Genomic DNA, 115,343 nt, shown 5'->3' with positions numbered 1-115,343 from the left:
AAAAGCCAATCCAAGGATGAAATCGTGACCGAAATTGCCGCGACGATGGCATTTTCAGCGACGCAGAACAACGACAAGATCGGATTGGTCTTGTTTTCAGACCAGATCGAACTGTACATTCCGCCCAAGAAAGGGAAATCGCACGTGTTGCGCATCATTCGCGAGCTTATCGAATTCAAGCCGAAAAGCCGTAAAACAGATGTCGCACAAGCGTTGAAATTCCTGTCGTCGGTGCAAAAAAAGAAAGCGATCGTGTTCTTGATTTCCGATTTCATGTCGCCCGATTACGAACACGTCCTGAAAATCGCATCCAAAAAGCACGACATCACGGGCATCCGCGTCTATGATCCGAGAGAGGAAAAACTCCCGAACCTCGGAATCGTCCCGATGCTCGATGCCGAAACAGGCGAACAACGATTGGTGAATACGAGCGCGAAATCAGTGCGGCTCGATTACGAAAAATACTATCACGAAAAAATCAAATATTTCAAGGAAACTTTCAGCAAATGTGGCGCGGGCACTGTAAATACGCGCGTCGATGAAAGTTACGTGACCAAATTACTGGGCTATTTCAAATCCAGGACGTAAATGAAAAAAATTCTGTATCTCGCATTGTTGTTGGTTTCGGCGTTCGGGTTTGCCCAGAAACGCGTCGAGACGAGCATCGATACGACCAAAAACAAAATAGGCGCGCAATTCAATTTGACGTTGCGTACGAACGTCGATACATTGTCGAACGTAACGTTCCCGAGCGGAACGAATTTCGGGAATCTTGAGGTTATTCGAAATTACGTCATCGACACCGTCAAGAAAGGCGATCGCTACGAACTCGTCAAGAAATACGGATTGACACAATTCGATTCGGGGCGTTACACGGTTCCGCAACTCAAAGTCATCATCAACGACAAACCATATTTCTCCGACAGTTTGACCGTTGAGGTTTCAAATGTCGTTGTCGATACGCTCAAGCAAAAGTTGTACGACATCAAACCGATCATGGAAGCGCCGAGCGTCGGTTGGGGAATTTGGGGCTACTTGCTCGGATTGGTTTTGCTCGCGGCCATCGGATATGGCGTTTATCTTCTGGTCAAAAAACTTCAGAAGAAGAAAACCGACGAAATCATCTACAAATCGCCCATAGAGAAAGCGAACGCATTGCTGTCGAACCTCGAGAAGAAGCAGCTCGTTCAGCGAGGCGAAGTCAAGGATTATTATTCGGAATTGACCGACATCGCACGAACATACATCGAAGAAGTCGTACATATTCCGGCCATGGAAAGCACGACGTCGGAACTCATCGTCGCCTTGAGAAACGCGGCTTCGAACAAGAAAATGCCCGTGAACCAGGAAACGTTCGAAAATCTCGAGCGCGTCTTGAAAACCGCCGATTTGGTGAAGTTTGCGAAATCGCGTCCGATGGATTTCGAAATCGTCGGCGACCGCGAAAAAATCGAAAAGGTAATCGTCGTGATCGACAAATCGGTTCCGAAAGAGGAAGAAGACGAAGAAACCGAATTGTTCCACGAACTGCAACGACAAAAGATGCTCAAACGCCAAAAGCGCAACCGGATTTTTGCGGGCGTCGGGGTTTTCGCATTGCTTTTGTTGGGGACTTTTGTGTTTTTCGTGGCGACAAAAGGCTTCGATTACGTGAAAGACAATCTCATCGGGCATCCGACGAAGGATTTGCTCGACGGCGAATGGGTGTATAGCGAATACGGAAATCCGGCCATCGCGATCGAAACGCCCAAAGTCCTGAAGCGAGACGACAAGCAGCGCCTGCCCAAAGATGCCGCGGCGCTCATCAAGGACATGCAAATGTTCACGTACGGCTCGCTCACCGACAATTTCTACATCATCGCCGGAACGATCAACTACAAAGGTGAAACCCAGATCGATCTCGAGAAAGGCGTCGAAGGCTATCTGCATGCGATGGAGTCACAAGGCGCGAGCAACATGCTCATCAAGCAGGAAGAATTCAACACCGATAAGGGAATTTCGGGCCGAAAAGCCTACGGAACCATGACCTTGAAAAGCCCGACGACAGGCCACAGCGAAAAAATGTATTACGAATTGCTGGCTTTCGGGCAACAGAACGGCTTGCAGGTCTTGTTGATCGCGCACCGCGAAGACGACGAATATGCCAAACAGATCCGCGAACGCGTGATCAATTCGGCCGAACTTAAAATCGCAGCGCAATGATGGACGGAATAACATTCATGAACCCGGGTTTCTTCTGGCTGTTCCTCGCATTGCCGGTGCTGATCACATATCATATCTGGAAACGCAAGGAGCAAACGCCTACATTGAAAATGAGTTCACTCGCGGGTTTCAAAGGCAAGAGTTCGATTTTAGCCAAACTCAAACCGATACTTTTCGTGTTCCGATTGCTCGCCTTGAGTGCGATGATCGTGGCGTTGGCGCGTCCGAGAACGGTCGACATCAGCAGCAAGACCAAGACGACTAAAGGAATCGACATCGTGATTTCGGTCGACGTTTCGGCCAGTATGCTTGCGCGAGATCTACGCCCGAACCGAATGGAAGCGTTGAAGGAAGTCGCGAAGAAATTCGTCGAAGCGCGCCCGAACGACCGCATCGGTTTGGTGGTTTATGCCGCCGAGGCGTACACGAAAACGCCCGTCACGAGCGACAAAGCCATCGTCGAAGCAGCGATCGAATCGGTCAAATACGACAACGTTCTAAAAGACGGAACGGGAATCGGAATGGGATTGGCGACGGCCGTGAACCGACTCAAGGAAAGCAAGGCCAAGAGTAAAGTCATCATTTTGCTCACCGACGGCGTGAACAATACCGGTTTTATCGAACCTGAAACGGCGTCGGACATTGCGAAAGAATTCGGCATCAAAGTGTATACGATTGGAATCGGTACGAAAGGCCGCGCCGAATTTCCCGTCGGATATGCTCCGAACGGCGGTTTCGTGTTTAAGATGATGCCCGTCGAAATAGACGAACAGCTCCTGAAAAGCATCGCCGACAAGACCGGAGGAAAATATTTCCGCGCCACGAGCAACAACAGTCTCGAGAAGATTTACGACGAGATAAACAAACTCGAAACGACCGAGATCGAGGAACTTAAATTTTACGATTACGACGAACAATTCCGTCCGTTCGCTATTTTGGCCGCGCTTTTCTTGCTCGCCGAAATCGGGTTGCGAACAACGGTTTACAGAAGTTTCATATAGACAATGTACGAGTTAGACGATAAAAAATATTTGTATTTGCTGATCGCGATTCCCGTGCTCGCTGCGATTTTCCTGTTCAATTTGTACTGGAAACGCAAAAAGCAGAAGGAATTCGGCGATCTTGAAATGGTGCGCAAACTTTCGCCCGAGAAATCGACGTTCAAGGCGACGCTCAAATTCTCGATTTTCATGCTCGCGCTAGCGTGCCTGATCATTGGATTGGTGAATCCGAAAATCGGTACGAAGACTGAAACCGTCAAGCGCGAAGGCATCGACATCGTGTTCGCGGTCGACGTTTCCAAGAGTATGCTTGCCGAAGATGTCGCACCGAACAGGCTCGAGAAATCGAAGCAAGTCATTTCGCAGCTGATCAACCAGATGGCCGGCGACCGCATTGGAATCGTAGCGTATGCGGGAAGCGCTTTTCCTGTTTTGCCGATCACGACCGATTACGCGTCGGCGAAAATGTTTTTGCAAGGCGCCGACACCGACATCGTCTCGAGCCAGGGAACCGCGCTCGGAGAAGCGATCACGTTGGCCTCGACGTATTTCGACGACGACAAGCAGACGAGTAAACTCATTATTTTGGTTTCAGACGGCGAAGATCACGGAGACGGAGCGCAAGATGCGGCCGAGGAAGCGAAGAAACTCGGAATCAAGATTATCACGATCGGCATCGGAACCGAGAAAGGCGGCCCGATTCCGCTAAAGGAAGGGAATCGCGTCCTGGGTTTCAAGCGCGACAAGAACGATGAGGTTGTCGTGACCAAACGCAACGCCGAAAGCCTGAAAATGCTTTCCAAGAACAGCAAGGGTTACGTCGACGGAAATATCACGAAAGACGTGGTCGATTATGTTAAGAAATCACTCGACACGATAGAACGCAGCGAACTCGAGACGCAACAATTCACCGATTTCAATTCGCAGTTCCAATGGTTTATCGGGATTGCGTTCGTATTGCTCGCGATCGATGTGTTTTTGCTCGAGAAGAAAACGAAATGGATCCGAAAAATGAACCTTTTTAACGAGAAAGAATCATGAAAAACGCTATAACATTCGCTTTGATCTTGTGCTGCGCGATCGTCTCGGCCCAAGAAGAAGTGAAAGAGGAAAAGGATAAATTCCTGCCCGAGGGAAATAACGCGTTCGAGAAAAAAGATTATCTCGAAGCCGAAGCCGATTACCGCGTTTCCCAATCGAAATTCCGGAAGAAAGCAATTTCTTCTTATAATTTGGGGAATAGTATTTACGCGATGAAGCATCCGTCAGAGGCGAAATATGCTTACGGGAACGCGATAAAAAACGCCACGACGCGACCTGAGAAACACAAGGCGTATCACAATTTGGGCAACGCGCTGATGCAGGAAAAGGATTATCAGAATGCAGTCCAGGCGTTTAAGAATGCGCTCATCAACAATCCGAGTGATGAGGAAACGCGCTACAATTACGCGCTTGCAAAGCAAAAGCTCAAGGAAAATCCGCCGCCGCCGCCAAAGAAAAACGACAAGGACAAGAACAAGGACAAGCAGGATAAAAAAGACGACAAGGGCGGCGACAAGGACAAAAAACAGAACGACAAACAGGACGAGAAAGAAAAGGACAACAAAGATAAAGGCCAGAACAAACAAGACGGAGGCGACCAAAAACAGCCAGAGCAGAAACCGCAGCCAAAACCCGGAAGCGGAATTTCAGGCCAGCGCATGGACAACTTGCTCGACGCCGTAAACAACGAGGAAAAGAAAGTTCAGGATAAGGTGAAAGCGCGTCAGGTGAAAGGTAAACCCGTGCAAACTGAGAAGGATTGGTAATGAAAAGGATCGCGCTCGTCATATTATCGCTGTTTTGTATGCACGGTTTGCGTTCGCAGGACGTCGTGTTCACGGCGAAAACGAGTAAGGCCCAAATGTCGGTGAGCGATACGATATCAGTAGAATTTACGACGAATGTGGACGGTGAGAATTTCACGCAACCTGAATTCGTCAATTTTGATGTCGTCGCCGGACCGAGCCAACGGGTTTCTCAGAGTTGGTTGAAAGGCGAGAAAAGTTATTCGAAGCATTTCAGATATGTGTTGAAGGCGCGAAATGTAGGGAAAGCTGAAATCGGGAAGGCGTCAATGGATTATGACAGGAAAACGTATTCGACATCGCCGATATTCATCGATGTCAAGGAAAAGATCGAAGGTTTCGAGGTGAAGAAACGCTCCGACAGCGTGTATTTCAAGATCGAAATTTCTAAAACCGCCATCCGCTTGGACGAAACCGCCGAAGTGATTTACAAACTGTATTTGCCAGGACATGTCGGATTGTACGAATGGAACGAAACGAGTGCACGTAATCCGGATTTACAAATTGTGCCTGCCGATACGTCGGCAATTGTCCCGATCGAAGAGGAAATAAATGGAGAGAAATATCGGTGGATCGTGTTCCAAAAAGTATTGATCAAACCCAAAAAAGTAGGCATATTGAAAATCGAGCCGCGAACTTTTACCTTTGAGGCCGAAATCGGAAATCGGAAAAGGGATTTTTTCGGACGCCAACTCACCGATAAAAAAACGATACAAGTCACAACCGAAGCGCGACAAATCACCGTCACGCCATGAAAAAGATAGTTGAATCACGAATGTTTGACATGAATAAATTTGCAGTCATTTTGTTGCTCTGTTGCCAAGGATTGCTGGCACAGGTGAAATTCGAGGCTCGGGTAAGCAAAACCACGCTCGCCCAGAACGAAACCCTGCGCATCGACTTCACGATGAACGCCGATGGCGACAACTTCATCCCGCCGAGTTTCCAAGGATTCAAGGTCGTGGGCGGCCCGATCCAACAAATCAGCCAGAATTGGGTGAACGGACAAAGCTCATTCAACAAAAGTTACTCCTACTACTTGATGCCGACGCAAAGAGGCGCGATCGTGATCAAACCGGCTACGATAGAAATCAACGGACAGATTTACAAAACAAATGGGTTGACCGTAACGGCGACGGCTCCCGTCGAAAGGCCGTTGCAACCCGGTGAAGCGCCGCGTCCGCAGGTTACCGAAGACAATTTGCGCCTGGTTGCCGAAGTCTCCAAATCGAATCCATACATCAACGAACCGATCACGGTCGTGTACAAACTTTACATCGGTTACAATGTCGGCGTCGGGAATTACCGCGAACTCGACAAGCCGAAATACAACGACTTCTGGAGCCAGAACATCGACATCAAACAACTAAAGCCAGAACAAGGTACGTTGAACGGCGAACCTGTGCGTTTCTTCGTCTTGAAGAAAGTCGTGCTGTATCCGCAGAAATCAGGAAAGCTTACGATCGAACCACTTTCGCTCGAACTCGATGTGCAGATGCTTGCAGGCCGACGCGATTTCTGGGGCCGACAACAAGTCATCGAAGACACCAAACGCGTGTCAGCGGGAGGCCGCACGATCAGCGTCCGCGCGTTGCCTGAAGCCGGTCGTCCTGACGATTTCACGGGCGCTGTCGGGAATTTCGATTTCAAGGTCAAGCCTTCCAAAACATTGTTGAGAAACGGGGAAAGCCTGGATTTGTCGGTTTCGGTTACGGGAACGGGGAATTTGAAATTGTTCGATTTGCCCAAGCCGGTCGTGCCGACGGCGCTTGAAATGTACGATCCGGTACACAAGGAAAATGTATCGACGCCGCTTTCAGGCATGAACGGCAAAGTTTCGGACACATACACGATTGTTCCCACCTACAAAGGAAATTACCCGATCAAACCGATGTCGTTCTCGTATTTCGACTTGAGATCGGGCAAATACAAGACGATCACATCGCCTGAAATCATGATCAAAGTGCTTGACGGACCGGGAACGCCGACGAGCGATTCCGCGGTCGCGCAAAACGGTGTGGCGAAACAACAGGTTTCACATTCGGATCAGTTCGCGTTCATAAAACTAAAAACGAAATTGACGCCGACAAAACGCGAGGATTTCTTCGGTTCGGGCATGTTCTACGGATTGATGCTCGCACCATTCTTGGCGATTCCATTCCTGATTCTGGGCCGACGCAAGAAAGAAGCGCTCGATCGTGACGTTGCAGGAAATCGTACGCGTCAGTCGAATCGTTTGGTCAAGAAATTCCTGTCGGAAGCGCGCAAGCAAATCGGAAACAAGGAATTGTTTTACATCGCGCTTGAAAAGGCGTTGCATAACTTCCTGAAGGCGAAATTGGGAATCGAAACCAGCGAGATGAGCAAAGACCGCATCCGTGAATTGTTGTTGTCAAGAAACGCCCAGCCGCAAACGATCGACGCGTTCATAAAACTCACCGAAGATTGCGAATTCGCCCGATATGCGCCGGCATCGAATACTGCGATCCAACACGATTATGAAAAAGCAGCCACGATAATTTCAGACCTCGAAAAACAAATCAATTGACCATGAAGCAGCTAGTTTATATTTTGGCGCTCTTTACGCAGGTTATTTGGGCGCAGAAGGATTTCGAGAACGGGAACGCTTTGTATCGGAAAGGCGATTTCCAGGGCGCGGCTTCGGCTTATGAGAACGTGTTGAAATCCAAGAAAGAATCGGCGGAATTGTATTTCAATCTCGGAAATGCGTATTACAAGCTCAATCGCGTCGCGCCGTCGATCTACAACTACGAAAAGGCGTTGCTGTTGAGCCCGAACGACAAGGAAATTTCTACGAATTTGAAATTCGCGCAAAAATTGCAGATTGACGACGTCAAAGAAGTTCCAAAGGTCGGATTCCGGAAAATGATAGAGGATTTCACATCAGGATTCCACTATAATTCCTGGGCGAAATTGGCCGTTGGAGGCGCGTTTTTGTTCCTGTTGCTGTTCGTCGGATATTATTTTTCAGGAACGACTTTGGTCAAACGCATATTCTTCGTGTCGATGTTCGCGGCCTTACTGTTTATAGCGGCGAGCGTTTTTGCGGCGATATTCGAAAAAAGCACTTACGAAATGGAACGTCCCGCGATCGTATTCTCAGGAATAGCAGGCGTGAAAAGCGAACCGCAGAAAGACGCGCCCGACGCATTCACATTGCACGAAGGCAGCAAGGTTTACGTTTTGGAAGCGCTCGACGAGTGGAAGAAAGTCGAGTTGCCTGACGGTTCATCAGGATGGATCCAGCAATCGGCGATCAAGGAATTGAAGTGATCAGTTCGCGGGAATCCTGATGTTGTGCAGTTCTTCTTTTAGGAACGGATAGATTACTTCCCCGAACGCTTTCGTCGGTCCGTATAACTTCGAATTCGCGATGGTTTCAGGACTCGCGAAAGAATCCATGAAATTTACTTTTTCGAAAATGTTGAGCAGGACGCTTAAGATCAACAGTGCGCGCACGAATCCGAACATGCCGCCGCCAATCTTGTTGAAGATTCCCAAACCTGAGAAATCAGCGACTTTGGTAAGTAATTTCGCCAAGACGCTGATTCCGGCCACGACGGCGATAAACGTGATTATGAATGCGAAAATGTAAGCGGTTTTTGGGTTCGATCCAAGATGTTCGCCCAAGAAATCACGCGTGAACTCTGAGAATCGCAACGCGGCCCAAAGCCCGATAAGCAAGCCCACGAACGATGAAAATTCTACGAAAAGCCCGTTTCTCATGCCGTTGAATACTCCGATAAAAAGAAAAAGAACAAGGAAGATGTCTATTGTAGCCACGATGGAATGCTTTTTATTTGCGTAATTTTGCGTAAAAATAGCGAAATGCTATGCAACATCACTAATGTCACGCGATACACAACTTAAAGAACGATGGGAAAAGATTGTCCAACTCTTGTCGGATAGATTTTCACAAGGCGAGGATTTGGATCTCGATGCGATCATTTATTTGATCGGCGTCCAGGAACTCGGGCAGGTGCACAAGAAATTCAAGAAAGACGAGAAGCTCAATCTGATGCACATCGGGATTTGCCGATTGCTCGAACCCTATGGATTTTACGAGTTCGATTACGTCGATCGCGACGGTTGGCCACATTACAAGGTCAAGGAACAATTGCCGCCTTTGAAAGCCGGAGAGCAATCGGTTCTCATGAAAGAGGCGATCGTGAGTTACTTCCTCGAAAAAGGATTCATAGAATAGCGGCTATTTTTTCACGAATTTTTGTTTGATCGATCGGCCCGAAATCGTTCCGACAATCCAATACATTCCCGTCTTGAGGCCCGAAATTTCCAACTGATCGGAATTCGTGATCGTTCCCACGACTCTGCCCGAAATATCGATGATCGATGCGTTTTCAATAGTTTCCGAAAAAGAAATGAGATCTAAGGCCGGATTCGGTGAGAGCCTGAAATCAGTTGTATGATTCGACGCTACTGCCAATGGTTCAGGCGCGAATTTCACAAGCCAAAAATCGTAGATGCCGTGATTTCCGACGACGTCAATATCGTTCGACGGCGTGCTTCCCGTGACGATAAATCCGCCGTCAGCCGTTTGTCTTACCGATGTTCCCGAATCGGAACTCGATCCGCCAAGCGATTTTTGCCATTGGATATTTCCCGTCGCGTCAATTGAAACGACCCAAAAATCCGTATTCCCGTTGTTTTGCGTCGCGTCGTTGTTCGACGAACTCGAATCGCCCGCGATGATATAGCCCGTGCCGACTGTAGATTGGACGCATCGCGCGACGTCAGATCCTGTTCCGCCGAAGCATTTCTGCCATTCGACCGTGCCCGAAGCGTCGAGTTGTACCATCCAGACATCAATGCCGCCGTGATTTCCCGTAACGTTTCCATTGTTGGATGCCGTGCTTCCCGCGCAGATATATTTTCCGTTCGGTGACTGAACGATCCATTGACCGACGTCGCTTGCCGTTCCGCCGAGGGCTTTCGTCCATTCCACGGTTCCCGTCGGCGAGAGTTTCGATACGAAAAAGTCGTTCCCGCCGTGATTTCCCGTCACGTCTCCGTTATTGGAATTCGTGAGTCCAAGCAAAATATAGCCGCCGTCCTGGGTTTGGGTTACGGATCTTGCCGTGTCGGTTCCGGTTCCGCCCAGACAGCGTTGCCATTGTAAATTGCCAGATGCGTCAAGTTTTACGACCCAGGCGTCTTCGCCTCCGTGATTTCCGCTTACATCGCCCGTCGTGGATTGGGTCGATCCGGCTATGATATAACCGCCGTCAGCCGTTTGCTGTATGTCTTCGGCCCATTCGAAAATGGTTCCGCCCAGACATTTTTGCCAGGAAACCACGCCCGTGCTCGTGAGTTTGAGCACCCAGAAATCATTGCTGCCGTGGCCGCCGCTTATGTCGCCGTTGTTCGATGCCGCTGCGCCCGCGATGATGTAGCCGCCGTCAGATGTGGTTCGGATCGCGTTGCCTTCCTCAGAACTCGAACCTCCGTAACATTTTTGCCATTCGATGTTTCCTAACGCGTCGGTCTTCACGACCCAAACATCTTCCGCTCCATGGTTTCCGGTTACTTGTTGGTTGTTCGAGGCGGTCGTGCCGACTGCGATGAAGCCGCCGTCAGGAGTTTGCGCGATGTCTTCAGAATATTCGGACGCCGATCCGCCGAGCGCTTTCGTCCACTGGATCTGCGGAACTTGGGCTTGGACAAATAAACAAGTCGAGAAAGATGCGAGAAGTAGAGTTTTTTTCATGGTTTTATTTTCGGTTTGGCTTCGAAAATAGCGGTGGTTTTGGAATCCGACGTTCCGAAAATTGCCATCGCACAAAAAACAGAACGAATTTTGGCTGTCGGCCGACAATATCGACCGTCTACTTTACAGCCGCAGTTTTAAATTTAACGACAGAGTTGTACCTTTGCCGTTCAATACGACGAAGATGACCGACAAGATCAAAGAATACATTGCCGAAGCACGCGATTTCCATACCGATACAAAAGAAAACCTCGAAGCGTTCCGAATTAAATTCCTTGGAAGCAAAGGGCTTTTGAAAGACTTTTTTGCCGAGTTCAAGAATGTTCCGAACGACATGAAAAAAGAGTTCGGTCAAGTGATCAACGAACTCAAGAATACGGCCGAGGAAAAAGTGAAATCACTTCAGGAAGCGCTCGAGAGCAAAGTCGAGGTGAAAGGCGGTTACGGCGATCTGACGCGTCCTGCCGAACCTTTGGTTATCGGTTCGCGCCATCCGATTTCGATCGTGAAGAACCAGATCATCGATATTTTCGCGTCGGTCGGGTTCAATGTGTCCGAAGGTCCCGAAATCGAGGACGACTGGCACAACTTCACCGCGTTGAACTTGCCTGAATATCATCCGGCTCGCGACATGCAGGACACGTTTTTCATACAGACAAACCCTGATGTCTTGTTGCGCACGCATACGTCGTCGGTCCAGGTTCGGTACATGGAGAACAACAAACCGCCGATCCGCACGATTTCTCCGGGACGCGTGTTCAGGAATGAAGCGGTTTCAAGCCGTTCGCATTGTATTTTCCACCAAGTCGAAGGTTTGTATATCGACAAGGATGTCTCGTTTGCCGACTTGAAGCAGACGTTGTTATATTTCACCAAGGAAATGTTCGGAAAGTCGAAGATCCGTCTGCGTCCGTCGTATTTCCCGTTTACCGAACCGAGCGCCGAGGTCGATATTTATTGGGGTCTCAAAACCGAAACCGATTATCGCATCACCAAAGGAACCGGTTGGCTCGAGATCATGGGCTGCGGAATGGTCGACCCGAATGTCTTGAAAAACTGCGGCATCAACCCTGACGAATACAATGGTTTCGCATTCGGGATGGGAATCGAACGCATCGCGATGTTGTTGTATCAAATCGGCGACATCAGGATGTTTTATGAGAATGATATTCGGTTTTTGGAGCAGTTTAAGGCGAGTATTTAAGACGAAAGTCGGAATGACGAACGACAAAGGACGTCGAGTCTTCTCGAAATACTTTGTGTCGTAAATGTCACGAGCGGCTTCGTATTGTCGCACGTAAATTCTGGGTTGGGAAAACGATTTACGGTTCCTGAACGTCAATTAAAATCGAGACAAAGTCCTTCGTCATTTGTCTTTAGTCATTTGTCAGAATAATGAAAAAAGATATCATCATCCCCAAAGTAGAAAACGTTTTCCTCGCCGCGATCCAGGAATGGAACGACGATTTTATGGAAAAAGTCTGGTATGTTCATTTGGTCAACGATTCTGATTTTGATCTCGACAGCGTCATGGTCGTGTCAAAGGCGTTCGGAACGATTGATGGCGAAATGAAAAAAACGTCGTTGTTGCGTCATGCGTTCGTGAAAGTTCCGACGCAATCGCTCGTAAAAGTGGAAATGGTCGAGAAAAGCGTGCTCGCGCTCAACAACGAATTCGTGGTTACGTATTTTATCGGAAACACTCTGTATGACAAGAAATTCATCTTCCGAACCAACACGATAAACGAACGCGCGACTGAGGAAGTGCCGCATATCTGGCAGCCTGGCGTGATCGTGCGTTAAGTCGTTTTTTTATTTTCTTTTTCTTTCTCGCGCCAGTTGAAATATCCGACGAAAAAAATGCCAAGAATCGTCATGATTCCGGCGCGCACGTAGAATTGCGGTGACGAAAGTTCTTCAGCGACGGATTTGTCTCCGGTGAGAATATTCATCAACGCGAACGACAACGTCATTACCGATGCGAACAACATTCCGTTTCGGATTTGGTATTTCCATCTCGGACTCATATCAGTCTAATTTTTCAGTTAGTTTCTTGAAAACCGACCTCGCGTCTTTTCCTTCGTATAAAACGTCGAAAACCGCATTGATGATCGGAGTCTTCGCTTCGAGCTTTTCATTTAACTTGTGCGCACTCTTGGCGGCATAATAACCTTCGGCGACCATATTCATCTCCATTTGGGCGCTTTTCACGGTATAACCTTTCCCGATCATGTTCCCGAACATGCGATTCCTCGAAAAAACCGAATAACCCGTGACGAGCAAATCGCCCAGATACGCCGAGTTGTTGATATTGCGCTTCATCTTGTGCACTTTTCGGATGAACTTCTTCATCTCGCGGATGCTGTTGCTCATGAGTACTGACTGGAAGTTGTCGCCGTAACCCAAGCCGTGCGCGATTCCGGCTGCGATCGCGTAGATGTTCTTGAGCATCGCCGCGTATTCGGTGCCGATGATATCGTCGGAAATCTTCGTTTTTATATAATCGCTTGCGAGCGCTTTCGCAACGACTTTCGCCTTGTCGGGATCGCCGCATGCGATGGTCAGGTAGGAAAGGCGTTCGAGTGCGACTTCCTCGGCGTGACACGGTCCGGTGATGACGCCGATGTTTTCGAATGGAATGTCGTATGTCTCGTTGAAATGTTCCCCGACGATCAGACTGGTTTCGGGGACGATGCCTTTGATGGCCGAGAAAATGATTTTCCCTTCAAGGCTTTCGGTAAGTTTTTTCAATTCGTCGTTCAAGAAAGCCGATGGAATCGCGAAAATAATGTAATCGGCAAATGCGACGGCTTCGTTGATGTCGCTCGTGAGTCGCAATTTATTCGGGTTGAACTCGACCGAGCTCAAGTAATTCGGGTTGTGGAAATGTGCTTTCAGGTGCGCAATCGCATCGGCGTTACGCATATACCAGGCAATCTCATCGGCATTTACACAAAGCATTTTCGCGATGGCGGTCGCCCAGCTTCCGCCTCCGATAACTGCGAATTTGTGTTTTTGTGTCATAATCGTGTAGTTGAATTCAGCCAAAATTAGTCAAAATAAATATTCCGATTCGGCTATTATCACGAATATTCCCGTTAAAACAAGGCGTCGATAAAATCTTTTAGGAATTTTAACTTATTATTATGATTGTCAGCACAATGCTGTTTTTAATTTTGCGTTATTACGCTTTAAGCTTGGTATTCCTACCTGCTTATCATTACAGAAAAGTTAGTTAAATTTTGTTTTTGGTGTTTTGAGAAAGGCGCTTTTGGATTCGTTCAGAAGCGCCTTTTGATTTTCGCACATCAAGGTTTGCATACCGATTTTTTGAGCAGTTCCATTTCCTCGCCGTATGATTTCGTAAATCCTAACTCCAACGCTTTCGTCGCGTCCTGGCAAGCCGACGCCATTTCGTTTTGGGCGCTATGGATCAACGCACGGTTCCTGAACGCATAACTGTTGTCGGGCGAAAGGGAAATCGATTTGTTCACGTCGGTCATCGCGCCCGTGAGATCGCCAAGTTTGAATTTGGCGTAACCGCGGTTGTTGTACAGCAACGCCGATGAAACGTCATCCTGGGCCGATGTTTTATTCGAAATTACCGTCGTGCCGTCGTCGCCTTTTTTGACCGACAAAGAAATCGCCTTGTCATAAATCTCCAAAGCCTTCGCATAATCGTTCTTTGCCAGATAGCGGAATCCAAGATTGTTGTACACTGAGGCGACTTTCGGGTGCGATTTCACGGCCTGTTCCAAATATAGGATCGCTTCGTCGTTGCGGTTCATGCGGCCCAAAACCGCTCCCAAGTTCGTCAGGCATGCCAATTTCAAACCTTCTTCAGGATCGCGCTCCAAAACCGATTTGTAATCCTGGATCGCGCCTTCGAAATCGCCTTTGTTGCGTTTTATGTCGGCGTTGAGTGCCAATAATCGCGTTTGCAGGACTTTATCGCCATTGGCTTTTTGGAGCGCGATGTCGTGGTCGAGCGACGCTTCGGCGAGATAATTCAGCGAAAAGTAAAACAGCGCACGGTCATATAAAAAATACGCCGATTCGGGTGAAAGCTTGATCGCCGTGCCGTAATCTTCGTTCGCCTTGTCGAATTCCTTGTCCATGAAATACGCGAGCGCACGGCTGTTGAAGTATTTCGCGTTTTTGGGTTCGGCGGCAATCGCATCCGAATAAAATTTCTCAGCCGACTTGTAATCGCCTTTTTTCATGCTGAGTTCCGCCTGTTCCGCCTGTTTCTTGCCCTGGGCCGATGCCGCGATGCAAACCAGCAGCATAAAAAGAAGTTGTTTCATTTTTTGTAGCTATTGTTGTGGTCGATGTATTGCCAGACTTTCTCGGGAAGCAACGGCCGCACGTTCTTATTCGTTTTCAAACCTTCGCGAATGAATGTCGCCGAAATTTCGAGGATCGGCGCATTGATCATCTTGATGCGACCTTCGCGGTTTCGTTTTTGTGGATTCGGTTCGCCGGAAACTCTCGGATAGACGAAAATGTCGTATCGCTCGAGCAAAACCTCGTAGTTCTTCCATTTATGCAGCGAATCGAGGTTGTCTTCGCCCATGATAAGCGCGAACTCATACGTCGGGAATTTTTCCTCGAGATGAACCAGCGTATTTACGGTGTAATTGGGTTGTGGAAGCTTGAATTCGATGTCCGATGGTTTGAGTTTCGGGTAATCCTCGGTCGCCAAACGCACCAATTCCAAACGCGCGTAATCGTTGAGCAACGTCGCTTTCTGCTTGAGCGGATTGTGAGGCGTGACCACGAGCCAAACCTGATCCAGATCGCCATATTCGGCCATGTGGTTGGCAATGATGAGATGTCCGACGTGGATCGGATTGAACGTCCCGAAATACAGCCCGACTTTCAAAATCTAATCTTTTGTTGGAATTTGCCCCGACGCGATAAAATCGCTGACCAGATCGTAGGCTTTTTGCTTCGCCAACGAAAGGTCGGCGTTTTCAACGATCACGTCGAACAAGGGAGCGGTCGCGAGTTCAGCCGACGATTTTGCGATGCGCATCGCGATTTTCTCGTCGCTCTCGGTCGAGCGTTCCTTCAAGCGGCGTTTGAGTTCGTCGATGCTTGGCGGTTTCACGAAGATCGCGATCGTGTCTTCAGGGAATTTGCGTTTGATGCGCAATCCGCCGGAAACGTCGATATCGAAGATCACGTTTTTGCCTTCTTCGCGGATTTTATCGACCTCGGATCTCAAGGTTCCGTAGAACATGTCGGGATAAACTTCTTCCCATTCCACGAAATCCTCTGATTTTATATGTTGTTTGAAATCGTGCAGCGACATGAAATGGTAATCGTTTCCATGCGCTTCCTGACCGCGTGGTTCGCGAGATGTGGCCGAAATCGAGAATTCGAGTTTAAGCTCGGGATGTTGCAACAAATGTCTTACGATCGTAGTCTTTCCCGATCCCGACGGTGCCGAAAAAACGATGAGTTTTCCTTTCTCCATTACAACACGTTCAATACTTGTTCCTTGATTTTTTCGAGTTCGTCTTTCATCTGGACGACGAGTTTCTGCATGGCCGCGTGGTTCGATTTCGAGCCCATAGTGTTGATCTCGCGTCCCATTTCCTGGGTGATGAAACCAAGTTTCCGACCGTTGGCTTCTTTGTCGGCCAAGGTTTCAATGAAATAGTTCAAGTGGTTTTCGAGGCGCACTTTTTCCTCGGTGATGTCGTATTTTTCAAGATAAAAAATGAGTTCCTGTTCGAAGCGGTTTTCATCTAACGTGACTTTAAGTTCTTCGATCGCGGCTTGCAAACGTGATTTTACGGTCTCGATGCGTTCAGCGTCCATTGCGACGGTCGCGTTCATCATCGTCATGATATTGGCGATTCGGTGCAGAAACTCCCTTTCGAGGGACGAACCTTCGCTGATGCGGAAACTCTGTATGTTTTTCACGCCTTCGTCCACGACGGTCAGGATGTTTTTCCATTCGTCCTCGTCGATTTCCTCGCGTTCGGTCTTGAGCGCGTCGGGCATGCGGACTGCCATTTTGATGAGCTCGGTCTCGTCGGCATCGGCGTAGACTTCGCGGAGTTGCGCGATGTAAGCTTTCACGATAGGGACGTTGACTTTCGTTGAGGTTTGCTCGGTCGTATTTTCGATATAGATCGCAAAGTCGATCTTGCCGCGTTCGAGCGCGTTGGACAACTGCGTCCGGAGCCCGAGTTCCATTTCGCGATATACTGACGGCATTCGCACGTTCAGGTCAAGGCCTTTGCTGTTCAACGATTTGATTTCGACGGTGATTTTCTTGGTAGGCAACTGGAGCGTGGCCTTTCCAAAACCGGTCATGGATTGTATCATGTGATGCTAAAAAAGATGCACAAAGATAACAAATGTTTACGCTTGGCTACGTCGCAGGCGTATTCTTCTTTTTGGTCACGAGATAAACGCCCGCGAAAATCAGGAATGCCGACGCGATCTTAATCCACGAAAGGTTGTCTTTGCCCAATCCGATCGCGAAAATAGTCGCAAAAAGTGGTTGCAGGTAAATGAAAACGGCAACGGTCGTCGGTTTCAGTTCCTTCATAGAAAGCAGGTTGAGCAAATACGTGAGAAATGTTGAAATGACGACGACGAATGCCATTTTGATCGCGATGTCGGTTGGGATGATTTCCCAGGAAACAGCGGTAAAATCGTTCCATCCGAAAGGTAACACCATCACGAATCCAAACAGATAAATCCATTTTACGAACGTGAACGCATTGTATTTGTCCATTAGTTTCCTCACGATGATCAGATACAATCCGTACGAAATCGCGTTCACGAACACGAGCAAATTTCCAAGCGGCGCGTTTGTGGCGTTCCCGACCGATTTTCCATATCCGATCAAAACAGCGGTGCCAATCAAACCCAGAATAATGCCGATCGCTTTCTCAAGTTTCATGCGCTCTTTCATGATGATTGCCGAAAGCACGAGCACGATAATCGGCGTCGTGCACATCAAAACGGCGGCCGAAATCGGCGAAGTCAGGCTCAAACCCTTAAAGAAAGTCAGCATATTGAAAGCCACGCCAAAGAAAGCGGCGGCGGCGATTCGAGGAAAGTCGTTCCGCGCGATCTTTTCCTTGATAGAAAACAGCCAGGCAAGCCAAAACAGAATTACCGATCCGCCGACGCGCAATACGATAAATCCGAATGCTCCGATGTAAGTCGGCATCACGTCTTTCGCGATCGTAAACGTCACACCGTAAATGATCGAAACCAACGTGGCCGCGACGAGAGCGAGATTGCGTTTTGACATTATTTCAATGCTTCGACGACGTTCCCGACATTTTTCGCCGAATTTCCGACGTAGATTTTTTCATCGATGATAAACACCGGTCGGCTTAAAAACGTATAATGTTCGAGGATGAGGTTTTTGTAATCGTCTTCCGATAATTTTTGGTCTTTCAAACCGCGAGCCTTGTAGAGTTGGGCTTTCCGGCTGAACAACGCTTCGTAACTTCCGGCGAGATTGCGCATCTTTTCAAGTTCTCCTTGAGAAATCGGCTGTTGCTTGATGTCGCGAAGCAACAGATCGTTTTGGGGAAGCGACGCGAGGATTTTGCGGCAGGTGTCGCAGCTCGGCAAATAATAAACGGTATTCATAAAGTTAAGTTTGCGCTGCAAAGAAAACGGATTCGAACCGAAATTAATTATTTCACCGCGAGAAATTTGTCGACTTCCGTATACGGCAGCAACAATTCCAGCGAACCTTCAGCATAAGACGCGATTTCATACGGGTTGTAATGCAATAACAATCCGGAATTCGTAAAGAAAATGTTCATCGGCAACGCGAATTTTTCGTCCTCGAACATGAAGCCTTTCGAGTTGATCGGAGCCGGAGCGGGGATTTTATATTTTGCGCGGAATTTGCTTTCGGCGAAGGTTTGGAACGCGTTCATGTCTTTGAATAGCTTGTCGTTCGGAACGTGTTTTCCTGTTTCGATATCGAACAACATCGAGCGCTTGCTGCCGTAGCCATGCGCGCCTCCTGTAAACGTGTAGGATTCGAGTTCGACGTTGAGCAATTTATCGGAGCGGTAAATTTCCTTGCCCGTGACAGTCGCTTCCCAGCCGAATTCGCGTTCCGATTCTTCCTTCTGCATTTCTTCATACGACGCGACGAACGCGTTGGCAAGCGCTTGGTAGTCGTTGACTTTATATTGATCTTCACCGAATTGGACGATTTCGCGTAATGCTTTGAAAATGTTGGCGTTGATGCTGTCCGACGCTTCGCCGTTGCTGTATTCGGGAATCTTGAATTCGACTTTCGGACAATTGTCGGTACACGGCAAAGTCGTTTTTTTCGTGTAGGTTTTCGTGTCCGATTTGAGTTCGTTCGTACAGCTTGTGAGCGCGATAGCGATTAGGGCCAAAAAAGTGAAATTTTTCATAAGTGACATATTTCAATTAAAGAAACCACCATTTTTGTGACGGGAATAATCTTAAATTTGCGAATTATTGAATCGCTACAAAAAACAATTATATGAAGTTTAACACCAAAGCCATACACGGCGGGCAACATCACGACCCAACCACGGGCGCGGTCATGCCGCCGGTTTACCAAACCTCGACGTACGTTCAGGAAAGTCCGGGAAAGCCGATCGGGGAATACGAATACAGCCGCGCCGCGAATCCGACGCGCACCGCTTTAGAAAATGCGCTGGCCAGTATCGAAAACGGCACGCGTGGTCTCGCCTTTTCGTCGGGATTGGCTGCGACCGATTGCCTTTTGCGTTCGTTCAAGGCCGGAGATGAAATCATCGCGATGGATGATTTATACGGCGGAACGTATCGAATGTTCACGAGAATCTACAAGGATTCGGGCATCAAATTCCATTTCATCGATTTGACCGATCTCGATAAATTCCGTTCGACGATAAACGACAACACGAAAATGGTTTGGGTCGAAACACCGACGAATCCGTTGATGAAACTCGCCGATATCGCCGAACTCGCCAAAATCACGAAAAACAAAAAAATCCTGTTAGCCGTCGACAATACGTTCGCGACGCCGTATTTGCAGAAACCGCTCGATCTGGGCGCCGACATCGTCATGCATTCGGCTACGAAATATTTGGGTGGACATTCTGATGTGATCGCCGGAGCATTGATCGTGAAAGACGAACAGCTCGGTGAGCAATTGCATTTCCAACAGTTCGCAACCGGGGCGACCCTGGGTCCGATGGATTCATTCCTTGTTCTGCGCGGCATCAAAACATTGCATTTGCGCGTACAACGCCATTGTGAAAACGGCGAAAAAGTCACGGCATTTTTGGCGAATCATCCAAAGGTGAAAACCGTGTTTTATCCGGGATTGGAGTCACATCCGTTCCATGAGATCGCGAAAAAGCAAATGTCGGGATTCGGCGGAATGGTTTCGTTCACGTTCGCTTCGGGCAAAAAAGAAGATGCGATTTCATTCCTTGAGAAACTTGAGGTCTTTACGTTGGCCGAATCACTTGGCGGAGTAGAATCGCTTGCGAACCATCCGGCGCTCATGACGCACGCTTCGATTCCTGAGGACAAGCGCAAGGAGAATGGAATCACCGACGATTTGGTCCGGCTCAGCGTCGGGATTGAAGACATCGATGATCTGATCGCCGATTTGGAACAAGCCTTCAGATAATCATAAAAACAAAAAAGCCCCGAAGTTGATTCGGGGCTTTTTTTATGTTTTGTAGTTTTTAATCGAGATAATAAATGTAACCTACGTTCAGCCAAACCAGCCATTCGTTGGCTTTGTTTTCCTTGTAGACGTCAGGATTCGGGTTCAAACCGTCGACCCAGTTCGAGAAGTAATATTGCCAACGCAAATCAATCATCAAATCTGAAAGAACCGTGAGTTTGTAACGTGTTCCGATACTTCCTACGACAGACCAAGTCGTGCCGCCGCTGTTGTCAAAGGCGTCAAAATATTTCACGGGCGTAATCGTCGGATCTTCTCCAAGAACACCGTTGCCCAGCGTAGAGTACGCTTTCGGTTTAAAGAATGAAAATTGCCCTCCAAGACTTACGAATGGCGCCAAAGCTCCGGGCGTAGCCGAGAAGTCACGGATACTGAAAGGGAAAAATTCCAACTGCATACCAATGTTGGTTACAGTCGTCTCAGCACGCATCGCACGTAATTGGTCGGCGAAAAGTCCTGTTTCGCTCGGTTCGACCCATTCTCCAAAATGTTCAAGTTTGGTATGGTTTATTGAAAGCTCGCTGCGAAGTTTGAAGTGATCGTTGAAATACGTTTCAGGTGCGTAACAGTTACATTCGGCTCTGTACGCGAAGTTTAGGTAGTGAATGATTCCAAAACCAATTCCCGTATTTCCAGCGTTGGTCGATAAATCGTGTCTCTCACCGTAATCAGATTGCATCGCAACCGGACCTACGATGGCGCCGATTTCATGCGAAAAGCCGAATTGGGCCGCGGTTCTAGTAGAAAAACCGAGTACCAGCAAAAAGCTCATGATTAAATACTTGGGCATTGTTTTCTGGGTATTACAATTCGTGGCAAATATATAAAAATCGCGTTCAGTTTGTAAATTAAAATAAAAAATACTTGATTTCCCTTAAAAAAAGCATGGAATCGATTAAATGTCTGCAGTAATGCTATGCAACTATGTAAATTCTTAGAAAACTAATAAATCTGTTGCGGAATCAAAAAAATTCCGATTCACATTTTAAGTATCCTGTATCTTTGTCGCGTCAACGAAAACGTTTTCATAATGAAACGTTAATAATCGAAATTAAGTATGTCACAGTCAATTAATGCTTTTGTTGAGGCAGTTGCGAAGAAAAACCCAAATGAACCTGAATTTATCCAGGCCGTTCACGAAGTTGCCGAAACAGTTATCCCATTTATCGAAAAAAATAAAAAATACCAAGGGCAAATGTTGCTCGAAAGAATGGTAGAAGCCGAGCGAATCATCACTTTCCGCATTTGCTGGATCGACGACGCCGGAAAAACCCAAGTAAACCGCGGTTACCGAATCCAGATGAACTCGGCGATCGGGCCTTACAAAGGCGGTTTGCGTTTCCACCCGTCGGTGAATCTTTCCATCCTGAAATTCCTTGCGTTCGAGCAGACGTTCAAAAACAGCTTGACGACTTTGCCGATGGGCGGAGGAAAAGGCGGTTCGGATTTTGACCCGAAAGGAAAATCAGACATCGAAGTAATGCGTTTTTGCCAGGCTTTCATGACCGAATTGGCGAAACACATCGGCGCTGATACTGACGTTCCTGCGGGAGATATAGGTGTCGGAGGTCGTGAAGTCGGCTATATGTTCGGACAATACAAAAGACTTCGCAACGAATTCACGGGCGTTTTGACCGGAAAAGGAATTCCGTTCGGAGGTTCTTTGATCCGACCTGAAGCGACAGGTTACGGCTGTGTGTACTTCGCCGAATCTATGCTCGGCACGAAAGGCGATTCCTTCAAAGGCAAATTGGTTGCGGTTTCAGGTTCCGGAAACGTGGCGCAATACGCTGCCGAGAAAGCGACCGAACTCGGAGGAAAAGTTGTCACGCTCTCCGATTCATCAGGTTATATCTATGATGCTGATGGAATCGACGCCGAAAAATTGGCGCACGTCATGGAAATCAAAAATGAGCGTCGCGAGCGCATCAGCGAATACACCAAGAAATATCCCAACGCGAAATTCGTCGAAGGAAAACGTCCTTGGGAAGTGAAATGCGACGTTGCGCTTCCATGTGCGACCCAAAACGAATTGAACGGAGAAGAAGCCAAAATGCTCGTTTCAAACGGATGTATCGCCGTTGCCGAAGGCGCGAACATGCCATCGACTCCTGAAGCGGTCACCGAATTCCAAAACGCAAAAATCCTTTTTGCTCCCGGAAAAGCGTCAAACGCCGGTGGTGTCGCGACTTCAGGACTTGAAATGTCACAGAACTCGCTTCGGTTGAGCTGGACTCGCGAAGAAGTCGACGAGCGTTTGAAAAACATCATGTTGAACATCCACTCGTCTTGCGTGCAATACGGAAAAGACGGAGAATACATCGACTACGTTAAAGGTGCGAACATCGCCGGTTTCGTAAAAGTAGCCGACGCTATGTTGGCGCAAGGCGTGGTGTAATCCGCGATAATTTGAAAAAATGGCCTCCGAAATTCGGGGGCTTTTTTTTGTTTAGACAGATAGATGATAGACGGATAGATAATAGACTGTGTCGGAGTCAGAGATCTTAAAATGTCTTTCGTCTATCTGTCTATCATCTATTATCTTTTTTAATTCCCAAATATGAAAATCCGCTTTCCCGCGTTTGTACTATATTTGTTTCCCAATCGGTTTGGCTATAATGAAGAATTACTTTTTGGTTTTTGTGGTTGCGTTGTGTCCGTTTTTTGCCTTCTCTCAGGCGAACCCCGGATGGAAAGGTTATTTTTCATATACTGAGATCAAAGATATTACCCAGTCGACGACCAAATTTGTCGCTGCGGCCGAGAACGCACTTTTCTCCAAAGACATCGCATCGGGCGTGATCAAGACCACCAATACGATCGACGGGCTTTCAAGCGAGACGATTTCAGCCGTATATTTTAGCCAGGCTTCGGGCAAGACGATCATCGGTTATGAAAACGGGCTTATAAACGTAATCAACGCCGACGGTTCGATCGTGAAGGTCGTCGACATCATCAACAAACAACTTCCACCCAACATAAAACGCGTCAATCATTTCATGGAATATGAAGGCGTGGTTTATATCTCGTGCGATTTCGGGATTTGCCAGTATACGCTTTCGAACCTGCAATTCGGTGATACTTATTATATTGGAACCGGTCCGGCTGAAATCGTCGTGAGGCAAACGGCAGTCGCCAGCGGATTTATCTATGCGGCAACCCAGGACAACGGCATCAAGCGCGCCGACGTGAACAACCCGAACCTCATCGACGCGAATCAATGGACGACGGTCACGACCGGAAACTGGGCCGGAATCGAGATGTTCGGCGATCAGCTGGTAGCGGTTACCTCGACTGGACAATTGAATCGGTATAACGGTTCGGCGTTCGTAGGGTTTGGAGCATTGCCCGCAGCGCCCAAAGATTTGAGGTCGGCAGACGGTTATTTGCTCGCGGTTTCTGAGGGCACGATCATTCTCTATAATCCGTCCTTATCGGTCGCACTCCAGATTTACAACTACAATATTCCCGATGTCGTTGCCCAATTTACCTGCGCGACTGTCATCGGACAAAATATCTATATCGGAACGTTGCAGCAGGGCGTGTTCGTAACTTCGATCACCAACGCGGCGACTTTTGAAAACATTACACCGAACGGACCCGCGAAAAACAACATTTTCTCGCTCAATACCCAAACCGAGAATCTTTGGGTAACCTACGGCGACTACGATTTCAATTACAATCCTGATCCGCTCTTATATCTGGGAATCAGCAAATATTCGACTGAAGGCTGGAAAAACCTGCTTTATGAGGAAGTTCATTTCACTGGAAAAGACGCTCCGGATCTAGTACGAATGACGTTCAATCCGAACAACGCCAACGAATTCTACGTCGCCTCGTTCCACGCGGGATTGCTGAAGTTCGAAAACGAAGAGTTGACGCAACATTACGATCAGACGAACAGCGGGCTTGAATCGTTGGTCGTTCCGTCGGCGCCGAGTTATATCAGCGTCAGGGTCGAGCAACCCGCATTTGACCGAAACGGTAATCTGTGGATGACAAACGCCAAGATCGAGGACGCGCTAAAAGTGTTGCGAACCGACGGGAACTGGCAATCGGTCGATATCACGCCGATAATCGACAACTTTTTCGCCGACAACTACGGACGAATGGTCATCGATAAGAACAACACCAAATGGATCGCGACATACGGTAGCGGTGTCGTGGGTTACAACGAAAATTCGGCCGAACCGTTCAAGAAAATAACCTTCGGGGCAGAAGCTGGCGATCTTCCGCACCCGGATGTCCGCGCACTTGCCATCGACAAACGCAACCAACTTTGGATCGGGACAAGAGCCGGTCTTCGCGTGCTGTCAAGCGTGGACCGATTCAATAGCGAAGGACAGATGACATCCACGGCGATCATCATTCCCGACGGAGACGATTTCGCCGAATTGCTGTACGAACAGATCGTAACCGATATCTGCGTCGACGGCGCGAACAACAAATGGATCGGAACCGCCGATTCAGGTGTTTTCATGGTCTCGCCCAACGGACAGGAAACGTTTTACCATTTTACGACGACGAATTCCCCGTTGCCGAGCAACATCATAAATGACATCGAGATCAACGGAACAACGGGCGAAGTCTATATCGCGACAGATACGGGATTGGTTTCGTTCAAAGGCGTCAATACCGATGCGAGCGGCAACCTGTCGAACGTGATCGTGTATCCGAATCCGGTGCGTCCTGAATTCGTGGGCACGGTCAAGATCACGAACCTCATGGACAAGTGCAACGTGAAGATCGCCGACATCGCGGGAAATCTCGTGCACGAAGCGATATCTGAAGGCGGAACGATCGAATGGGATACGACCGCGTTCGGGAAATATAGAGTCGCTTCAGGTGTTTATATGATTTTCATCGCGTCCGAAGACGGAGCCGAAACCAAAGTCAAAAAGGTCATGATCGTCCGCTAGGCAATTGTCAATTATCAATTGTCCATTGTCCATTATCAATTGTCCATTAAATGCGCGTCACCACAAAAGCCATCGTCATTTCTTCGCTGAAATACCAGGACAAAAGCCTGATCGTGAAATGTTTTACGCAATCGGACGGACTCAAATCGTATTTCGTCCACAACGCGTTTTCCTCGAGGAGCGCCGCGCGAAAAACCGCTTACTTCCAGCCACTTTCGATTCTCGAGATCGAAGCCATCCATAAGAACAAAGGCACGCTCGAGACGTTCAAGGAAATTAGAATGTCTTCGCCTTACGCGACCGTCGCGACCGATATCATTAAGAGCACGATCGCTATTTTCCTGAGCGAAGTTCTGCACCACACGATTCGCGAAGAGGAAAAAAACGAAGCGTTGTTCGACTTTCTCGAAACGGCGTTATTGTGGTTCGATACGCACGATGAGGTCGCGAATTTCCACTTGATCACGCTGTTGCAGACCACGAAATTCCTTGGATTTTATCCCGCCAAACCCGGAGATGACTCGAAATACTTCGAAATGGTCGAAGGTACGTTCTCTGATTATCACTCGCTTTCATGTTTGAACGAAGCCGAAACGGTTTTACTCAAACGTTTGCTAGTACTCAAATTCGATTCGGACCAAAAGGTATTTTCAGGCAACGAACGCCAGCAATTGCTCAAGATCCTGCTCGATTATTTCGCGTTCCATCTCGACGGTTTCAAGCGCCCGAAGTCGTTAGACGTTTTAAAAGAGGTTTTTTCATGATCACATTCCGACGCAATTATTTTGTATTGGCGATCGGCATTTTCATCGTCGAGGTTTTGATTGCGCTTTATGTTGACGATGCCATAATTCGACCGTATGTCGGGGATATTCTCGTGGTGATTTTGATTTATGCGTTCGTTCGCGCGTTTTTCGATGTTTCGGTGAAAGTTGCGGCAATAGGAACTTTAGCGTTCGCATTTTTTATAGAGTTTCTGCAGTTTCTCCAAATCGTAGACAAGCTTGGCTTGCACGGGAATCGAATGGCGCGAACCGTGATCGGAACGTCGTTTTCTTGGGGAGATTTGGTGATGTACGTGATTGGGATCGCAATTGTATTCTTAGCCGAAAACGTGATGCGAAAAAAGAGTTTGCGTTTGCCCTGAAAAGGGCCAGTTCGCTACGGCGCGTTTCGCTTTTCTTCGAACCCGAAACGCCCTCGCGCCAGAACGCCCAAAAACAAAACCTTCGAAATCGATAAAAACCTTGATTGTTAGCCGAATGTAAAAAAATCGGCAATTCTACGCACGACTTTTTGTAAATCCCTGTAATTCATCGGCTAAAAATTGCAATACCGCTAAAACACAGGCTTTAACACCAACTTAAACATTTTTTTGTTTACATTCGCGCGTCTTTATAAATGCACTCAATGACTACCAAATTTACCGAATACAAAGGGCTCGATTTGCCGACTGTGGCCAGCGAAGTCCTCGAATTCTGGAAGAAAGAAAATATTTTCGAAAAGAGCGTCACGACGCGTGAAGGCGAGAAGCCGTTCGTGTTTTTTGAAGGGCCGCCGTCAGCGAACGGTTTGCCCGGAATTCATCACGTGATGGCGCGCGCGATCAAGGATATTTTCTGTCGTTATAAAACCCAGAAAGGTTTTCAGGTAAAACGCAAAGCCGGCTGGGACACGCACGGTTTGCCGGTTGAGCTCGGAACCGAGAAAGAACTCGGCATCACCAAGGAAGACATCGGCAAGAAAATCACCGTCGAAGAATACAACGAAGCCTGCAAGCGCACGGTTATGCGTTACACCGACGTCTGGAACGACCTCACCGAAAAAATGGGTTATTGGGTCGACATGAATGATCCGTACGTAACCTACGAACCGAAATACATGGAAACGGTTTGGTGGCTTTTGAAACAGATTTACGACAAGAATTTACTTTATAAAGGTTACACGATCCAACCGTATTCTCCTAAAGCGGGAACGGGACTTTCTTCGCATGAAGTCAACCAACCGGGCGCGTATCGCGATGTTACCGATACGACGATCGTGGCGCAATTCAAGACATTGCCTGAAACACTTCCTGACTTTTTGCAAGGTTTCGGAACCGTTCATTTCATGGCTTGGACGACGACGCCTTGGACATTGCCTTCGAATACGGCTTTGACCGTCGGGCCCAAAATCGATTATGTTTTGGTCAAGACGTTCAACCAATATACGTTCGAACCGATCAATGTCGTTTTGGCGAAAAATCTCATCGGGAAACAATTCGGTAAAGGGTATTTCGCTTCGGAAAGTGCCGATGATTTCGGAAATTTCAAGTCAGGCGATAAACAAATCCCGTATCAAGTTTTAACCGAATTTAAAGGGAAAGACGCCGTCGGAATCAAATACGAGCAATTGTTGCCGTACGCGCTTCCTTACCAAAATCCTGAAAATGCGTTTCGCGTGATTTCCGGGGATTTCGTCACGACTGAAGATGGAACCGGAATCGTCCACACCGCGCCAACATTCGGAGCCGACGATGCCAAGGTCGCCAAAGAAGCCAAACCTGAAGTGCCGCCGATGCTGGTTTTGGACGAAGTCGGAAATGCGGTTCCGCTCGTCGATCTGCAAGGAAAATTCACGTCTCACATGGGCGATTTGGCTGGCAAATACGTGAAAAACGAATATTACGACGCCGGAACTGCGCCTGAACGATCGGTCGATGTTGAAATCGCGATCCGATTGAAGGAGGAAAACAAAGCGTTCAAAGTAGAAAAATACGTCCACAGTTATCCGCATTCGTGGAGGACCGACGAACCGCTTTTGTATTATCCGCTCGATTCCTGGTTCATCAAAATGAGCGAGGTCAAGGAACGCATGTTCGATTTGAACGACGAGATCAACTGGAAACCCAAATCAACCGGAGAAGGCCGTTTCGGAAATTGGCTCAAAAGTGCCAACGACTGGAACTTGTCGCGCTCGCGTTATTGGGGAATTCCGTTGCCGATCTGGAGAACCGAGGATAAGTCGGAGGAAATGCTCATCGGATCGGTTGAAGAACTGTACAATGAAATAGAAAAGTCAGTCGCGGCAGGTTTCCAATCTGAAAATCCGTTTAAAGGATTCGAGGCTGGAAATATGAGTGACGAAAATTATAAACTTGTCGACTTACACAAAAATGTCGTCGATGCCATTACGCTCGTTTCGCCTTCGGGCAAGCCGATGAAACGCGAAAGTGACTTGATCGACGTTTGGTTCGATTCGGGCGCGATGCCTTACGCACAATGGCATTATCCGTTCGAAAACAAAGACAAGATCGACGGTCACAAAGATTTCCCGGCGGATTTCATTGCCGAAGGTGTCGACCAGACTCGCGGTTGGTTTTACACGTTGCACGCCATCGGAACTTTGGTCTTCGATTCGGTCGCTTACAAAAACGTCGTGTCGAACGGTTTGGTCCTCGATAAGAATGGGCAGAAAATGTCGAAACGCCTCGGAAACGCGGTCGATCCATTCTCAACTTTGACCGAATACGGCGCCGATGCCACGCGTTGGTACATGATCGCGAACGCGAACCCGTGGGACAACTTGAAATTCGATATCGAAGGCGTGGCCGAAGTGAGACGAAAGTTCTTTGGGACACTTTATAATACGTATAGTTTCTTTGCGTTATATGCTAATATTGACGGATTTACGTATCGCGAAGAGGAAGTTCCGATGCATGAAAGACCTGAAATCGACCAATGGATCATCTCGGAATTGAATACGCTCGTGAAAGACGTCGACTCGTTCTACGCCGATTACGAACCGACGAAAGCCGCGCGTGCGATTTCAGATTTCGTACAGGAAAATCTATCGAATTGGTACGTCCGTTTGTGCCGACGCCGATTCTGGAAAGGCGAATACGCAACCGACAAGATCGCGGCCTATCAAACGCTTTACACGTGTTTGGTCACGGTGGCGAAACTCGGTGCGCCGATCGCTCCGTTCTACATGGACCAGCTTTATCGCGACCTCAATAATTTAACGAAGAAGGAAAATTTTGACTCGGTTCACCTTGCAAAATTCCCTGAATTTGTCGAAAACTTTGTTAATAAAACGCTGGAGAGCAAAATGGGTAAAGCCCAGACGATTTCGTCCTTGGTTTTGTCGCTCAGGAAGAAGGAAATGATCAAGGTGCGACAACCGTTGCAAAAGGTTATGATTCCTGTGCTCGACGCGAATCAGAGGGCTGAAATTGAGGCGATTTCAGACTTGGTTAAAGCCGAAGTAAACGTCAAGGAAGTCGAACTTTTAGACGACGCATCGGGTGTTTTGGTGAAGCAGATCAAGCCGAATTTTAAGGCTTTGGGACCGCGCTTCGGAAAGGATATGGGATTGATTTCCAAAGAAATACAGAATTTCTCCCAAGAACAGATCGCTGAATTGGAGCGCACGGGCGAACTATCGCTTGCCGTTTCAGGAAAAGATATTACTTTAACAACCGCTGATGTCGAGATCTCATCCCAGGATATCGAAGGCTGGCTCGTAGCGAATTCAGGCTCGATTACTGTAGCGCTCGACATCACGATAACCGAACAACTCAAGAACGAAGGCATCGCGAGAGAATTGGTGAACCGTATCCAGAACATCCGAAAGGACTCAGGATTCGAAGTCACTGACAAGATCGTGGTGAACATCCAAAGCGAGAAGTCGGTTAACCAGGCAATTGAAAGCTTCGGACAATACATTCAGGATGAAACATTGACCAGGGAACTCATCATAAGCGAAAGCGTAAACGGGACCGAGGTCGAATTTGACGACATAAAAACATCAGTATTAATCTCAAAATAACTAACGGAATGGTAGATGAAAAGATCCGATACTCCGACGCTGATTTGGCGGAGTTCAAAGAAATCATTTTGAAAAAAATCGACAAGGCGAAAGCTGACCTCGACCTTATAAAAAGCGCTTACATGAACGATTTGAACAACGGAACCGACGACACGTCGCCAACGTTCAAGGCATTCGAGGAAGGAAGCGAAACGATGTCTAAAGAAGCGAACTCTCAGTTGGCGATCCGTCAGGAGAAATTTATCCGCGACTTGAAGAACGCACTTTTCCGCGTCGAGAACAAGACATACGGAATCTGCAAAGTAACCGGGAAACTCATCGGGAAAGATCGCTTGAAGATCGTTCCTCACGCTACGATGAGCATCGAGGCCAAAAACTTGCAACGATAAACAATTTTACATGTACTGAACGCTCCTTCATTGGGGCGTTTTTTATTAAATAGGCAAGCGTTGTCAGGAAAAGCCGATGGTTTTCAACAAATTGACAATTATTTGGGATTGCATATTTGAGATTTGCAATTTTTAAATCTATTTTTGCCGCACTAAAAAAAACCGCATGTCATTACGGAAAGCGTACCTGCTCATTTTCATCATATTAATCGTTGACCAGTTCAGCAAATTATATATCAAGACAAACTTCATTCATGGCGAAGAAGTCCGCGTATTTAGCTGGTTCAGGATTTTATTCATCGAGAACGAAGGAATGGCTTGGGGAACGCAGATTCCGGGAACGTACGGAAAGTTGATATTGACCGTTTTCCGTCTTTTCGCGGTTTGCGGCATCGGATATTGGTTGTGGACGGCGGTTAAGGCCAACAGTTCGCGTTATTTGGTCGTCGCGATCGCATTGATCTTGGCGGGCGCATTCGGAAATATCATCGATTCGGTTTTTTACGGTGTGATGTTCAGCGACAGCCACGGGCATTTGGCCGAATTGTTTTCAGACAGGCCATACGGAACCTGGTTTCACGGTAAAGTGGTCGACATGTTGTATTTCCCATTTATAGAAAATTACACACTTCCAACTTGGGTGCCGATTTGGGGCGGAAAACAAATCACATTCTTCAACGCAATCTTCAACATCGCCGACATGGCCATTTCAGTTGGAGTTGGAATATTGATCGTCTTCAACAAGAAAGCGTTCCACAAAAACGAAGAGAAACCTGAAAACGATCCAATGCCGATTGAGGATCAAGTGTAAGACTTTATCAGAACCGGTATATTTTCTCAGGCGTGACGCAAAAGTCAAGCTTCACGTCGCTTTCAAAAACATCTTCCCAAGCATCGACGGCTTCGAAGAATGACAACCCGATCTTTATTGCATCAGGTTTGCATTGCGCGAGGAATTTATCGTAGAAACCTTTTCCATATCCAACCCGGTTTCCCGTTTCGTCAAATGCCAAAAGCGGTACGAAGATCACGTCGATTTTTGACGCTTGCACTTCAAAACCATCTTCGGGTTCGGGGATTCCGAATTCGTTTACCTTGATTTTCGTGCTGTCGGTCAACAGGAAATGCGTCATTTCGCGCGTTTCGAAATCGCTTCTGGAAATGATCACGTCTTTGTCTTTTCCGGCGAGCAGATGCAGGATGAATTCGGTGTCGATCTCGTTCATTTTCCTGATCGGCAAAAACAAGTGGAAGCAACGCTTTTCCCAAATCGGCAATGGCAACAGATTGTTCGCGATATCGAGGCTTTTTTGCTCGAGCTGGTCATCGGTGAGTTGCATCCGAAGCGTTTTGTAGGCAATCCGCAAATCTTTTTTCGTAAACATGAACGCTGATTTTCGCTGTTAAAAGTACGCAAATTTCGCAGGGCGCGAGTTGAACGCACATCGGCTTTTCGCTACATTTGTAAACTATGGAATCTCCAACTTTGGCCTTGCAGATACAAACGCTTCCCGACTCTCCGGGCGTATATCAGTATTACGACAAAGACGACAAATTATTGTACGTCGGGAAAGCCAAAAATCTCAAGAAACGCGTCTCGTCATACTTCAACAAGCAGCACGACAACGCTCGCACGAACGTCATGGTGCGTAAGATCAAGACGATAAAACACGTCGTAGTTTTCTCAGAAGGCGACGCGCTCTTGCTCGAGAACAACATGATCAAGAAATTGCAGCCGCGGTTCAACGTCATGCTCAAGGACGACAAAACGTATCCGTGGATCTGCATAAAAAGAGAACCGTTTTCGCGTATTTTTTCGACGCGCAGGATGATCAAGGACGGGTCGGAGTATTTCGGGCCGTATACGAGTTTCAAGACGATTTACACGATTCTCGACATGATCAAGGAATTGTATCCGTTGCGAACGTGCAATTACGATCTGACGAAAGCCAATATCGACTCGGGCAAGTTCAAGGTTTGTCTCGAATATCACATCGGGAATTGCAAAGGTCCGTGCGAGGGTCATGAAACGCTCGAGAATTATCAGAATCACGTCGATCAGATCCGAGAGATTTTAAAAGGAAATTTCAAGGAAAGTTTGCGCGAATTCAAGAAACAGATGCAGTTGTATGCGTCTGAAATGGAGTTCGAAAAGGCGCAACGGATGAAGAACAAGATCGAAGTGCTCGAAAATTACCAATCGCGTTCGATGGTCGCCAACCCAAAAATCACGAACGTCGACGTGTTTTCGATCGTATCCGACGAATCGGCGGCGTATATCAACTATTTGCAGATCATGCACGGTTCGGTGATCCGATCGCACACACTCGAACTCAAGAAAAAACTCGATGAATCCGACGAAGAACTTTTGGAACTCGGCATCGTCGAAATCATGGAACGGTTCGAACTCAAATTAAAAGAAGTGATCGTTCCGTTTCCGGTCGACCTCGGCGAAAAAGTGAACATTACGGTGCCGCAACTCGGCGACAAGAAGCAGATTTTGGAACTGTCGATCCGAAACGCGAAATACCATCGCATGGAACAGATGAAGCAAATCCAGATCGTCGACCCTGACCGTCACACGAACCGCATCATGGCGCAGATGAAAAAAGATCTGCGTTTACCTGAAGAACCGCGCCACATCGAATGTTTCGATAACTCGAACATACAGGGAACGAATCCCGTCGCGGCCTGCGTCGTATTCAAGGACGGCAAGGCGAGCAAGAAAGATTACCGACATTTCAACATAAAGACCGTCGACGGACCGAACGATTTCGCCTCGATGGAAGAAGTCGTGCACCGCCGCTACAGCCGATTGTTGCGCGAGAACGAACCGTTGCCGCAATTGATCATCATCGACGGCGGGAAAGGGCAATTGTCGTCGGCGCTCAAGAGTTTGGAACTGCTCGGGCTGCGCGGGAAAATTTCGGTCGTGGGCATCGCCAAACGGCTCGAAGAATTGTTTTATCCTGACGATCCGGTTCCGCTGTATCTCGACAAGAAGTCGGAAACACTAAAAATCATCCAGCAATTGCGCAACGAAGCGCACCGTTTCGGGATCACGCACCATCGCGACAAACGCAGCAAGAGCGCGCTCACGACGTCGATGGAGACGATTCCGGGCATCGGCGAGAAAACAATGCAGTCGCTCATAAAACATTTCAAGAGTGTCAAGCGTTTAAAGGAAGCGAGCGAAAGTGCTATAGCTGAGGTTATCGGTGCGTCGAAAGCCAAAAAAATTGTCGACTTTTACAGTATTCAAAACAAGCAGGATTAATGACGGAAAATATCGGGAAATCAAACGTACTAAGCTGTGTAAAACGGCTGATTTTCCCGCGTCGCTCGACTGCCACTGCATTCTGCCTTCTGCTAACTATCCTCAGCCTTTTTCCGGCCACAACTTTTTCCCAAACCGATTCCGTCGTGAAATCGCGTCCGAAAATCGGGCTGGTGCTCAGCGGAGGCGGTGCGAAAGGTTTTGCGCACATCGGCGTTTTGAAAGTGCTTGAAGACAACGGCGTGAAGATCGATTTCATCGGCGGAACGAGTATGGGCGCGATCATCGGCGGTTTGTATGCGTCGGGTTATAACGCGAGGCAGATCGATTCGATTTTCAGATCGACCGATTTCGACCAATTGCTCGGAGATTACATCCCGCGATCTTCCAAAAACTTTTACGGCAAGCGTAACGATGAGATTTACGCGTTGTCGCTTCCGTTCCAGAAATTCAGGATCGGGATTCCGCGTTCGTATTCGAAAGGACTTTACAATTACAATCTTATTTCACGATTGACGCACAACGTCCGTCACATCCGAGATTTCAACAATTTGCCGATCCCGTTCTTGTGCATCGCGACCGACATCGAAACCGGCCAGGAAGTGTTGCTCAACAAAGGATATCTGCCCCAGGCGATTCGTGCGAGTGCCGCGTTGCCGACGGTTTTCAGTCCCGTTGAACTCGATGGCCGACTGCTCATCGACGGAGGCGTGACCAACAATTACCCGATCGATGAGGTTCGGAAACTCGGTGCCGACATCATCATCGGTGTCGATGTACAGGACGATTTGAAAGACCGCGAATATCTCAACGACGCGACGCGCATCCTTTCGCAGATCTCGAATTTGCAGATGATCGAGAAAATGGAGCAGAAAAAGCAGCAGACCGATATCTACATAAAGCCGAACATGGCCGATTACAACGTGATTTCGTTCAGCAACGGCGCCGCTATCATCGCTGAGGGAGAACGCGCCGCGAAGGAACAAATCGATAAGATCCAGATAATCGGGCGAAATCGCGGTCTATACAAACGCGAGGACATTCCCGTGCGCAGCGACAGTTTGAACATCACGAATATTTCGGTGGACAAACTCGACAATTTTACGCGCGCCTATATTTTGGGAAAATTGGGTTTCAAGGGCGGAAGCCGCATCTGCTACGACGAACTGAAAGCGGGAATCGATAATTTGAGCGGCACGCAGAACTTTAGCTCGATCAGTTATTCGCTCGAGAAGAATAAAGATGGAGACGAATTGAAGCTCAATTTGATCGAAAACCCGATCAGGACGTATTTGAAATTCGGATTGCATTACGACGGTTTGTATAAGAGCGGGATTTTGATGAACGTGACGCAAAAGCGTGTTTTCTTCAAGAACGATGTGATTTCGGCCGATGTCGTGCTCGGCGATAACTTCAGGTACAACCTCGATTATTACGTGGACAACGGTTTTTATTTCAGCTTCGGGTTCCGTTCGCGCTACAATAGTTTCAACCGAAATGTCGGAACCGATTTCAACAACGGTGAATTGCTCGACCAATTGGGTCTTAATACGATCAATATCAATTTTTCCGATCTTTCGCAACAGGCTTACGTGCAGACATTGTTCATGCAGAAGTTCATGATTGGTGCCGGGTTTGAGTGGAAACACTTGAAGATCAAGTCAGAGACCATACAGAATCAGACGATTTCGCCTACGTTCGAGAAAAGTGATTATTTGAGCGCGATTGCATATTTCAGGTTCGATTCGTACGACAACCGCTATTTTCCGAAGAAAGGTTCTTACTTTTCAGGAGATTTCCAGAGCTTTTTATATTCGACCGACTACACGGGTAATTTTTCGAGGTTTTCAGTCATCAAGGCCGAAACCGGTTTCGCAAGAACGTTCTTCAAGCGTTTCACGACGCGTTTCGATGCCGAGGCGGGTTCTTCGATCGGTGACCACAGCATTCCGTTTTTCGACTTTATTCTGGGCGGTTACGGCTTTACGAGCGTGAACAACATCAAACAGTTTTACGGGTATGACTTCCTCGGGATCTCGGGCAATAGTTATATGAAGACGGGCGCGACGCTCGACTATGAGATTTTCAGGAAAAATCATGTGTTGTTCTCAGCGAACTTTGCGCAGATCGGCAATAATATTTTTTCGTCTACTGATTGGATTTCGTCGCCTCAATATACGGGTTACGCGATCGGTTACGGCATGGAAACCGTCATCGGTCCCGTTGAAATCAAATATTCGTGGTCGCCTGAACTTCCAAAAGGATTCACTTGGTTCAGCGTAGGTTTCTGGTTTTAGCGTTTAGTGTTTAGTGTTTAGCGTTTCGAGTTGTCGATCGCGCGCACCAACTTTTCCACGTTAGGCAAAACAATCAGTCGGATTTTTATAAAAAGCGATATATTTGGCTTTCGAACAAACGAATTATTAAATAATACTCTTTATATGTCTATCTGGAAAAGAAAACCATTGTTTCAGTTGCTCGCCGAAGCGTCTGAATCTGAAAAAGGATTAAAGCGAACGCTCACGGCCTGGTCGCTCGTCGCACTCGGAATCGGGGCGATTATCGGGGCGGGTTTGTTCGTGAGAACGGCGACGGCTGCTGCGCAAAATGCGGGACCTTCGGTTACGATAGGTTTTGTCGTGGCTGCGATCGGATGTGCTTTGGCAGGTTTGTGTTATGCAGAACTTTCGTCTTCAATTCCAATTTCAGGAAGCGCATATACTTATACATATGCAACAATGGGGGAATTTCTTGCCTGGATTATCGGATGGGATTTGATCCTCGAATACGCTGTGGGGGCAGCCACTGTCGGGATTGCCTGGAGTGAATATCTCAATAATTTGCTGGTCAATGTATTCCATACGTCGCCGGTTCCTTATTCGCTCTCGCATTCGCCTTTCCAAAAACTCGTCGATCCGGTCACGCACCAGGTCGTTGAACATGGAATCATCAATTTACCCGCGCTTTTCATTGTCGCACTGATCAGCTTGCTTCTGATAAAAGGCACACAGGAATCGGCTTTCGTAAACGGATTGATCGTTGTGGTCAAAGTTACGATCGTCGTGTTGATCATCGGATTCGGATGGTCGTTCATCAACCCGGCCTATCACACGCCATACATTCCTGAACCGTCGACGTATACTGACGAACACGGCGTGAATTTCAGCTTCGGCGGATTCTGGGGAATCATCGGTGCGGCTGGAACTGTTTTCTTCGCCTTTATCGGATTTGATGCGGTAAGTACGGCCGCACAGGAAACGAAGAACCCGAAACGCGATATGCCGATCGGAATCTTGGGATCGCTTGCCATTTGTACGGTCTTGTACATTTTGTTCGCCCACGTATTGACAGGACTCGAGTCGGTTGAATTTTTCAGGACGAGCGGGAAAGAAGCTTCGGTTGCAAACGCGATCACTTCGGCCATGGGAACTGAATACCAATGGTTGGCGCAATTCGTGACGGTTGCGATTCTTTTCGGATTTACGTCGGTAATCCTGGTAATGTTGCTTGGGCAATCGCGCGTATTTTATTCGATGGGGAAAGATGGTTTGCTACCCGAATTTTTCAGCCATCTGCACACGAAATACCAAACACCTTATAAAGCGAATCTCGTGATTCTCGTAATCGTCGGGCTTTTTGCGGCATTTATTCCGGGAGATATTGTCGGGGACATGACAAGCATCGGAACATTGTTCGCGTTTATTTTGGTCTGTATCTCGGTCATCGTACTTAGAAAAAGAGAACCGGACATGAAACGCGAATTCAAAACGCCATGGGTTCCTTTTGTTCCGATAGTCGGCGCATTGGTTTGTTTCCTCATGATCCTCGGATTGGGCTGGCCGAACTGGCTGCGACTCATCGCCTGGATGGCACTCGGAATTATTTTCTATTTCGCGTACAGCAGGAAACACAGTAAACTCAACAATCCGAGACCATAATCGGAACTTAGGATATTTCAAAGGGGGCGATTCGTCCCCTTTTGTTTTTATAAATTATCCGTAAGAAAAGCGGCGTAAAATTTAATTTTTCCGATATTTGTTAGGATGAAACCTTGGAAAGATTTACTGCAACACTTGAAGTTCCTGATCAAGCGAAATCCGGAGTGACGGTTATTTTTAGCCACGATATCCGATTTCTGAGATATGATTTCGCAGGATTCGTTGGTTTCTTCCTTTTTACCAGCACATTTTCATCGCCCGAATCAGCGAAACTCGTGTAATTCGTGGCTAAAAAAATCCAAATATGCCAATTTATCATAAACTCGGCGATTTCCCACAAAAGCGACATACTCAGTTCGAGAAGCCAAACGGTGGTTTGTACTACGAGCAGCTTTTCGGGACCGAGGGTTTCCACGGACATTCGTCTTTGCTGTATCACGTGCATCGCCCCACGCAGGTCAAGGAAATCCTGAAGTCGTATTCGGTCGAGCCGAAGATCGCCATCGACAAAAACATAAAATCATTGCTTCTTAAAGGTTTCGAATTGAAGCCTGCCGACGATTTCCTCGACAGCCGCAAAGCGATGCTCGTCAATCGCGATTGCGTGATCGGGCTGGCGGCGCCGCGAAAATCGTTACGCACCTATTTTTATAAGAATGCCGACAGCGACGAAATGCTGTTCATCCACAAAGGAAGCGGGAAACTGCGCACGATGATGGGCAACATCGACTTCGTGTACGGCGATTACCTGATCATTCCGCGCGGCATGATTTACCAGATCGATTTCGATACCGAGGACAACCGATTGTTCTACGTCGAATCGCACGCGCCGTTTTACACGCCGAAACGCTACAAGAACGCGTCGGGACAATTGCTCGAACATTCACCGTTTTGCGAACGCGATTTCAAATTGCCGTCGGAAATAGAAACCCATGACGAAAAGGGCGATTTCATCATCAAGATCAAAAAGGAAGGCATGATGCACGAAATGGTGTACGCGACGCATCCTTTTGACGTGATCGGCTGGGACGGTTATAATTTCCCGTACGGTTTTTCGATCCACAATTTCGAGCCGATTACGGGACGCGTGCACCAACCGCCGCCGGTTCACCAAACGTTTGAGACATCGACATTCGTGGTGTGTTCGTTCTGTCCGCGTTTGTATGATTATCATCCGAAGTCGATTCCGGCGCCATACAACCATTCGAACATCGACAGCGATGAGGTTTTGTACTATGTCGACGGGGATTTCATGAGCCGAAACAACATCGAACAAGGCCATATTACATTACATCCGAAGGGAATTCCTCACGGTCCTGCACCTGGCGCTATGGAACGTTCGATCGGGAAAACCGTTACCGAGGAATTGGCCGTAATGGTCGATACGTTCGCGCCGCTTATGGTTACTGAGGAAGCGATGGGACTCGACGATGGTCAGTACTATAAGTCGTGGGTGGAATAATTAGCAAATTAGAAAATTAGCGGATTAGCGAATGCGTCCGAGATATAAGCCAAACCTAAAATTATAAGCCATGACAGAATTTTCTATGAGTGCGAAGTATGCTCAAAATCCGATTTTAAAACTCACTTTCGAATTCTCAATATTAATTGTCGAATTTACGGAAAGTTTGGAGTTACAAAGGAAATATACGATTGCCAAGCAGGTCATCCGATCAGGAACTTCGATTGGAGCAAATGTAAAGGAAGCCCAAAATGCCGAAAGCAAGCGTGATTTTGTCCATAAGATGAAAATCGCTTTGAAAGAAGCTGATGAAACTGAATACTGGCTGTTTATCTGCCAATCAATACCAAATTATCCAAAACCGAATTTACTTTTGGAGAGATTGAATTCAATAATTCGAATACTTAATAAAATAATCGGTACTTCTAAACGTATCGAAAACATTCGCTAATCCGCTAATTTTCTAATTCGCTAATTATATGAGCAAAGAAGTAAAATCCGTCGAATACGGACTCGAAAAAATATTTGAAGGCGCGCAAGACTTTTTGCCGCTATTGGGAACCGATTACGTGGAAATGTATGTCGGGAATGCTAAGCAATCGGCGCACTTTTACAAAACGGCGTTCGGATTCCAATCTGTTGCGTATGCAGGTTTGGAAACGGGCGTGAAAGATCGTACATCGTATGTATTGCAACAGGGCAAGATCCGATTGGTCTTGACCACGCCGCTTACGGCCGATTCGCCGATCAACGATCACCTCAAAAAACACGGTGACGGCGTGAAAGTCGCGGCACTTTGGGTGGAGGACGCGAAAAGCGCGTTCGAGGAAACCACGAAAAGAGGCGCGAAACCATTTATGGAACCGACCGTCGAAACCGATGAATTCGGCGAAGTCGTGCGTTCAGGAATCTACACATACGGCGAAACCGTCCACATTTTCGTGGAACGCAAAAACTACAACGGGATTTTCCTTCCGGGCTACAAGGCTTGGGAATCCGACTATAAGCCGGAACCGACGGGATTGAAATACATCGATCACATGGTCGGAAACGTCGGTTGGGGCGAAATGAACCAATGGGTAAAATGGTACGAAGACGTGATGGGATTCGTGAATTTCCTTTCGTTCGACGACAAGCAGATCAACACAGAATATTCGGCCCTGATGAGTAAAGTGATGTCGAACGGAAACGGACGCATCAAATTCCCGATCAACGAACCTGCCGAAGGAAAGAAAAAATCACAGATCGAAGAATACCTCGATTTCTACGGCGGTCCCGGGATCCAGCACGTTGCGATCGCGACCGACGACATCATCACTACGGTTACGCAGTTGCGCGCTCGTGGCGTTGAATTCCTGTCGGCTCCGCCTGACGAATATTACAAAGGAGTTCCCGATCGTTTGGGCGAGCACATGAGTATGATGAAGGAAGATCTGGGCGTGGTTCAGAAACTCGCGATCTTGGTCGACGCCGACGAGGAAGGTTATCTGCTCCAAATCTTCACTAAACCATTGCAGGACAGGCCGACTTTGTTTTTTGAGATCATCCAACGCATGGGAGCGAAAGGTTTCGGCGCCGGAAATTTCAAGGCTTTGTTCGAATCGATCGAACGCGAACAGGAAAAACGCGGAACGCTTTAATTAAAAATCTGATAGATTTCATAAAAATTCAGCCAGCGAAAACGTTTTCATTGTAAAATTTGTGTTAAATGCGGGATTTTGCTTGTAATTCTTTAAAAACCAAGCGTATCTTTGCAGAGCAATTCGGGGGTGGTTTCCCGCTTTGTAATAAGTTTTTCATAATTTATAGTTTTTTGGTTGGTTAATAACATTGACCCGGTCAGTTTTCTGATCGGGTTTTTTGTTTTTAAGTTTTTTTTGGAACGGATATTGCCAATAGCGGCAAAAAAAATCTGTAAATTTAGGCTATGAAAAAGGTAATAGTATTCTTATTATTCATTGCAACAGTAGGATTTGTCCCCAAAGAAGATGCTTTCGGAGTGGGCGAGTATTTTAAATTTCGAATCCACTACGGCGTCGTGAACGCAGGATACGCCACGCTTGAAGTCCAGGAAGCGACCCGAGGCGGCAAAAAAGTTTTCCACTCGGTAGGCAAAGGCTGGACCGTCGGGATGTCGCGTTTTTTCTTTAAAGTCGACGATACATACGAAAGCTACTTCGATAAAACCACATGCATTCCGTCGCAACACGTGAGGAAGATCGACGAAGGCGGATACGTCAGGAGCCAGGAAGCTTTCTTTAATCAAGCCGCAAACCGAGTGCTCGTGAAAGACTACAAGCGAAACAAGGAAAAAACTTATGTCATCCCCGACAATACGCAAGACGTCGTTTCCATGTTCTACTATCTTCGCAATCACCCGAATATCGACAAAATGAAAGTCGGCGAATCCGTTTCATGCGATATGTTTTTCGATGATGAGGTGTTGAAGTTTAAGTTAAAATACATTGGCAACGAAGATATATCGACTAAATTTGGGACCGTCCCAACCATGATGTTTCGACCGTTGGTCCAATCGGGCCGCGTCTTTAAAGAGGAAGAGAGCCTCACAGTCTGGATTTCAGACGACGACAACAAAATACCGGTCCGCATCAAGGCGAGTCTCGCGGTAGGTTCGATCAAAGCCGACCTCGAAAGTTTCAAAGGACTCAAACATTCATTTAAAGTAAAAGCCAAACCGTAATGTCAAACGACAACATTTCGGAAGAAATTCTGCAACAACTCGAAAACAAATTCAAGGCAATCGACCAAAAAACCGAAACGCATCTTGAGGGATTGCTATGGTCAAAGCCGATAACGTATTGGGATTACATCCAAACCGACGCGCTTCTCAACCTCCAAACGCAACGCACGACTTTGCCCGATGAAATGGTGTTCATCATGTATCATCAGGTAAACGAATTGCTGTTCAAGATGATCTTGTGGGAAATCGACCAGATCTGTCATACTGAAAAGCCGACTACGAAGTTTTTCTCTGAAAGATTGATGCGCATCAGCCGTTACTTCGATTTGCTTACCAATTCGTTTACGATCATGGGCGATGGCATGGAAGTCGAACAATACATGAAATTCCGAAATACATTGACGCCGGCGAGCGGATTCCAAAGCGCACAATATCGCTTGATCGAATTCGCGTCGACCGATCTCATAAACCTTATCGATTACCGTTTCCGTGCGACCATCGACCGTGAAACACCTTACTCGCACGCATTCGAGCATTTGTATTGGCAGGCCGCGGGCAAGGATTATCACACGGGTAAGAAAACCTATCTGATCCAACAGTTCGAGAAGAAATATAAGGATATGTTTTTGCGACATATGGAAGAATACAACACCATCAACCTTTGGCGTAAATTCTCCCAATTGCCGCAGCAGGACCAAAAAGATCCAGAACTTCGCGAGGCCATGCGCCATTACGACCACACGGTCAACGTGACTTGGGTCATGGGCCATTTGAACGCCGCGCGAAAATACATCGAAAGCGGACATGGCGACGGCGAAGCGACCGGCGGCAGCGACTGGAAGAAATACATGCACCCAAAATACCAACGCCGCATCTTTTTCCCCGAACTGTGGAGCGAGGAAGAACTCAAGAACTGGGGCGAGGAAAAAAGTGTAACCGTATAAGACGAACGAATTGAAAAGACTATCCGTACTGCTCTTACCGGTTTTCATGTTGCTGTTCTCGTGCAACAAATCTGAAAAAGAACAACCAGATCCAATCATTCCGAAACCGAAACCCGCCATCGTGGAATTCGGGTTCAAGCTCAATGATTTTGACGTCGTGAACGACACCGTTGTCAGCGGCGATACGTTCGGAAGCATTCTCGAAAAGCAGAACTTCAACCCGAGCCAAATCCACAACGTGAATGAAGCGATACGCGATACGTTCGATGTGCGCAAGATCCGCGTCGGGAAACCATATACGATGCTTCGCACGAAAGACGCGTCGAAAAAACTCCAGGCCTTTATATATCAGCCCGACCGATTGAGTTATTACGTGATCGATCTGCGGGATTCGGTCGCGAAAGCCTATAAAAAAGTGCGTCCAATCCAAATCAAACGACGCACGATAGCAGGCGCGCTCGACGGTTCCCTGACCGAAGAACTCGAACGCCAAAAAGTCGATCCGGCGCTCGCAAGTAAAATCTCTACGATCTACGCCTGGTCGATCGACTTCTTCAAATTGCAAAAAGGCGACAAATTCGCGATGACGTTCACCGAGCGTTACATAAACGACACGGTTTACGATGGCGTCGAAGATCTCGAAGCCGCATTTTTCGAATACAAAGGCAAGTTGATTTACGCGTTTCCGTTCGCCCAGGACACGACGTCGGGCAAGATCCAATATTATGACGAAGACGGGAAAGTGCTCAAAAACCTGTTCCTCAAAGCGCCTCTCAAATTCAGCCGCATCTCTTCGCGATTTTCAAGGAACCGATTCCATCCCGTGCAGCAAATCTGGAAGGCACACAAGGGAACCGATTACGCGGCCCCGACCGGAACTCCGATCATGACCACGGCTTCAGGCGTCGTCGAACAAACGGGTTACACGGCCGGAAACGGGAATTTCGTGAAAGTAAAACACAACAGCACGTATTCGACCCAATATCTGCACATGTCAAGAATCATCGCACGCCGCGGCCAACGCGTTTCCCAAGGCGACGTAATCGGACGCGTCGGAAGTACAGGACTGGCGACCGGTCCGCACGTTTGCTACCGCTTTTGGAAAAATGGCGTACAGGTCGATCCGCTGCGTTTGCGACTTCCGAATTCGGAACCGATGAACGCCAAATACAAACCGCGTTTCATGGCCGAAATGGAACCTTTGAAACGCGAACTCGACAGCGTCGCAGCCATCCGATTCAAGGATCTCAAGTAGGATTTAACCAAAACTTATAGGTTGTTTCAGTGTAATCGGTCGGATTGTACTATTTTTGCGCATCAAAAAATCAGATAATGGCATTACCTAAGATAAACCCCGAAACGACTGCGGCCTGGCAGGAATTACTTACGCATCACGGCCATTTGTGCCACATCCCGATGACCAAACTTTTCGCTGAAGATGCGAAGCGTGCCGAGAAATTCCACTTGGCCTGGAACGGTTTTCTCATCGACTATTCCAAAAACATAATCACCGACGAAACGATGGAGTTGCTTCTCAAGTTGGCCGACGAGGTCCAATTGAAAGACGCGATTTCCAAGTATTTCGACGGAGCGGCAATCAACGCAACCGAGAATCGCGCGGTACTTCATACGGCTTTGCGCGCGCCTGAATCGGCTGTGATTAACGTCGACGGGGAAAACGTAATTCCCGAAGTCTACGCGGTCAAAAATAGAATCAAGGCATTCACTGCCGAAGTCATCAACGGCGAGCGCAAGGGTTTCACCGGAAAGACATTTACCGATGTCGTGAATATCGGGATCGGCGGATCGGATCTCGGGCCTGCGATGGTCGTCGAAGCGCTTCAATTCTACAAGAATCACCTTAATGTGCATTTCGTTTCGAACGTCGACGGCGATCACGTGAACGAAGTAATCAAAAATCTCGATCCTGAAACGACGTTGTTCGTCGTCGCATCCAAGACGTTTACGACACAGGAAACACTGAGTAACGCCGAAACGATCCGCAAATGGTTTCTGCAATCGGCGAAACAGGAAGATGTCGCGAAACATTTCGTTGCGGTTTCGACGAATATTAAACGCGTGACCGAATTCGGCATCGATCCGAACAATGTTTTCCCGATGTGGGATTGGGTCGGCGGACGTTTTTCGTTGTGGAGCGCCGTCGGGTTGTCGATCGCACTAGCCGTCGGATTCGAGAATTACGACAAGCTTTTGAAAGGCGCCAACGAAATGGACGAACATTTCAAATCGACCGATTTCGATACGAATATTCCTGTCGTACTCGCGCTTTTGAGCGTTTGGTACAACAATTTCTTCGGTGCCGAAACCGAGGCCTTGATTCCGTATTCGCAATATTTGAAGCGACTCGCGCCGTATCTGCAACAGGGAATCATGGAAAGCAACGGGAAATCGGTCGACAGGAACGGCAATACCGTCGGTTACCAAACGGGGACGATCATTTGGGGCGAGCCGGGTACGAACTCTCAGCACGCGTTTTTCCAATTGATCCACCAGGGTACGAAATTGATCCCGACGGATTTCATCGGATACGCCCAACCGCTTTACGGAGATTGGGACCATCACGACAAATTGATGTCGAATTTCTTCGCTCAGACTGAGGCGCTGCTCAATGGAAAGACGGCGTCACAAGTCCAGGCCGAATTCGACAAAATGGGCGTTTCAGATGCCGATGCGAAATTTTTGAAACCGTTCAAAGTCTTCGAAGGCAACAAACCTACGAATACGTTCCTTATCGATAAATTGACGCCGGAATCGCTAGGTGCTCTCGTCGCGCTTTACGAACATAAGATTTTCGTGCAGGGCGTTATCTGGAATATTTTCAGTTACGACCAATGGGGCGTTGAGCTGGGCAAGCAGTTGGCGAACTCGATCCTCGATGAAATCCACTCGGGAAATGTGGGCGACCACGACAGTTCCACTAGCTTTTTACTCAAGGCTTTCCTGTCGAAAAAGTAATTTCAAACCATTCCATATTACAAGCCTCGCCCGACAGCGGGGCTTTTTTACGCGTATTTTTCCTATATTTGATTTTCCAAACAACAAACATTCGATGGAAAAATTCATTCAACAAGCACATTCCGGCTGGGCATACGTTGCACTTGCGGTTCTCTTGATCGCTGTCATAAACGGCCTTTCGGGCTTTTTTGGTAATCGTGAATTCAAGGCTTCGGACCGACGTTTAGGTCTTTTCGCGCTTATTTCGGCCCATGTCCAACTCGTTTTCGGGTTGCTTACGTATTTTACTTCTCCTTTGGGATTCGCCGCTTTGGGTCAGATGAAAAACGCCGCGTTGCGATTGACTTCGTTGGAACATCCGCTCGTGAACATCATCGCGATCGTGTTGATCACAATCGGTTGGTCAAAGCACAAAAAGCAGGAATTGAGCAAGGAAAAATTCAGATGCTTTGCCATTTTCTATACGTTGGGATTGGTCTTTCTGTTGAGCAGAATTCCATGGAACTTGTGGTTCCAATAATCATTTAGGCGCTTTAGGGCGCTTTTTTCGTCTAAAGGAACGGTATTTGTAAAATGCGTCCGGGCGATAAAAAAACCAAACATGAAGAACAAAACATTACTTTTCATTTCACTCAGCATCATCGCGATCGTCGTCAGCGGATTCGGTTTGCAATCCATACAGACGCAAAATCAAGGCAAAACCTCTCAGGATACGATCAAGAAAAACGCCGAGATTGCCGATAGTTTGAAGCTCGTCTCGAACCTCAAACTCAAATTACACAAGAAAAACGCACACGCTTCGTATTATCACGATAAGTTCAATGGCCGACGCACGGCGAGCGGACGAAAATTCAGCAACAGCGGTTACACGGCGGCTCATAGAAAATTCCCGTTCGGGACAAAATTGAAAATCACGAATGAGGCCAACGGAAAGTCGGTCATCGTCGAGGTTACCGATCGCGGGCCGTTTACGCGTGGCCGCGACATCGACCTTACAAAAAAAGCGTTCATGGAAATCGCCGGCACGAAATACGGCGGTTCGTTGAAGGTTACCATAGAATCCATCCAATAAAACCCAAATATGAAGCGGATCTTAGCCCTGATCGTCTTCTTCGTTGCCAGTATTGCCGTTGTTTCCTGTTCATCGTCTAAAAACGTTTCGGGAAAAACGTACAAACGCAACGTCGAGGCTTCCTACTATCACGACAAATTCAACGGAAGGCGCACGGCCAGCGGTGAAAAATTCCACAATTCCGATTTGACTGCGGCGCATCGAAAACTCGCTTTCGGTACGAAAATCAAAGTCACGAACATGGCAAATGGGGAATCCGTCATCGTGAAAATCAACGATCGCGGGCCGCAAAAGAAAAGTCGCGAGATCGATTTGTCAAAGCGTGCTTTCATGCAGATTACCGACAACAAAAACCACGGAACGCTCAACGTTTCCATCGAAATCCTCAACTGATTCCAATCAATTTCCAACCTGAAATCGATTTCGTAAGATTAACACAAATTTAAGTTCGTCTGGTTCGGCTACAACCGAACCGACCGTACCTTTGTGTCCAAATCTTCAAAAATGGATATCCAGAAAGAAAAAGAAGCGCTTATCGAAATGTTCGGAGTCCACTTTGAGACGCTGTATCATTTGCCGCCTTTGGCTTCGCGTATCCTCGGAGTACTTATCGTAGAAAATCCCAAAACCGGAATTACGTTCGAAAGCCTAGTAGAACGCTCGCAAGCGAGTAAGAGCTCGGTTTCGACGGCGGTCAATTTGCTGTTGAACCTCGGGAAAGTCAATTACGTGACCGTTCCCGGCGATCGAAAAAAATACTACAAACCCGCGCCATTCAGCGAACGGCTCGACAACTATAAAAGGTTGCTCGAGTTCGAGAAGAAACTCATCGACCGCATATTAAATTATCGTGAACATACGCGATCCGAAGATGATGGAAACGACATCGAAAATATCAAGGCCTATAAAACCCACGTGCTAAAAGTCGAGGAACTGTTGCATAAGACAGTCGATCGATTCCGCCAAATTGAAGAGAATAACAAAAAGAAATAACAAACAATAATCAAACCTCATGAGAACTTCACCTATCATCGCCATAATCACCTCGGCAATCCTATTCACTTCTTGCGGGAAGAAAGAGGAACAAGCCCAACAACCGGCGGGCCCAATGCCATTTCCGGTTGAAAAAGTCACGAAGCAGGACGCGACCGTGTTTCAGGAATATACCGCCAATCTCGAGGGCCGACAAAACGTCGAAATCCGTCCGAAAGTAAACGGTTTCATACAAAAAATATACGTCGATGAAGGCCAGCAGGTCCGAAAAGGGCAACTGTTGTTCAAAATCGAGACCAACACGTTGAACCAAGATGCGTCGGCGGCAAAGGCCAACGTGAACGCGGCACAAGTCGAGGTCGACCGATTGAAGCCGCTCGTGGATCGCAAGATCATAAGTGAAGTGCAACTCGAAACGGCCAAAGCGAAATTGGCTCAGGCGAAAAGCGCTTACGGTAGCATCGCGGCCAACATCGGATATGGAACGATCGTATCGCCCGTTGACGGTTTCGTGGGAAGCCTACCGTTTAAGGAAGGAACTTTGGCGAGCATGACAAGCGTCGATCCGCTAACGACTGTTTCAGACACTCGCGTGATGCGCGCTTATTTCTCGTTGAATGAAAAGCAGATGATCGAATTCGCCAAGACGTTCAAAGGCGAATCGCTTGCCGCGAAATTGAAAAACGTGCCTCAGGTTTCGTTGTTGCTCGCCGACAATTCGGAATACGATGTGAAAGGAAATATTGAAACCATCAATGGCCAGGCCGATCCTGAAACGGGAACGACTCAATTCCGCGCCGAGTTCAACAACCCCGAAGCTGTTTTGCGCAGCGGCGGAACAGGAATCGTACGCATTCCCGTCGTAACCAAAAACGTAATCCTCGTGCCTCAAAACGCGGTGCTGGACATGCAGGGAAAACAGACAATCTACGTCGTCGGAGAAGGCAATAAAGTGAAATCGAGAATCATCACGACTTCAGGCGTTTCAGGCTTGAACTTCATCGTCACCGACGGTTTGAAGGAAGGAGAAACAGTCGTCGTGGAAGGCGCGTCGAAAATGAAGGACGACATGCAGATCGTCCCGCAGCCAAAAGGCGCACAGCCGCAAACTGCACAGAACGCGACTGCGAAAGATTCAACAAAAGCAACAGTAAAATAATTCGATCCCATGTTAAAGACATTCATACAACGGCCGGTTCTATCGACCGTAATCTCCATATTAATCACGATTCTCGGGATCTTGGGGTTGCTTTCGCTTCCTATCGAACAGTATCCTGAAATCGCACCTCCGACCGTCCAGGTAAACGCAACATACACGGGAGCGAACGCTGAAACGGTGTTGAACTCGGTCGTAATTCCGCTCGAGGAAGAAATCAACGGCGTGGAAGGCATGACGTACATGACCTCGTCTGCCGCGAATGACGGATCGGCCAAGATCACCGTATTCTTTGAACTCGGAATCAACCCCGATATCGCAGCGGTAAACGTCCAGAACCGTGTTTCTCGTGCTACGAGCAAATTGCCTCAGGCCGTCGTGCAAACCGGTGTGACGACGGTAAAAAGCCAAACCAGCGCGCTCTTGTTCCTTTCGTTGTATTCGACGAATCCCGAGTTCGACGGAACCTACGTGCAGAACTACGCCAAAATCAATCTCGTTCCCCAATTGCAACGTGTAAAAGGCGTCGGGCAGGTAAACGTTTTCGGATCCAAGGATTACTCGATGCGTATCTGGATCGACCCTGAGAAAATGGCGGCCTACAAAATTTCTCCGTCTGAAATCCAGGCGGCGCTAAACGAACAGAACGTCGAAGCGGCTCCAGGTAAATTCGGGGAAAACGCAGTCGGCGTCTATGAATATGTAATCAAATACAAGGGCCGACTTTCGACGACGACCGAATACGAGAACATCGTCGTAAAAGCGACCGGAAACGGGAATTTCGTCCACCTGAAAGATGTCGCGACCATAGAACTCGGCGCGTTCAACTACGGCGCGAAGAACTACGGTATGGGTAAAAACGGTGTGGCGATGGGCGTTTTCCAGACATCGGGATCGAACGCCAACGACATCATCGAAGAAGTCGAAACCATCATGACGAGCGCCAAGAAGGATTTCCCCGACGGTATCGATTACGTGATTCCGTTCAACACGAAAACCTTCCTCGACGCATCGATCGAAAAAGTAATCTCGACATTGATCGAAGCTTTTATCCTTGTGTTTATCGTGGTTTTCTTGTTTTTACAGGATTTCCGATCGACGCTAATTCCGGCCATTGCGGTTCCCGTGGCAATCGTGGGAACATTCTTCTTCCTGAACCTTTTCGGGTTCTCGATCAACCTTTTGACGTTGTTCGCACTCGTACTTGCGATCGGTATCGTCGTCGATGATGCGATCGTCGTCGTCGAGGCTGTGCACGCCAAGATGGACGAAGGCGAGAAAGACGCCAAAAAAGCCACGATTTCAGCGATGAGCGAAATCACGGGAGCGATCATTTCGATCACGCTCGTCATGGCGGCGGTGTTTATTCCGGTGACGTTTTTGAAAGGTCCGTCGGGCGTTTTCTACACGCAGTTTGCCATTACGCTGGCGGTTGCGATCTTGATTTCGGCCGTGAACGCGTTGACGCTAAGTCCCGCGCTTTGTGCGTTGTTCCTGAAATCTCACGACGAACACGAAGGCGAGGAACACAAAAAGAAAAATTTCAAGGAGCGTTTCTTTATGGCATTCAACACCGGATTCGACAGGATGAACGACCGTTACGTGAAATCGCTTGGGTTCCTTTTCCGCAAGAAATGGATCACGCTTTTGGGCTTGGCGGTATTCATCGGGATCACGATTTTACTTTTCAAGATCACACCATCAGGATTTATCCCGAACGAAGACCGTGGAATCATCATGGCCGACGTGACTTTGCCTCCCGGAACGACACTCGAACAAACTGAGAAAACCGTCAAGAAACTCGATTCGGTGTTGCAGTCGATGCCGCTCGTGGAAGCAAGGATGAGCGTCGTCGGATTCAGTTTGCTAAACGGCGTAAACGGCGGATCGTATGCGTTTTGCGTCATCAAACTCAAGGATTGGAAAGAGCGTAAAGAAGACAACCAGAGCGTCGATGCGATCGTGGGCGAACTCTTTGGACGAACCGCCGGTTTCAACGATGCGAAATTGTTGTTTTTCACACCGCCGAGCGTTCAAGGTTTTGGTACTGCCGACGGTTTCGAACTCAAAGTCCAAGACAAAGGTGACGATTCATGGCAGAAAGTAAGTCAGGTTACCGGGGAATTCCTCGGCGCTTTGAACCAGCGTCCTGAAATCCAGTATGCGATGACGAACTTCAACCCGAATTTCCCGCAATACAAAATGGACATCAACGTCGAAAAAGCCAAGGATGCCGGCGTTTCGATGACGAATATCTTCAACACGATGGGCGGTTATTACGGTGGTTTGTATACGACCGATTTCAACCGATTCGGGAAACAATTCCGCGTCATGATCCAGTCGAAACCTGAAGAACGCGCCGATGAGAACTCGATCAACCACATTTACGTCAAGAACGAAAACGGGGAGCAAGTAGCGATCAGCCAATTTATCACGCTTTCCCGTATTTACGGGCCTGAAGCCGTGGCGCGTTTCAACATGCTAAAAGCCGTGAACATCAACGGCAAGGCGAAACCCGGATTCAGTTCAGGTGATGCGATCAAAGCCGTCGAGGAAGTCGCGGCCGAACATTTGCCGAAAACCTACGGATACGAATTCTCAGGTATGACGCGTGAGGAAATCATCGCCGGAAACCAAGCTGCGGGCGTATTCCTGCTCAGTTTGATTTTCGTATACTTCCTTTTGAGCGCGCAATATGAAAGCTATTTGATCCCGCTCGCGGTGCTTTTATCGCTTCCCGTGGGAATTGCGGGCGCGATCGGATTCGTGAAACTCGCCGGATTGGAAAACAACATTTACTTCCAGGTCGCACTCATCATGCTCATCGGATTGCTCGCCAAGAACGCGATCCTGATCGTGGAGTTTGCGATGCAAAGGCGAAAGCACGGAATGGAAATCTGGAAGGCCGCGATCGAGGGTGCGAAGGCGCGTCTGCGTCCGATCTTGATGACGTCGTTCGCGTTCATCTTCGGTTTGATGCCGCTCGCGTTCGCCTCAGGTGTCGGAGCCGTCGGTAACCGTTCGATTGGAATGGGCGCGGTGGGCGGAATGCTCGTCGGAACACTTTTCGGAGTATTCGCGATTCCGGTATTGTACGTTATTTTCGAGACTCTACAGGAGAAGATTTCGGGCAATCCGCACGATAAAAATGAAACACAGGACGAACCAAAAACTGCAACACAATGAAATCAATAACCAAAATAACAGTAGTACTCGCGTCGGCATTGGTCATGCAGTCGTGCTTCGTCGCAAAGAAATACGATCGACCTCAGGTTACGGCAAGCGATCTATATAGAACTGAAACGCCATCGACCGACACGACGTCGCTTGCAAATCTGTCTTGGGACAAATTGTTCACCGACCCGATTTTGCAAGGCCATATCAAAACGGGAATCCAGAACAACTTCGACATGCGTATCGCCGTGCAAACCATCGCCGCGGCGGAAGCGACGTTGAAACAGGGAAAGGCCGGTTACTTGCCCACGTTCGCACTCGGAGCCGATTGGACGCACCAGGAATTGTCCAAGAACAGCCAGTTCGGATCGTTTTTGCCGAACCGAAGCATCGACCAATATCAGTTCACGGGAAATCTTTCGTGGGAAGCCGACATTTGGGGAAAAATCCGAAGCACGAAACGTTCTGCCCAGGCGCAATATTTCCAATCGGTAGCGGCACGACAGGCAATCCAGACGCAATTGGTGTCGGACATCGCATCGACGTATTTCCAATTGATGGCTTTGGACGCGCAACTTCGTGTGGTCGATTCGACGCTCGGAAACCGCGTGAAAAGCGTCGACGTGATCAATTCATTGAAAGAAGCCGGAGAAACGAACGCCGTCGGAGTCAAACAAACCGAAGCCCAATTGTATGCGACGCAAATTATCGCCGAAGACTTGAAAAACAGCATCGTGCTTTTGGAAAATACGATGAGCATTTTACTTGGAGAATCGCCTCGCAAGATTGAACGCGCGAAATTTGAAGATCAGCAAGTTGCGCCCGAAATCAAACTCGGAGTTTCAACATTGTTGCTCAGCAAACGCCCCGATGTCATGGCCGCCGAATTTAATCTGGTCAGCAATTTTGAACTTACGAACGTCGCCCGAAGCAATTTTTACCCGAGTTTCACCGTTACTGGTACAGGAGGTTTCCAAAGTTTGGAGATCAAGAATTGGTTCAGTGCGAGTTCGCTTTTTGCCAATATCGTGACGGGCTTGACGCAACCGATTTTCAACCAGCGCAGGATCCGTACGGCTTACGAAATTGCAAAAGCGAATCAGGAAACGGCGTTTTTGCAATTCCAACAAGCGATTTTGACCGCGGGACGAGAAGTTTCGGACGCGTTGCAACAATACAACAACGAGGACAACAAACTCGAAATCCGCATAAAGCAACTGGAATCATTGCGCGACGCCGCGAATTATTCCGATGAGTTGTTGCAATACGGCATGGTGAATTATCTCGAAGTGTTGACCGCCAAAGATCAGGCGTTGAACACTGAACTGAATTACATCGACAACCAATACCAAAAATACAACTCCGTGATCGTGCTTTACAAAGCGCTCGGCGGAGGTTGGTAAACGATAAATTTTAATTTGTTTGGCCATCGCGCGATTTTTTCGTGCGGTGGCTTTTTTTTTATTTGCAGAAGTCGTAAGCAGCCGACAATTCGTTGCTTTTCCCTGTTTTCACGATCGTGTGCGATTGGATTTTCTTTCCCGCCAAAGTCGCATCGAGGAAATCGACGATGCTTTGTTGCTCCTTTTCGAACAACCAACCGCTGTATTCGTGTCCGCCGCCGCAATACGTGAACAGTTCCGCCGACGAATTTTTCGACACCGCGTAATTGTAAATCGAATATGATCCGAAAAGCATGAGCCAGCCCGTCGCGTCAGGTTTGCAATAGTGATGCGCGGCCGTGGCGTACGGAACGGTTTTGTCGCCGTTGCCGTGAAACAGGAACATCGGAATTATATTCTTGTCGGTGATTAAGTTCAAATCCATGATCGCGCCTGCGCCCGAAACCAGACCTGCGTATTTGAAGTCAGGCGGAAGGTTGTGATTGTACATTTTCATTTCGTCGCGGTTCCAATAGGCCGCGTGTAAAACGGTTTCGCCTCCCGCGCTCGAACCTGAAATGAATATTTTTGAGGCGTCGATTTGATATTTGTCGGCATTCGTCAGGAAAAATGAAGTCGCGAGCCATAAGTCATTCGCGCCGAATCGGAACGCTTTCACTTTCTCAGGCAGAATCCCATCACAGCTGAACTTTTTTCCTTTCATGTACAACGTGTACGAAATCGTGGCTGCGGCATATCCACGACTCGCGAGAAACTTGCAGAATTCGGCGTTGTTTTGGCGCTGTCCGCCTGAGAATCCGCCGCCGTGCACGAACAGCATGAGCGGTAATTTCCCCGATGGTTTCTTGTCGGGCATGTACAGGTCGAGATCGAGTTGGAGCGTATCGTTCTTGAAATACGTAAGCGTTTGCATTTTTTGCGCGTGAAGCGACGAGGCGAACAACAGGAAAATCAGTAGTTTTTTCATGGTATTATTTTTTAAGGTGGACGACCAAGCCGTTCTCGTTTTCTTGGACGTCGGGATTTTTATCGTAAAGGCCGAATTCCAAAGTCGCGTAACCTTCTTTTTTGACGACGACAGTTTCCTCGTCCGACGGAAATCCGCCCGAGATCACCGAAATCCTGAAATTACCGTATTCATCGGTCGTCACAGTGTCTTTCGGAACTTCATTTACGGACAATATTACGGTCACGTCTTCAATCGGCTTTTGAGGATTATCGTGTTCGACAACTTTTCCTTGCGCGATGACTTTTTTGTCGCACGAAATCATTGCAAGCAACATGAAAATATATAGCAATTTCATGTCAATCGTTCAATTGGGATACCCGGATGCCGAGATTCAATACATTCGCTACGAACGGTTCATTCGAGTTGTGCATCAACCGCAGTTTGTATTTGCCGGGAACCAGCGTTTCCTGAGTTGGAATTTTTTGCGCGATGTCACAAAAATCGCCTGAACAGTCGCCTAAATCTTCGCCTGCATTTTTGAATTCGAGGCTGAACTCGGAACTGCGCATTTGTCCGTCGGGATAAGTGATCTCTGCAATCAGCGGCAACGGACGAACCTGTGATCCGTATACATAGCTCATTAAAACCTCGATTTCGTATTGGGTCGCGGCCTGGTCGATCTCGAACTCATAGGTCTTGATATCGGCTTTTTGCCAGCGATTTTCAGGCACGTCCCCGGATTCTGAATAGACGGTCTTCCCATTGCAGGAAATCAGCAACAACATCGCGAAAACAAACAGGATTTTTTTCATGTCATGATTTATTTAAAATGTCTTTTACAATCATTTCGGCGTGGACGCGTGAATTCTCGATGAACCATTTGTGTGTTTCCAATCCGCCGCAAACGACACCCGCGAGATATAGTCCGGGAACGTTCGATTCCATCGTTTCGGGATTGTGCATCGGAATCAGGCATTCGTCTTTTGACAATTCAATTCCGGCTTTCTCGAGGAAATCGAAATCGGGACGATAACCGGTAAGCGCGAGCACGAAGTCATTTTCAAGCGTGAATTTTCCATCAGCGTTTTCGATGTCGACTTCACCTTCGCGGATTTCGGTCAGGCACGTATCGAAATACGCTTTGATGCTGCCTTCAGCGATGCGGTTTTCGACGTCGGGCTTCACCCAATATTTCACGCGCGGGTTGATTTCGTTTTTGCGGACGATCATCGTCACATCGGCGCCTTTTCGCCAACATTCGAGAGCGGCGTCGACCGAGGAATTGTTCGCGCCTACGACGATTATTTTCCGGAACGCGAATTCATGCGCTTCCTTGTAATAATGGCTGACCTTTGGCAATTGTTCGCCCGGAATGCCCATGTTTATTGGAATGTCATAGAATCCGGTCGCGATGACGACGTTTTTGGAACTGTAATTTCGCTTGTCGGAAACAACGTTGAAATCGTTTCCGGATTTTGAAATCGATTCGACTCTTTCAAAGCAGTGCAGATTCAGGTCGAAATAGCGCTGGATGTTCCGGTAATACTCAAGCGCTTCCTGGCGACCGGGTTTCGGAGCGAGGCAATTGAACGGAATTCCGCCGATTTCGAGCCGTTCTGCCGTCGAAAAAAACGTCATGTACAACGGATAATTGAAAATGCTGTTCACGATCGCGCCCTTTTCCAGAATCAGGAAATCCAGTCCGGCTTTTTTGGCTTCTATGCCGCAGGCCAAACCGATCGGTCCGCCACCGATTATGATCAGATCGTGTTTTACTTCGGCCATTGGCTGTATGGATTTTTGCTCAAATAGGCGTTGTAGTAGCGTTCGTCGTTCGTGACTTCGAGCCCAAGCCAATCGGGTTTTTCGAAGCTTTCGTTTTCATCCGACAGTTCGAGTTCGGCCAAAACCAAACCTTCGTTATCGCCAAAGAATTCATCAACTTCAAAAAGATGTTTGCCGATTTGGACTTCGTATCGGATCTTATCGATGATGCCTTTTTCACACAATTGCAGCAACGGCTTGGCTTCCATGAGTGAAATCTCAGTTTCCCACTCGAAACGCGTCGTACCCGTTTCATTGCCTTTTCCCTTAACGGTGATGAAGCCGCTTTCGCCTTTTATACGAATGCGTACCGTGCGCTCAGGATTCGAATTGAGATACCCTTGCGCGATGTGGTTTTTGTGTTGGGCGAGTTGTTTGAAGATATCGGATTTGACGAGGAATTTGCGCTCGATTTCAAGCATTGCAGGGCGTTTTTATTTAAGAGCAAGTTAAGGAATTTATGTGGTTCAATTCGTATTTTTACCCAAAGAGACAAAATGAGATTGGGCAAAAAGAGGGAAAAAATCACGGCTTCGGGCTTTGTCGCCTCAAGATGTAAAAGCGATTCGCCTTGGCAGAAAGACGCCGACGACATCGATGTTTTGGTCGAGCTAGTGCAATTTTTCCGACCCGCGAAACCCAAAAAAGAAGTCGTTGTCGATTTGTCGGATTTCCTCAATTTTTTAAGATCCAATCCCGAATGTCGCGTCCAGTTCGCCGAGTACGTAAAATCAATCCTTACCCATAAGAAGTTCAACCAGTTCTTGTCGGATGCCGCGATGGTTCAAAACACCGAGTTCTTCTATGAACTTCGGAAACGGATCGCCGCCAAATTCCTGCCGCGTCAGCCTCGAAAAGACCGGCTTGAATACGTATTGACACAGGTTTTTTACCTGGCGTCGGACCGAATCTGGATCCAGAAAATCCCGATAGAACAACTCGAGGAATTGTTCGACTTGATGGGTTTCGATACGATCTACGATTCGATAGAACCCGATTCGCCTTTGTCGGAAATGTTGCTGTCGATGCACTTGATCACGCAACGCATCAGCGGTCGCGCGATGGAATCGGACGTGATCAAAATGGTGCCCGAATTCGACGATCTCGAAAGCCCGTTCATGGCGTTTGAAAAGGAGTTGATGCAGATTGACGACCGCATCCGTAAAACCGATATCCATTATATCCGCACGAACGATCTGGCGTATCGGCAACTCCAGATTTTGCATCATCAATGCGTCGATTTCGTAGTGAAAGCATTTGCGAACAGTTCCAAATATGGGATTTCGATTCGTGTGAACCAGCATCTGCTCAAGATTCGTCAGCAATTGGAACGCCTTGAGAAGTTGATGCCGTTGCTTGCCGTCGATGACCAAATATTCCGCAAACGACAAAGTATCGCACTTGCTTTACAGCTCATCACTTATAATTGCCACAAGAATAACGTGCGTAAATTCATTGCCGAAAGCACGCAGCTCATCTCGTACGAGGTCACGCAACACACGGCTAAAACGGGCGAACATTACATCACTGAAGGAAGTCGCGGCTATTTCAAAATGCTCAGGTCGGCGTTGGGCGGCGGATTGATCGTCGGGTTTTTGTGTGTATTTAAAGTGTTGCTGTCGAAGGTCGAAACCAGTTTCTTCGGTCATGCGTTTTTGTACAGCATGAACTACGCGTTCGGTTTTATCCTGATCTATATAACGGGTGCGACGCTCGCGACGAAACAGCCCGCCATGACGGCATCGGCACTTGCGAAAGCGCTTGAGGAAGGTTCGAAAAAACAGGGAAAACCATCGGAAAAATATGCGGCGTTCGCAGTGTTGTTCGCCCGAGTCTTTCGATCACAGTTCATCGCCTTCGTGGGGAATGTCTTGATGGCGTTTCCGGTTGCGCTTTTCGGGATCTGGCTGATCGATTATACGTTGGGCGTGAACATCGCCGAGACGAAATGGCCGTTTTTGCTTTGGGATTTGAGCCCGATGCATTCGGCGGCGATTTTGCACGCGGCGATTGCGGGCGTTTTCCTTTTTTTGTCGGGGATTATCTCGGGAAGCATCGCCAACCGGGATAAACACAACCAGATTTATTACCGAATCCAGGAACATCCCGTACTCAAAAAACGCTTGGGCCGCACGCGTACATTGAAGATCGCGGCTTGGTACGAAAAACGTTGGGCCGGAATCGTTTCAAACTTTTGGTTCGGGGTTTTTATGGGAAGCACCGCGCCGATCGGGATGTTTTTGGGCTTGAATCTCGACATCAGGCACATTACCTTTGCCAGTGGGAATTTGGCGCTGGCATTGTTCGGGGCTGATTTCGACGTGACGCGATCGATGCTCGTTTGGGGATTGATCGGAATCGTGGTCATCGGGCTCGTGAACTTCCTCGTGAGTTTCACGTTGTCGGTAACTTTGGCGTTGCGTTCGCGAAATATTTCGTTCTTCGATTTGCGTTTCGTGGCATTGTCGATTTGGAGGCATTTCCTCAAGAAACCGATCAGCTTTTTTTTGCCGACCGAGAAGAAACAGAAAACCGATATAACCGAGAATTATCTCAAATTTTCAAATGGAACAGCCGGCGAGCAACCGCAAGATCATTCACGTTGACATGGACGCGTTCTACGCTTCGGTGGAACAGCTCGACAATCCCGAATTGCGCGGAAAGCCGATAGCCGTTGGCGGAAGCGAAAGACGAGGCGTGGTTTCAGCGGCGAGTTATGAGGCGAGGAAGTTCGGGGTTCGGAGCGCGCTCAGCGGCGTTTTGGCCAAGCGATACTGTCCCGAGATCATCTTCGTGCGACCCAGATTCGATCGGTACAAGGAAATTTCCCAACGCATCCGAAAGATATTTTTCGAGTTCACCGATTTGGTCGAACCGCTTTCACTCGACGAGGCGTATCTCGACGTGACCAACAACAAGAAAGGAAATCCGAGTGCGACGTTGATCGCCCAGGAAATCCGTCAGCGTATTTTCGAGGAAACGGGTTTGACGGCTTCGGCGGGAATCTCGATCAATAAATTCGTGGCGAAAGTCGCGTCGGACTACAATAAACCCAACGGGCAGAAGACCGTGAATCCAAATGAAGTCCTGGATTTCCTTGAGAATTTGCCGATCAAGAAATTCCACGGGATCGGGAAGGTCACCGCAGAGAAAATGTACCAACTCGGCATTTTTACGGGAGCCGATCTGAAAACGAAGGAACTCGAGTTTCTCGAAAAGCACTTCGGAAAATCGGGAACCTACTATTATTACATCGTGCGCGGCATCCACAACAGCGAGGTGAAGAGTGAACGCGTCGCGAAATCAGTGGCGACCGAACACACGTTCAGCGAGAACCTGACGTCGGAGATTTTCATGCTTGAAAAACTCGAGATGATCGCGGGCGAACTCGAACGTCGGCTCAAGCGATATTCGGTCGCGGGGAAAACCGTGACGCTTAAAATCAAATACAGTGATTTTACGCTGCAGACGCGCAGTAAGACGCTGCAGTATTTCATTTCAGACAAATCGTTGCTCTACGATGCCGCAAAAGACCTTTTGTATCAGGAGAAAATGAAGGAATCGGTTCGTTTGCTGGGAATTTCGTTGAGCAATTTGAATACCGAGGAAAAGAAAACGGTCGCAGTTCAGCTCAAATTCGACTTTTAATTCCTTGTTAACTTGCGTGTTGGGAATTTGTATTTCGTTACTTTTGGGACAAACGATAGCAGTATGAAAAATGTGTTGACTTTAGTTGCGGTACTTTTCGGTTTCGTCGGTTTCTCGCAATCTTGTCCTGTAAGGAATGTCGGGGATGGAAATTTTTACAGCGATAACGGGATGACCTGGGATTCGGACGCTAAAAAAATGGTCATGGAAAAAGTTGACTTTGCCGACAGTATCGTTGAGATTTGCGACGCCGACAAAGTGACATTCGATGTGAACAGCAAGCAGATGGTGATCGAAAACCCAAAATCCTTCGTCATCCACGGAGCGATCGAAATCGCGGAAACGCCTTTAGACAAAAGCCGAAAACGCACGATACGATATACGATAGGTGATGAAGTTGCCTACGTCGAATAAAAAAAGCCGCTGACTGGAGCGGCTTTTCTATTTGAATTTTATGGTTAATCGCGGCTCGCGAGCTTCGACAACAATCTGAGGAATTCGACATACAGCCAAACCAACGTGATGATCAAGCCCATCGCTCCGAACCATTCCATGAATTTCGGGTGGCGTTGCTGCGCTCCTTTTTCGATCTGGTCGAAGTCGAGGAACAGGTTCAACGCGGCAATCACGATTACGAATACGCTGATTCCGATGCTCATGAGCGAGTTTCCGTGATGGATCGGTTGGTAATTGATGAAAAACGTACTGATCCAACTCAGCAGGTAGTACAACGCGATGGCCATCGTGGCACCGATCACGACCGATTTGAATCGTTCGGTCACTTTCACGATTCCCGCGCGATACAATCCGAGGCAAACCAAGAACGTAACGAAAGTCGCGGCGACTGCCTGAATCACGATTCCGGGATACATGGCCTCGAAAATCGCCGACAAGGCTCCGATGAACAAACCTTCGAAAATCGCATAACCGGGAGCGACCCAAGCCGAATGTTGCGGCTTGAACGAAACGACCAATACGAATACGATTCCCAAAATCGCGCCTGCAACAAGTGGAATAAATGGATTCAAAGCGCCTGTCGCGATGAGAAACCAGGTGACTCCGGCACTCGCCATCAAGCCCAAAAGCATGAAGATCGTCTTGTTGATCGTACCTGAAACGGTCATCGTTTCGTTGTAGTCGATTACGACCGCTTCGTGCACTTTTTCAGCGGCACGGCTCGTGTTCGTGAACGATTTGTTCTTGAAGAATGGATTATTTGATTTGAACATAACTATTGTTTTTTCAAAAATAGGAATTTCTTTTTCGATTACTCGATTTCCGATACACGCAATGTGTTCACCATTCCTTTGTCGGTCACCGGCATTGCCGCGAGGTTGATCAGGAAATCACCTTTTTCTACATAACCTTTGTCTTTCGCGATTTGGTTTACGTCGGTAACGGTTTCGTCGGTGCTGACCGATTTGTCGTAGAAATATGATTTCACGCCCCAAAGCAAGTTCAATTGCGTCAGGATGCGCTTGTTCGACGTGAATACCAAAATGTGCGACTGCGGACGCCAAGCCGAGATCTGGAATGCCGTGTAACCGCTGTTCGTAAGCGTACAGATCGCTTTCGCACGGATCACGTTTGCCATTGAAGCCGCGTGGTAACAAATCGTTTTCGTGATGAAACGCTTGGTGCGGATCTGTGGCGTATTTTGCGGAACCTGGATCAGTGGAGAATCTTCGACCGCTTCAATGATCTGCGTCATTTTTTCGATGACCTGGACCGGATAGTTTCCGACAGATGTCTCGCCTGAAAGCATTACCGCGTCGGCTCCGTCCATTACCGAGTTTGCGACGTCGTTCACTTCGGCACGCGTCGGAGTCAAACTCGTGATCATCGTTTCCATCATCTGCGTAGCGATAATTACCGGAATTCTGGCCGTTTTTGCGCGGTTGACGAGTTTCTTTTGGATAAGCGGAACTTCGTGTGCCGGAACTTCGACACCCAAATCGCCTCGGGCAACCATAAGTCCGTCGCAAAACGCAACGATCTTGTCGATGTTCTCGACGGCTTCAGGTTTTTCGATTTTGGCGATGATCGGAATTTTATGATCCGAATGTTCGGCGATCAAATCCTGAAGTTCTTCAAGATCCTTTGGCGTACGCACGAATGAAAGCGCGATCCAGTCAACGTCAGCCTTGATGGCGAAAATCGCATCTTTTATGTCTTTTTGTGTCAACGCCGGAAGCGAGACTTTCGTGTTCGGAAGGTTTACGCCTTTTTTAGATTTCAACGGTCCGCCTTGGATTACTCGGGCTACGACCTCGCTGGTTCCGTTTGTTGAAATCGCTTCGAACATCAATTTCCCGTCGTCGAGCAAGATTTTCTCGCCCGGATTTACATCGGCAGGAAACGATTTGTAGTTCATATAGACGCGTTCGGCAGTGCCGGGAATATCTTCGCTCGTCTGGAACGTGATGATATCTCCGGGATTCACGACAACGTCATCTTTCATGACGCCAACGCGCAACTTCGGGCCTTGAAGGTCAGCGAGGATTGCGGTCGTGTATCCGAATTCGGCGTTGAGAGAACGTATGGTGTCGATCTTGAATTGGACATCGTCATAATCGGCATGTGAAAAGTTGACACGGAATACGTTTACTCCTGCGTCGATCATGTCTTTCAGGACTTCGCGCGTACTGCACGCCGGTCCAAGTGTGGCGACAATTTTCGTTTTCTTGTTCGTTGGCATTTTATTAAAAAATTAGATTATTTATCGATTTAATGCGGCTCGTATCGACTGGATACGAAAGGGTTATGTGTTCGATTTCCTGAAGCGATTCGGTTACGCTTTCGGCCGAAACTTCGCTGTTTTGCAGCTTTAGGAAATAGTCGACTTTCTTGAATTCGGGCAATAACCAGGCTTTGGTCGAAACTTTTAGGTTCGTTCCTGAAAAAAGGTCGCCCGTTGTGGAAGTCGATTGTGAATGGATTTCGCTTTTGTTCTGCAGCAGATCCCAACTCGAGCAACTCTCGGAATCGTCGAAACTGTAACGCGAAAGCATCGTGCTTCCTGTCTTGGCCGTAATCTGGATCTCGTCGTTGTTTTTGCTGAGCAGCACCGGGAATTTTTGATTAATGAAGAAGGCCAGGCGATAATCTTCTAGCGAAGTATGGATAGCGATGAGTTGATAGTCGATTTCGTCAAACTCGTCGATATACAGTTTATGAGTGGCCATTCCGCTTCAAAGTAAGCCGTAAAGATAACATTTATAAAGCAGTATCAAAAAAGCATCGATTCAAGTTAACGTTAAATTGTCAACGAAATCGATATAGTTTTAGAGAATGTGATTTATTTTTTGTTAATTTTTTCCTGAAATGCAAAATAGGCGCGTTGGGACGCTTTTTCTTCGGCTTTCTTCTTGGACGTGGCGCGCGCTTTTGCGATTACCTTTCCGCCGATGCTCAGTTTTACGCCGTAGAGCCGTTGGCCATCGATGCCGTTGTCTTCAAAAACATCGTAATGGAAGCTGAGTTTTTCCTTTTGGCACCATTCGATGAGCAAACTCTTGTAGCTGATCACTTTTCCTTCGAGACGTGGAATGTCGACGTATGGTTCGATTACGCGTTTTTGGATGAAAATCTCGCAATAGGCGTAACCTCGGTCAAGATAGATCGCTCCGACCAAAGCTTCGAAGATATTGCCGTGGACATTTTCGCCGAAATGAACCGGCGCGATCTTACTGTCGATGAAATCGAGTAGGTGCAAGTCTCGTCCGAGTTCGTTCAAATGCTCGCGGCTTACGATTTTCGAGCGCATTTTGGTCAGGTAACCTTCATCGCCTGACGGTACTTCGTTGAACAAATGCGCCGCGATTACCGAACTCAGCATCGCATCGCCCAAAAATTCCAAACGTTCGTAATTAATCGGATTTCCGTTCTGGTCGTGCTTGTTCGAGGAACGGTGCGTGAACGCATATTGGTAAAAGGCAATGGTTATGGGCTCGAAACCGAGTATCGAGGTGATAGCATCAAAAAAAATCCCGTCTTCTGGAGAACGGGAATCTTTCTTAAAAATATTTTTGATAAAACGTTTCAAGGATTACTGTTCGAATTTTTTCACGAGCACGCAGGCATTGTGGCCTCCGAACCCGAATGTGTTGCTCATCACCACTTTCATCTCGCGTTTTTGCGCTTTGTTGAACGTGAAGTTGAGACGTGGGTTAATGTTTTCGTCGTCAGTGAAATGATTGATCGTTGGTGGAACGATTCCGTATTTGATCGACAGGATCGATGCGATGGTTTCGATCGCTCCCGCAGCTCCGAGCAAGTGGCCTGTCATCGATTTTGTCGAGTTCAGGTTCATTGTGTACGCATGCTCGCCAAAAACGGCTTCTATGGCTTTCGATTCGGCGATGTCGCCAAGCGGTGTCGATGTTCCGTGCATGTTCACTCCGTCCACGTCTTCGGGCTTTAGACCTGCGTCGCGCAAACAGCTGAACATTACGTTCCTCGCTCCGAAACCTTCAGGATGAGGCGCCGTGATGTGGTGCGCGTCGGCACTCATTCCGCCTCCTCCGACTTCACAGTATATTTTCGCGCCACGTGCGATCGCGTGGTCGAGTTCTTCTAAAATCAATGCGCCGGCACCTTCGCCAAGAACGAAACCGTCGCGGTCTTTGTCCATTGGGCGTGAAGCCGTCGCGGGATCGTCATTGCGTGTCGAGAGCGCGTGCATGGCATTGAATCCGCCCATGCCGGCAATCGTGACCGCTGCTTCAGAACCTCCGGTTACCATGACGTCGGCGTGACCCAATCGGATGTAATTGAAAGCGTCGATGAGAGCGTTCGTCGATGATGCACAGGCTGAAACGGTCGTAAAGTTCGGCCCGCGGAAACCGTATTTGATGGAAATATGTCCACCGGCGATGTCGGCGATCATTTTCGGGATAAAAAATGGGTTGAATTTTGGCGTTCCGTTGCCGGCGGCGAATTCCATGACTTCCTGCTGGAACGTTTCAAGGCCTCCGATTCCCGAACCCCAAATTACACCAACGCGGTCTTTGTCGAGGGTTTCGAAATCAAAATTGGCATCTTTGACGGCTTCTTCAGATGAAACGACGGCGTATTGTGCGTATCGGTCCATTTTGCGTGCCTCTTTGCGTTCGATAAAATCTTCGACGTTGAAATTCTTCACCTCGCAGGCAAACTTCGTCTTGAAATGTGTCGTGTCGAAATAAGTGATTGGGGCCGCTCCAGGCTTGCCATTGATAAGCCCGTCCCAGTATTCCTGAATATTGTTTCCAATCGGGGTCAATGCACCTAAACCTGTAACCACTACGCGCCGTAACTCCATAAATTCTGTATTGTTTTATTGTTTAAACAAATAATACCTATGCTTTATGTTCTAGGATCATAAAAAGTCACAGGTATTATGTAGTATTTTGATGATTGAAAAATCAATCGGTAATTTAGGTTTTTGAAAAAATAATAACACCCGCAAACACTAATGGATACGGGTGCTGGAATATATTATTTTTTAGCTTCTTCGATGTAAGAAATCGCCTGGCCAACAGTAGCAATGTTTTCAGCCTGGTCGTCCGGAATCTGGATGTCAAATTCTTTTTCGAATTCCATGATAAGCTCAACAGTGTCTAAGGAGTCTGCTCCCAAATCGTTGGTGAAGCTTGCCTCTGCTACGACTTCATTTTCGTCAACGCCTAATTTGTCTACGATAATCGCTTTAACTCTTGATGCAATGTCTGACATAATCTTTCTTTTTAAATTTTAATTTGTTGGCAAAAATAAAAAACTTTATTGTATTACCACGTTTTGGTTCGTAAATGTGAAGACTAATTTAAAAAATTAATTTCATAAAGGGTCTGTAATTTTATTTAATATCGGCAATTATGCGTTTTTTTGCGTTTCAAATCGATACACATGAAAAAGCTCGTGCTGTTCGCCTCAGGCTCGGGATCGAACGCTGAAAACATCATTCGCTATTTCAGCAAAAATCCTGTTGCACAAGTCGTTGCGATCTTTACCAATAAAGCGGAAGCCGGCGTAGTCCAGAAGGCGCAAAATTTAAACGTTCCCGTAGTCGTGGTTTCGAAAGGAGATTTGTCGGACGGAACTGCCTTGGAAAAGGTCAACGAATTCAGTCCCGATTTGATCGTGCTTGCGGGATTCTTGCTCAAGTTTCCGTCGGATATCATCGCCGCTTACCCGAATAAGGTGATAAACATACATCCTGCGCTCTTGCCCAAATATGGCGGCAAAGGCATGTACGGGATGAACGTCCACAACGCTATCCTTACCAATAAAGACTCCGAGACCGGAATTTCAATCCATTTTGTGAACGATCATTACGACGAAGGCGCGATCATCTTCCAGGAAAAAGTTGCGGTTGATGATTGTACGTCGGCCGAGGAAATCGCGGCGAAAGTACAACGCCTCGAACACGAACATTTCCCAATTGTCATTGAAAAACTCCTGCAATCCTGATGGCCGACGTTCACTTATATACGGACGGCGCCGCCAAAGGAAATCCCGGTCCGGGCGGATACGGTGTGATTTTGGAACTCGTCGGACAACCTTATCGAAAGGAATTCTTCGAAGGTTTCAGACTCACGACCAACAATCGCATGGAATTACTGGCGGTAATCGTCGGATTGGAAAAATTGAAAAAGCCGATGACGAGTGTTTTGGTCATTTCCGATTCGAAATACGTGATCGATTCGGTCGTGAAAGGCTGGGTCTTCGGCTGGGAGAAAAAAGGATTCACAGGTAAGAAAAATCCCGATTTATGGATGCGCTTCCTGAAGATCTACAGGCAACACTCCGTTGCGTTCCAATGGGTGAAAGGGCATAATTCGCATCCGCAGAACGAACGCTGTGACGAATTGGCCGTGATGGCGTCGCAGTTGCCCAGGCTCAATGTCGATGCTTTTTATGAGCGTGAGGAAAAGAAACTTCTTTAACAATAAAGACATAAAAAATGTAGTCGCGGCATTGAAGGGAAAATTACCTTCGCTAGACCTAACAGGTTTCCAAAACCTGTTAGGTCTGCGAAACTCCCTAAAATCGAGCGCAAGGCACTTAACGTCAATACCTTATTTTCACAAAACTTTACCACGGACATCCGTTGCAACTTTATCCATTATAAAGTATCTTTGCGCCTTCAATTGAAACACTGAATGAACAAACTACTTATTGTCGGCACCGTAGCGTTCGACGCAATCGAGACCCCGTTCGGGAAAACCGATAAGATTCTTGGCGGAGCAGCAACTTACATTGGCCTTTCAGCCTCATTTTTCAATGTCAAATCAGCGATCGTATCAGTTGTGGGCGAGGATTTTCCGCAGGAACATCTTGACTTGCTTACGGCTCGCGATATCGACATTTCGGCAATCGAGATCGTAAAAGGCGGAAAGACATTCTTTTGGGCCGGAAAATACCACAACGACTTGAATTCCCGCGACACTTTGGTGACCGAGCTCAACGTTCTGGCCGACTTCCAACCAAAAGTTCCTGAAGATTTTAAAGACGCTGAAGTCGTGATGCTCGGAAATTTGCATCCGCTCGTCCAAACAAGCGTCCTCGACCAAATGACGACCAACCCGAAACTCGTCGTGCTCGACACCATGAATTTCTGGATGGATTGCGCGTTACCTGAATTGCTCGAAGTGATCAAACGCGTCGATGTGATTACGATCAACGACGAGGAAGCGCGTCAACTCTCGGGCGAATATTCGCTTGTGAAGGCCGCCGCAAAGATCCATACGATGGGCCCGAAATATGTAGTTATCAAAAAAGGCGAACACGGCGCGTTGATTTTCCAAGGCAAAGACGTTTTCTTCGCTCCGGCATTGCCGCTTGAGGAAGTGTTCGATCCGACGGGAGCAGGCGACACGTTCGCCGGAGGTTTCTCAGGTTACCTCGCGCAAAGCGAAAATATCTCGTTCGACAACATGAAGAACGCGATCATATATGGTTCGAACCTCGCATCGTTCTGCGTTGAAAAATTCGGAACCGAGCGAATGGAATCGCTTGAAAAAGACGAGGTCATCGCACGCCTTAAACAGTTTAGGGCGCTTACGCAGTTTGACATCGCATTACAATAAGAATAACTACGCCTCGAAAATTCGGGGCGTTTTTGATTGGGAATATTTAGACGAAAGACAAATGACGAAAGACTAAGGACATACGACAATGGTTTCAGATACAGGTTTTTCAAGACCTTGAATTAGTCCTTCGTCATTAGTCTTTGGTCATTAGTCAAAAAACACAACAACTAAAATGAGCGACAAACTCACCCACGAATGCGGCATCGCGTTCCTTAGATTGAAAAAACCGCTTGACTTCTACAAGGAGAAATACGGTTCGGCTTTTTACGGCATACAAAAAATGTATCTGCTCATGGAAAAGCAGCACAACCGCGGTCAGGACGGCGCCGGTTTCGCGAGCATCAAACTCGATTTGCAGCCTGGGGAACGTTATATCAGCCGCGTGCGTTCGAACGATCAGCAGCCGATCCAGGACGTTTTTGCCCAGATCAATGGCCGCATCAACGACGAGATGACGAATCATCCCGAATATAACGACGACATCGACCTACTCAAACGAAACGTTCCTTATGTGGGCGAAGTTTTCCTGGGTCACGTGCGATACGGAACCTTCGGAAAAAACAGCATAGAAAGTGTTCATCCGTTCTTGCGCCAGAACAACTGGATGCATAGAAATCTTATCGTCGCCGGAAATTTCAACCTCACGAACGTCACGCAATTGTTCAACAGTTTGATCGAGCTCGGGCAACACCCTAAGGAAATGGCCGACACCGTGACCGTAATGGAAAAAATCGGACACTTTTTGGACGATGAGGTCGATGATCTATATCAGGAATGTAAGGAAGCAGGTTTGTCGAAGCGCGAGGCTTCACCCGTTATCGCCGATAAACTCAATGTACAACGCATCCTGAAACGCGCTTCAAAAGGCTGGGATGGCGGTTATGCGATGGCTGGTCTGTTCGGTCATGGCGATGCATTCGTGTTCCGCGATCCGGCGGGAATTCGCCCGGCGTATTTTTATGAGGACGATGAGGTCGTGGTCGTGGCATCGGAACGTCCGGTAATCCAAACGGTTTTCAACGTCGATTTCGAGAACGTAAGGGAACTTACTCCGGGACACGCGCTTATCATCAAGAAAAACGGAACCGTGTCGGAACAGGAAATCATTCCGAGAACCGTCGACAAAGCGTGTTCATTCGAACGCATTTATTTTTCGCGCGGGAGCGATGCCGAAATCTACAACGAACGCAAGGAATTGGGCCGACTGGTTTTGCCGCAGGTTCTCGAAGCGATCGACAAAGATACCGATAACACCGTTTTTTCCTATATCCCGAATACGGCCGAAACGTCGTTCTTCGGGCTCACCGAAGCCGCTCGCGATTTCCTGAACCAACGTAAGAACCAACATATTCTCGATCACCGCAACACGCTGACCGAGGAGACATTGGCCGAATTGCTGTCGGTAAAAATCCGAATGGAAAAAATAGCGATCAAAGATGCAAAGCTTCGCACGTTCATTACTGAAGACAGCAGCCGCGATGATCTGGTCGCGCACGTATATGATGTCACGTACGGCGTCGTGAAACCTACCGACAACCTTGTCATCATCGACGACAGTATCGTTCGTGGGACAACGCTTAAGATGAGCATCATTAAAATGCTCGACCGATTGAAGCCGAAGAAGATCGTGATCGTGTCGTCGGCGCCTCAAATCCGTTACCCTGATTGTTACGGTATAGACATGGCAAAACTCGAAGGATTGGTAGCTTTTCGCGCCGCGATCGAGCTATTGAAAGAACGCAATTTGTACGGCATCGTCGATGAAGTCTACAAAAAATGCAAGGCGCAGGAGAATTTGCCCGACCATGAAGTCGTGAATTACGTCGTGGATATGTATGCGCCGTTCACCGATCAGGAGATTTCAGACAAAATCGCCGAAATGTTGCACACCGACAACATCAACGCCGAGGTAAAAATCATCTTCCAAACCGTAGAAAATCTCCATAAGGCTTGCCCTAAAAACCTTGGGGACTGGTACTTTACAGGAGATTACCCGACGCCCGGAGGTAACCGTGTCGTGAACAAAGCCTTCATGAATTTCTATGAAGGAAAGGACGCAAGAGCGTACTAAAACGATGTAAATGTTGCACTTTATCGATTATTGGTGTAGTTCAACTAATTTTTTTGTTAAAAGAATATCGACCCTATACATTCGTATCACCATAGCATTAGTAGGTTAAGTTTATGGTAGATTTGGGGCAAAAAGGGTGAAAGAAATTTCACCTTTTTTATTTTATAACGGTCACCATTTTTGTTTCAGAAAGAGTCCGACCCAAAACCAAGAAAGTTACAATAAGTATATAAAAAAAGCGGCTGAGGATTTTCCCAGCCGCTTTTGCGTTTTACCGTTTTGGATTACGGCTTATCGTTCGTCTTTTCAGTTGCGTAACGTCTTGAAACCTCGGTCCAGTTGATCACATTGAAAAATGCTTCTATATAATCCGGACGACGGTTTTGGTAATTCAAGTAGTACGCGTGTTCCCAAACGTCCATTCCCAGGATCGGAGTTCCGCCGCAGCCTGTGTCGGGCATCAATGGATTATCCTGGTTAGGCGTTCCGCACACTTCGAGCTTTCCGCCCGGTTGCACGCAAAGCCAAGCCCATCCTGAACCGAATTGGCTCGCGCCCGCTTTAGAGAATTTCGCTTTGAATTCCTCGAACGAGCCAAAATCGCGCTCGATAGCGTCGGCCAGTTCACCCGTAGGTTTTCCGCCGCCGCTCGGGCTCATGATCGTCCAGAATAAATTGTGGTTGTAAAAACCGCCGCCGTTGTTGCGAACTGCCGCGTTTTTCTTGTCGAGGTTGATTAGGATATTTTCAATCGTCTTGCCTTCCATATCGGTGCCTTGAATCGCAGCGTTGAGGTTGGTCGTATAAGCATTGTGGTGTTTGGTATGATGAATTTCCATGGTGCGCGCGTCAATGTGCGGCTCAAGCGCATCATAGGCATAAGGTAACTTCGGTAATTCGAATGCCATAATTTCTAGTTGTTTATATAGTTCATAAATATTTCATTTCAAATTTAAAGATTTAACTTTGGAAATGGAAGTTAGCTGCCGTTATAATTTATTTAAAAATACTCGATTTACGCTGCGCTGGCTAACACAAAGGCGAGAAGACATGAAGTCACAAAGTTTTCTTGCTATTGCGATCAATGTTTAATTTCTTAGTGACTTCGAGGCTTCATGTCTTCGTGTCAAAAAATCAGGAACAATAAAAAATGAGCGATACGATTTCATTTTCCATCTACGACGCATCGGCCGGATCCGGGAAAACCTACACGCTCGTCAAGGAATATCTCAAAATCATCCTGAGTTCGCCGAAACCCGACGCGTACCGAAACATCCTCGCGATCACGTTCACGAACAAAGCGGTGCACGAGATGAAAAGCCGCATCGTGTCGAGCTTGTCTGATTTCGCGAGCGATTCGACGTCGGAGAAAGGGGAAAGCCTAATGCGCGATCTGTCGGGCGAAATCAAACTTTCAGTGCCCGACATCAAACTCAAGGCGAAAGCGATCATTCGGCACATCATCCACAATTACGCGGCCTTCGACATTTCGACTATCGATAAGTTCACGCACAAAGTCATCCGGGCTTTCGCGCGCGATCTGAATCTGCCGATGACGTTCGAAGTCTCGCTCGATACCGAGAATCTTTTGACCGAAGCCGTCGACGCCATCATCGCACAAGCCGGCGAAGACGAGACGCTCACCAAACTGCTCGTCGATTTCACGATGGAAAAAACCGACGACGACAAATCCTGGGACATTTCACGCGAAATCCTCGAAACCGGGCGTTTGGCGTTGAACGAAAACCATCGCAGCGAAATCGCACATCTAAGCGAGAAGTCTATTCCCGAATTTATGATGCTCAAGGATAAACTCGGCGAAGTCAGCAATGCGATCGAATCGGAAAACCAAGTTCTGGCGCAGACTGCGTTGGGAATGTTGGAGTCGAACGGAATTGACTTAACGTCTTTCTCGGCGGGACATTTTCCGAAACACCTGCAGGGAATCACCGAAGGAAAATTCAGCCCGAAGAATAAAAAGTACCACGAATTTGACGACGTCCGCATCAATAAAGCGGCCCGCGATCGCGACCTGATCGAATCGCTGCTGCCCGAACTCTTGCAAACGCTCAAGAACATCTATGCGAATTATGGCAAACGCGACATGTATCTGGCGTTCTTGAAAAACATCACGCCTTTGTCGTTGCTCAATACCGTAAACAACGAACTCGCACGCATCCAAACCGAACAGAACATCTTGTCGATTTCCGAATTTAATGCGATCATTCACCGCGAAATCCAAAACCAGCCCGCGCCGTTCATCTACGAACGTTTGGGTGAGCGTTATCGGCATTATTTCATAGACGAGTTTCAGGACACGAGCGAAATGCAGTGGAAAAACCTGATTCCGCTTATCGGGAACGCGTTGTCGGGACAAGACGAATTCGGGATAAAGGGAACGCTCATGATCGTAGGCGACCCGAAACAATCGATCTACCGTTGGCGAGGCGGAAAAGCGGAACAATTCATCGCGCTTGGAAAAGGCGGAACTCCGTTCGTAAATGTCGATTGGCAAATGTCGAAACTCGATACGAACTGGCGCAGTTATTCAGAAGTCATCCATTTCAACAACGATTTTTTCGAGTTTATCGCCAACGAATTCGCTCACGTCGATTACAAGGAATTGTACGAGAAACAAAGCAGGCAGAACACGACATCGAAAGCCGGCGGTTACGTAAACATCTCGTTTTTACCGCCGACCGGGGAAGACGATGAAGACGCGCCCAAAAAGGCGGAACAACATTTACACGCGACATTTTCGACCATCCAAAAAGCGCTCGCGCAAGGTTTCAAGTACAGCGACATTGCGATCTTGACGCGAAAACGCGATCAGGGAATCATGGTGGCGAATCATTTGACCGAGAACGAGATTCCACTGTTGTCATCGGAAACCTTGCAGATTGCGGCGGCGACTGAAGTTCGGTTCATCATCAACCTGCTGCGTTATCTAAAAAACAGCAACGACGCCCAATCGAAAGCGCTTTTCTTACATTATCTCGCCGATAATTCACAAGATGTGTTTCCGCTTCACGATTTTATCGCCGCGGGAATGGAAAGACGCGATGAAAATGAGTTTTGTACATGGCTTGAAGGTTTCGGGCTTGGGGTTTCGTTTTCGGGCATCCGCAAAAAGTCGTTGTATGAAGCCGTTGAGACGATCATTTCAAAGTTCATCGTCGAGAATAACGCGTACGTTCAATATTTTCTCGACATCGTTCTGGAGCGCGACATCCGAACACAGGCTGGGATTTCGGACTTTTTGAATTATTGGGAGACGAATTCGCACAAGTTCAGCATTCCGTCGCCCGAGGGGAAAAACGCCGTCCGGATCATGACGATCCACAAGTCGAAAGGGCTTGAGTTTCCCGTCGTGATCATGCCGTTCGCCGAGGAAGAATACAGTCGGAAACCAAAAGACAAACTCTGGCTCGACATTGACGATGCGGTTTTGGAATTGCCGAAAGTGCTCATCGACAACAACAGTTCGGTAGAAGGTTTCGGGGAAAAGGCCGCCCAGGTTTATCAGCAGAAGAAACAAGAAGAATTGCTCGACAACATCAACGTGCTTTATGTCGCGTTGACGCGTGCCGAGGAACAATTGTATGTGATTTCGGCCATGAATTTCACGAAGAACGGAGAACCACAACAGAACAACATGTCGACGTTTTTCGTGAATTTCCTTGAGACGAAAGGTGTTTTTGACCGAAACGTTTTCTCGTACGACTTCGGGAATCCGACGAAATTATCGAAAGACAAACCTGATTTGGGCGAACCCGAATTCATAACGTCGGTCGCCGAACCGCTGCAGATGTCAAGCATAAAGATCGCCCAGCGCGAATCGCTCATGTGGGGCTCGAAACAGCAGGAAGCGATCGAGTACGGCAATACGATCCATGAGATATTGTCGATGGTGAGAACCGAATCGGATATCGAGCTCGCGATCGAGAAAGCAATCGAGAATGGTTTGATCACCGATTTGCAAAAGGAAACCGTTACGCGAACGCTTCTTGATATCGTGTCGCATTCGGATCTGGTCGGATTTTTCAGTGAAGACAATCGGATTTTGAACGAGCAGACGATCATCCGACAACAATCGGGCATCATCAAACCCGACCGCATGGTTTTGGCGCGAAATAATGAAGTTTATTTGCTTGATTACAAGACGGGAAGCCATAATTCGAAATACGTGAAACAGCTCGAAACCTACGCTGAGGCGATTGAAAATATGGGTTACAAAGTGTCCAAAAAAGTGCTTGTCTACACAGGCCAAGATTTAAATGTGATACATTTGTAAGACGAAATTCAACTACACTACAATAGAAATACAACACATTATGTACGGAAAAATCAAGGAACATCTTCAAAACGAACTGCAGGCGATCGAGGACAACGGATTGTTTAAAAAAGAACGCGTGATCACGTCGGCTCAAGGTGCTGAAATCACTGTGAACGGCGAAACGGTGCTCAATTTTTGCGCGAACAATTACTTGGGTTTGTCGTCTCATCCTGAAGTGATCCAGGCGGCGAAAGACACGTTGGATACGCACGGTTTCGGGATGTCGTCGGTGCGATTCATTTGCGGAACGCAGGACATTCACAAGACGCTTGAAAAAACGATCGCCGAATTTTACGGGACCGAAGATACGATCTTATATGCCGCGGCTTTCGATGCGAACGGAGGCGTTTTCGAGCCGCTTTTGAACGAGCAGGACGCGATCATTTCCGACAGCTTGAACCACGCTTCGATCATCGACGGCGTGCGTTTGTGCAAGGCGATGCGCTACCGTTACGAGAACAGCGACATGGCCGATCTTGAACAACAGTTAATAAAAGCCAGCGAGGCCGGAGCGCGTTTCAAATTGATCGTGACCGACGGTGTTTTTTCGATGGACGGACTCGTCGCGCCACTCGACAAAATTTGCGACCTCGCCGACAAATACGATGCGATGGTCATGATAGACGAATGCCACGCGGCGGGATTCATCGGCAAAACAGGAAAAGGAACGCCCGAGGCCAAAGGCGTCATGGGAAGAGTCGACATCATCACGGGAACGCTTGGAAAGGCGCTTGGCGGCGCGATGGGCGGTTATACGACGGGTAAAAAAGAGATCATCGAATTACTGCGTCAGCGTTCGCGCCCGTATTTGTTTTCGAATTCGTTGGCGCCCGCAATCGTCGGTGCTTCGATCAAGGTTTTTGAATTGTTGAAGAAAGACACGACGTTGCGCGACAAGCTAGAATGGAATACGAATTATTTTAAAGCGGGCATGAAAAAGGCGGGATTTGACTTCATCGATGGTGATTCGGCCATCGTTCCGGTCATGCTATACGATGCGAAACTGTCCCAAAATATGGCCAACGAGTTGCTCAAAAAAGGAATTTACGTAATAGGATTTTTCTTCCCTGTCGTACCCAAGGAAAAAGCGCGAATCCGTGTCCAGCTCTCGGCTGCGCACACTCAGGAACATCTCGATAAAGCGATATCCGCGTTCACCGAGGTAGGAAAAACATTGCAAATCATCTGAAGAAATCAATCTTAACGTTATGTTATTTTTTTAACATTTGTCTTTGCTGTTAAAAAAAGACGGATTACATTTGTTCTAATAACTTTTGTAACTAAAAATGAAATCTAGTATGAAACATCTTAACAAAGTTTTTGCCGCGGCAGTGATGTTGTTTGGCTTGAGCACGCAGGCTCAGGACAGCGACAACCCGTGGGCAGTATCGTTTGGTGCGAACGCCGTTGACACGCGTTTTAGCGCCGCATCTAAATTAGAAGACCAGTTCTCAGAGTATTTTAATGCTAAAGACAACTGGAACATCATCCCATCTGTGTCTTACCTTAACGTATCAAGACATATCGGAAGCGGATTCACTTTCGGTGTGACAGGATCACTCAACAAAATCGACAAGTTCGTTAGTAGAAGAGGTGAAGGCGCAACTGGAATCGATGATTACGAAGTATCGAATCCTGGTGATTTGAAGTATTACGCTGTTGATGGAGTTATCAAGTATAGCTTCATGAACTTGTTGAAATCTAAGTGGTTCGATCCATACCTACACGTTGGTGGAGGTTACACTTGGTTGGGCGACGAGAACAACGGAACAGTAAACGGAGGTGTTGGAGTTACGTTTTGGGTTGTTGAACAAGTTGGTTTGACGTTCCAATCTACTTACAAGCACTCTTTCGAAGACGACAGAAATGTTTTCCCTTCACACATGCAGCACTTTGCAGGTCTTACTTTCAAATTCGGAGGTAAAGATACTGACGGAGACGGAATCTACGACAAAGATGATGCTTGTCCGGAAGTTGCAGGTTTGCCACAATTCCAAGGATGTCCTGACACTGATGGAGACGGAATCCAAGATAAAGAAGACGATTGTATTGACCAACCTGGTACTGCTGAGTTCCGTGGATGTCCTGATACTGACGGAGACGGTATCCGCGATAAAGATGACGCTTGTCCAGATGTTGCTGGTTTGAAAGCTCTTAACGGATGTCCAGATGCTGACGGAGACGGAATCACTGACAAACAAGACAAATGTCCAGACGTTAAAGGTCCTAAAGAAAACGGTGGTTGTCCATGGCCAGATACTGACGGAGACGGAGTACTAGACAAAGACGATCGTTGCCCATCAGTTAAAGGAACAGTTGCTAACAACGGATGTCCTGAAATCACTGAAGAGCAAATCAAGAAATTGAACGAGTACGCTAGAACTATCTTGTTCAACAGTGGTAAATCGACTTTCAAAGAACAAACATACCCAGTTCTTCAGAACATGGCTGCTATCTTGAAAGAATACCCAGCGTCTAAATTCCTTTTGGAAGGACACACTGATAGCGATGGTAGCAACGCATTGAACCAGACATTGTCTGAAAACCGTGCAGCTGCTGTTAAAACCTACCTAATCGAGCAAGGAATCGGAACTGACAGATTGCAATCTGCAGGTTTCGGTGAAACTAAGCCGATCGCGTCTAACAAGACTGCAAAAGGTAAAGCGCAAAACAGACGAGTTGAAGTGAAATTGATCAAAGAATAATTTCACCCATCTTAATACAAAGAACGCCTCGAGAAATCGGGGCGTTTTTTTTATTTTTACAAAATGAGCAAAACCAGTTTTCTTGACCGACTGGCGCAGGAATTGGTCGCGCGACATCAAGCCGATTTTTCAAACGTCACCGTAATCTTACCCAACCGGCGGGCACGCGTTTTCCTACTCGAAGCCTTGCGGCAGCAAATAACGGGAAACGTCTTCGCGCCCAACATCATCAGTATCGAGGATTTCATCCAGGATGTTGCGGGAATTCGAACCATCGATAACATCGAATTGTTGTTCCTCTTCTACGATGTGTATCTCGAGGCGAATCCCGGCGAGCCTCAGGACTTCGAACTTTTTGCGAATTGGGGCAAAGTATTGCTACAGGATTTCAATGAAATCGACAGGTATCTGCTTGAGCCTTTGCGCGTCCTGGCGTATCTCAAAGACATCGAAGACATCAAACATTGGTCGGTCGATCTCGAGCAACGCACCGAAATGATTTCCAACTATCTAAAATTCTGGGAAAAACTGCCCGAATATTATACGCGCCTTTACGAAGCTTTACTGCAGAAAGGCGTCGGTTACCAAGGATTGATCTACCGCGAAGCCGTCGCGAACATCGAACATTTCGTTTCGTCGGTGCAAGACCAAAAATTCATATTCGCTGGTTTCAATGCGCTCAATGCCGCCGAGGAAAAAATCATCCAACAATTACTCGCCCACGACATTGCCGAAATTTTTTGGGATATCGATTCGGTGTTTCTAAAAGACGAGCAGCACGATGCCGGGCTTTTTATCCGACGTTTCAAACAGGATTGGAAATATTACCGAAGCCGGCCGTTCAATTGGATCGCCGACGATTTCGCGTCTGAAAAGCAAATTCATGTAATCGGAACGCCAAAGACTATCGGACAAGCCAAAATCGCAGGAACGCTTATCGAAAAGCACATCCAATCAAATCCGAATCTCGAAAAAACCGCCATCGTGCTCGGAGAAGAAAGTCTGCTCACGCCGCTGCTGTATGCGTTGCCGTCGAGCGTCGATGCGCTAAATATCACGATGGGTTATTCGGCCAAGAACAATCCCGCCCAAATTCTCGTTGCGAAGCTTTTCCGAACCCATATTAACGCTTTGGCAAGGAACGCGTCCAGTTACGTTTTTTATTACAAGGACGTACTCGACATCCTTTCGCATCCATTGATCGAACCCTATGCGAACGCCCAGGAAATCGTTTCGCTGATCAATCGCAACAATTATTCGTTCATTACGCAACAGCGTCTGTTGGAGCGCGCAGCCAATCCGTCGAAGTTGTTTGCCTCGTTGTTTGAAAAGTGGGACAAGGGTCCGTTGGAGGCGCTTAAGACCGTGTCCGATGTCTTGCTGTACATCAAATCCAGACTCGGCAACGACAATCAGGAAGAGAAAGTCGCCAAGGCGTTCCTGTACGCTGTTTTCAAAGTCATCAACAAACTGATCTCGCATTATTCGCGACATTCCCAAACCGAATCGATGGAAACGCTTCAGGCGATCTACAAACAAGTCGTGGATCTGGCCGAAGTCTCGTTTGAAGGCGAACCTCTCGAAGGACTGCAGATTATGGGCGTGCTCGAAAGCCGCGTGCTCGATTTCGATACGGTGATCGTAACGTCGATGAACGAGGGGAATTTTCCCGCGGGCAAGTCGTCCAATTCATTTATTCCGTACGATGTAAAACGCGAACTCGGATTGCCGACGTTCAAGGAAAAAGACGCGATCTACACGTATCACTTTTATCATTTGCTGCAGCGCGCCAAGACGATTTATTTGCTGTACAACACTGAAAGCGAAGGCTTGGATGCGGGTGAAAAAAGCCGTTTCATCACACAGCTCGAAGTCGAAAAACAACCAAAGCACCAACTTTCGCACGAAATCAAAAACGCCGAAGTTCCGCTGACGGCCTACAAACCGATAGAAATCCCCAAGTCGCCACTCGTCATGCAACGTCTTTCAGATATAGCGAAAGCCGGATTTTCACCGTCGGCGCTCACGAGTTATATCCGAAATCCCGCCGATTTCTACTTCAAGAAAATATTGCGCATCAGCGATGTCGATGAGGTCGAGGAAACCATTGCGCTCAATACGCTGGGTACGATCATCCACGGCGCGCTCGAGAATCTGTATCGTCCGCTCATCGGGAAAATACTGATCGAACAGGACATCGCGGACTGTCTCAAAAAGCTCGACGCCGAAGTGCTGCGCCAATTCCAGATCGTCTACAAAGAAGGCGAGATCAAGAAAGGCCGAAATCTTCTCGCGTTCGAAGTCGCCAAACGAAACGTGTCGAATTTCCTAAAACGCGAGCGCGAAGACATCGCGAACGGGGACGAGATCACGATCATCGCGCTTGAAGAAACGTATGAACGCGAACTTTCACACCCGGATCTGCCGTATCCGGTTTTGATCCGCGGAAATGTCGACCGCATCGAACGACGCAACGACAAAATCCGCATCACCGATTACAAAACCGGGAAAGTCGAAGCCAGGGATGTCACGCTCAAAGACTGGAACGGATTGATCCTCGAAAGCAAAACCGACAAGATCATCCAGGTTTTGGCTTATGCTTACATGTTCGAGGAAAAAGCGAACGGAACTGAAATCGAGGTCGGGATCATCTCGTTCAAAAACCTCAAATCGGGATTTTTGCCATTCATCTATAATGACGGAGAAGCAAAGACGAGCGTGATCGGAGCATCGGTTTTTGAAAATTACAAGAGCCAATTGGTCGCGTTGTTGCGCGAAATTCTCGATGCCGAAAAACCGTTTGTCGAGAAAATAATCTGATGCGGAAACTCAAGAATGTCTGGTTTTTCTTCGCGAGTACTGTCTTGTTGAATCTTGGAATATCACTTGCGGCGGCGATTTTTGGCGGCATCGCGGGATTTGCTGGGAGTTTTTTATTCTTCGGGTTTGCATTTAGTTTGGCCGTAAAGGAAGTCCGCGCGAAAAATGAATACGTTTTTTACCGCAACAATGGCTTGAGCCGCGCCCAACTTTGGGTTTCGTCATTCGTCATCAACTTTACGGTCTATCTTCTCCTAATCACAATCCTTGTCGTATGTCAGGACATATTCTCGAAATAGACAGCGTCAAGAAACGGTTCGGAGAGAAAATTATCTTGTCTGACGTTTGGCTGACTTGCAAAACGGGTGAAATCGTTGGGTTACTCGGGCGAAACGGTTCGGGAAAATCGACGTTGCTGCGCATTATTTTCGGGATGATTTCGGCCGACCAGAAATTCCTGAAGATTGACAATGAACCTGTCGTCGGTTATCATCGACACATAAGTTATCTCGAACAGGACAATTTCATTCCGGCACATTTGCCGGTAAAAACGGCGATCGCTTTGTCTTTGGAGAAATCGCAGGTCGACCGTTTTTGCGACGATCCGATGGTTGGAAAAATATACGACTCGAAAATCGGAAACTTATCATCGGGCGAAAGACGTTACCTCGAAATCAGGTTATTGCTGTTCAATCCGGCCAAATTCGTATTGCTCGACGAACCATACAACGGATTGTCGCCCCAGCTTGTTGAAACAGTCAACGCGCTGATTATCGAAAAATCGCAAGAAAAAGGAATTGTCATCACCGATCATAATTACCGCAACATCATTGACGTGAGTTCGCGTTTAATTTTGATGAAAGACGGAAAACTCCACCATTTGCAAAACAAATCGGAGCTCGTCGAAAAAGGATATTTACGCGAAGGAATGTTTTAGATTTCTTTGAGGAATTCCAGCAATGCGGCGATTAACTCGTCCTTGTTTTCTATAGGCGACATGTGACCGTCTTCAAACGTCACGAGTTTCACATCGGTGTTTTCGATTTGTCCGACGTTTTCATCGTACACGAGAACCGGATCGTTTTTGCCGAGTACGAGCAGGATCGGATACGGCGCAAAGTGCAGCAATACTTCGCGGTCTTTGCGGATTTTCATGCCTTCGAGCGACGCCACGATTCCCTGCAACGGCGTTTTCAATGCTTCCTGTTTTACGGTTTCGATCTCCGGTGACAAGCGTTCACGATTGTTTTCACTGAACAGGTTCCCGATCGAAAGCCGCACGAATGACGCGTAATCGTTCTTTACGGCCTTAATCGCGCGATCGCGGTTGGTTTTGCGCTCATCGCTGTCGGCGAGTGATGTCGAGTTTATCAATCCGATTCCCTTTGTCATTTCAGGATACAGTTCGGCGAAAGCGAGCGCGACGTAACCGCCCATGGAATGTCCCGCGATCACGGCCTTTCGGATTTGCAATGCAGACAGGACCGAATGTACGGCGTCGGCGTTGTCTTCCATCGTTTGTACGTAACCGACGGCTTCGGTTTGGCCATGTCCGAGCAGATCGATCGTGATGACGCGGTATTTTTTGGTCAGTTCGGGTGCGATTTCGTTCCACATCGTGCTGTTTTCGAGGAAACCGTGCAGCAAGACGACTGCGGTTCCTTTTCCCGCGTCGGTGTAATGGATTTTCGTGTTTTTATAGAGGGCGATTTTACTCATGTTTTCAGGAAGCGGTTTATTTCTTCAAAATACGAAATTTCGGCGTCAAGCCAACCGTAATGGCTGCAATTTTCGAGCAGGACGACTTTTGAATTCTCGAGGACTTTATGCGCTTTTTCGGCTAATTTTTCAGGAACGATGTCTTGTTTTCCCTGTATGATCAACACGGGTTTCTTGAACGATTCGAGTTTTGGCGCACAATCGAAATGCATGCGATTCAAATCCTGCCAGACCAACGTGTTGAGTTCGCGATCGCCTTGGGTCAGGCGTTCGGCGAGAATCGGGTAGAATTTGGGGTTTACGACGTAGGCCGGAGCCAATGCGCGCCCACGCCCGAGTCGGGTTTTGTAATTCGTGTCGCCTTTGTCGATCTTGGCTTCCCAATAGGCGAGGGAATCGCGATGGATTTTGTCGAGCCTGCGTCGGATCAGATCGGTTTCATTGAGCAATTCCAAGTCGATTCCGCCCGATGACGACAGGATAAGTTTCTCGACTTTTTCAGGATGCAAACTCGTATAATACGAACCCAGCATGCCGCCGAACGAATGGCCGAGCACGATCCAGGTTTCGATTTTGAGATGTTTGCGCAACGCCTCGATGTCCGACGCCATCAGATCCATCGTCACGCTGGTTTTCGTCGAATTTTTCAATACCGATTTTCCCGTGCCGCGTTGGTCGTAAATGATCGTGAGGTTGTTTTCGCCGAGTTTTTTGGCGAGCGATTCGAAGCCGTTGCTGTTCATTCCGGGCCCGCCGTTTATGATGAGCATCGGTTTTCCGTGCCCGAACGTCCTGAAATAAATAGGCGTACCGTCGTTGCTTCGGGCGAACCCATCCGATTGCGCGTGAGCGAATCCGACGAAAAACAACAACAGTACGACCAATTTTTTCAACGCGAAAAGTTTAGGAATTCATCAACGATTCAATTTCCTCGATCTCGATAGGAATATTTTTCATGAGGTTGAACGGTTCGCCCGACGGTTGGATCACGACGTCATCTTCAATCCTGATTCCGAAACCTTCGGCGGGAATGTAAATGCCAGGTTCGACCGTAAATACCATATTAGCCTGCATCGGTTCGTGCAAAAGCCCGTAATCGTGCGTGTCCAAGCCCATGTGGTGCGATGTTCCGTGCATGAAATATTTTTTATAGGCAGGCCAGGCCGGATCTTCGTTTTGGACGTCGGCTTTGTCGATCAATCCGAGCCCAAGAAGTTCCGAAGTCATGATCTTGCCGACTTCGACGTGGTATTGTTTCCACAGCGTTCTCGGCGTGAGCATTTTCGTGGCTTCGTTTTTTACGCGCAAAACCGCATTGTAAACATCGGCCTGGCGTTTGGTATATCGGCCCGAAACGGGAATCGTGCGCGTCAGATCCGACGAATAGTTCGCGTATTCGGCCGCGACATCGAGCAAAAGCAGATCGCCCGCCTTACATTCTTTGTTGTTTTCGACGTAATGCAGGACGTTCGCGTTGTTTCCACTCGCGACGATCGGCCCATAGGCGAAACCTCTTGAACGGTTGCGGATGAATTCGTGGACGAGTTCGGCTTCAACTTCGTATTCGAAAACGCCCGGTTTCACGAATCCGAGTAAGCGTCGGAAACCTTTTTCGGTGATGTTGCAAGCGGTTTGGATGAGTGCGATTTCCTCTTTTTCCTTTACTGAACGCAATCTTTGCAAAATCGGGTTGGATTTGGCTACCGAGTGCGCCGGATATTTCTCTTTCCACCATTTGATGAAACGGTCTTCACGCGTTTCCGTAGCGACCTTCGCGCGGTAATGTTCGTTCGTGTTAATGTACATCGTGTCGGCGTAGGTCATGAGTTCGTAGAAAACCTTCTCGAAATCCTGAAGCCAATACACCGATTTGATTCCCGAGACTTCGAACGCTTGATCCTTCGTAAGCTTCGCGCCTTCCCAAATCGCGATGTGTTCGCTTGTTTCAGTCAGGAATAAAATTTCACGTTGGTGTTCGTATGGCGCGTCAGGGAAAAGTACCAGAATCGATTCTTCCTGGTCGACGCCGCTCAGGTAAAAGATGTCGCGATGTTGTTGAAACGGCATCGAGCTGTCGGCCGAAATCGGATAAATATCGTTGGAGTTGAAGACCGCGATAGCATTCGGCTTCATTTGGGCCGTGAATTTCTTGCGGTTCTTGACAAATAAGTTGCTGTCGATTTGTTCGTACTTCATTACAAATTGTTTTAATATTCCAAAAGTACGAATCGTTTGTGGTAACGAATCGGCCATTTGGCAGTATTTTTTGAAGGTGAAAATTTATGATTTAGGGTAGAAAAAATGTTGCCGTATGTGTCAGGTTTTTCATATTTAACCCTGTCAGGGTCTTTTTTAGGATGTTTTTTTCCGTATCCGACTCATATGCCGCCCCGAAATTCCCAAAAAAGAAGCCAGATAATGCAACGGAACCTCATGTAACAATTCAGTTTCCGTGCGCAAGAGTTTCGCGTAACGTTCCTCGGGCGAAAGCGTGAGCAAGTCGATGCGATATTCGTCGATCAGGCAAATCTGGCGCTCGATCAATGAATAATACAATCGGTTGAACTCCCGATTCGTTTCCAATAGATGCGAAAAGTCCTTTTTCCCGATCACGAGCAAATCACAATCGCTGATCGCCTTGATACTTTTGCGCGACGGCTTTCGGTTCAAGAAGCTCGCGAGTGAAGTCGTAATGGAATTTTTGAGTCCGAGATACGTCGTCTTTTCATCGCCGTCTACTAAAATCGAATGTTGGAGAATTCCGTTTTTAATTAAACAGAAATTCTCGCAGACTTCGCCCTCCGAAACCAAAAAATGATTCTTTTTAAGAGACAAAGACTTGAAAAATTCCGTCTGTCGCTCCATGAAAAGTTGAAGTTCGGCGCTTTCACCCGGATTGAATTCTGATAAGGCGTCAAAAAACTCCATGTGCATTTCTGTTTGAAACCGTTTGACGTTGAAAAACAATCGACGTTACGCTACTCGATCCATTTATAATAGCGAGCGCCAAGAAGATTCGGTTTTTCCTGCTCGATGCGATCCAGAACCCATTCATTTTTTGGCGATCGGACGCTGAAATGTTGTTCTCTCTTATGTAGTTTTTCGTAGGTGCCGAAGTCGATTTCCGTGCTTTGCTCCAAGTTTTCGAACAATTTTACATTTGAGATCGGAAGCACCCAATTCGGTTGGATTTCGGCTTCGAAGACTTTGGATTTCGATCCGCTTCCGTAGGCCAGAAAACCGAACTTCGTACCTGAAATATTACGTTCATTGCGATATGCGTCGCACAAAGCCGACAACAATCCCATAAGAATCGAACCCGTATAAAGATTTCCGATCAAGGACGAAGCGAGTTCCGCGGGTTGCAATTTCTGTTTTATGAAATCGCGGTATGCGTCTGATTTGGCGAGTTCTTTTAACTGCGTCGCGCAATTCGGATCGTTCCTGTCGATCGCAATTTCGTCCGAATCCAAAGCGAAAATTTCGGTCAACATGCGTCGGCCCTGAAAAGCGTAAGGCAAGTGCATGATTATGTTTTCCCAAGAGGCGTAGAGCGTGCCTTCAAATTTCGAGGTTTTTTTGAACGAAAAATAGGCTTCGCGCGTCCTGTCGGTATAACATTGGTTCGAATATTGGCCATCGAAAACGGGCTGGTCCTTGTGGATTTCGATCTCGCTTTCAAGATTTCCGAACCACGGCTCGTTGTGGTCGTTGCCCGAAATCAAGAATTTTGAGACTTTTCGGTACGGTTTGAAGAAGTCGAAAACGCCTTTATTGCTAACTGCGAAATTGGTCCCGAAAGCCAGAATTCTCGGGTCGGACGAAACCAGCATCGCCACTGCGCCCGCGCCTTGGGTATATTCGCCTGTCGATTCGAGGTCGTACTTTGCAATGTCGGTCGCGACGATAATCGCTTTCTTATCGGGATGCAATCGGATGAAATCGAGGCAATTCTGTAAAGCGTCGACCGCGCCGATACATGCGAACGTAAAATCGACGACATCGCATTCCAACAATGAATTTTCGCCGAATTTCTGCTCGATCAAAGCTGTCACGAACGATGCGACGGGTTTAGAATTGTCGATTCCGCTCTCAGTCCCGACGTAAATCCTCGCGATTTTAGAAAGATCGATGTCGTTGTCGAGAATCAGTCGCGTCAGTGCATTCGCGCCAAAGACAACCGTATCCTGATGTGCGTCGGGCAATGTCATTTTTAGAAGTCCGAGGCCTTTTTCGAGTTTTTCAGGTTCGATGTGGCGCGCCTCGGCCAGCGTTTTTATTGGAAGATGAATGTTGGCGACGTCAAAAGCGATCGCATCGATCCCGGTTTTCATGAGCATTTTTTAGAAGTCGTAAAGTTACGATTACGTGCGAACCGAACCGCAAAATTATCGGCAACATTTTATTTTTACGAAAACGTCAGCGGTAAGCGCGAATGTGCCGAAACGTTAAAAAAAACCATCTTTTCAATTTCGAAATCGGCAATAAATCAAAAAGGCGCGCGTTATAGCAGTGAACCAATAACCAACCACGATGCGCACAAACTATCTGTATTTGTTGTTCGCGCTATTGCTATTGCCTACTTTTTCGTTGCTCACATCTTGTGAAAGCGACGAAAACGAAAGCGAGGAACCGATGCTCATCGTCAAGTTCCAGTTCGATCCGAATCAGCAGCGATTGAATAATGTCGGGCAACCTACTGAAGTTCCGTCGGGTCACGCGGCCCAAACTCCGAATTTCAACACGATTTCAGCCCACTATTTCGAATTGGCACCCGACGCTTACACGCAACTCGGCGCCGGAGCGGTTTTGTACCATGCGCCTGAAACCGATATGGGCGGCACGAATGCGATCGATTTCAGCAAGGCGAAAATCGTTCAGGAAGGCGAGACGTTCCTCAAAATTCCGCTCAAAGATGTCGCTGCGGGAAATTACAATTGGGTTCGCGTTTCACTCGCATATCAGAATTACGGCATTTCGTTTCGTCAGGCGGGAGTCGATTATAATGGGACTCTGGCGAGTTTCGTCGGGTTCAATACGTATGTTTCTTCTCACTCCATCGGCAATAATTTCTTCGAGGTGAATGCGAATCGCGTACAGGGTTATTGGGCGTTTGCGCTCGACGATTATCCTTACAGTGCCGAAGGTCAGGCGCCTGAAGGTGCGACGACGGTTCCGAATCCCATAGCATCGACATCCCCGATTCCGGCAGGATCGTGCGTCGTTACGGGCAAATTCGCGAACAATCTTTCCATAACGGGCAACGAATCCAAGGATGTCGTGGTCACGCTTTCGCTTTCGATAAACAAAAGTTTCGAGTGGGCCGAGGTGAATAACGACGGGAAATTCGAGCCGTCGGCGGGCGAAAATGTCGTCGATATGGGTTTGCGCGGATTGGTGCCGAGTTTCGCCGTTTCGAACTGAATCGTAAATCGTTTATTTATAGTCGTTTCTACAGTCATTTAAACTCAGTATAAATAAACCCGAAAACGTTGCGGAGTACAGCTTTTAGCTGTATTTTTGTGTGATTTTTTATTAAATTACACACTTCCTATGGCAAAATCCGCAATCCTGAAGTCGTCTTTGGCTAAAAAGTACTGGATGGCTTTGACAGGTTTATTTTTGTGTTTGTTCCTGGTTGGACACTTACTCGGAAATCTCCAGATTCTTTATGCAGATCCGCACCAGTTCAACACCTACGCGCTTTTCATGACAAGCAACCCGGCTGTCAAGGCGCTTTCTTACCTCACTTACATTTCAATTTTGTTCCATGCCGTAGACGGTGCGTTGCTTACGTATAGAAACGTAAAGGCGCGTCCGGTCGGATATGTGAAGAACAACCCGTCGAAAAACTCGATGTGGTCATCTCGTAACATGGGGATTCTTGGAACATTGATCCTTGTTTTCATCGTGACGCACATGATGAACTTTTGGGCTGTGATGCACTTCGACAACAAAATGCCGTTGGAGAAAGTGATCGTTAACGTAAATCCGAAAGCGACTCCGGCACAAAACCAAGAGTTTTACATCACGACGAGATTGGGAGAATACATTCCCGTCGCGCAGGTAGGATCGAGCAAAGAAGAGGCGAAAAGTCTCGGAAAACCGTATTACATCAAAGACCGCACAGAGATCATGAATACGCAGGTCGACGTGAAAATGGCCGATGGTTATAAAGACCTTCACAAGATTACCGTCGCATTCTTCAAACACGAAAAATTCGGTTTGCTGTATGCAATTTTATATGCTCTTGCGATGGTCGTTTTAGGGTTACACCTTTGGCATGGATTCGCGAGCTCGTTCCAGAGCATCGGTCTGAACCACCCGAAATACAGCGGTTTCATCAGCAAATTCGGGATGTTCTTTGCGACTGTCGTACCTTTCCTTTTCGCGATCATCCCATTGTACGTTCACTTTTTACTTAAAACAGTTTAATAGCCACAATACGTATGAAGTTAGATTCTAAAATACCGGAAGGCTATATTTCCGATAAATGGACCAACCACAAAAACCATTTAAAACTCGTCGCGCCCAACAACCGCCCCAAGATTGACGTGATCGTCGTCGGGACAGGACTGGCAGGAGCTTCGGCCGCCGCTTCACTTGGCGAAATGGGCTATAACGTAAAATCGTTCTGCTTCCAGGATTCACCGCGTCGCGCGCACTCTATCGCGGCACAAGGAGGAATCAACGCAGCGAAAAATTACCAGAATGACGGCGATAGCATATATCGCTTGTTCTACGATACGATCAAAGGCGGCGATTACCGCGCAAGAGAGGCGAACGTTCACCGTTTGGCTGAAGTTTCAGGAAATATCATCGACCAATGCGTCGCCCAAGGTGTTCCGTTTGCACGCGATTACGGCGGAATGTTGGATAACCGTTCGTTCGGTGGAACGCAAGTCCAAAGAACGTTTTACGCAGCTGGTCAAACCGGACAGCAATTGTTGCTCGGTGCGTATTCGGCGTTGTCACGTCAAATCGGGCAAGGAAACGTGCAGCAGTTCAACCGTCACGAAATGCTTGATATCGTAAAAGTCGATGGAAAAGCACGCGGCATCATCGCAAGAAACCTCATTACGGGTGAAATCGAAAGACATTCGGCTCACGCGGTCATCATCGCATCGGGCGGATACGGAAACGTCTATTTCCTTTCGACGAATGCCATGGGATCAAACGTTTCAGCGGGTTGGAAAATCCACAAAAAAGGCGCTGCGTTCGCAAATCCTTGTTTCGTACAGATTCACCCGACCTGTATTCCGGTCCACGGGACGAACCAATCGAAACTGACCTTGATGTCGGAATCGTTGCGTAATTCGGGCCGAATCTGGGTTCCGGCTAAAAAAGAAGATGCCGAAGCCATTCGCGCCGGGAAATTGAAACCGGTTCAGATTGCCGAAGCAGACCGCGACTATTTCCTCGAAAGACGTTATCCGGCATTCGGTAACCTCGTGCCTCGCGACGTCGCGTCAAGAGCTGCGAAAGAGCGTTGCGACGCCGGTTTCGGGATCGAAGCCAACGATACGAACGAAGGTGTTTACCTTGATTTCGCGTCTGAGATCATCAGCAAAGGAAAGCAGGCGGCTTTGGTTGCGGGCGATCACAATCCTAGTGACGAGAAAGTACAGGAACTCGGAAAGAAATGGATCGAGGAAAAATACGGTAACCTTTTCCAGATGTACGAGAAGATCACGGCTGAAAATCCGTACGAAACCCCAATGAAAATTTACCCTGCTGTCCACTATACGATGGGCGGCGTTTGGGTCGACTATAATTTGCAATCGACGATTCCCGGCTGTTTCGTGGCCGGTGAGGCGAATTTCTCGGATCACGGCGCGAACAGGCTCGGAGCTTCGGCTTTGATGCAAGGTTTGGCCGACGGTTATTTCGTATTGCCCTACACGGTTTCCGATTATTTGGCCGATGAGATCCGCACCGGGAAAATCTCGACGCAATCGGCCGAGTTCGATGAAGCTGAGAAATCGGTTCGTGCGCAAATCGATAAATTCCTCAACAACAACGGAACGAAATCGGTGGATCATTTCCACAAACGTCTCGGACACATCATGTGGAACAAGGTCGGAATGGGCCGAAGTGCCCAAGGTTTGGCCGAAGCCGTCAAGGAAATCGATGCCTTGCGTGCCGAATTCCACCGCGACGTTTATGTTCCCGGTAAAAATGACGAAATGAACACAGAGCTTGAAAAAGCACTTCGCGTCGCCGATTTCATGGAACTCGGGCAATTGATGGCGATGGACGCTTTGCAACGCAACGAATCGTGCGGCGGACATTTCCGCGAGGAATACCAGGATGCCGAAGGTGAAACGTTGCGTGACGACGAGAACTTCAAATTCGTGGGCGCTTGGGAATACAACGGCTCCGACATCAATCAGGAAATCTTGAACAAGGAAGACCTGAACTACGAATACATCAAGATTGCAGCCCGTAACTACAAATAAAATTTGAGACATGGCCAGTAAAACCATCAACATAAACCTTAAAGTTTGGCGTCAGAAAGATGCCAAGTCAAAAGGACAAATGGAAACCTACAAACTCAACGAGGTTTCTACCGACAGCTCATTCCTCGAGATGCTCGATCAATTGAACGAGCAACTCATCAACGAGCGCAAAGAACCTGTGGCGTTTGACCACGACTGTCGCGAAGGAATCTGCGGAATGTGTTCGCTGTACATCAACGGGCGCGCTCACGGGCCTGATCGTTTCATCACGACGTGCCAGCTTCACATGCGTTCGTTCAAGGACGGAGAAACGATTTTCATCGAGCCTTGGCGTTCGAAGGCGTTCCCGGTCATCAAGGATTTGGTCGTCGACAGAACGTCGTTCGATCGCATCCAACAAGCCGGAGGTTTCGTTTCAGTAAACACATCCGGAAATACGATCGACGCCAATGCGACGCCAGTCAACAAAGCCGACGCCGATCGCGCGTTCGAAGCTGCGGCCTGTATCGGTTGCGGTGCTTGTGTGGCGAGTTGCAAGAACGGATCGGCGATGTTGTTCGTCGGAGCGAAAGTGTCGCAATACGCATTGCTTCCGCAAGGAAAAATCGAGGCGCACGACCGTGTTTTGAACATGGTTCGCCAAATGGACGAGGAAGGATTCGGAAACTGCACGAACACGGGCGCTTGCGAAATAGAATGTCCGAAAGGGATTTCGCTGGAGAACATCGCGAGAATGAATCGCGAGTATTTGAAAGCGTCTTTCAGCTAAGATCAAAAAGTTTTGAAATAGAAAACGCACTCTTTTTAGGGTGCGTTTTCGTTTTATCGGACCTCGAGAAGTATGGGCGCGTTCTTATCACAGCCCATCGTTGGAAATAGGGACGATTTGACCTTTATGTCGTAAAACATAAGTTGGCTTCCTTTTTTGAGTTTTTTGACGTCGCTTATTAGATTCTCGGGCAAGCTGTCAGAGGCGACTGTCATGATCGATTTTCCGGGAATCCTGACTTTGAATTCTTTCACCGTAATCGTTTCTTCATATCTAAAATCGCGTGTTGCCGACAATTTTCCGCGGTCGAACTGTTCCACAGTCAATTTCGGAATGTCGCAATAGGAATCGAAACCGCTGAAAAAATTGCGCCTTCCGGGAATGTTGCCGATTCGAAGCGTGATCACGTCTTTGAACTTCGATCCGTTTTGCATAATAGCTTCTACGTTGAGTTTCGCTTCGGTGCCCGAACCTGGGGAAAATTTGTAATGTCCGAAATCATCGACCTTTGTCAATCCGTCCCCGGTAACTTTTACCGACTTTGCATTGGGGACTTGAATCGTCAACAGATTTGGCATGCCACGATACACGTATTTTTCGAGCATATCGACCGAAACCAGCGAAAATGGTTGCTTGACGTCGGCATCGACTGATTTCCAAAAAAGTGCGAACGCAACGAGGAACAGCGATAAGGACGGCGCCAAATATTTCATAATGAGGTTTTTAGTAGAAACTCAAAAATGAAAAATTTATTACTTGATTATCAGTTTGGATGTTAAGATGTTGTCGGTCCCGATGCGCAGCAAGTACATTCCCGAGGTCAATTGCGGCAAATCAATTGTCTTTCCGGCCGATGAGAAGGTTTCGATCGACGAAAAAACAACGCGCCCGTTCAAGTCGACGATTTCAACTTTGTGATTTCCAATCAAGTCGCTCTCGATCGTGAAATTTCCATTTGTAGGATTCGGGAAAACGCGAAATCCAAACTTTGTGAATTCGAACGTCGCCAATTCCGTAACTGAAAAAGTCTGTTCAGACGAGCATCCGAACGGGAATTGCGCAATCACCGAATATGTTCCGACCTGAGTCGGCGTATAGGTCGATTGCGTCGCGCCTTCGATTAGTGCATTGTTGAAAAACCATTGGTAGGAACTTGCTGTCGCGGTTGCATCGGTAACGAGAACTCCGTTCGTGTAAGTAAGTTCCATTTCAGGTTGCGAATAGGGAATGTCTTCGATTTTGGTGAGGAACATTCCAACTGTTCCCTGTGTAAAACAACCAAACGAAACCCCATTCGGCGTATTGCCGTTATAGCCTGCAAAATAGAACGATGTTCCATTGGCGACCACAGCCCTCGAATCGCCCGTCCATTGCGTTGAACTCATTCGGGCGGCATAAATGACGTCGCCGTTGGCAGGATCTGTTTTAGTCATGAAACCCGAGCCGTTTGGGGTGTACGGAAGTTCCCAACCTCCAAAATTGCCGGTTTGCGTGTATCTGCCGGTGGTAATGATGTGTCCCGAATCGCTTATCGCCAAGCCGTTTGTCATCATGTTTCCTTCGGTTTGATGGAATTGTGTGACCCAAAGCGGCTCCAAATTTTCGTTGAATTTCACTAAAAAAGCGTCGTTCCCGTTCGCCACATTTGCCAAAGGAAAATCTCCGATGCTTAAATTCGGGGCGAAGTATCCGGCCATAAGGTATAAATTGCCATCAGCGTCACCAATAAGCGGCATTCGCGTCCAGGAAGAAGTGGATCTTGTCACGTAACTTCCGGCAAGGACTTCACCCTCGGGACTTATTTTAAAGACGACCAATTGATCGCCGTTTCCTTCGGGCACATTTATCGTAATGTCGCCTAACGTAACTGTAGAATTAAAAGTGACGCGTCCCGAAATAAAGACATTTCCATCAGGTGCGACGGTAATTCCATAAACAGAAATACCGCCGCCGGCTGCAGGTATAATCGTCCATTGCACTTCATTTTGCGCATTTACCTTAAAGATTTTGCTGTTGTATCCGTGCGCGTAATACGTAAAGCCGTCGTGAGTCGCCATCGGACACGCGTACGTGAAATAATGTGGAATGTTTGAGACGAATTCAAGATCGCTGTCAAATCGTAAAATCTGCACGGCCGTGTCGACGTTGGACAGCGAAACATCATCATCGGGAATTACCACAGGTTGGCCCGAAACGTCGGTCGATAAAAGAAGTTGGTCATTTACGAAATCAAATGCCAGATGGTGTGGATTCAGTCCAAAGCTTTGTGCGTAAACTTTTTTAAATGCAAGTATCTCGCCGTCGGGATTCCATTTGATTACCACTACATTTTGGTTGTAGTAGAGACCTTCGTGCGTGACAACCTGGCCGTTGACGAGGATGTCGGTGTTGTAGGTCGACATCGTGTACAGATTGCCGTCAGCATCGCGAACCATATCATTTGCGCCGCCGACCGAATTGTCGGTAGTTGCCGACGAAATAAATCGCACCCAATCAAAACGCTGCGCATTTCCGGTTGATGCGAGGAACAGCGTCAGCAATAGTAGAATTTTTTTCATGTCTATTTTTTCAGGATTTTAATTGACGTTGTGGGCGTTTTAAGCAAATAAGTTCCAGTTGATACGGTGCTGATGTCGATTGTGGTTTGGGACGAAGGATACGTCGCGAGGCATCGGCCAAAGACATCATAAAGCGAAATCGGTTCGAGATTGTTTTCGAGAGTCAGGATTCCGTTCGTAGGATTCGGATAGGCAAAAAACGACGAATTAAACGTGTTTTCAGTAACCGATAAGAACGGTTCGACGCTGTATTTCACCAAAAAAGCCGACAGGCCCGTAGAATCGTTTGGATCGTTTTCCATCGGTAAAAGCGGGCCGTCGGCGTCAAAGTCGAAGTCGCCCGCAATACCGCCGCTGACGTACAACGTATCGGTCAAGAGCACGATGTCGCCCAATCGGTCGTATCCGTCGCCCTTGATCGCATCGTAATCGTGCCCGATCCTTTGCCCATCGAGAAAATTCCCGTTGGCGTCGAGGCGCGTGACGAAGATGTCGAATCCGAAAGCCGCTTCGATCAATTCCTCGTTATCGCCCGGATCGATGTCGAACGAATTGCGGAAATTTCCTGCGACGGCGATGTTTCCGTTGTTGTCGGTAGCAATTTCATACGGAACTTTAAAGTCTGGATCAGCTAATGATTTTGCCCAGAAATAATTTCCGACGTTTGAATATTTGGCGATATAGATCCCGGAATTATCTTGGGTAAGTATGGCTTCAGATGAAGATGGATCGAAATCGACGCTACCCGAGAATACGCCCGTTATTGAAATGTTTCCAGCGTTGTCGATCGCCACTCCGTGCATCACGACGTTCTGATTTTCCTGACCGAGTCCGAATGCTGAAAGAAAATTTCCGGTCGTATCATATTGCGCCACAAAAATTCCCGTGAAGTCGGGTCCGATAATTACCGTCGCAGCGGACGGATCCAAATCGGTGTTGCCGCTGGCTTTTCCGGCAACATAGATCTTGTTGTTCTTAAATTCGAATGCCGAAGTTTCGTAGGATGTGGCTATCGGAAATGCCCATCGATAATTCCCCGCCGGGCCGTAACTCGCCAAGACCATTTGGTTAGAGTCGCTGCCCGGGATAATCGCGGTATTTCCCGAGGGATCGAAATCCACGGAATAACTTACCGTTCCTGCGATGTAAACATTTCCATTTTCATCGATCGCAAGGTTCTTTTCATAAAGCTCTTCACTCAATGTGAAATCATGCACCCAAAGTAAATCGCCATTCGGGCTGTATTTTGCGAGATACATTTGAGGCGAATCGGCGGTAAGGACCGTTTGGGCGCTTGACGGATCGAAGTCGACCGAATCGACGAAATCACCGGTGATGAAAATGTTTCCGTCACTATCGGCCTCTACGTCACTTACAATGGAAATGTAGGTTGCGGGCAGTCGTTTCGCCCATAGCAATTGGCCTGAAGCCTCGTATTTGGCGATAAAAATGCCCTTGTCGAAGTCGTCGTTTCCGGATAATGTCGTTGCTGAAAATGTCGCGGAACTTCCCATTGTTCCGGCTGAGATCAGATTACCGTTGTTGTCTCGCGTCATCGCGCCCGAATAATCGATTTCAGGACCATAACCCGCAGCATACCAGTCGGCGGTCATTTGGGCCGAAAGGTGAAAACCGCAAAGAGAGAGTAACGTGAGTAGAAGTTTTTTCATGTGTTCGGTTTTTAGATTGCTTTTTTGTTTCTTGTAAAAGTCGGACTGATTATAAATCAGCACAATACGATAAAAGGAGTACGCAAATCGGATATTGAAACCAAAGCCGCATTTTTCAGCAAAGACGCATACGTCATTTGGCGTAGTAAACGTTTTTACGCGTTGCCGATTTGCTTATATTTGAGTACAACTACAATACGATGCGCAATTATTTTTTCCTGCTTTTTTTGCCGATTCTCGGTATTTCCCAACTTTCAAAAAATGTCAATCCGTTTATCGGAACCGGCGGTCACGGGCATACGTATCCGGGCGCGACAGTTCCGTTCGGGATGGTACAGTTGTCGCCCGATACAAGAATCGACGGCAGTTGGGACGGATGCGGCGGCTATCATTATTCGGATTCCGTGATCTACGGATTTTCGCACACGCATTTGAGCGGAACGGGCGTTTCCGATTACGGCGACATCATGCTCATGCCGACGATGGGCGAACCGAATCTCGACAAGAACGAGTATTCATCAAAATTCTCGCACGCGAATGAAAAAGCGTCGGCGGGATTTTATTCGGTGAAACTGGACAAGTACGGTATCGACGTGAATTTGACGACTTCGACGCGCGTCGGATTCCACGAATACAAATTCCCGAAAGCGGGTCAGGCGAACGTGATTTTGGACTTGAACCATCGCGACCAATTGATAATGGGCGAGGTTCGCATCATCGACGCCAAAACGATCGAAATCTACCGGAACAGTTCGGCTTGGGCGACGAACCAGAAAATTTGGGCGCGCATTGAATTCGACCGCGCGATGAAGATCACGAAAGTCAACAACAATGCGTTCGCGCCTGCAAAAACCACCGATACTTTTTTCGCGGGAAGTTTGCTCGCAATCGCATTTTCTTCCGATGTAAAAAAAGGCGAAACCTTGAAAATTAAAGTCGCACTTTCGCCTACGGGAACCGACGGCGCGAAAAAAAATATGTCCGAAGTCTTAGGCTGGGATTTCAAAAAAGTAAGGAAAGACGCCGAGAAACTTTGGGATAACGAACTTTCCAAAATCGTGATTTCCGAAACCGATAAAGACAAACTCGCGATTTTTTACACAGCTTTGTACCACACGATGATCCAGCCCAATATCGCCCAGGACATCGACGGGAAATACCGAGGGCGAGACGACAAAATCCACGAAGCGAAAGGTTTCGATTACTACACGGTTTTCTCGCTTTGGGATACGTTTCGAGGTGCGCATCCGCTGTATACTTTGATCGACAAGAAACGCGCGTCCGATTTCATCAACACGTTCATCACGCAGTACGAACATGGCGGACGATTGCCGGTTTGGGAATTCGCGTCGAACGAAACCGATTGTATGATCGGCTATCATTCGGTCTCGGTAATGGCCGACGCGATGGTAAAAGGCATAAAAGGATTCGATTACGAGAAGGCGTTCGAAGCCGCGAAACACAGCGCAATGCTCGATCATCTTGGGCTTGACGCCTACAAACGACAAGGTTTTATTTCGATGGACGACGAGCACGAAAGCGTTTCCAAAACGGTGGAATATGCTTATGACGATTGGTGCATCGCGCAAATGGCGAAAATTCTCCATAAAAAAGAAGATTACGACTATTTCATGAAGCGATCGCAAAGTTGGAAAAACGTGTTCGATCAAGAGACGAAACACATGCGCCCCAAGAAAAATGGCGGTTGGGACAAACCGTTCGATGCACGCGAGGTCAACAATAACTTCACCGAAGGCAATTCGTGGCAATACACGTTTTTCGTGCCTCAGGATATCAAAGGCATGATCGATGCGTTCGGCGGCGAAACGGCTTTCGAGGCAAAACTCGATGAGATGTTTTCAGCCCCGTCGGCGACTACCGGCCGTGAACAGGCTGATATCACGGGTTTGATCGGACAATACGCTCACGGAAACGAGCCGAGCCATCACATGGCGTACTTGTATAATTTTGTAAACAAGCCTGAAAAAGCGCAGGCAAAAATCGATTTCATCCTCAAGAACTTTTACAAAAATACACCGGACGGTCTTATCGGAAATGAAGATTGCGGGCAGATGAGCGCCTGGTATGTGCTGAGTTCGCTCGGAATCTATTCAGTTACGCCAGGAAATCCGATTTGGGAAACCGTTGAGCCCGCATTCGACAAGATCACCGTCAATTATGGCAAGGGCGATTCCCAAACCATATTGAAATCGCAAGATCAGGAAATGCAAAAAATGCTCGGCATCTCAAAACCAGTCATGGATGAAGCGGCGCACGGCGGCTGGACCCAAGATAATGTGCCGATCATTCCTGTTCCGACGATCGAAAGCAGCGGACGATCGTTTTCAGACAAAATGCTCGTCACGCTCAAAAACGGCGACGCGAAAGACCGCGAAATCTGGTATGTGATCGATCCGAAGGTCAAAAAACAACCTATCGATTACCAGAAATACAGCGAACCTTTTTACGTATCGGAAACTGCCGTCGTGTTGGCATTCGCGGGAAGTTTTAAAGATCAAAGTGCCGAGGTTCGCGCGAGTTTCGTCAAAAAACCGAACGATTATTCCATAAACACCAAATCGATTTATGACAAACAATATCATGCGGGCGGTCCAAACGGCTTGCTTGACGGCATTCTCGGTTCCGAAAATTGGCGAAAAGGCGATTGGCAAGGTTACCAAGCGCAGGATTTTGAAGCCGTCGTCGATTTGAAGAAGCCGACGAAAATCTCGAAATTCCACGCGCGTTTCCTTCAGGATTCACGCGCTTGGATCATGATGCCGACGAAAGTGGAATATTATATCTCAAACGACAACGTAAACTTTACACTCGTAAAAACCGTTGCTAATACAATGGATGCGAAAAATATAGACGTGAAAGTCATTGACTTTTCGGCCGAGATTCCCGCGACATCAGCCAAGTATCTAAAAGTCAAAGCCTACAACTTCGGGAAATTGCCCGAGTGGCATCAAGGATTTGGAGGCGACGCTTACATTTTCACTGACGAAATAACCATCGAATAACATGCAAAACCAACTTACGACCGCGCTCATTCAATCGCCATTGGTTTGGGAAGACGCCGAGGCGAACCGGAATTTTTTTCGCGAAAAGATCGATGCGATCTCACAATCGGTCGATCTGATCGTGTTGCCTGAAATGTTCTCGACCGGGTTTACGATGTCGCCTCAAAACGTCGCCGAAACGATGAACGGGAAAACCGTAAAATGGATGAAATCGGTTGCGGTCGAGAAGAATTGCGCGATTACGGGAAGCTTGGTCATCAAATCGGGCGCGAACGTCTACAATCGCTTGCTTTTTGTCTTTCCAGATGGAGAAATCAAACAGTACGACAAGCGCCATTTGTTTTCGCTTGCGGGTGAACACGTCGCGTTCACGGCGGGCAAAAAGCGTTTGTTGGTCGAGTACAAAGGATTCAGGATTTGCCCGCTTATTTGCTATGATTTGCGCTTTCCGGCGTTTTCGAGAAATACTGAATACTACGATTTATTGATTTATGTGGCGAACTGGCCCTTGCCGAGAATCGCCGCTTGGGACGCGTTGCTTAAAGCGCGTGCGATAGAAAATATGAGTTATGTAGTCGGAGTGAATAGAACGGGCACCGATCCGAACGGCCTCGAATATCCCGGGCATTCGCAAGTGCTTGATTTTATGGGCGAATACCTCGTCTCGGCTTGGGAAAACGAAGGTATTTTCGTGGCGACTTTGGAGAAAAATCCGATGTTGGAAGTCCGGAAAAAATTCAGTTTTCTTGAAGACCGCGATTCGATTACGGTAAAGTAAACGGCTGTTCCCAATCCCAGTTGGCGCGCACCTGGAATTCCTTGGGCAGATAAATCACTTCCTCGGCCTGTCGTTTCAGCAGGAAATTCCCGGAATCCCATTTTTTATTCTTGTTGTCGTCGTAGATCAGGCGCAACGTGTACAACGCCGGATCGACCGAATTGAAATCGATAACCGTCGCACTTTCGCTGTATTCGCTATACATGACGTCTCCGTTTTTATTCGTGAGTTCGACCATCACTGGGAATCGGTTCACATTTTCGAGCGTGACGCGGATGTTGGCATATTCGGCGGTGCTTTTGGTCGAGAGTTTATATGTGAGCGAATCGTTCGCCGCGTCATAGAAATCGGTGAATGCGCCGGGTAGTATCCGTATCTGATATTTTTCCACGGGTTCTTTGGGGAAATCGATCTCGAATTCGCGCTTGAACTCGTCATATTTCGTCGTAAATGCCACGGCCGAGGAATCTTTCTTCGTCACCGAAATTTTCGTTTCGTCGAATTTGACGAGCGGAACCGACGGCTCCAACACGAACTTCGAGCGCAACGGCAAAGTTCCGCTCACGTTTGGTTTGAACGTAAGCGTGTCTTTTTTCTGCGCCTTGATCTTGACCCAATACTCCGATTTGAAGTCGGCTCGTGAAATATCAAGATGCAACGAATCGACTTTGATGGGTTTGAACCAGATGTTCACCGAATCCTTGTCGGGCACTTTCGTAACGACGGATTGCAGCACGTCTTGCCCATTCTTGAGCGTCGCCTTGATGTCGGTCGGATCACCTTCGTATCCCAACAAAAGCTTGTTTCCTGCGTCAAGCGTGGCTTTCATCGCCTTGAAAGGCACGTCTTCCTTGAAGAGTTCGAGTTCGTAGACCGTATCGTTCGGAATGGTAATGTATTCTTTTTGGAACCCAATCTTATCGCGTTTCGGGTCAAATTTGTTATTGTTGTTGTCCTTGAGCGCGATCAACAGATACTTGCCTTCCTTGAGGTTTTCGAGGCGCCACGTTTTTAGACTGTCGAGCGTGTTCGTGATATAACGCGGCGGTTGTTTGTAGATGATGGAATCGTTGTACGTGCTGTCGACCTTGTACAACATTATCGACACGAAATTGTCGGTCTTTAGCGAATAGGCGTCCTTGATTCGTCCGCCGAGACTAAGCGAATCGATATAATCTCCCGTCGAAAACACATATTTGAATTGGGAATATGGATTTCCTTCGTTATTGTCCTGCAAACTTTGCCCGAAGTTGAAGCTGTAGGTCGTGTTCGGTTGCAGCGTGTCCTTGATGTTGATCGTGAAGACCTTGCTCGCAGTCGACGGCATGATGATCGGCTCGACCTTCATCGGAGGAGAGATAATGAGGTTTTTGCTCACGTCTTTCATCTTCACGTACTCGTCGAACACGAGCTTGAATGACTGGCCTTTAAAATTTTTTGAGAAATTCGCGGGAATGCTTTGCAGCAACGTCGGCGGAATCGTGTCTTTCTCGCCTCCGGTAATCGTGCCGCGCTTGGCGCATCCAATCGTGGCGGCCAACAGCAGTAACGCGAGATATTTGGTAAAATTCTTCAACGCAATTTGAATTCGATGCACAAAATAACGATTATATTTCATCGCAGCGAAATGTTTTTGATTGATTTATGAATGTGAAAAAGCCATGCATGCGATACTTACTTTCGCGCCCGGAATTTCAAGCAACGCGCGGCTGCAGGCTTCTAGCGTCGAACCTGTCGTGAGCACGTCGTCGATGAGCAGGAAATGTTTGTCGTGGTCGGCTTCAGAGAACTTGGCCTGGAACAGCGATTTCTTCAATTCCGACCGATTCCACAGGTTTTTTTTGGTTTGGGTTTTCGAATAGAAATTTCGGACGAGGAGCGAATCATTCACAGGGATCTCAAGTGATTCCGACAGTGCTTTTCCGAACGTCGTGACTTGATTATAGCCGCGTTTTTTGAGTTTCCTCGGATGCAACGGAACGGGAATGATCTCGTGGGCGAAAACGGCCCGAGTCTTCTTTAAATCGCCCGAAAACCAATGTCCGATAACGGTTCCGACTTCCTCGCAACCTTTATATTTTAGCTTGTGGATCAACTCCTGCACAATGCCTTTCTTTTGGAAATACATGAACGTGACGATGGCTTCGGCGGGAATTCGTCCGTAGAATTTTGTCGCGGCCTCGTTGTCGGCCAGTAAATGATGTTTGGTGAGTGGAATTTCGTGACGGCAATTCGTACAAATAACCGATTCGCTTTGGAGTAGAAGTTCGTCACATCCGGCACAGACCGCCGGGAAAAACAGGTTGAGTAAGGCTTTGAACATAATTGAATGGCGTTTAAAACATTAAAGTTAGGAAATATGAACGTAAAACCGATTTAAATTTTCAGCCTCGGCCAATAATTTTTACTTTCGCGGTTGAATTCTCAAAAATCAACAAAACGCATCATGTCAAAGCAGGAAGATATATTTAAGAATGTGATTTCTCACGCCAAGGAATACGGTTTTATTTTTCCGTCGAGTGAAGTTTACGACGGGCTCAGCGCCGTTTACGATTACGGTCAGAATGGAGCCGAATTGAAGAAAAATATCCGCGAATATTGGTGGAAGGCGATGGTTCAGATGCACGAGAATATCGTCGGTATCGACGCCGCGATCCTGATGCATCCGACGACTTGGAAAGCTTCGGGCCACGTCGATGCGTTCAACGATCCGCTCATCGACAATAAAGATTCGAAGAAAAGATACCGCGCCGATGTTCTCATTGAGGATTTCGCCGAGAAACTCAACCAGAAGGCGCAAAAGGAAATAGAAAAGGCACGTACGCGTTTCGGTGAAGCGTTTAACGAGGAGGAATTCGTGACGACCAACGCGCGTGTGATGGAATACAAGGCCCGGGAGCGTCAAATTCTTGAACGAATGGGCCGTTCGCTCGGAAATGGAGATTTGGACGACGTAAAAGCGTTGATCGAGGAATTGGAAATCGCCGATCCGGATACGGGTTCAAGAAATTGGACCGAAGTGCGTCAGTTCAACCTCATGTTCGGCACGAAACTCGGCGCTTCAGCTGATAGCGCGATGGATTTGTACCTGCGTCCCGAAACGGCCCAGGGAATTTTCGTGAACTTTTTGAACGTGCAGAAATCGGGTCGTATGAAGATACCTTTCGGAATCGCACAGACCGGGAAGGCGTTCCGAAATGAGATCGTCGCACGCCAGTTTATCTTCAGGATGCGCGAATTCGAACAGATGGAAATGCAATTCTTCGTTCGTCCGGGCGAAGAGATGAAATATTACGAATATTGGAAGGAAACGCGTTTGAAGTGGCATTTGTCGCTCGGACTTGGCAAAGAGAATTACCGTTTCCACGACCATGAAAAGCTCGCGCATTATGCGAACGCGGCGGCCGACATCGAGTTCAATTTTCCATTCGGATTCAAGGAATTGGAGGGAATCCATTCGAGAACCGATTTCGATTTGAAGGCGCACGAGCAATTTTCAGGGCGTAAACTGCAATATTTCGATGCCGAGTTGAACCAGAATTACACGCCTTATGTCGTGGAAACCTCTGTCGGATTGGATCGGATGTTTTTGGCTGTGTTCTCGAAGTCGTTGAAAGAAGAGACGCTTGAAGATGGATCGGTTCGGACGGTTTTGTCATTGCCATCGGTTTTGGCGCCGACCAAGGCTGCGGTTTTACCGTTGATTAAAAGAGACGGGCTCCCAGAATTGGCGCAGAAAATCGTGGACGACCTTAAATGGGATTTCAACATGGCGTACGACGAGAAAGATGCCGTGGGACGTCGTTATAGAAGGCAGGATGCGCTTGGAACACCGTTTTGTATTACGGTCGACCACCAGACGCTCGAAGACAATACGGTTACGATTCGTCACCGCGATTCGATGAAACAAGACCGCGTGGCGATTGCCGATTTGCGCGAGATCATCGAGAAGGAAGTTTCAGTCCGAAACTGGTTGATGAAGACCAAATAATAAAAAGCCTCCAAATTCGGAGGCTTTATTTTTTTAGTACGGCTTCGCGCAATTGTTGTGAGAAGGGCGAAAGTTCGGGTTTTTGCGCTTCTTCGGGCAAAAGTACCGTTCGCAGTTTCGGATGCGATTTGCTGAGAAGTTGGTCCAGGATGCTTAGGTTTTGGTCGCATACGCCGTAGAATCCGACGAGTTGGTTCACGAAACTTGACAATCCGGGATTTTGATTGTTTTGCGGCCCTTTTTTGCTGCGATAAATGCGTTTCGGGGATTCGGCGCGCATGAATTCCATCGTGTTTTCAGGCAATCGGCTAAAGATCCAATCGTGCGTGAATTTAGCTGATGGAATCGGGTTATTGATGATTTTTTTCCAATCTACGTTGAGCTGTTCCGATAGAAAGTCCCAGAATTCATCTGAAAGTGCGCTTACCCAAATGTGCGCTTTCTCTTTCTGTTTCTCCTGCAATGTCTCGAAGATTTTTTGTTGCGCTTTCCATTTAAGCAAGTTGAAACCGGTAAGTTCCGCGATTTGATGCGCGAACGGGCTTTGATTGTTATCACTTAAAATGTTCTCGGCAATCTTCGCGATTTTAAGTTCGATCACGCTCAAAAAACCTTCCTGGCGGGCAAAAAGCAAGAACTCGCACGTAGCGATGAGTGTCTTTAGTTCGTAGCCTTCTTCAATTGTCGGGAATCCACTTTTTTTCTCGGTTTTAAACAAAACGGGATTCGAGAGTTTGTCCAAAAGTCCCGTCGCGCCCAATCCATATCGACTGAAACCTTGCATGTACTCGTTCAGCCAGTCCGACTTTCCCGTATGACCGAAAAACCTGTTGACACTTTTCTTGGTGACAATTATCGATTTATCGGACAGTATGAACGGTTGAAGCCCGTTTACTTTTCCGCTGAGTCGCTTGTTGTAAGATCCCGTAAAAACTGTAAGCATGCTATTTGAGTTGTGCGAGCCAATCGGTTAACTGCATTTGTTTTGGCTGAGCGACAGCCGTTTTTGGTACGGCTTTTTGAGAAATGTATTTGGCTACGCGTTTTTGCATGAGCCAAGCCGTCTTATGCGTAACATCCAATTGTTTTGAAAGTTCTATAGATGTCACGCGGTCATTGTTCGTCATGATCCAAATTGCCACAAACCATTTTTGCAAATCCACTTTCGTATTGTGAAAAACCGTGTTGGTTTTGACGTTGAAATATTTTCCGGTATTTCTGCAACGATAGCGTCCGCCTTTGCAGGAATAAATTTTTGATGCGTTGTCGAATGGACTAACGATGTCCGAGTTCCATCGGATCGCTTCCAAATGCGTGATGCACGTAACTTCATCCTGAAAGAAATTCTTCAACTCTTCAATAGTCGAAAAATGGTCGGAAATGCCTGTAATCATGGGCTGCTCAACTTAAATTTATAATATTACACAAAAATATAAAAATTAGTGTAATAAAGTAAAATTTGAGTAAATAATTTCGTGGTAAGTTGCAGTTGGACGGCATTTCATGCATTTCATAAGATTATGCCAAATATTCGACTCCAAAACAAATCGCCGTTCAAATTGGCGTCGAAATACAATTAATTTTACTTTGAGATAAGCCCCAAATTTATCGACCTATTGCTGCTTTACTGGTCAACCTAACCAAATGAAGCATTCTTACGTAATCATTAGTGATAATCGCGACGATATCGCTGAGACAAAAGCCGTTGCCGCTTTGTTTCAGCAATTATCTTTTGCGGGAAGCGCTATGGATTACGGTGAAGGTTTGGATTTGATACTCGAAAAGTCACCAAGCATTGTATTTCTTGAAATTCAGCCTCAGAATTTGGAGAGTAAGCTCGGACTGAGTCTGATAAATGAATTGTATCGGTATCTTAAAACAGTACCGAAAATTATCGTCACTTCGAAAAATGCTGATCTTGCATACGAAGCGCTCAAATATGACGTACTCGATTATTTGATCACACCATTCAGATCGTTTGACTTACGCAAGACCGTTTTGAAATTCGAGAAACAACTTGAATATCTTCCGGTTTCAATCGAAATTTCGGCGCCAATCGTCGACGAACTCGCGCCGATGGTTGCCGAGGTTTTGCCTGTTATAGATGAATCGTTTGACGAACCACAAACGCTAGTTGAAGAAGTTGTCGAGGAACCGTCACAACCCGAGTTCCAAATTGCTCCTATCCGTGAGGTAAAACCTCTCATCATTTGCGTGAAGTCTTATGGAGATTACCGGTTCATAGAGGCGAAAGACATTTGCTATCTCCAGGCCGACAATAATTCTACTGACATCCATTTATATAATGGTGAAATGATAACGGCTTTTAAGACGCTTAAACACTTTGAAAGCGTGCTCACATCGCCATTTGTCCGAATCCATAACAGTTACATCGTAAACATTGATTACGTGTCCAGGATTCATAATGGTAATTCGGTTTGCTACATAAAGAACACGAGTATCAAACTTCCGTTCTCGAAATCATACAAGGAAAATGTCGATGCAATCATCAATAGCATCACGAATGGGAATTATTTGGAGATTTAACCGAAACCATCCACACCTCATTTCCTATTCATCCACTCACAAACGGGCATCATCTACCAAACAGCCCCGTATTTGCTAGTTGTCCCGAGACATCGTGTGTATGTTTGTCACGTGAATCAATGAAACGATTCGCCTAGAAACAAAACAAGATACCACAAACATAAATGTCTCAAATTATGAAAAAAGCTATTCTAACATTCGGATTATTCTCATTGGTAATGGTGTTGACTTCTTTTACGACGCCGGAAACAGGTGGTCGCGGGCAGTCAATTGACAATGGTAAAAAATTGGATTTTGAAACAGGCGGCAACGGCCAGTCGATTGATAACGGAAAAAAACTTGATTTCGAAACGGGAGGAAATGGTCAATCTATTGATAATGGCAAAAAGCTGGATTTCGAAACTGGAGGTCACGGACAGTCGATAGACAACGGTAAAAAATTAGATTAAATTTCTAATGTTTTCGAGAGAAAACATTTAGTACGACTATTAAAAAATAATGAAGGACTATCATATCGATAGTCCTTTTTTTTGTTTTAATGAAATGATGAAATACATCTTATACATTTTCGTGATCTGTTCGATTAGCTGTTCGAAGAAAAAATCTCAAGATGAAATCAATAATTTGCTCTCTTTGGCGAATATGGATTCATTGGATAATGTATCTCGAATGAAATATTCTGAATTGGCATCAAACCTAATTAGCAAGGTAGCGGACGACTCAATGAAGATAGTGCTTTATTACAAAGTATCGAATAGGTATTGGAACATTGGGAATTTAAAGAGTTTTAAAAGCGAGACAGAAAAAGCACTTTCTCTCGCTATTAAAAGTAAAGAGGTGTATTTGGTAGCCAAAGGGAATAGTTATTTGGGCGATTACTATAAAACTATTTCTACCAAGAGAGATATTGCCCACGCTCATTACATGAAATCGGCGAGATCTTTTTACAACTTAAATAAGAATAAAGAATTAGCCGAAGTCAATTTAAAAGTCGCCAGAAATTTATCCAATATTGGTGACTTGGGGAGGTCAGAAGTTTATACATTAAAAGCGCTAAAATATTTCTACAAATCTAACGACTACAAAAATGAATTTGAAGCTATTTGTTTGTTAGGTTATATTTCTGATCAGCTTAATGAGAACGATGAGGCGGTCAAGTATATGAAGAAGGCCGTAGACATTGCCGAAAATAATAATTTGGGACAGCTAAGTTGTAGTCTTGCATACAACAATCTCGGCAGAATGTTATTAAATGAGAATGCATACGTCGAAGCGTTGGCTTTTTTCCAAAAGTCATTAAAATACAAAAACTTAAAACAAGAAGACATAATACTATATTCTGTTCTTTTGGAAAACATCGCTGAAATATATGAAGAGACGAAAATAGGCGATGGCAGGGTCGAAGAACTTTTTATAAAATCTCTAAAAATTAAAGATTCGATGCAAATAGATCAAGTTAACACAAGAATACATCTTTCGCAATATTACAGGAGATCGAATCAAATGTCAAAAGGATACAGCCAAGCGCAGCAAGCCTTATTTTATGCGAAGAAAGGTAATCGTCCACATGAAAAGATAGCTGCGCTAAAGAATCTGATTCAATTTAATACTAACAAAGAAAAGTATCTGTCGGATTTAGCAAAATTGTATGACATGGTTACCGTGGACGATCGAAAGCTTAAAAATAATCTGAGTAGGGTTGAATACGAGACAAACGAAGTTATCGAAGAAAAAGAAAAAGCTATCAGGCAGAAACGGACAATGTTAGGGTTGAGTATTTTCATTTTAGTTGTTTCAGGCTTCATATTCTTTATAAGGCATCAAAGAACGAAACAAAAACAAATTCAACTTCAAAATGATCAGCAATACGCAAATGAGGAAATTTATCGATTAATGCTCGATCAGCAAAGACGTTTTGAAGAAATACGGCAGGACGAAAAAAATCGGATTGCAAGGGATTTACATGACAGTGTAATGAACCGTTTAGCAAGTACAAGGCTTAATTTGTTCGTACTAAGTCGAAAAACTGATATTGAAACCATCGAAAAGTGTTTGCCTTACATAGCTGAAATACAGGATATCGAAAAAGAAATACGAGATATATCTCAAAATTTAAGTCTTGAAAAAATTGTTCAAAAGAATAAATTTCAAATGTTGATAAATGATCTAATTGAAAAGCATCGGTCAATTTCAACAATGTTTTTCTTGGTAGAGTTTGACGAATTATTTAATTGGGATGAACTTGACACAAAAGTAAAAATACATATTTACAGAATTATCCAAGAAGTTATCCAAAATGCAATGAAATATTCCGGAGCAAATACAATCTCGCTCTCGTTTAAATTTTCTGACAACGCATTAACCGTTGATATCAATGACAACGGTAAAGGGTTTAAATTAAATAAAGTTAAAAGAGGAATGGGCATAAAAAACATTCTTTTTCGAGGAAAAGAAATTAGCGCGAAAATCGATATTAAATCAAACAAAAATGGGACAAAAATTTCCGTTGTAATACCAATATACTTATGACAATAAAAATACTAATAATTGAGGATCACCCCGCTATGATTGAAGGATATAAAAGTATTCTTTCATTTTTTGGTGACGACTATAATTTCGAATATACAGTGGCAGCGGACTGTGAAGCCGCCTACAAACATATATTTAATTCACACAAAAACTTCGATTTAATATTTTTAGATTTAATGATCCCTCCAGCAGAGTCATTAAAATTATACTCTGGAGAGGACTTAGGAACTATCATCAAAAAGCAAATGCCCAACGCTAAGCTAATAATTCTTACTTCCCACGTTGAGGCCATAATTCTTTATTCGATAGTAAAACAGATAAATCCCGAAGGTCTTTTGGTAAAAAGTGATTTTTCAGGAAATGATTTGATACTTGCTATCAAAAATATTCTTGCTGGAAATACACATTATACAATCAATGTAACACGAAGTATTGTTGAAATGAACCGGGACGAGTCATTTTTAGATAAATATAATAGGGAGATTTTAAAATTGATTTGTCAAGGAATAAAAACCAAGAATTTACCAAAACATCTTAATCTTTCATTGAGCTCAATTGACAAACGAAAAGTACAGATAAAGGATTTTCTAGGTATTATAAAGGGGAACGATGAGGATATAGTTTTAGCAGCAAAAAAACAGGGACTAGTTTAATTTTATAATTTAAGTCTTAGATATTACTACTTTTGAAAAAATTCAAGAGAATGAAAATATACTTGGAACGGATTTTATTGGTTTTATTGTTTACGGCATGCACTAATAAAAAACACAAGGAGACAGAAGCTTCAAATGACAGCGTGGCTGTTTATCTGACCTTAGCAAACAACGATTCGGTCCCGATAAAAAAAAGATTTATTTATAATAGCAGAGCGTACGACATAATTGTGGAACGCGAAACAGATTCGTTGCAGACTACCCAATTATTTAAAGTAGCAAATCGATATTATAATTTGGGAGATTTTCCGAGATACAAAAAAACAACAGAAACGATAATAAAAACCACAGGTTCAAATAGAGATACCGTTAATTTGGCTAAAGCCTATGTTTATCTCGGGGACTATTATTATAAAGCACAAATAAACGATAGTGCCTTTTACAATTACCTTAAAGCGGAGAAAATATATAAGAAACTTGACGATAATATAAATTTGGGTGGAGTATATATTACGATGGCTCGGGTGAAGGGATTTGCGTATGACTATGTGGGAAGTGAACTTTTAATAACTCAAGCATTAACTCTTTTAAGAGATTCTGATGATAAACAAAAAATATATGAGGCATATACTATTCTTGGTTATATTTCAAATGAACTGAAAGACTATCCAAAGGCATTAGAAGCTCATAATAAGGCTTTGGAATTGGTTAATCAGTATAATTTAAATAACGAATTTCATCAGCGCGCTGCATCGCTAAATAATATTGGCAACGTTTACCAAAATGAAAATCGAAATTTGGAGGCAATACAGCAATTCGAAAAAGCATTGGCAGAAGAAAATCTCAAAGGAAGTAGGCCGGATTTATATGCAATAATTATTGATAACATTGCGTACTCTAAGTTGAAATTAAAAGATTATAAACAATTGCCTAACCTGTTTTTTGAGGCACTAAAAATTCGCGATAGTCTTAATTTAACGTCCTCAATTATTTTTAGTAAAATTAGAATTTCCGAATACTTTTCGCAGATTAATGACACCGTCAATGCAAAAAAATATGCTTTTGAAGCATTAAAAGACTCGAAAGAATCGCTTGTCTCAACAGATATTTTACAGGCTTTAAAACGAAGTATAAAGGTAGATCGTAAGCAAACACAGAAATATACGGAAGAATATTTGCGAATCGACGACTCCGTCCAACAAGCCGAACGAAAGATTAAAGACAAATTCGCCCGCATCCAATTCGAAACCGAAGAAATCTCACTCCAAAAAGACAAACTCGCCGAACAAAACCGCAACCTGCTTTTATTCTTCGTCGGGACCGTAATGATCGGATTGTTGTTATTCGTGATCCGCACCCAGCGCGCCAAGAATCGCGAATTGATGCTCAAACAGGCTCAGCAAAAAGCGAATGAGGACATCTACAATCTCATGCTTGCCCAACAAAACAATATCGAAGAAGGCCGTATAAAAGAGAAAAAACGCATCGCCCAGGAATTGCACGACGGCGTATTGAGCCGACTCTTCGGAGCGCGATTGAACCTGGACAGCCTCAACAAAGTGGACGGAGGCGATGCCATGGAAAAACGCAACAATTACCTAACCGAACTTAAAAACATAGAGCAGGACATACGCGAAATTTCGCATGATTTGAACCGCGAAAAATTCGTGCTCATCAACAACTTCCTGGCAATTCTCAACAATTTATTGGAAGAACAAGCCGCCAATTTCGAACCCGAAGTCGAAACCAATATCGACGAGAACATTCCGTGGGACAAGATCAACAATACGCTAAAAATCAATCTGTACCGCATAACTCAAGAGGCGTTGCAGAACGTCAACAAATACGCCCAGGCGACCAAGATCAAAGTCAGTCTTTTGAGCGATGGCAACAATATCACATTGGAAGTGACTGACAACGGCCTAGGTTTCGCAGTCGACAAAAAAAGCAAAGGCATCGGTCTGCAAAATATGGTTTCCAGGGCCGAAGAATGTGACGGCAAACTCGATATCAAGTCGAAAAAAGGAAAGGGAACTACAATTTCAATATCTTTCCCGACGCAAAGCAAACCAAATACCGAACAGTCCCAAGCTACGATCGAACCTGTAATCGCTTAAGAATCAAACAAACACCATGGCAAAAAAAATCAACATCCTGATCGTTGACGATCATCCGTTTATCATTGAGGCCTATAAAAATGCGATAAAAGGGTACAATTCGTCCGATTTTGAGTTCACTATCACCCAAGCCAACGACTGCCGATCGGGCTACGACAACATCACGGCGCCACAAAACGGGAATTTCGACATCGCTTTTTTCGACATCAGCATGCCGGCGTACGAAGAGAAAAATATACATTCGGGAGAAGATCTGGCGAAACTCATCAAAGTGCAAATGCCCGATTGTAAGATCATCTTGCTCACGATGCACACCGAATTGCTCAAAATCAGCAACATCGTAAAAATAATCAACCCGAACGGACTCGTCATCAAAAATGATTTGACGTTCGACGAATTACTCACGGCTTTCGACAAAATTCTAAACGACGAAAACTACTACAGCCAAACCGTCGTAAAACTCATCAGCCAGATCCAGTACGACAATATCGAGATCGACCAATTCGACAAACAAATCCTGTATCATTTGTCAAAAGGTACCAAAACCAAAGACATTCCGAGTTTCGTGCCGCTGTCGTTGAGCGCTGTCGAAAAACGGAAATTGAATCTCAAGGAAACCCTGAATATAAAAGGTGGAAGCGATATCGACCTGATCCGCGAGGCGAAAAACAAAGGATTGCTGTAAAATCGTGCAGTTCATCGACTTTACGGTTTGCCGCATGCAAATGTGCGGGAAACCGTAATTGTTTTTATGGAAGTCGCGTCTATCTTCGTTTTCGGTAATGCTAAGTTAATTCATTTAAACCGCTCGAAAGGGCAAAAAACCTTGTCAGTCCATAAGCTTAACCTACTAGAAAACTGACAAAAAACAGAAAGCGATACATTAGGGAGTATCGCTTTTTTGTTTTTATTCTTCATCCAACGCGTTCCATCCGCGCGCCTTGAGCGGGATTTTCGTGTCGGCTCTCGTGATCAGGTGAGCACCTTCCGAAGCTCCGACCATGTGTCCGATCACCGTAAAATTCGGGTTCGCCTTGAGCTTTTCGAAATCCTCGATCGCCACCGTGAACAACAATTCATAATCTTCGCCTCCGTTGATGGCAACCGTCGTCGCGTCGATATTGAACTCCTCGCACGTATTCATGAACTGCGGGTCAAGCGGCAGTTTGTCTTCATATAAATTGCATCCGACGTCCGATTGCTTGCATAGATGCAATATTTCCGACGACAATCCGTCCGAAACGTCAATCATTGAAGTCGGTTTTATCTCGAGCGCATGAAGCAACGTCCTGACGTCGGTTCTTGCTTCGGGTTTCAATTGTCGTTCGATCAGATACGTGTATGCGTCCAGATCGGGCTGCGAATTCGGATTCACCAAAAACACTTGCTTCTCGCGTTCCAAGACCTGCAAACCCATATAAGCCGCGCCCAAATCGCCCGAAACAACGAGCAAGTCGTTGGCTTTCGCGCCGTTTCTGTATACGATTTCGTCCTCGTCGGCTTCACCCAAAGCGGTAATGCTGATCAACAATCCCGTAACCGACGACGTCGTGTCGCCTCCAATGACATCCACTTTATATTCGTTCGCCGCTAGCGTGATTCCCGCGTACAATTCCTCGACGGCCTCGAGCGGAAAGCGGTTCGAAATCGCGATCGAAACCGTGATCTGCGTCGGCTTGGCATTCATCGCACAAATGTCCGACAGGTTCACCACGACAGCTTTGTAACCCAAATGCTTCAATGGCATGTACGACAAATCGAAATGCACGCCTTCGATAAGCAAATCGGTCGTCACTACGGCTTTTTTGCCCTTGAAATCCAGTATGGCCGCGTCGTCGCCGATTCCTTTCAACGTCGACGCCTGTTTGATGTCGAAATTCTTGGTCAGGTGTTCGATAAGCCCGAATTCGCCCATTTGGGAAATACTCGTGCGCTGCGGATTTTTATTTTCTAGCATGATTTGAAATTGAACGGCAAAGGTACGATTATTAGATTGATGGAATTTTAGAATTGGGATTGACAGAAATAGATTTACAGAAATAAGATTTACAGATATCAGATTCGTTCGATTTTAAAGACACGGTTTGGTTTGTCTGCACGTCTGTAAATCTGAGATCTAAAAATCTGTAAATCTAAAATCCTCCTGACAAACCGTTGTCACTTCACGCCGCTAATTTTGACCCATAACAATTTAAAACACGAAAATCATGGAAGCAACAGCCACAACCGCAACGCCAATCATCAGCAAGCATGAATTGTTGAAACACTATCTCGGTCACCGATTTTTGACGCGCCGAACAATCGAACTTTTTCCTGAAAAAGACTTTTTCGAGTTTTCGATCGGCGGAATGAGAACCGCGGCGCAATTGACGACCGAACTACTTTCAATCGCAGGGCCGTCGTTGAAAGCGATTGCAAATTCTGAAATCACGCCGTACGCCGAACCAAGCGTTCCCGCCACGAAAGCAGACTATCTTCAAAAATGGGACGAGGCCGATGCCGAAATCAAAACCTATTGGGCGCAGATTCCTGAAGAGCGTTTTCCGGAAATGTTCAACCTTTTCGGCCAGTACGATTTCCCGATCCTGCACAACATTTTGTATTTCATCGACAACGAGATCCATCATAGAGGACAGATGTTCGTGTATTTGCGGGCTTTGAATGTCGAGCCGCCGTTTTTTTGGGAGCGTTGGTAAAATGGGTGTGAGGTTTAGGGTACAGGGTTCAGGGTTTTCGTTCGCGGAAATCCTGGACTTTTTGTTTTCAATGGAAAAGCGTCTAGGATTTAGAGTAGGGTTTTCGTTCGCAGAAATGTTGCCTCTTTTTTTATTCGACTTGAAAAAAGCACATCCATGGACTTCTAGACGAACCTTGCACCTTGCGCCTTGCACCCTGTCCCCTAAACCTAAAACCTCATTCTCGCTCTGCCAAGTTCCATAAGTTCGACCAACCTTGAATTCAGCGAAAGCGGTTCCAAAACCGTCGCAAAATCTACGAACATAAGGAACCAGCGCGCGAAACCGTTGTCCAGGTCGCGAGTTTGAAATGTCATTTCACATCCATCGGCGACTTCTTTTTCAGACACGAATCCAAAGTGTTTGCGTTCGAATTGCATGAACGGTACGACTTCCTTGTCGGCGACGATGCGAACCAAAGTCGTTGAAAAATTCGAAGGCTTGAGATACGATTCCAATGCGTCGTGCTCGAGTTCGAATTTGTTTTCGGTCAGTCGGATATCGTGGATGCGGTCGGTTCGAAACTGCCTGTAATCCTTGCGCAGATGGCAATACCCGAAAATATACCAAAACGTATTCTCGTGAAAAACGCCCACCGGTTCGACCAAACGTTCATTGGGTTCGTCGGCTGAAATCGCTTCATACAACAACTTTACCTGCAATTTTTCTCCGATACTGCGAAAGATCGAAGCCAGCGCATTCGGCGCCCTGTGTTCTTTGGATTCATTGAAATTGCGCACCAAAACCTTCGATCCGATTTCCTCGACCAGATCTTTTTCGGCCGACCTGAGCACCGATTTGAGCTTGAACATGGCCGATGCATAATTTTCGCCCAATTCCTTATCGGTAAATTGCTGCATGAGTTTTTCGGCGGCGATGAAACTCGAGGCTTCTTCACGCGTGAACATCACGGGCGGCAAGCGATAACCGTCGACGAGCGAATATCCGATCCCGGCCTCGGAATAAATCGGAACACCCGACGCTTCAAGTGTCCTGATGTCGCGGTAAATAGTGCGCAGGCTCACGTCGAACCGATCGGCCAGTTCCTGGGCTTTCACGATTTTCTTGGACTGCAGTTGGATCAGGATGGAGACGATACGGTCGAAACGCTTGGGGGATTCGTCGGGCATAATTAGATAATTAGCGGATTAGCGGATTAGCGGATTAGCGGATTGGCGGATTGGCGGATTGGCGGATTAGCGAATTGGGATAAGTCACACAAAGTAAGGAAATGATTTTCGTTTGGAGATAGAATTTGGGTTTGTCGTTAAGTTGTTTGTAAAAAACTTGCGGGAGAAAGCGTTTAGTCGGAATTTTAGGGAAAACCAATTTTACAGAAAATCAATTCCATGGAAAATATCGACATCGTCACGCTCACCGTAAATCCCTCGCTCGATAAAAGTACGACGTTCAAAGGCCTTGTCGCCGAACAGAAAATTCGTTGCACTACGCCGAATTACGATGCTGGCGGCGGCGGAATCAACGTGTCGAAAGCCATAAACCGGCTCGGGGGGAAATCAATCTGTACGATAACATCCGGAGGTTCGTCGGGCAGGAAACTCGAAAAACTGATTGCCGATGAAGGCATCGAAACCGCCGTGATCCCAGTCGAAAATACGACGCGTGAAAACATGATCGCGCTCGAGACC

103 protein-coding genes (1 of these 103 running past the window's edge) are annotated in these 115,343 nt (G+C 46.9%); 64 read left to right on the top strand and 39 right to left on the bottom strand.

Features of this window, described 5'->3' with window-relative positions; genetic code table 11:
- The 8 genes in view from EOO50_RS03235 to EOO50_RS03200 are tightly spaced (at most 29 nt apart) and all read left to right on the top strand, a layout consistent with a single transcriptional unit that may run on beyond the window.
- Positions 1-588 carry the 3' portion of a DUF58 domain-containing protein gene (locus tag EOO50_RS03235; protein WP_290837853.1) on the top strand. It extends 279 nt beyond the left edge of the window, so 588 of the gene's 867 nt are visible here — the last part of the coding sequence; its start codon lies off the left edge, out of view; it ends in the stop codon at positions 586-588.
- Positions 589-2,202: a hypothetical protein gene (locus tag EOO50_RS03230; RefSeq protein ID WP_290837851.1), complete on the top strand. Its 1,614-nt coding sequence runs from the start codon at positions 589-591 to the stop codon at positions 2,200-2,202.
- Complete coding sequence (locus EOO50_RS03225; RefSeq protein WP_290837894.1) at positions 2,202-3,203, top strand: VWA domain-containing protein; 1,002 nt, start codon at positions 2,202-2,204, stop codon at positions 3,201-3,203. Before EOO50_RS03230 ends, EOO50_RS03225 begins: the two co-directional genes overlap by 1 nt.
- A gap of 3 nt (positions 3,204-3,206) precedes the next feature.
- Complete coding sequence (locus tag EOO50_RS03220) at positions 3,207-4,244, top strand: VWA domain-containing protein (protein WP_290837849.1); 1,038 nt, start codon at positions 3,207-3,209, stop codon at positions 4,242-4,244.
- Positions 4,241-5,011, top strand: a complete 771-nt coding sequence (locus EOO50_RS03215; protein WP_290837847.1) for a tetratricopeptide repeat protein — start codon at positions 4,241-4,243, stop codon at positions 5,009-5,011. The genes EOO50_RS03220 and EOO50_RS03215 overlap by 4 nt, the downstream gene beginning before the upstream one ends.
- On the top strand, positions 5,011-5,805 hold the full coding sequence (locus EOO50_RS03210; RefSeq protein ID WP_290837845.1) for a BatD family protein: 795 nt from the start codon (positions 5,011-5,013) through the stop codon (positions 5,803-5,805). The genes EOO50_RS03215 and EOO50_RS03210 overlap by 1 nt, the downstream gene beginning before the upstream one ends.
- 29 nt (positions 5,806-5,834) lie before the next feature.
- Entirely contained in the window at positions 5,835-7,598 is a 1,764-nt protein-coding gene (locus EOO50_RS03205; RefSeq protein WP_290837843.1) for a BatD family protein, read from the top strand.
- 2 nt (positions 7,599-7,600) lie between these two features.
- Positions 7,601-8,344, top strand: a complete 744-nt coding sequence (locus EOO50_RS03200) for a tetratricopeptide repeat protein (RefSeq protein WP_290837842.1) — start codon at positions 7,601-7,603, stop codon at positions 8,342-8,344.
- Here EOO50_RS03200 and EOO50_RS03195 read toward each other — a convergent pair whose 3' ends face one another.
- Positions 8,345-8,854, bottom strand: a complete 510-nt coding sequence (locus tag EOO50_RS03195) for a CvpA family protein (RefSeq protein ID WP_290837840.1) — start codon at positions 8,852-8,854, stop codon at positions 8,345-8,347. It abuts the gene before it with no gap.
- A 64-nt stretch (positions 8,855-8,918) separates the two neighbouring features.
- On the opposite strand from EOO50_RS03195, the gene EOO50_RS03190 reads away from it, so the two are divergent.
- Positions 8,919-9,275: a hypothetical protein gene (locus tag EOO50_RS03190; RefSeq protein WP_290837838.1), complete on the top strand. Its 357-nt coding sequence runs from the start codon at positions 8,919-8,921 to the stop codon at positions 9,273-9,275.
- Positions 9,276-9,278: 3 nt separating this feature from the next.
- On the opposite strand, the gene EOO50_RS03185 is transcribed toward EOO50_RS03190, so the two are convergent.
- Positions 9,279-10,796: a T9SS type A sorting domain-containing protein gene (locus EOO50_RS03185; protein WP_290837836.1), complete on the bottom strand. Its 1,518-nt coding sequence runs from the start codon at positions 10,794-10,796 to the stop codon at positions 9,279-9,281.
- Between the two features lie 184 nt (positions 10,797-10,980).
- Here EOO50_RS03185 and pheS point away from each other — a divergent pair, with 184 nt between their 5' ends.
- Both pheS and EOO50_RS03175 read left to right on the top strand, forming a co-directional pair.
- Positions 10,981-12,000, top strand: coding sequence for a phenylalanine--tRNA ligase subunit alpha (pheS, locus tag EOO50_RS03180; RefSeq protein ID WP_290837892.1), 1,020 nt, complete (start codon positions 10,981-10,983; stop codon positions 11,998-12,000).
- 191 nt (positions 12,001-12,191) lie between these two features.
- Complete coding sequence (locus tag EOO50_RS03175; protein ID WP_290837834.1) at positions 12,192-12,599, top strand: hypothetical protein; 408 nt, start codon at positions 12,192-12,194, stop codon at positions 12,597-12,599.
- Here the strand turns inward: EOO50_RS03175 and EOO50_RS03170 are convergent.
- From EOO50_RS03170 to EOO50_RS03130, 9 genes are all read right to left on the bottom strand, one after another.
- Positions 12,596-12,823, bottom strand: coding sequence for a hypothetical protein (locus tag EOO50_RS03170; RefSeq protein ID WP_290837832.1), 228 nt, complete (start codon positions 12,821-12,823; stop codon positions 12,596-12,598). The two genes, EOO50_RS03175 and EOO50_RS03170, sit on opposite strands and share 4 nt — an antisense overlap.
- A gap of 1 nt (position 12,824) precedes the next feature.
- Complete coding sequence (locus EOO50_RS03165; RefSeq protein WP_290837830.1) at positions 12,825-13,820, bottom strand: NAD(P)H-dependent glycerol-3-phosphate dehydrogenase; 996 nt, start codon at positions 13,818-13,820, stop codon at positions 12,825-12,827.
- Between the two features lie 284 nt (positions 13,821-14,104).
- The gene (locus tag EOO50_RS03160; RefSeq protein ID WP_290837828.1) at positions 14,105-15,103 is read right to left on the bottom strand and encodes a tetratricopeptide repeat protein; all 999 of its coding nucleotides are present in this window, start codon (positions 15,101-15,103) and stop codon (positions 14,105-14,107) included.
- Entirely contained in the window at positions 15,100-15,681 is a 582-nt protein-coding gene (gene nadD, locus EOO50_RS03155) for a nicotinate (nicotinamide) nucleotide adenylyltransferase (RefSeq protein ID WP_290837826.1), read from the bottom strand. Before nadD ends, EOO50_RS03160 begins: the two co-directional genes overlap by 4 nt.
- Before the next feature lie 3 nt (positions 15,682-15,684).
- A complete protein-coding gene (gene gmk, locus EOO50_RS03150; protein WP_290837824.1) occupies positions 15,685-16,278 on the bottom strand; it encodes a guanylate kinase in 594 nt (197 codons plus the stop codon).
- Positions 16,278-17,138 carry a YicC/YloC family endoribonuclease gene (locus EOO50_RS03145; protein ID WP_290837822.1) on the bottom strand — a complete coding sequence of 287 codons (861 nt, stop codon included), beginning with the start codon at positions 17,136-17,138 and terminating at the stop codon, positions 16,278-16,280. Before EOO50_RS03145 ends, gmk begins: the two co-directional genes overlap by 1 nt.
- A 46-nt stretch (positions 17,139-17,184) precedes the next feature.
- Positions 17,185-18,078: a DMT family transporter gene (locus EOO50_RS03140; RefSeq protein WP_290837820.1), complete on the bottom strand. Its 894-nt coding sequence runs from the start codon at positions 18,076-18,078 to the stop codon at positions 17,185-17,187.
- On the bottom strand, positions 18,078-18,425 hold the full coding sequence (locus tag EOO50_RS03135; RefSeq protein ID WP_290837818.1) for an ArsC/Spx/MgsR family protein: 348 nt from the start codon (positions 18,423-18,425) through the stop codon (positions 18,078-18,080). The genes EOO50_RS03140 and EOO50_RS03135 overlap by 1 nt, the downstream gene beginning before the upstream one ends.
- A gap of 47 nt (positions 18,426-18,472) precedes the next feature.
- Positions 18,473-19,213 carry a DUF3298 and DUF4163 domain-containing protein gene (locus EOO50_RS03130; RefSeq protein WP_290837816.1) on the bottom strand — a complete coding sequence of 247 codons (741 nt, stop codon included), beginning with the start codon at positions 19,211-19,213 and terminating at the stop codon, positions 18,473-18,475.
- A 92-nt stretch (positions 19,214-19,305) separates the two neighbouring features.
- On the opposite strand from EOO50_RS03130, the gene EOO50_RS03125 reads away from it, so the two are divergent.
- Positions 19,306-20,448: a cystathionine gamma-synthase gene (locus EOO50_RS03125; protein WP_290837814.1), complete on the top strand. Its 1,143-nt coding sequence runs from the start codon at positions 19,306-19,308 to the stop codon at positions 20,446-20,448.
- Between the two features lie 58 nt (positions 20,449-20,506).
- Here EOO50_RS03125 and EOO50_RS03120 read toward each other — a convergent pair whose 3' ends face one another.
- Positions 20,507-21,298, bottom strand: coding sequence for a glutamate dehydrogenase (locus EOO50_RS03120; protein ID WP_290837812.1), 792 nt, complete (start codon positions 21,296-21,298; stop codon positions 20,507-20,509).
- Between the two features lie 267 nt (positions 21,299-21,565).
- Here EOO50_RS03120 and gdhA point away from each other — a divergent pair, with 267 nt between their 5' ends.
- The 7 genes from gdhA to EOO50_RS03085 all read left to right on the top strand — a co-directional run bounded on the left by gdhA (position 21,566) and on the right by EOO50_RS03085 (position 31,436).
- On the top strand, positions 21,566-22,906 hold the full coding sequence (gdhA, locus tag EOO50_RS03115) for an NADP-specific glutamate dehydrogenase (RefSeq protein WP_290837810.1): 1,341 nt from the start codon (positions 21,566-21,568) through the stop codon (positions 22,904-22,906).
- A gap of 220 nt (positions 22,907-23,126) precedes the next feature.
- Positions 23,127-25,427: a two-component regulator propeller domain-containing protein gene (locus EOO50_RS03110; protein WP_290837808.1), complete on the top strand. Its 2,301-nt coding sequence runs from the start codon at positions 23,127-23,129 to the stop codon at positions 25,425-25,427.
- Between the two features lie 50 nt (positions 25,428-25,477).
- Positions 25,478-26,191 carry a DNA repair protein RecO gene (gene recO / locus EOO50_RS03105; protein WP_290837806.1) on the top strand — a complete coding sequence of 238 codons (714 nt, stop codon included), beginning with the start codon at positions 25,478-25,480 and terminating at the stop codon, positions 26,189-26,191.
- Positions 26,188-26,574 (top strand): DUF2809 domain-containing protein, encoded by a 387-nt coding sequence (locus EOO50_RS03100; RefSeq protein WP_290837804.1) that lies wholly within the window; start codon positions 26,188-26,190, stop codon positions 26,572-26,574. The genes recO and EOO50_RS03100 overlap by 4 nt, the downstream gene beginning before the upstream one ends.
- 263 nt (positions 26,575-26,837) lie before the next feature.
- Positions 26,838-30,236, top strand: coding sequence for an isoleucine--tRNA ligase (gene ileS / locus EOO50_RS03095; protein WP_290837802.1), 3,399 nt, complete (start codon positions 26,838-26,840; stop codon positions 30,234-30,236).
- Positions 30,237-30,244: 8 nt separating this feature from the next.
- Positions 30,245-30,625, top strand: a complete 381-nt coding sequence (locus EOO50_RS03090) for a TraR/DksA C4-type zinc finger protein (RefSeq protein WP_290837800.1) — start codon at positions 30,245-30,247, stop codon at positions 30,623-30,625.
- Positions 30,626-30,791: 166 nt separating this feature from the next.
- Positions 30,792-31,436 carry a lipoprotein signal peptidase gene (locus EOO50_RS03085; protein WP_290837798.1) on the top strand — a complete coding sequence of 215 codons (645 nt, stop codon included), beginning with the start codon at positions 30,792-30,794 and terminating at the stop codon, positions 31,434-31,436.
- A 7-nt stretch (positions 31,437-31,443) separates the two neighbouring features.
- Here EOO50_RS03085 and EOO50_RS03080 read toward each other — a convergent pair whose 3' ends face one another.
- Positions 31,444-32,010: a 5-formyltetrahydrofolate cyclo-ligase gene (locus EOO50_RS03080; RefSeq protein WP_290837796.1), complete on the bottom strand. Its 567-nt coding sequence runs from the start codon at positions 32,008-32,010 to the stop codon at positions 31,444-31,446.
- A gap of 86 nt (positions 32,011-32,096) precedes the next feature.
- Between EOO50_RS03080 and uvrC the strand changes: the two genes are divergently transcribed.
- From uvrC to EOO50_RS02995, 17 genes are all read left to right on the top strand, one after another.
- Positions 32,097-33,902, top strand: coding sequence for an excinuclease ABC subunit UvrC (gene uvrC / locus EOO50_RS03075; protein WP_290837794.1), 1,806 nt, complete (start codon positions 32,097-32,099; stop codon positions 33,900-33,902).
- Complete coding sequence (locus EOO50_RS03070; RefSeq protein ID WP_290837792.1) at positions 33,902-36,199, top strand: patatin-like phospholipase family protein; 2,298 nt, start codon at positions 33,902-33,904, stop codon at positions 36,197-36,199. The genes uvrC and EOO50_RS03070 overlap by 1 nt, the downstream gene beginning before the upstream one ends.
- Positions 36,200-36,343: 144 nt before the next feature.
- Positions 36,344-37,840, top strand: a complete 1,497-nt coding sequence (locus EOO50_RS03065; protein WP_290837790.1) for an amino acid permease — start codon at positions 36,344-36,346, stop codon at positions 37,838-37,840.
- 304 nt (positions 37,841-38,144) lie between these two features.
- A complete protein-coding gene (locus EOO50_RS03060; RefSeq protein WP_290837788.1) occupies positions 38,145-39,302 on the top strand; it encodes a homogentisate 1,2-dioxygenase in 1,158 nt (385 codons plus the stop codon).
- A 70-nt stretch (positions 39,303-39,372) separates the two neighbouring features.
- A complete protein-coding gene (locus EOO50_RS03055; protein WP_290837786.1) occupies positions 39,373-39,753 on the top strand; it encodes a four helix bundle protein in 381 nt (126 codons plus the stop codon).
- A gap of 28 nt (positions 39,754-39,781) precedes the next feature.
- Entirely contained in the window at positions 39,782-40,942 is a 1,161-nt protein-coding gene (gene hppD / locus EOO50_RS03050; protein WP_290837784.1) for a 4-hydroxyphenylpyruvate dioxygenase, read from the top strand.
- Between the two features lie 287 nt (positions 40,943-41,229).
- Entirely contained in the window at positions 41,230-42,003 is a 774-nt protein-coding gene (locus EOO50_RS03045; RefSeq protein ID WP_290837782.1) for a DUF3108 domain-containing protein, read from the top strand.
- Positions 42,003-42,947, top strand: a complete 945-nt coding sequence (locus tag EOO50_RS03040; RefSeq protein ID WP_290837780.1) for a tryptophan 2,3-dioxygenase family protein — start codon at positions 42,003-42,005, stop codon at positions 42,945-42,947. Before EOO50_RS03045 ends, EOO50_RS03040 begins: the two co-directional genes overlap by 1 nt.
- Positions 42,948-42,957: 10 nt before the next feature.
- Positions 42,958-44,202 (top strand): peptidoglycan DD-metalloendopeptidase family protein, encoded by a 1,245-nt coding sequence (locus EOO50_RS03035; protein WP_290837778.1) that lies wholly within the window; start codon positions 42,958-42,960, stop codon positions 44,200-44,202.
- Between the two features lie 77 nt (positions 44,203-44,279).
- The gene (pgi, locus tag EOO50_RS03030) at positions 44,280-45,923 is read left to right on the top strand and encodes a glucose-6-phosphate isomerase (protein ID WP_290837776.1); all 1,644 of its coding nucleotides are present in this window, start codon (positions 44,280-44,282) and stop codon (positions 45,921-45,923) included.
- 94 nt (positions 45,924-46,017) lie between these two features.
- Positions 46,018-46,443, top strand: coding sequence for a hypothetical protein (locus tag EOO50_RS03025; protein ID WP_290837774.1), 426 nt, complete (start codon positions 46,018-46,020; stop codon positions 46,441-46,443).
- Between the two features lie 81 nt (positions 46,444-46,524).
- On the top strand, positions 46,525-46,995 hold the full coding sequence (locus EOO50_RS03020) for a septal ring lytic transglycosylase RlpA family protein (RefSeq protein ID WP_290837772.1): 471 nt from the start codon (positions 46,525-46,527) through the stop codon (positions 46,993-46,995).
- Positions 46,996-47,004: 9 nt separating this feature from the next.
- Positions 47,005-47,388 carry a septal ring lytic transglycosylase RlpA family protein gene (locus EOO50_RS03015; RefSeq protein WP_290837770.1) on the top strand — a complete coding sequence of 128 codons (384 nt, stop codon included), beginning with the start codon at positions 47,005-47,007 and terminating at the stop codon, positions 47,386-47,388.
- Between the two features lie 111 nt (positions 47,389-47,499).
- Positions 47,500-47,988 carry a hypothetical protein gene (locus EOO50_RS03010; RefSeq protein ID WP_290837768.1) on the top strand — a complete coding sequence of 163 codons (489 nt, stop codon included), beginning with the start codon at positions 47,500-47,502 and terminating at the stop codon, positions 47,986-47,988.
- 19 nt (positions 47,989-48,007) lie between these two features.
- Complete coding sequence (locus EOO50_RS03005) at positions 48,008-49,147, top strand: efflux RND transporter periplasmic adaptor subunit (protein ID WP_290837766.1); 1,140 nt, start codon at positions 48,008-48,010, stop codon at positions 49,145-49,147.
- A gap of 9 nt (positions 49,148-49,156) precedes the next feature.
- Entirely contained in the window at positions 49,157-52,330 is a 3,174-nt protein-coding gene (locus EOO50_RS03000; RefSeq protein WP_290837764.1) for an efflux RND transporter permease subunit, read from the top strand.
- Positions 52,327-53,721 carry a TolC family protein gene (locus tag EOO50_RS02995; RefSeq protein WP_290837762.1) on the top strand — a complete coding sequence of 465 codons (1,395 nt, stop codon included), beginning with the start codon at positions 52,327-52,329 and terminating at the stop codon, positions 53,719-53,721. The genes EOO50_RS03000 and EOO50_RS02995 overlap by 4 nt, the downstream gene beginning before the upstream one ends.
- A 58-nt stretch (positions 53,722-53,779) precedes the next feature.
- Here EOO50_RS02995 and EOO50_RS02990 read toward each other — a convergent pair whose 3' ends face one another.
- The 5 genes from EOO50_RS02990 to EOO50_RS02970 are packed head-to-tail and all read right to left on the bottom strand — an operon-like array spanning position 53,780 to position 56,916.
- Complete coding sequence (locus tag EOO50_RS02990; protein WP_290837760.1) at positions 53,780-54,688, bottom strand: alpha/beta hydrolase; 909 nt, start codon at positions 54,686-54,688, stop codon at positions 53,780-53,782.
- Between the two features lie 4 nt (positions 54,689-54,692).
- Positions 54,693-55,025, bottom strand: coding sequence for a carboxypeptidase-like regulatory domain-containing protein (locus EOO50_RS02985; RefSeq protein ID WP_290837758.1), 333 nt, complete (start codon positions 55,023-55,025; stop codon positions 54,693-54,695).
- Between the two features lies 1 nt (position 55,026).
- On the bottom strand, positions 55,027-55,482 hold the full coding sequence (locus EOO50_RS02980; RefSeq protein ID WP_290837756.1) for a hypothetical protein: 456 nt from the start codon (positions 55,480-55,482) through the stop codon (positions 55,027-55,029).
- Position 55,483: 1 nt separating this feature from the next.
- Complete coding sequence (locus EOO50_RS02975; protein WP_290837754.1) at positions 55,484-56,455, bottom strand: YpdA family putative bacillithiol disulfide reductase; 972 nt, start codon at positions 56,453-56,455, stop codon at positions 55,484-55,486.
- On the bottom strand, positions 56,443-56,916 hold the full coding sequence (locus tag EOO50_RS02970) for a CYTH domain-containing protein (RefSeq protein ID WP_290837752.1): 474 nt from the start codon (positions 56,914-56,916) through the stop codon (positions 56,443-56,445). The genes EOO50_RS02975 and EOO50_RS02970 overlap by 13 nt, the downstream gene beginning before the upstream one ends.
- A gap of 75 nt (positions 56,917-56,991) precedes the next feature.
- On the opposite strand from EOO50_RS02970, the gene EOO50_RS02965 reads away from it, so the two are divergent.
- The 3 genes from EOO50_RS02965 to EOO50_RS02955 all read left to right on the top strand — a co-directional run bounded on the left by EOO50_RS02965 (position 56,992) and on the right by EOO50_RS02955 (position 60,556).
- The gene (locus EOO50_RS02965; protein WP_290837750.1) at positions 56,992-59,100 is read left to right on the top strand and encodes a recombinase; all 2,109 of its coding nucleotides are present in this window, start codon (positions 56,992-56,994) and stop codon (positions 59,098-59,100) included.
- On the top strand, positions 59,060-60,142 hold the full coding sequence (dinB, locus tag EOO50_RS02960) for a DNA polymerase IV (RefSeq protein WP_290837748.1): 1,083 nt from the start codon (positions 59,060-59,062) through the stop codon (positions 60,140-60,142). Before EOO50_RS02965 ends, dinB begins: the two co-directional genes overlap by 41 nt.
- A 63-nt stretch (positions 60,143-60,205) precedes the next feature.
- Positions 60,206-60,556, top strand: coding sequence for a hypothetical protein (locus tag EOO50_RS02955; RefSeq protein ID WP_290837746.1), 351 nt, complete (start codon positions 60,206-60,208; stop codon positions 60,554-60,556).
- A 44-nt stretch (positions 60,557-60,600) separates the two neighbouring features.
- Here EOO50_RS02955 and EOO50_RS02950 read toward each other — a convergent pair whose 3' ends face one another.
- The 6 genes from EOO50_RS02950 to EOO50_RS02925 all read right to left on the bottom strand — a co-directional run bounded on the left by EOO50_RS02950 (position 60,601) and on the right by EOO50_RS02925 (position 65,857).
- Positions 60,601-61,371, bottom strand: coding sequence for a Bax inhibitor-1/YccA family protein (locus tag EOO50_RS02950; protein WP_290837745.1), 771 nt, complete (start codon positions 61,369-61,371; stop codon positions 60,601-60,603).
- A gap of 38 nt (positions 61,372-61,409) precedes the next feature.
- On the bottom strand, positions 61,410-62,840 hold the full coding sequence (gene pyk, locus EOO50_RS02945; RefSeq protein ID WP_290837743.1) for a pyruvate kinase: 1,431 nt from the start codon (positions 62,838-62,840) through the stop codon (positions 61,410-61,412).
- Positions 62,841-62,844: 4 nt separating this feature from the next.
- A complete protein-coding gene (locus tag EOO50_RS02940; RefSeq protein WP_290837741.1) occupies positions 62,845-63,327 on the bottom strand; it encodes an IPExxxVDY family protein in 483 nt (160 codons plus the stop codon).
- A gap of 113 nt (positions 63,328-63,440) precedes the next feature.
- Positions 63,441-64,187: a ribonuclease III gene (gene rnc / locus EOO50_RS02935; RefSeq protein ID WP_290837740.1), complete on the bottom strand. Its 747-nt coding sequence runs from the start codon at positions 64,185-64,187 to the stop codon at positions 63,441-63,443.
- 3 nt (positions 64,188-64,190) lie between these two features.
- Positions 64,191-65,444 (bottom strand): beta-ketoacyl-ACP synthase II, encoded by a 1,254-nt coding sequence (fabF, locus tag EOO50_RS02930; RefSeq protein ID WP_290837738.1) that lies wholly within the window; start codon positions 65,442-65,444, stop codon positions 64,191-64,193.
- Between the two features lie 176 nt (positions 65,445-65,620).
- Entirely contained in the window at positions 65,621-65,857 is a 237-nt protein-coding gene (locus tag EOO50_RS02925; protein WP_002988156.1) for an acyl carrier protein, read from the bottom strand.
- A gap of 171 nt (positions 65,858-66,028) precedes the next feature.
- On the opposite strand from EOO50_RS02925, the gene EOO50_RS02920 reads away from it, so the two are divergent.
- From EOO50_RS02920 to EOO50_RS02905, 4 genes are all read left to right on the top strand, one after another.
- The gene (locus EOO50_RS02920) at positions 66,029-66,592 is read left to right on the top strand and encodes a phosphoribosylglycinamide formyltransferase (RefSeq protein WP_290837736.1); all 564 of its coding nucleotides are present in this window, start codon (positions 66,029-66,031) and stop codon (positions 66,590-66,592) included.
- Positions 66,589-67,068, top strand: coding sequence for a ribonuclease HI (gene rnhA / locus EOO50_RS02915; protein WP_290837891.1), 480 nt, complete (start codon positions 66,589-66,591; stop codon positions 67,066-67,068). Before EOO50_RS02920 ends, rnhA begins: the two co-directional genes overlap by 4 nt.
- Positions 67,069-67,284: 216 nt before the next feature.
- On the top strand, positions 67,285-68,211 hold the full coding sequence (locus EOO50_RS02910) for a PfkB family carbohydrate kinase (protein ID WP_290837734.1): 927 nt from the start codon (positions 67,285-67,287) through the stop codon (positions 68,209-68,211).
- A gap of 175 nt (positions 68,212-68,386) precedes the next feature.
- Positions 68,387-70,285: an amidophosphoribosyltransferase gene (locus EOO50_RS02905; RefSeq protein WP_290837732.1), complete on the top strand. Its 1,899-nt coding sequence runs from the start codon at positions 68,387-68,389 to the stop codon at positions 70,283-70,285.
- Positions 70,286-70,569: 284 nt separating this feature from the next.
- Here the strand turns inward: EOO50_RS02905 and EOO50_RS02900 are convergent, their stop codons facing one another.
- A complete protein-coding gene (locus EOO50_RS02900) occupies positions 70,570-71,193 on the bottom strand; it encodes a superoxide dismutase (RefSeq protein ID WP_290837730.1) in 624 nt (207 codons plus the stop codon).
- Positions 71,194-71,435: 242 nt separating this feature from the next.
- Here EOO50_RS02900 and EOO50_RS02895 point away from each other — a divergent pair, with 242 nt between their 5' ends.
- From EOO50_RS02895 to EOO50_RS02870, 6 genes are all read left to right on the top strand, one after another.
- A complete protein-coding gene (locus EOO50_RS02895; RefSeq protein ID WP_290837729.1) occupies positions 71,436-74,579 on the top strand; it encodes a UvrD-helicase domain-containing protein in 3,144 nt (1,047 codons plus the stop codon).
- Positions 74,580-74,619: 40 nt separating this feature from the next.
- The gene (kbl, locus tag EOO50_RS02890) at positions 74,620-75,810 is read left to right on the top strand and encodes a glycine C-acetyltransferase (protein WP_290837727.1); all 1,191 of its coding nucleotides are present in this window, start codon (positions 74,620-74,622) and stop codon (positions 75,808-75,810) included.
- Positions 75,811-75,919: 109 nt separating this feature from the next.
- Positions 75,920-77,326 (top strand): OmpA family protein, encoded by a 1,407-nt coding sequence (locus EOO50_RS02885; RefSeq protein ID WP_290837725.1) that lies wholly within the window; start codon positions 75,920-75,922, stop codon positions 77,324-77,326.
- Between the two features lie 63 nt (positions 77,327-77,389).
- A complete protein-coding gene (locus EOO50_RS02880) occupies positions 77,390-80,146 on the top strand; it encodes a PD-(D/E)XK nuclease family protein (RefSeq protein ID WP_290837723.1) in 2,757 nt (918 codons plus the stop codon).
- Positions 80,146-80,445: a hypothetical protein gene (locus EOO50_RS02875; protein WP_290837721.1), complete on the top strand. Its 300-nt coding sequence runs from the start codon at positions 80,146-80,148 to the stop codon at positions 80,443-80,445. The genes EOO50_RS02880 and EOO50_RS02875 overlap by 1 nt, the downstream gene beginning before the upstream one ends.
- The gene (locus EOO50_RS02870) at positions 80,421-81,083 is read left to right on the top strand and encodes an ATP-binding cassette domain-containing protein (protein WP_290837719.1); all 663 of its coding nucleotides are present in this window, start codon (positions 80,421-80,423) and stop codon (positions 81,081-81,083) included. Before EOO50_RS02875 ends, EOO50_RS02870 begins: the two co-directional genes overlap by 25 nt.
- Here the strand turns inward: EOO50_RS02870 and EOO50_RS02865 are convergent.
- The 5 genes from EOO50_RS02865 to EOO50_RS02845 all read right to left on the bottom strand — a co-directional run bounded on the left by EOO50_RS02865 (position 81,080) and on the right by EOO50_RS02845 (position 86,199).
- The gene (locus EOO50_RS02865) at positions 81,080-81,865 is read right to left on the bottom strand and encodes an alpha/beta hydrolase (RefSeq protein WP_290837717.1); all 786 of its coding nucleotides are present in this window, start codon (positions 81,863-81,865) and stop codon (positions 81,080-81,082) included. The two genes, EOO50_RS02870 and EOO50_RS02865, sit on opposite strands and share 4 nt — an antisense overlap.
- Entirely contained in the window at positions 81,862-82,758 is an 897-nt protein-coding gene (locus tag EOO50_RS02860) for an alpha/beta hydrolase (RefSeq protein ID WP_290837715.1), read from the bottom strand. Before EOO50_RS02860 ends, EOO50_RS02865 begins: the two co-directional genes overlap by 4 nt.
- A 10-nt stretch (positions 82,759-82,768) precedes the next feature.
- Positions 82,769-84,061 (bottom strand): aminopeptidase P family protein, encoded by a 1,293-nt coding sequence (locus tag EOO50_RS02855; RefSeq protein WP_290837713.1) that lies wholly within the window; start codon positions 84,059-84,061, stop codon positions 82,769-82,771.
- Positions 84,062-84,217: 156 nt separating this feature from the next.
- Entirely contained in the window at positions 84,218-84,793 is a 576-nt protein-coding gene (locus tag EOO50_RS02850) for a Crp/Fnr family transcriptional regulator (RefSeq protein WP_290837711.1), read from the bottom strand.
- 50 nt (positions 84,794-84,843) lie between these two features.
- Positions 84,844-86,199, bottom strand: coding sequence for a hydroxymethylglutaryl-CoA synthase (locus EOO50_RS02845; protein WP_290837709.1), 1,356 nt, complete (start codon positions 86,197-86,199; stop codon positions 84,844-84,846).
- Positions 86,200-86,398: 199 nt separating this feature from the next.
- On the opposite strand from EOO50_RS02845, the gene EOO50_RS02840 reads away from it, so the two are divergent.
- The 4 genes from EOO50_RS02840 to EOO50_RS02825 all read left to right on the top strand — a co-directional run bounded on the left by EOO50_RS02840 (position 86,399) and on the right by EOO50_RS02825 (position 91,093).
- Positions 86,399-87,289, top strand: coding sequence for a hypothetical protein (locus tag EOO50_RS02840; protein ID WP_290837707.1), 891 nt, complete (start codon positions 86,399-86,401; stop codon positions 87,287-87,289).
- A gap of 129 nt (positions 87,290-87,418) precedes the next feature.
- Positions 87,419-88,300, top strand: a complete 882-nt coding sequence (locus EOO50_RS02835) for a succinate dehydrogenase cytochrome b subunit (RefSeq protein WP_290837705.1) — start codon at positions 87,419-87,421, stop codon at positions 88,298-88,300.
- 14 nt (positions 88,301-88,314) lie between these two features.
- A complete protein-coding gene (locus EOO50_RS02830; RefSeq protein ID WP_290837703.1) occupies positions 88,315-90,324 on the top strand; it encodes a fumarate reductase/succinate dehydrogenase flavoprotein subunit in 2,010 nt (669 codons plus the stop codon).
- 10 nt (positions 90,325-90,334) lie between these two features.
- A complete protein-coding gene (locus EOO50_RS02825; protein ID WP_290837701.1) occupies positions 90,335-91,093 on the top strand; it encodes a succinate dehydrogenase/fumarate reductase iron-sulfur subunit in 759 nt (252 codons plus the stop codon).
- Between the two features lie 53 nt (positions 91,094-91,146).
- Here EOO50_RS02825 and EOO50_RS02820 read toward each other — a convergent pair whose 3' ends face one another.
- Genes EOO50_RS02820 through EOO50_RS02810 form a run of 3 tightly spaced genes read right to left on the bottom strand, consistent with a single transcriptional unit; the run spans position 91,147 to position 95,321 of the window.
- Positions 91,147-91,806: a GldM family protein gene (locus EOO50_RS02820; RefSeq protein WP_290837699.1), complete on the bottom strand. Its 660-nt coding sequence runs from the start codon at positions 91,804-91,806 to the stop codon at positions 91,147-91,149.
- Positions 91,807-91,845: 39 nt separating this feature from the next.
- Positions 91,846-93,651 (bottom strand): T9SS type A sorting domain-containing protein, encoded by a 1,806-nt coding sequence (locus EOO50_RS02815; RefSeq protein WP_290837697.1) that lies wholly within the window; start codon positions 93,649-93,651, stop codon positions 91,846-91,848.
- Between the two features lie 2 nt (positions 93,652-93,653).
- A complete protein-coding gene (locus tag EOO50_RS02810) occupies positions 93,654-95,321 on the bottom strand; it encodes a T9SS type A sorting domain-containing protein (RefSeq protein WP_290837695.1) in 1,668 nt (555 codons plus the stop codon).
- A 200-nt stretch (positions 95,322-95,521) separates the two neighbouring features.
- Between EOO50_RS02810 and EOO50_RS02805 the strand changes: the two genes are divergently transcribed.
- Together EOO50_RS02805 and EOO50_RS02800 are read left to right on the top strand one after the other, a co-directional pair.
- Positions 95,522-98,344, top strand: coding sequence for a GH92 family glycosyl hydrolase (locus EOO50_RS02805; protein ID WP_290837693.1), 2,823 nt, complete (start codon positions 95,522-95,524; stop codon positions 98,342-98,344).
- Position 98,345: 1 nt separating this feature from the next.
- On the top strand, positions 98,346-99,122 hold the full coding sequence (locus EOO50_RS02800) for an amidohydrolase (protein ID WP_290837691.1): 777 nt from the start codon (positions 98,346-98,348) through the stop codon (positions 99,120-99,122).
- Here the strand turns inward: EOO50_RS02800 and EOO50_RS02795 are convergent.
- Together EOO50_RS02795 and EOO50_RS02790 are read right to left on the bottom strand one after the other, a co-directional pair.
- On the bottom strand, positions 99,109-100,698 hold the full coding sequence (locus EOO50_RS02795; protein ID WP_290837690.1) for an Ig-like domain-containing protein: 1,590 nt from the start codon (positions 100,696-100,698) through the stop codon (positions 99,109-99,111). The two genes, EOO50_RS02800 and EOO50_RS02795, sit on opposite strands and share 14 nt — an antisense overlap.
- A 66-nt stretch (positions 100,699-100,764) precedes the next feature.
- A complete protein-coding gene (locus tag EOO50_RS02790; RefSeq protein WP_290837688.1) occupies positions 100,765-101,445 on the bottom strand; it encodes a phosphoribosyltransferase family protein in 681 nt (226 codons plus the stop codon).
- Between the two features lie 123 nt (positions 101,446-101,568).
- Between EOO50_RS02790 and EOO50_RS02785 the strand changes: the two genes are divergently transcribed.
- Entirely contained in the window at positions 101,569-103,113 is a 1,545-nt protein-coding gene (locus EOO50_RS02785; RefSeq protein WP_290837686.1) for a glycine--tRNA ligase, read from the top strand.
- A 25-nt stretch (positions 103,114-103,138) separates the two neighbouring features.
- Here EOO50_RS02785 and EOO50_RS02780 read toward each other — a convergent pair whose 3' ends face one another.
- On the bottom strand, positions 103,139-104,056 hold the full coding sequence (locus EOO50_RS02780) for a hypothetical protein (protein ID WP_290837684.1): 918 nt from the start codon (positions 104,054-104,056) through the stop codon (positions 103,139-103,141).
- Between the two features lies 1 nt (position 104,057).
- Positions 104,058-104,507 (bottom strand): hypothetical protein, encoded by a 450-nt coding sequence (locus EOO50_RS02775; protein WP_290837682.1) that lies wholly within the window; start codon positions 104,505-104,507, stop codon positions 104,058-104,060.
- Positions 104,508-104,757: 250 nt separating this feature from the next.
- On the opposite strand from EOO50_RS02775, the gene EOO50_RS02770 reads away from it, so the two are divergent.
- The 6 genes from EOO50_RS02770 (at position 104,758) to EOO50_RS02745 (ending at position 111,644) form a co-directional block, all read left to right on the top strand.
- Positions 104,758-105,660: a LytTR family DNA-binding domain-containing protein gene (locus tag EOO50_RS02770; protein ID WP_290837680.1), complete on the top strand. Its 903-nt coding sequence runs from the start codon at positions 104,758-104,760 to the stop codon at positions 105,658-105,660.
- 176 nt (positions 105,661-105,836) lie between these two features.
- Positions 105,837-106,109 carry a hypothetical protein gene (locus tag EOO50_RS02765; protein WP_290837678.1) on the top strand — a complete coding sequence of 91 codons (273 nt, stop codon included), beginning with the start codon at positions 105,837-105,839 and terminating at the stop codon, positions 106,107-106,109.
- Positions 106,110-106,329: 220 nt separating this feature from the next.
- On the top strand, positions 106,330-108,189 hold the full coding sequence (locus EOO50_RS02760; RefSeq protein ID WP_290837676.1) for a histidine kinase: 1,860 nt from the start codon (positions 106,330-106,332) through the stop codon (positions 108,187-108,189).
- Complete coding sequence (locus EOO50_RS02755) at positions 108,186-108,842, top strand: response regulator transcription factor (RefSeq protein WP_290837674.1); 657 nt, start codon at positions 108,186-108,188, stop codon at positions 108,840-108,842. The genes EOO50_RS02760 and EOO50_RS02755 overlap by 4 nt, the downstream gene beginning before the upstream one ends.
- Before the next feature lie 62 nt (positions 108,843-108,904).
- Positions 108,905-110,959 (top strand): sensor histidine kinase, encoded by a 2,055-nt coding sequence (locus EOO50_RS02750; RefSeq protein ID WP_290837672.1) that lies wholly within the window; start codon positions 108,905-108,907, stop codon positions 110,957-110,959.
- Positions 110,960-110,975: 16 nt separating this feature from the next.
- Complete coding sequence (locus EOO50_RS02745) at positions 110,976-111,644, top strand: response regulator transcription factor (RefSeq protein WP_290837669.1); 669 nt, start codon at positions 110,976-110,978, stop codon at positions 111,642-111,644.
- A gap of 222 nt (positions 111,645-111,866) precedes the next feature.
- Here EOO50_RS02745 and thiL read toward each other — a convergent pair whose 3' ends face one another.
- Positions 111,867-112,916 carry a thiamine-phosphate kinase gene (gene thiL, locus EOO50_RS02740; RefSeq protein WP_290837667.1) on the bottom strand — a complete coding sequence of 350 codons (1,050 nt, stop codon included), beginning with the start codon at positions 112,914-112,916 and terminating at the stop codon, positions 111,867-111,869.
- A gap of 250 nt (positions 112,917-113,166) precedes the next feature.
- On the opposite strand from thiL, the gene EOO50_RS02735 reads away from it, so the two are divergent.
- Positions 113,167-113,655 carry a DinB family protein gene (locus EOO50_RS02735; protein ID WP_290837665.1) on the top strand — a complete coding sequence of 163 codons (489 nt, stop codon included), beginning with the start codon at positions 113,167-113,169 and terminating at the stop codon, positions 113,653-113,655.
- A 209-nt stretch (positions 113,656-113,864) separates the two neighbouring features.
- Here the strand turns inward: EOO50_RS02735 and EOO50_RS02730 are convergent, their stop codons facing one another.
- The gene (locus tag EOO50_RS02730) at positions 113,865-114,824 is read right to left on the bottom strand and encodes a YafY family protein (protein ID WP_290837663.1); all 960 of its coding nucleotides are present in this window, start codon (positions 114,822-114,824) and stop codon (positions 113,865-113,867) included.
- Between the two features lie 219 nt (positions 114,825-115,043).
- On the opposite strand from EOO50_RS02730, the gene EOO50_RS02725 reads away from it, so the two are divergent.
- On the top strand, positions 115,044-115,343 hold a 300-nt coding region (locus EOO50_RS02725; protein WP_290837661.1), incomplete at its 3' end, for a PfkB family carbohydrate kinase.

Origin of the sequence: Flavobacterium sp., assembly GCF_004211145.1 — a bacterium.
Classification (GTDB): domain Bacteria; phylum Bacteroidota; class Bacteroidia; order Flavobacteriales; family Flavobacteriaceae; genus Flavobacterium.
This window is presented reverse-complemented; position numbering and strand designations above follow the sequence as displayed.

What these genes read in the sequence shown, in the direction of transcription:
- EOO50_RS03230 (WP_290837851.1), top strand. Translation starts at nt 589, where the DNA reads ATGAAAAAAATTCTGTATCTCGCATTGTTGTTGGTTTCGGCGTTCGGG.
- EOO50_RS03225 (WP_290837894.1), top strand. Translation starts at nt 2,202, where the DNA reads ATGGACGGAATAACATTCATGAACCCGGGTTTCTTCTGGCTGTTCCTC.
- EOO50_RS03220 (WP_290837849.1), top strand. Translation starts at nt 3,207, where the DNA reads ATGTACGAGTTAGACGATAAAAAATATTTGTATTTGCTGATCGCGATT.
- EOO50_RS03215 (WP_290837847.1), top strand. Translation starts at nt 4,241, where the DNA reads ATGAAAAACGCTATAACATTCGCTTTGATCTTGTGCTGCGCGATCGTC.
- EOO50_RS03210 (WP_290837845.1), top strand. Translation starts at nt 5,011, where the DNA reads ATGAAAAGGATCGCGCTCGTCATATTATCGCTGTTTTGTATGCACGGT.
- EOO50_RS03205 (WP_290837843.1), top strand. Translation starts at nt 5,835, where the DNA reads ATGAATAAATTTGCAGTCATTTTGTTGCTCTGTTGCCAAGGATTGCTG.
- EOO50_RS03200 (WP_290837842.1), top strand. Translation starts at nt 7,601, where the DNA reads ATGAAGCAGCTAGTTTATATTTTGGCGCTCTTTACGCAGGTTATTTGG.
- EOO50_RS03190 (WP_290837838.1), top strand. Translation starts at nt 8,919, where the DNA reads ATGTCACGCGATACACAACTTAAAGAACGATGGGAAAAGATTGTCCAA.
- EOO50_RS03185 (WP_290837836.1), bottom strand. Translation starts at nt 10,796, where the DNA reads ATGAAAAAAACTCTACTTCTCGCATCTTTCTCGACTTGTTTATTTGTC.
- pheS (WP_290837892.1), top strand. Translation starts at nt 10,981, where the DNA reads ATGACCGACAAGATCAAAGAATACATTGCCGAAGCACGCGATTTCCAT.
- EOO50_RS03175 (WP_290837834.1), top strand. Translation starts at nt 12,192, where the DNA reads ATGAAAAAAGATATCATCATCCCCAAAGTAGAAAACGTTTTCCTCGCC.
- EOO50_RS03170 (WP_290837832.1), bottom strand. Translation starts at nt 12,823, where the DNA reads ATGAGTCCGAGATGGAAATACCAAATCCGAAACGGAATGTTGTTCGCA.
- EOO50_RS03165 (WP_290837830.1), bottom strand. Translation starts at nt 13,820, where the DNA reads ATGACACAAAAACACAAATTCGCAGTTATCGGAGGCGGAAGCTGGGCG.
- EOO50_RS03160 (WP_290837828.1), bottom strand. Translation starts at nt 15,103, where the DNA reads ATGAAACAACTTCTTTTTATGCTGCTGGTTTGCATCGCGGCATCGGCC.
- gmk (WP_290837824.1), bottom strand. Translation starts at nt 16,278, where the DNA reads ATGGAGAAAGGAAAACTCATCGTTTTTTCGGCACCGTCGGGATCGGGA.
- EOO50_RS03145 (WP_290837822.1), bottom strand. Translation starts at nt 17,138, where the DNA reads ATGATACAATCCATGACCGGTTTTGGAAAGGCCACGCTCCAGTTGCCT.
- EOO50_RS03140 (WP_290837820.1), bottom strand. Translation starts at nt 18,078, where the DNA reads ATGTCAAAACGCAATCTCGCTCTCGTCGCGGCCACGTTGGTTTCGATC.
- EOO50_RS03135 (WP_290837818.1), bottom strand. Translation starts at nt 18,425, where the DNA reads ATGAATACCGTTTATTATTTGCCGAGCTGCGACACCTGCCGCAAAATC.
- EOO50_RS03130 (WP_290837816.1), bottom strand. Translation starts at nt 19,213, where the DNA reads ATGAAAAATTTCACTTTTTTGGCCCTAATCGCTATCGCGCTCACAAGC.
- EOO50_RS03125 (WP_290837814.1), top strand. Translation starts at nt 19,306, where the DNA reads ATGAAGTTTAACACCAAAGCCATACACGGCGGGCAACATCACGACCCA.
- EOO50_RS03120 (WP_290837812.1), bottom strand. Translation starts at nt 21,298, where the DNA reads ATGCCCAAGTATTTAATCATGAGCTTTTTGCTGGTACTCGGTTTTTCT.
- gdhA (WP_290837810.1), top strand. Translation starts at nt 21,566, where the DNA reads ATGTCACAGTCAATTAATGCTTTTGTTGAGGCAGTTGCGAAGAAAAAC.
- EOO50_RS03110 (WP_290837808.1), top strand. Translation starts at nt 23,127, where the DNA reads ATGAAGAATTACTTTTTGGTTTTTGTGGTTGCGTTGTGTCCGTTTTTT.
- recO (WP_290837806.1), top strand. Translation starts at nt 25,478, where the DNA reads ATGCGCGTCACCACAAAAGCCATCGTCATTTCTTCGCTGAAATACCAG.
- EOO50_RS03100 (WP_290837804.1), top strand. Translation starts at nt 26,188, where the DNA reads ATGATCACATTCCGACGCAATTATTTTGTATTGGCGATCGGCATTTTC.
- ileS (WP_290837802.1), top strand. Translation starts at nt 26,838, where the DNA reads ATGACTACCAAATTTACCGAATACAAAGGGCTCGATTTGCCGACTGTG.
- EOO50_RS03090 (WP_290837800.1), top strand. Translation starts at nt 30,245, where the DNA reads ATGGTAGATGAAAAGATCCGATACTCCGACGCTGATTTGGCGGAGTTC.
- EOO50_RS03085 (WP_290837798.1), top strand. Translation starts at nt 30,792, where the DNA reads ATGTCATTACGGAAAGCGTACCTGCTCATTTTCATCATATTAATCGTT.
- EOO50_RS03080 (WP_290837796.1), bottom strand. Translation starts at nt 32,010, where the DNA reads ATGTTTACGAAAAAAGATTTGCGGATTGCCTACAAAACGCTTCGGATG.
- uvrC (WP_290837794.1), top strand. Translation starts at nt 32,097, where the DNA reads ATGGAATCTCCAACTTTGGCCTTGCAGATACAAACGCTTCCCGACTCT.
- EOO50_RS03070 (WP_290837792.1), top strand. Translation starts at nt 33,902, where the DNA reads ATGACGGAAAATATCGGGAAATCAAACGTACTAAGCTGTGTAAAACGG.
- EOO50_RS03065 (WP_290837790.1), top strand. Translation starts at nt 36,344, where the DNA reads ATGTCTATCTGGAAAAGAAAACCATTGTTTCAGTTGCTCGCCGAAGCG.
- EOO50_RS03060 (WP_290837788.1), top strand. Translation starts at nt 38,145, where the DNA reads ATGCCAATTTATCATAAACTCGGCGATTTCCCACAAAAGCGACATACT.
- EOO50_RS03055 (WP_290837786.1), top strand. Translation starts at nt 39,373, where the DNA reads ATGACAGAATTTTCTATGAGTGCGAAGTATGCTCAAAATCCGATTTTA.
- hppD (WP_290837784.1), top strand. Translation starts at nt 39,782, where the DNA reads ATGAGCAAAGAAGTAAAATCCGTCGAATACGGACTCGAAAAAATATTT.
- EOO50_RS03045 (WP_290837782.1), top strand. Translation starts at nt 41,230, where the DNA reads ATGAAAAAGGTAATAGTATTCTTATTATTCATTGCAACAGTAGGATTT.
- EOO50_RS03040 (WP_290837780.1), top strand. Translation starts at nt 42,003, where the DNA reads ATGTCAAACGACAACATTTCGGAAGAAATTCTGCAACAACTCGAAAAC.
- pgi (WP_290837776.1), top strand. Translation starts at nt 44,280, where the DNA reads ATGGCATTACCTAAGATAAACCCCGAAACGACTGCGGCCTGGCAGGAA.
- EOO50_RS03025 (WP_290837774.1), top strand. Translation starts at nt 46,018, where the DNA reads ATGGAAAAATTCATTCAACAAGCACATTCCGGCTGGGCATACGTTGCA.
- EOO50_RS03020 (WP_290837772.1), top strand. Translation starts at nt 46,525, where the DNA reads ATGAAGAACAAAACATTACTTTTCATTTCACTCAGCATCATCGCGATC.
- EOO50_RS03015 (WP_290837770.1), top strand. Translation starts at nt 47,005, where the DNA reads ATGAAGCGGATCTTAGCCCTGATCGTCTTCTTCGTTGCCAGTATTGCC.
- EOO50_RS03010 (WP_290837768.1), top strand. Translation starts at nt 47,500, where the DNA reads ATGGATATCCAGAAAGAAAAAGAAGCGCTTATCGAAATGTTCGGAGTC.
- EOO50_RS03005 (WP_290837766.1), top strand. Translation starts at nt 48,008, where the DNA reads ATGAGAACTTCACCTATCATCGCCATAATCACCTCGGCAATCCTATTC.
- EOO50_RS03000 (WP_290837764.1), top strand. Translation starts at nt 49,157, where the DNA reads ATGTTAAAGACATTCATACAACGGCCGGTTCTATCGACCGTAATCTCC.
- EOO50_RS02995 (WP_290837762.1), top strand. Translation starts at nt 52,327, where the DNA reads ATGAAATCAATAACCAAAATAACAGTAGTACTCGCGTCGGCATTGGTC.
- EOO50_RS02990 (WP_290837760.1), bottom strand. Translation starts at nt 54,688, where the DNA reads ATGAAAAAACTACTGATTTTCCTGTTGTTCGCCTCGTCGCTTCACGCG.
- EOO50_RS02985 (WP_290837758.1), bottom strand. Translation starts at nt 55,025, where the DNA reads ATGAAATTGCTATATATTTTCATGTTGCTTGCAATGATTTCGTGCGAC.
- EOO50_RS02980 (WP_290837756.1), bottom strand. Translation starts at nt 55,482, where the DNA reads ATGAAAAAAATCCTGTTTGTTTTCGCGATGTTGTTGCTGATTTCCTGC.
- EOO50_RS02975 (WP_290837754.1), bottom strand. Translation starts at nt 56,455, where the DNA reads ATGGCCGAAGTAAAACACGATCTGATCATAATCGGTGGCGGACCGATC.
- EOO50_RS02970 (WP_290837752.1), bottom strand. Translation starts at nt 56,916, where the DNA reads ATGCTTGAAATCGAGCGCAAATTCCTCGTCAAATCCGATATCTTCAAA.
- EOO50_RS02965 (WP_290837750.1), top strand. Translation starts at nt 56,992, where the DNA reads ATGAGATTGGGCAAAAAGAGGGAAAAAATCACGGCTTCGGGCTTTGTC.
- dinB (WP_290837748.1), top strand. Translation starts at nt 59,060, where the DNA reads ATGGAACAGCCGGCGAGCAACCGCAAGATCATTCACGTTGACATGGAC.
- EOO50_RS02955 (WP_290837746.1), top strand. Translation starts at nt 60,206, where the DNA reads ATGAAAAATGTGTTGACTTTAGTTGCGGTACTTTTCGGTTTCGTCGGT.
- EOO50_RS02950 (WP_290837745.1), bottom strand. Translation starts at nt 61,371, where the DNA reads ATGTTCAAATCAAATAATCCATTCTTCAAGAACAAATCGTTCACGAAC.
- pyk (WP_290837743.1), bottom strand. Translation starts at nt 62,840, where the DNA reads ATGCCAACGAACAAGAAAACGAAAATTGTCGCCACACTTGGACCGGCG.
- EOO50_RS02940 (WP_290837741.1), bottom strand. Translation starts at nt 63,327, where the DNA reads ATGGCCACTCATAAACTGTATATCGACGAGTTTGACGAAATCGACTAT.
- fabF (WP_290837738.1), bottom strand. Translation starts at nt 65,444, where the DNA reads ATGGAGTTACGGCGCGTAGTGGTTACAGGTTTAGGTGCATTGACCCCG.
- EOO50_RS02925 (WP_002988156.1), bottom strand. Translation starts at nt 65,857, where the DNA reads ATGTCAGACATTGCATCAAGAGTTAAAGCGATTATCGTAGACAAATTA.
- EOO50_RS02920 (WP_290837736.1), top strand. Translation starts at nt 66,029, where the DNA reads ATGAAAAAGCTCGTGCTGTTCGCCTCAGGCTCGGGATCGAACGCTGAA.
- EOO50_RS02910 (WP_290837734.1), top strand. Translation starts at nt 67,285, where the DNA reads ATGAACAAACTACTTATTGTCGGCACCGTAGCGTTCGACGCAATCGAG.
- EOO50_RS02905 (WP_290837732.1), top strand. Translation starts at nt 68,387, where the DNA reads ATGAGCGACAAACTCACCCACGAATGCGGCATCGCGTTCCTTAGATTG.
- EOO50_RS02900 (WP_290837730.1), bottom strand. Translation starts at nt 71,193, where the DNA reads ATGGCATTCGAATTACCGAAGTTACCTTATGCCTATGATGCGCTTGAG.
- EOO50_RS02895 (WP_290837729.1), top strand. Translation starts at nt 71,436, where the DNA reads ATGAGCGATACGATTTCATTTTCCATCTACGACGCATCGGCCGGATCC.
- kbl (WP_290837727.1), top strand. Translation starts at nt 74,620, where the DNA reads ATGTACGGAAAAATCAAGGAACATCTTCAAAACGAACTGCAGGCGATC.
- EOO50_RS02885 (WP_290837725.1), top strand. Translation starts at nt 75,920, where the DNA reads ATGAAACATCTTAACAAAGTTTTTGCCGCGGCAGTGATGTTGTTTGGC.
- EOO50_RS02880 (WP_290837723.1), top strand. Translation starts at nt 77,390, where the DNA reads ATGAGCAAAACCAGTTTTCTTGACCGACTGGCGCAGGAATTGGTCGCG.
- EOO50_RS02875 (WP_290837721.1), top strand. Translation starts at nt 80,146, where the DNA reads ATGCGGAAACTCAAGAATGTCTGGTTTTTCTTCGCGAGTACTGTCTTG.
- EOO50_RS02870 (WP_290837719.1), top strand. Translation starts at nt 80,421, where the DNA reads ATGTCAGGACATATTCTCGAAATAGACAGCGTCAAGAAACGGTTCGGA.
- EOO50_RS02865 (WP_290837717.1), bottom strand. Translation starts at nt 81,865, where the DNA reads ATGAGTAAAATCGCCCTCTATAAAAACACGAAAATCCATTACACCGAC.
- EOO50_RS02855 (WP_290837713.1), bottom strand. Translation starts at nt 84,061, where the DNA reads ATGAAGTACGAACAAATCGACAGCAACTTATTTGTCAAGAACCGCAAG.
- EOO50_RS02850 (WP_290837711.1), bottom strand. Translation starts at nt 84,793, where the DNA reads ATGGAGTTTTTTGACGCCTTATCAGAATTCAATCCGGGTGAAAGCGCC.
- EOO50_RS02845 (WP_290837709.1), bottom strand. Translation starts at nt 86,199, where the DNA reads ATGAAAACCGGGATCGATGCGATCGCTTTTGACGTCGCCAACATTCAT.
- EOO50_RS02840 (WP_290837707.1), top strand. Translation starts at nt 86,399, where the DNA reads ATGCGCACAAACTATCTGTATTTGTTGTTCGCGCTATTGCTATTGCCT.
- EOO50_RS02835 (WP_290837705.1), top strand. Translation starts at nt 87,419, where the DNA reads ATGGCAAAATCCGCAATCCTGAAGTCGTCTTTGGCTAAAAAGTACTGG.
- EOO50_RS02830 (WP_290837703.1), top strand. Translation starts at nt 88,315, where the DNA reads ATGAAGTTAGATTCTAAAATACCGGAAGGCTATATTTCCGATAAATGG.
- EOO50_RS02825 (WP_290837701.1), top strand. Translation starts at nt 90,335, where the DNA reads ATGGCCAGTAAAACCATCAACATAAACCTTAAAGTTTGGCGTCAGAAA.
- EOO50_RS02820 (WP_290837699.1), bottom strand. Translation starts at nt 91,806, where the DNA reads ATGAAATATTTGGCGCCGTCCTTATCGCTGTTCCTCGTTGCGTTCGCA.
- EOO50_RS02815 (WP_290837697.1), bottom strand. Translation starts at nt 93,651, where the DNA reads ATGAAAAAAATTCTACTATTGCTGACGCTGTTCCTCGCATCAACCGGA.
- EOO50_RS02810 (WP_290837695.1), bottom strand. Translation starts at nt 95,321, where the DNA reads ATGAAAAAACTTCTACTCACGTTACTCTCTCTTTGCGGTTTTCACCTT.
- EOO50_RS02805 (WP_290837693.1), top strand. Translation starts at nt 95,522, where the DNA reads ATGCGCAATTATTTTTTCCTGCTTTTTTTGCCGATTCTCGGTATTTCC.
- EOO50_RS02800 (WP_290837691.1), top strand. Translation starts at nt 98,346, where the DNA reads ATGCAAAACCAACTTACGACCGCGCTCATTCAATCGCCATTGGTTTGG.
- EOO50_RS02790 (WP_290837688.1), bottom strand. Translation starts at nt 101,445, where the DNA reads ATGTTCAAAGCCTTACTCAACCTGTTTTTCCCGGCGGTCTGTGCCGGA.
- EOO50_RS02785 (WP_290837686.1), top strand. Translation starts at nt 101,569, where the DNA reads ATGTCAAAGCAGGAAGATATATTTAAGAATGTGATTTCTCACGCCAAG.
- EOO50_RS02780 (WP_290837684.1), bottom strand. Translation starts at nt 104,056, where the DNA reads ATGCTTACAGTTTTTACGGGATCTTACAACAAGCGACTCAGCGGAAAA.
- EOO50_RS02775 (WP_290837682.1), bottom strand. Translation starts at nt 104,507, where the DNA reads ATGATTACAGGCATTTCCGACCATTTTTCGACTATTGAAGAGTTGAAG.
- EOO50_RS02770 (WP_290837680.1), top strand. Translation starts at nt 104,758, where the DNA reads ATGAAGCATTCTTACGTAATCATTAGTGATAATCGCGACGATATCGCT.
- EOO50_RS02765 (WP_290837678.1), top strand. Translation starts at nt 105,837, where the DNA reads ATGAAAAAAGCTATTCTAACATTCGGATTATTCTCATTGGTAATGGTG.
- EOO50_RS02760 (WP_290837676.1), top strand. Translation starts at nt 106,330, where the DNA reads ATGAAATATTCTGAATTGGCATCAAACCTAATTAGCAAGGTAGCGGAC.
- EOO50_RS02755 (WP_290837674.1), top strand. Translation starts at nt 108,186, where the DNA reads ATGACAATAAAAATACTAATAATTGAGGATCACCCCGCTATGATTGAA.
- EOO50_RS02745 (WP_290837669.1), top strand. Translation starts at nt 110,976, where the DNA reads ATGGCAAAAAAAATCAACATCCTGATCGTTGACGATCATCCGTTTATC.
- thiL (WP_290837667.1), bottom strand. Translation starts at nt 112,916, where the DNA reads ATGCTAGAAAATAAAAATCCGCAGCGCACGAGTATTTCCCAAATGGGC.
- EOO50_RS02735 (WP_290837665.1), top strand. Translation starts at nt 113,167, where the DNA reads ATGGAAGCAACAGCCACAACCGCAACGCCAATCATCAGCAAGCATGAA.
- EOO50_RS02730 (WP_290837663.1), bottom strand. Translation starts at nt 114,824, where the DNA reads ATGCCCGACGAATCCCCCAAGCGTTTCGACCGTATCGTCTCCATCCTG.